This window comes from Paenibacillus sp. NPDC057967 (assembly GCF_042887015.1).
In the GTDB taxonomy this organism is placed as follows: domain Bacteria; phylum Bacillota; class Bacilli; order Paenibacillales; family Paenibacillaceae; genus Pristimantibacillus.
On the sequence record NZ_JBHVQB010000002.1, the window covers coordinates 562,196 to 647,291 of the forward strand.

Below are 85,096 nucleotides of genomic sequence, written 5' to 3' on the forward strand. Positions count from 1 at the left end.
GCGACCTGCCGCCCGGGCAACATCGGCTCTGCCACCGTCATGCGCAAGCTCGGCATGACCTATGAAGGGCATTTGCGTGAGCATATGTTCCACAAAGGCAAATGGCATGACTCGTATCAGTATTCTATTCTGGAGCATGAGTATGAAAAGTTGCAGCAGGAGGCGTAGGTCTTCGGGTACGCAGCACAATTGCGGCGAACTTCGGAGATTGAGACGAGAGAATTCAGAAGAACAACAAGGCAGAACGAGGCAGGGCATGACTGGATAGTTGGATTGCAGGAGAAGCAGGGACATTCGTAGTTGACGAATGTCCCTGCTTTTTCTTTTTAAGGAGGGAGGGAGCGTCTTGGACGCTGGGGCTTAGTTAGATACAGAAGTTGGAGCTCACAGAAATAGTGTTGCCAGAAACCTCTGCCCAGCACGCCCCTCCCTACGACACGCATATAGAACAAATCCACGATCTAAGCAGGCGGTATGATGGGCGGAAAATGCGTCATTTGGTGATACGAATGCGGTGGGAATGTTCCTTAAAAGCCCCCGCCCCTCCTTGATAAGATGAGGTCAGCCAAAGTTAGCCAGCATGCCAAGGGGGAGACGTATATGAAAACGAACAATTGGATGCGACGCCAATCCATGCTCGGCTATTCGTTTATCGGGCCGAATATGCTTGGCGTGCTGTTGTTTTAAGAGATTAGAAACTTGCGGATTTCCTTCATATACTGCTTTCTCTCTGTAATTATGCTGAGATGCCCGGCATGCTTGAACCGCAAAAAGTCGGCATCCGGGAATTGCGTTCGAACCGCATCCCGTTCTTCCTCCGAGAAGGATGCGTCTGCGGGAGAATCGATAATGAGCATATTGCTTTGATCGAATAACGGGCTCACAGGCGGGACAGGCTTAGAATCCAAGTTCAGCATACACTGATAGATCGCAAGAAGCTCCTGTTTTGTCTGGCTTCTTATAAGCTCTTCAAAGTACCATTGCCAGAAGGGGACTTCACCGGCAGGCATGGAGCGGAAGTGCTTCTGAACTTTATTGCGGGATACGGTGATGAACATGGAGCGTGGGACCATCTTGACGATGCGGATCAGCTTTCGGATACGAATGATGCGTTTTTGACTGGGAGCGGCTGCAGGGTCTGGAGATGCGGTGGTGGTATGGGACAAGATGATCCTGTCGATCCGGTGCGGCACCTTCGAGAGCAGCGCTTGCGCGACAAGGCCGCCGAAGGACTGGCCCAGCACATGAAACGATTCGATATGCTCATGCTCCATAATGGCTATGATACCTTCCGTCAACTGTCCAATATCCTCGGCTCTGCCGTAATAAGGAGCAATGACGGTATAGCGGCTCGTCAGCTCCATGAAATGCGCGAAAAACGCTTCGCCGCTTCCTAGACCGCCGGGCAACAGCAGCAGCGCTGGCTTTCCTTTGCCGCTTATATGATACTTCCATTGCAGTCCGTCATACGGAAGCGTTTGTTTGGGGTAGGTCGTTCGGAACGCAATCAATTGCTCGAATAGTGGGTGCTCAATAGCGGCTCTGGGCATTCCGTTCACCTCGCAATCCAAATTGTTTCCTTAGGGAAAAATTATTTGCCATGGTAAAAATGATAATGGAAAATGAGTATATTGTCAATGGTTGGAAAATAAAGAACGACAGAAGCGGAATGCATGTGCATTCCGCTTCTGTCGTTCAATTCGAGCTGCGCGCAGGAGGCGCAGGGTGGTACATATAGAGGATATACAGTTATCAGACCTGTCAGGATGGCTGCAAATAATCCATGAACAGTTGGAGCCTGGTCGTTATTGAACCGGGCATAAGCTCGTGGCCGAAGTACCGGTATACGGCAATATCCTTCGGGCACTGGAGATGGTTGTAGACGGCAAATACGGTAGACGGCGGCGTAATGTCGTCGACAAGTCCGATCGTCATCCAGGAATAACAGCGAATGCGCGGAGCCAGATTGATCAGATCGAAATAAGATAGCGTTCTGAGCGCGTTCGTCTCGATCTCCGGGTTGCCGGAATGCCGCCGGAAGTATTCATTCAGCTCACCGTATGGACCGCGCGGCGCGAGATCAATCGACCGCTGGAAGTCGGACAGATACGGGTAATCCGCGACAGCAAGCTTCGGTTTGTCGGATAATGCAGCTGCCGCAAGAGTGATGGCTCCGCCCTGACTGCCGCCTGTTACGGCAATACGCTCACGATCGACTTCTGGCATCGCGGCTAGAACGTCGATGGCGCGCACGGCGTCCATATAGACGGCCCTGTAATAATATTCGTCCCTGTTCTGAATGCCTTTCGCCATCCAGCCCGTCACATGCCCGTTTGACGACACCACATTGTCGACACTCAGGCCGTGCTGGCCGCGGCACATCATCTTCAAGACCGCGTAGCCTTTCAGCGCCAGGTTGACGGTCTCATGGATATCGCTGTCCTGGCACCAATTGTAGCCGTGGTACGCTACGATTCCCGGCAGGGGATCGCTCCCCTCAGGCAAGGCCAGCAGACCTTCAATGGTCGCATGATGGAATCCGGTGTACAGCACGCGGTACACTTTGATCCCTTTAACAGGATAGGATAGCTCGGTGCTTTCATAGTGAAGAGGGACCTCCGCAAGCTTCTCCAGGGTCGTATTCCAGAAATCGTCGAAGTCGTCTTGTCTGGTCGGCAGCGGCTTATAGGCGCGAAGCTGTTCCAAGGGCAAGTCGTAAGGCTGTGGCATGTTGAATTCCTCCTCAGGTTAGCATAGCTTCTGATTCTTCATGAGTTTATTCGAGGCTTGTTTTTTTAAACGTGCAATGCACTGCTTTTTCGTACGGACAATAGTATACCAGATTCGTTGGGACTGGCGTGGTAAATCCAAAAATAGTGAAGGAGGACAGTGTATCACTGTCCTCCCGTGCGCAATGGCTATGGGTATAGCAGCTCGCCGCGTTCCTTAAGATCGCTCAAGTAATTGGCCTTCAGCATGGCATCCGACAACGTGTACAGCGTATCACCTGCATACATAATTCGTCTGACAGCCTTCGAATAGTTGTAGCTATACATGCCGCTCTTCAGCATTTCCTCATCTGACAGATGCGTAATTCGGTCTCTCAGACGGAAGCCCTTCTCCAGATCGATGCTGTACACATAGGCGCCCTGATAGGCGAACTGGCCGTGGGCGAATGCGTCTGCGTTCCCTTCAGCATCTTTATCCTTGATCTCATAGAGCGTGACAGGGAAGGCAAGCAGCCCTTTTTCTTTGGAAAACAACAGCGCCTTGTAGTCGTTCAGCAGCTCTGATTGAGTGCCGATGTCTCCGATAATTTCCTTGAACTTCTCCTTTGGACGGCTTACATCGCTGACATCGAACAGGGCGATCTTCATTCCTGTGGCTATTGCCCTTGTATCATTTGATCCGAAGCCTTTGATTTCGGTTGTGTCCTTGCCGAAGCCAATCAGATGATTCTCATCATAAGGATGCAAATAATCGCTGTAACCCGGAATCTTAAGCTGGCCAAGAATCTTCGGCTGCTGCGGGTTGCTCAGGTCAATGGCAAAGAGGGGATCGACGTTGCGGAAGGTGACCATATAGGCTCGTTTCCCCATGAAGCGTACCGAATACATCCGTTCACCCGGCGCTATGCCGTCCAGCTTCCCTATAATACGAAGCTTCTCATCCAGGATGTAGATCTGGCTGGACTCGCCCGGATAATCGGATGTGAGATCGCCATTCGTCAAGGCTACACGGAAGTAGCCCTCATGTTCATTCATTGAAAACGGATCGGTGACGTAACCGGGAACGGTACCTTCCCCCATATAGAGCACGCTGCCGTAATCCAGGCGGAACTTGTGGAACTTCGTAACCATTTCAAAATCTTTGTCCTTTGCCTTATACAGCAGTTGGGACACGTAGAGATGGCGCTGGGAGACAAAGATTTTATCACCCGATCCCAGATAAGCCGATAGTTGAAGCTGGCCTTCCGGCTGGCCCAGATCGATGGCACCAACGAGCAGCACCGAATAGTCGATGATGTCGGGGAAGTAATGAATATCGTCAAGCGATACGTTCTGCGGCTTATCTGACACTGCTGAATCGGCATAGACGGGACGCAAGGAAGCAGCCAACTGGTTGAAGTCCGTCTGTTGTCCTGTCATGGCATCCAGATGAAGTCCTTTTGACTTGGCATATAGGGAATAATTGCGATAGAGCTTATTGGTGATGATGTATAAAGCGTCGCCGATCTTGCGGGAGGAGAGGTAGCTGCCTTCCTGCTCCAGTGTGCGCTTCAGCTTGGGCTGACCGCTGCTCTGAAGGTCGTAAATATAGGATTTTACCGATTGCTTCATCGGTGGCGGCAGCAATAGCGGCATGCTTTCGGACTCAGGCATAACGGTAGTTTGCTCGCTTGGCGTCTGAATCGTATCCACGCCATAGTCTGTCGTATAGCCAATTACGATCAGTCGCGTATCGTCTACATACAGCTGCTCGGGTTGGAATTGTTCTTTTGAGCCGTACGTTAACTCGCTGGCTAGACGCGGCTGGTCAGGGTTGGAAATATCCGTAATGACGACGCGAGAGCCGCTGATCTGATAGATGAACCGGCCGTCGGTCTTGGCCCAATCGGCTTCGTCTACGCCGCTGACCTGAATGTTCGTTTGAGAATAGTCGGTGCCAGGTGCCCCGGCTTCTCCATTAGCTTCTGCTACTGGCGGAGCTGAACTATCTACGGGGACTTCTTCTTTGCCTTGGATGGATAATCCCGGAAGCGAGATGATGGCGCTGTCATCAGTCGGAGTCGACTTCAGCAGCTCGATCAGCTTCTCTTCTGTTCCGACAGCCGGTAGCTCCAGCGGCTTATCGATATGGACTGTACGCGTCTGGCCGTCCCATGTCACAACAGTTCCGAGCGCTTCGGATATCGCCCGGAGCGGGACGAAAGTGACGCTGTTGACGGTACGCGGGGCGGCAGTGAGCGCGATGCTTCTTCCTTGCGCAAGCATCCCCTTCGAGCCAATCGTAAGCAAGGCTTCACGTTCGCCTTTGGTCAACCGAATGGTCCGCTCCCCGTTTTTCTTGTCGTACGTAACCTTTGCCCCCAATGCTTCGGCAATCTCCCGAACGGGTACGAGGGTAGAGCCTTGTTCAATATAGGCGGGCGCCGCAAGCGGCAGCTCCTTGCCTTCCAATTCGATGCGAATCGGCTTCGGTGATGCCAGAGCTTCGCTTGTGGCCGTCCATGGAAGCGACGACGGAAGACATAGTGCGATCGCCAGGCAAGCCGCCAATAAGGCAGTTCGCTTCATGATTGTTCCTCCCTTTTTGATCAATAAGGTGATGCCAGTCTTCTCCGTGTCAGAATCCCCAGTTGCTATCCTCTACAACGCAAAAACCTTTCCAGAAGTTACAATTCCCATCAGCAAAATCATGCTGTTAGGGTTCGTGCAATTCTGATCTCATCTCCCTTCACATGGTAAGGGAAACCATTTTTGTGCGCAAGATCTTTCGAATTTTTTGGAATTGGGCTTGACGATGACCGGTAGAAGTTGTATGGTTAGTTACATAAGTAATGAACCACATAAGCAAAGAGGTGATGACGTGTTCGATGAACGAAGTCCGATCTATCAGCAGATCGCTGATCAAATCAAGGCTGACATAGTATCCGGCGCATTGAAGGAAGAGGAGCAGGTGATGTCGACCAATCAGTATGCGGCGTTTTACCGGATTAATCCGGCTACGGCGGCGAAGGGCTTTCAGCTTTTGACGGAGGAAGGCATATTGTATAAGAAAAGAGGGATTGGCATGTTCGTAAGTGCAGATGCGCGGCAGACGCTGGTTCAAGCGCGCAAGGAACGTTTCTTCGAGGAAGTTGTTGACCGGATGGTCGAGGAAGCGAGACAGATCGGCGTACCGATCACAGATATATTGAACCATATTGAAAGCCGGAAGGAGGGCGAGGGACGATGACGCTAGGCATAGATATAAGAAGCGTAGGCGTTCATTACGGACGTACCGTAGCGGTGGACAATGTGTCCTTCAGACTGGAGGGCGGCAAAATCTATGGTTTGCTTGGACGGAACGGATCGGGCAAGACCAGCCTGCTGTCGACCCTAGCTTCCTTTAGGCAGCCTTCAACGGGTGAAGTGCTGATTGGCGGCAAGGTTGCATTCGAGAATGCGGAAATTATGAGTCAGGTATGCTTCATTCAAGAAAATGGCCATATGACGGACGGCTACAAGGTAAAGGATGCAATCAAACTGGCCGCAAGCTGCTGGCCGAATTGGGATGAGCAATATGCGAATCATCTGCTGAACCTGTATCAGCTTCCGCTTAAGAAGAGTATCTCCAGCTTGTCGAGAGGCATGAAGTCGGCGCTTGGCGTTACGCTTGGCCTGGCGAGCCGGGCTCCTGTTACGATATTCGATGAAGCGTATCTAGGAATGGATGCACCTACACGTTATGCCTTTTATGACGAGGTGCTTCGCGATTATATGGAGCATCCGCGTACCTTCATTCTTTCGACACATCTGATCGAAGAAGTGGGCAATTTGTTCGAAGAGGTGCTCATTTTGGATAACGGACGATTGCTCTTGCACGAAGAGTCGGAATCGCTGAGACAACGGGGCGTCTCCATTACAGGACCTGCTGAGCGGGTGGATGAATATGTGATTGGATTGCAAGTACTCGGAGAGCAGAAGCTTGGCAGAACCAAGTCTGTGACGGTATACGGAGAGTTGAATCAGGAGCATGTGAACCGCGCGCGTACGGAGGGACTAGAGCTTGGACCTGTGCCGCTGCAAGATCTGTTCGTACATTTAACGAAGAAAGGAGGCGGGGGAGTATGACAGCGAAGCGAAAGCACCCTGTACTCATTGTAGCAAGCAACCTATGGAATGGTTATCGGCTCTCGCTTATTGGATATTGGATCGTATTTGTGGCGATCTTTGTTGGCATTCACTTGGGCCTGCCAATCAATCTGTCAAAAGAGTTGGGAGTGGGGCAGGGCATCTGGACAGGCGCCAGTATCTCGCCGAAAATATACATTCTGGTGATTGGCATACTGCTGACACCCGTATCCTTGTCGAGCTTTGTCTCCAGCGGCATAACCCGCAAGCATTTTGTTGGAGGCGCCATCCTACTCTCTTTGCTTATGTCGTTCATAAGCGCTATAGTGATGATTATTGGCTTTCCTGTGGAGCGTTTGCTAACAGATTGGTTCGGAGGGCAGGAGATTCTGGTTACACCTCCGCTGCTGCAATCCGGCGTAGAGTTCTTCCTTGGATTTCTGGGTTATTTCGCTATTGGCTGGTTGATCGGAAGCAGTTTCTACCGTTTTAACTGGAAGAGTGGCATAGCCATCTCTATCTTGTCCCTTGTCCCTATTATCTTAATTGAAATGGTGAGCGGCACCGGACCGATCGAGCTGTTCGGCTACACCATAACAAGGCCGTCGATGTCCTTTGTAGTAGAAATGCTGCTCGTTCTGCTCATCGTCGGCATCATAATGGCATTGAATTATGGCATGCATCGTACGGTGGCCATTAAGCGCAAATTGATCTAAATGTTGTACTCCATTATGTCCTGATGCTTTTCACTTCTTCACGGGGTGAGAGGTAATCGGGACATTTTTTTTTGCAAAACAGCCCATTTAGACTGTTGCTATTATTTTTGGAATAGAGGAAAATGTTAGTAGGAAATTTTGCAGAAGATTGTCGAATTATGAAAAAAATATCAACGTGAAGAGGTTGGTCAACGGTGTCTATTATGGGGGAAATACGAGGGTTTATATATAAAGTCGCCATTACATTAGTTCTTTTGTCCTTGCTAGTTCCGGGGGCCCAGCTTTATGCGGAAGGCAAGGAGCAAGTCAATACCATTACGGAGTGGCAAATGCTCTGGGAGAAGCCCGGTGAAGAGATGACGATCGAGCAAGTCACCTCGTTAGGCGATCAAGGTGGATGGTTCCCCGTTAAGGCTGGCGAGGAGTATCCTGTCGTGCCCGATAACATAAAAACGGTGTGGATTAAATTCCAATTGCCTGAGTTGACACAGTTGCGTCCTGCTTTAGAAATTAAAAAATTGTATGCTAAAAATGTTGTTATTTATCTAGATAAAGATGTCATTTATGAGCGAAAAAGAGATTACTATTACGACTTGAATGAAATCGTACTACCCATCTCGAAAAGTGAATCTGGTCAGTATTTGTATTTTAAATTGGAAAAGCACATTGAACGAGTCGGTTTGAAGGAACAGATATATATTAATGAGTATAGTGAACTGACCAAAAGTGATATTAGGAATGATTTGATAGATGTGGTGCTTGGAGCTGCACTTATTTTTATTGCTTTTTTTATGATGGTAAGCGTGTTGTTTTTAAAAAAATCATTTTTACCTGGATGGAATTCATTATTTCTTGTCATGCTTTCTATAGGACTAATGATACTCACTTACTCTAATTTTCTAGATAAGAATTTCCCTGAGTTTGGAGCAGTTTTTTACATTTTGTTTGATATTGCATCATCCATCCTGCTGCCGTCATTATTTTTCTTTTTTGAACGAATGTTTGGAAGAGGTCCATGGGGATTAATTTCAAAGTTTAAAACGATTCAAATCTACTTTGCTCTCTTTTATTCGATGATGTTTATTCTTAGTTATTTTTCACCACTGATATCTGATTTGTATATAAATTTCGGTTTTATTTTTTTTGGTATTTCTATGATTTGTGGAAATATATTATTAATTGCTGCGCTTATATATCAATGTAGAAAAGGCAATAAGGAGGCAATTATTCTATCTGTAGGAATAAGCATATTTGCCGGTGTAAGCTTAATTGAAATTCTTTGGTATTTTTATAATCAAAAAATATACATCATGTTCTTTTGGAAAATCAGTATTCTATTTTTCCTTGCTTCTTTAATCATAATTGTAGTTCGCAGAGTGATGCTTAATTATGAGCAGGCCATTCAATATTCAAAACAAATCGAAATATTTAATAATGAATTACAAAGATCTGAGAAGATAGAGTTAATTAGTCATTTAGCGGCTTCCATTGCACATGAAGTAAGAAATCCTTTGCAGGTAACTCGAGGATTCTTGCAATTATTGGGGACAAAATCAAAAGAGGTGAAAGAAAGAAGTTATATGACGCTTGCAATTGATGAGCTGGATCGCGCGTCGGAAATTATCACTGACTTCCTTACTTTTGCGAAACCAGATATGGGTGACGTAATGCATTTAAATCTATCCGAAGAAATCCAAAAAATTGTTGCAATTTTAGCTCCATTAGCCACAATGTCCGGAGGATCAATAAAGATGTCGATAGACTCAGATTTAGTGGTAAAAGGTAATTCATCGAGATTTAAACAAGCGCTTATAAATATAATAAAAAATAGTATTGAAGCATTTGGAGAAAACGGTGAAGTTCAAATTACGGCAACTCGTACGTCAAATAATAGTCTAATTTTAAAGATTAAAGATAATGGAGAGGGAATAGATCCTGAAGATTTAAAACGCCTTGGCGAGCCGTATTATTCCAAAAAGACAAAAGGGACTGGACTAGGATTAATGGTTACTTACAGAATAATTGAGGCAATGAACGGGGAAGTTAAATTTTATAGCGACAAGGGTTCTGGTACTGAGGTATGTATCACCATGCCTGTAGTAAGTTAATAAGAGCAAAAATGACATTCAAATAAATTTGAATGTCATTTTATATGAAAATAAAAATAAATGAAAGACACTAGCTTAAAGCCATCTCGGTACGCAGACCTGAGATGTCAAACTATCTTTATCATCCGGCTTCTTAGGCAGAACCAGGTACAAAGTATCATCCGTTTCTTCCAGCACTTTGAGGTTGAACTCAGCCGGAATATCGATGCCAAATTCTTTTAGAATGGCTGCCTTCGGGTCAGTCAGCAGATGCAGTCTGAATGCGCTGTCCGCCCAAGCTTTTTCGATTACTTGCTCTCTTAATTGTTTTTCACGCTCGCTTGGCACCGTAATCATCCTCTCAAATATGTATAGGATTACCAAGACTAGGATAGCATGATTATTCGACATTTACTACAACTTTTTTACTATATTCTACACGTTTCTAGTCTTGTAGTTCTAGGAGGATGGACTTGTGTGTCGTTAGCGGAAAAAGTTAATGCCGCCGCCCAGCGCTTTTCGTTTCGTCGTTTCGATCCCGTCCGCTATTTGGCGAAGGCTGCTTACCATATAGTGATGGTATTCTTCGATGGCAGGGATGCGATGGCCAAGCTTCATCAGCCTGTCATGATTGCGACTTGCGATATCGGCATATCGGTTCATACAGCCGAGCACGTAGATGCGCGACCGAACTGCTTCTTCGGTCAGCGTACTATAGGTTAAGCCCGACTCGGAAGCAACCAACGCGAGCAGCCCGTTATAGCTGCCTTCAGACATATCCTCCTGCCAGTCCGCCCAGTCGTCCAGCATTTGCAAGGTCATCAGAGCCAGGTCGACCGATTGCTCGACTTCAGCAATGCGGTCCTCGGATCCGGCAAGCAAGCATGCGCCAACAGCTGAGATTTTCACGGGACCGGCCTTTCCGGCTGTACGAATCGGATCATGGACAAAGTAATCCGCTTCCGCCTCATTCACAACACAATCCGCCCAGACTGTCACGTAGCGGTCGTAGTAAGCCCAAAACGGACTTTCTGAAGGGAATAGCTCCCTGAACAGAGCGTACATCTCCAATTGCAGGAGGCTTGCCAAAGAAAGTTGAGACTTCACTTGCTTGATCTGCGTACTATCCATTACATCATCAAGAATAAAAAAGTAAAGCATGCCATATATATTGGCAAGCGCCAGACTATCACACTGCTCGTCCGAGATGCCTGTCATCTCCTGCATCCAGTACGGCAGCAGGACGCATATGTAGTCTTTGCCCTTATCCGAATCATCCAGCGGATTATAGTTCATCGCATACGCATGCCCAATGTCACCAAGCGGGCGAGGGAACTGTGCAATTCGCAACTGCGCTTCTCGGAATACGGAGCTCAAGCTGTTAACATGTCTTTGGTACCAGTCCATCGTAACCGATCTCCCGTTCATGAATAGAGTAGGATATAAGGAAACAAGCTTTTTTTTCTTACTATATCATGGCCGTAGGCAAGGCTCCTACAATTCCTGACAGAATATGAATTTATTTTGATGAAATCTTTTGTTTGATAGGTTGAGGAAAGCTGGAAAATCCAGTAGAATGAAGAAGGACTGATGACGTTCATCAAATTTTCACTTTTCTCTTTCATGAGAGGCTGAGCACAACTGGACTAAAGTCGAGGGTCATCTATTACCTGAGCAGGTTAATAATTTAGCGTTTCCTGCATTAAAGTTAATACCTAGAAGAGTTCTTTCATGTGGAGGTCAGAAAGTCATGAACAGAGATAAAGAAATATATGTATTGCTAACCGATACCGGAACCGTCTTAACGAAAATTATAAGAACCTTCACGAAAGATCCGCTTAATCATGCATCTATTGCTTTTGACAAGGATTTGGACGAAGTATATAGCTTCGGCCGGAAGAATCCAAGCAATCCTTTCTTCGCCGGATTCGTGAAAGAAAATGTGCGGGGCGATTTTTTCGAAGAATCGATGTGCGCGCTGTACCGCTGTAAGGTGAGCCAAGCGACATATAATAGCATTCGCAACCAAATACAGCATTTCGAACAATATCAAGATTTGTACAAATATAATTTGGTAGGCATGCTTGGTGTTGTGTTCAACATCGAGTGGGAACGGCGCTACGCCTACTTCTGCTCTCAATTCGTTGCTACGGTGTTCGAGAGAAGCGGTGTGAGTCTGGTAGACAAGTCACCACTGCTAGTGACGCCTGGCGATCTGCAGCATACGCCGGAGCTGGAGCTGGTCTATCACGGAAGACTGCATGCCTACACGGGCTTCGAGGGCATACCGGCAGCCAGCGCATTCCGTACCGCTTAATCCAAAAGATCTCTGCAGCAGAGGTCTTTTTTTGTTGCCGTATGATCTGCTCAACTCCCAGCCCATTCGAAAAGAATAGGTTTATTTTTCATGCGGCAATTTAGCAATTTCAATCGGTTTAGCAAATTCCACAGCCTCAAAACCCTTGATAGGACTGGATTTAGGGATACAATGTTCGAAAAGCAGAGCAAAAAGACGATAGAAATGAAAACGCTTTATTTACGATGCCGAGAAACTCTCTATACAATGTGAATCAGCCGGATGACGGTGAACTGCACCTATCAATCAAGCCAAACCATACCACAGGGAGGAAACAGAAATGTCAAAGAAGCTGATGACAGTTGTACTTGCTTTGACGCTGGTTGTATCGATGCTCGCAGCTTGCAGCAGCGGCAACAGCGGCGGCAATAGCCCGAGCGTGGCGCCGACACAGTCGCCATCGCCGACGAGCGACGGAGGCAACGACGGGGGAGAAGCGGTCAACCCATACGGGGATACAGGAGGGCTGACGCTCCCGCTCGTAGATAAGCCAACCACGCTGACCTGGATGCTTGTAAGCGAGAATCCGGTTAATGACAAGCTTATTGTGAAAGAAATTGAGAAACGTACAGGTATCAAGCTCAATATTCAGAATTACTCCTCGGCCACCTACCAGGATAAGCTGCGGATGACGCTTGCTTCAGGCAAGCTGCCGGATATCTTCCATGGTCTTAAGCCGGCTGAGCTGAAGAAGATCGGCCAGCAGAACGCCGTGGTCGCGATCAATGATTATGCAGACATGCTGCCGAACTTCAAGAAGCTGTATATCGACGAGAATCCGTCGGTTATCGCCTCCCATGGCGATCAGAATGGCAAGCTGTACAGCTGGCCGATCTATAATATGAACCGCGACGTCAATCATGGCATGATGTTCCGTCAAGACATCTTCGACAAGCACGGAATCCCGGAGTGGACGAATACGGATGAGTTCTATGACGCGCTCAAGAAACTAAAGGAGCAATACCCGGATTCGTACCCCATGGCATCCAAGACGAAGGAATACATTTTCCGCGATCTGGCTTATGGCTGGGGGCTCGGCGGAGCAAGCTATCCTGCCTATTATGATGAGTCGGAGAAGCTGTGGAAGTTCGCTTCTACGCAGCCGCAGCATAAGGAAATGCTCGATTTCCTGAAGAAGCTGTACGACGAGAAGCTGCTTGATCCCGAATTCCTGACCGATACGCCGGATTCCTGGACGTCGAAGATGACGACAGGCAAGTCGTTCGTGACCTGGGACTGGATCGGACGCCTGGACTTGTTCTACAACCAGATTAGCGCGGAGAACCCGGAATACAATTTGCGTTACGGCAATCCGATTGGACCGACAGGCAACAATAGGACGCTGCCTAAAATCGATACGAGCTTCGGTATTGCTGTCGCTAACAATCAAAACAAGGAAGCGGCACTTAAGCTGCTGGATTATTTGACGAGTCCGTCAGGCGCCGCGCTTGTTACGCTTGGCGTGGAAGGCGAGACGTTCAACTTCGACGCAAGCGGCAAGCCGGTCTATCCGGAGCTGTCTGATCTTCCGCTGGTTGATATTAAAGTGCTGGAAGACCGTTACGGATTATGGCTGGAAGGCATGTATCTGGCTCCTGACCGCCGCTCCGTCTATTATAACTTCACCGAAAAGGAACAGGAGGCGCAGGACAAGATCGTATCGGCGAACAAGTTCGAGCCGATGGACCCTGAGCTTAATCTGACGGATGAAGAAATCGCTATTGTCGCGGAATACCAGGTCGCGCTGGAGAAAGCGGCCAATGAGTTTAATGCAAAGTATATCCTGAACAAGTCGTATGGCGAGAAAGAGTGGACGGAATGGCAGAAGACAGCAGAGAAGCTGGGCGAGAGCAAGTATATGGAAGTCTACAACGCGGCTCAGAAGCGACTGGACGCTGCAGCGAAATAACGATCGGTTAGGATGATGCGAGCGGCGTCTGTCCCAAATCACAAGCGAATGCCGCCGCCATCCTCGTTAGGAGGGAACGACACATGCCAAGTCCAGTCACCGGGACGACGGTCCAGAAGCATAAGAAGCGTTCCGCTTCATTCCGATCGCGGCTGCATGCGACTTGGAAGCATATGAAGCGCGACCGGCAGCTTCTGATTCTATTTATTCCGTGCATTGTATTTTATCTGCTGTTTCGCTACGGTCCGTTGTACGGACTGATCATTGCCTTCAAGGATTACAGCGTCTTTCAAGGCATAATGGGAAGCGATTGGGTAGGACTGAAGCATTTCACCAAGTTTTTTACGAGCGATGATTTCTATCTCTTGTTCAAGAACACGTTATTACTGGGCTTCTATTCGCTCCTATTCGGATTTCCATTTCCGATTATTCTCGCGATTTTGCTTAATGAGGTTCGGGTGAAATGGTTCAAAAAATCGGTGCAAACCTTCACCTATCTCCCGGCCTTTCTATCCGTGGTCATTATCAGCAGCATGATCATTGATTTCTTGTCGCCGGGCAGCGGCATTATTAATCAGATCATCGCATGGCTCGGATTGGAGAAAATCTACTTTCTCATCCTGCCGGAGTGGTTCAGAACCGTCTACGTTGTATCTGATATATGGTCGACCGCCGGCTATGAAGCGATCATCTATTTGGCTGCAATCTCAGGCATTAGCCCAACGCTGTACGAAGCGGCGAGGGTGGACGGCAGCAGCAGACTGCGCAGCATCTGGCATATTACGATACCGGGCATCTTGCCGACGGTGCTCATCATGTTCATTCTGAAGACGGGCTCGATGATTCGCGTCGGCTATGAAAAAGTGCTGCTGCTCTACACACCAACGACCTATGAGGTAGCAGACGTCTTCTCAACCTTCGTCTATCGCAAAGGCTTGCTGGAGACGAACTACAGCTATGCTGCGGCGGTCGGCATGTTTGAAGCGTTGATTGCTATGATCATGCTGCTAACCGCTAATTTCATCAGTAGAAGGCTAGGAGGGCGCGGCTTATGGTAGGGGAATCGAGAATTACGCTATTTGGCGTGTTCAATGGATTGGTGCTCACGATTGCGGCTTTGGTGACGCTGTATCCGATCGTCTATATATTCGCGATCTCGCTCAGCGGCACGTCCCAGGTCATTCAAGGGAACGTATGGCTGTATCCAATCGACGTGAATTTCAATGCGTATGTGGATGTGCTGAAGGATGCCCGCATTCCGCGCGCCTATCTGAATACGATCTTTTATACGACGCTGGGCACTTCCATTAACCTGCTTGTAACGGCGATTGCCGCATATCCGCTATCGAAACCTGATTTCCTGTGGCGGAAGTATTGGATGTTCGGGATTGTGCTGACGATGTTCCTCAATCCCGGCATCATTCCGAACTACTTGATCGTCTCCGAGCTTGGCCTGACGGATACGGTCTGGTCGCTGGTCATCCCCAATGCGATCTGGACGATGGAGCTTATTATATTGAAGAGCTTTTATGAGAGCATGTCCTCGCAAATCCGTGAAGCAGCGCTTATTGACGGCGCTTCGGAATACCGGATCTTGTTCAACATCGTCATTCCGCTGTCGAAGCCGGCGCTTGCCTCTATCGGCCTGTTCTACTTCATGGGGCATTGGAACAGCTTTTTTCTGCCGATGATTTATTTGAATGATTCGGATATGTATCCGCTCCAGGTCGTGCTTAGAGATATGCTGATCTTTAATGAAGGCAGCGGGGCGAGCTTGGTGGATGCCTCCGCGCTTGCGCCGCAAGCGAAGAAGAATGCCACAATTGTATTGTCGATGGTGCCAGTATTGCTTATCTATCCGTTTGTGCAAAAGTATTTTGCCAAGGGCGTAATGTTGGGAGCGGAGAAGGGGTAATTCATCTCGATGTAGAAATAGATGGGATACAGCATGAGAAGAAAGGGTGGCCGACAGGATGAAGCGACTATTGAAAAATCAAGGGACCTTCCAGATTTTCTTCGCTATGCTGCTTGTCATCGGAATCATGGTGATCTCCATGTACTATCTCTACAGAAATTCAATCTCGGGCATCTACGACCGGATGACGGAAAACAATTCGTTAGCCGTGAAGGCGATGATCGGCTCCTTCGACAACAACTTCCGATCAATCAACAATCTGATTCATTCTATTCATATGCTGCCCTACAATGTGCTGGAGCCGGGCGAAGACGGGCATGTGGATATGTCGGATGTTTATTTGCTGCAAGACAATCTGTCATCGCTTGTGTCTTCGGTAGACTTTATCGAGGACGCAGTCATCTTCTACGATGATCAGGAACTCGTCATCACATCCACAGGGACGAGCAGCATGACGCAATTTTTCAACCAAAAGTACAAGCATGACCGGTTCAATGCCACCTACTGGCGCACTTATATGAAGGAGAGAAATTCGTTCAAGCTGTTTCAGGGCGATTACTACCGCATTTCTTCGGATACATTCAAAGAAACGACCAAAAAGCTCATGATTGCAGCAGGCGGCAATAAAGTGAGATTGTCCAATAAAAATGTCATGCTGCTTATTAATGAAAAGGCATTCATGAAGCAAGTCAGCCAGAATCTGATGATTCCAGGCGCTTCGCTCATCGTTCTCGATCAGAATCAGCAAGTCGTGTACAGCACCGATTCGGCGCTTAATATGACCGGGATGATGGAAGAGGTTTATTTGAGCTCGACCCAGGAAACCTCGCTGACACGGGAAAATTACGAATATCATTTCTATAAATCGGATTTTAACGAGTTTATCTATATCGAGAAAATTCCGTTCCAGTTCCAGAACATCGATTCCGTCTCGCAGGCGAACCGTCTTATTATGTTTACAGCTATCTTATGCGCCATCTTGCTGTCCATCCTGCTTAGCATCTATCTGAACAAGCCGGTGAAGCGCATCCTGCATCAGCTTGGCGGTCGGCATAGCGGTAATGATTTTGCGAAAATTCTTAGCGGGATCAAGCATATGCAAGCGGAGAACGACACGTATAAAAAACAACTGGCTTTTGTCGATGGAGAGGCGCGCAGAGGCATTCTATTGCTGGCGCTGGATCATCGCGAGCTGTCGGCTGAGCATGAATTGCTCATCCAGCGTTATGAAGCGGATTTCTTCCTGAACAAGCAGTTCGTCATGGTCATGTTCCGCTGGAGCGCTCCGGCACAATCGGGGGATGGGACACAAGCATCGGCCGAGTCGATTGCGGAGCTGCTCCGGACGGGGCTGCGTGAGAGGCAGGCTATGGCGAACGTCTACCATGAGCGAGAGCTGCAATTCCTGGCGCTGATTGGCATCAGGGGGGCAAGCGAGCGAGAAACCTTGTTCAAGCTGCTCGGCTTGCTGCTCGGACAGCTGCAGCAGGGTGAGCTGTCCGGTTATACCGGAATCGCATGCGTAAGCAAGGTGTATCCGTCGGAGCTCGCTAATTGCAGCAGGGCCTATCAGAGCCTGGCGAATGCCATGGCCTATCGGCATGTGAATGAGCGGGCATCCATTATTGATGCGAGCAAGCTGGAGTATGAATGGAGCATGCCGCTTCCAATCGAGAAGCTGGAGAAGCTGGCCAGCTTCGTGATGAACGGCAAGCTGAAGGAGAGCAAAACAATCGTTACGGAGACGATTCGCGAGACGGCGGAGCGGAATGTGCATCAGCACCAATTCGCTTATATCGCGAAGTCGCTGTTCTATGCCATGGTTCGCCACGCAGCCCCTTCCGCCAACCGGAATGATGAGTTGTACTTGCTTGAAAGTGAGTTTCTCCGCACTGTAGAGTCGGGAGCAAGCCCGGAGAAGCTGGAGCAGCTTCTGCATGATGCAGCGCAGCACATCGTTCATCACAGCGAAGCGGCTGAACCGGCGAGCAAGCTGAACAAGGCTTACGTCTCTCAGTACATCGAACTGAACTATATGCGGAATTTGTATCTGGATCAGCTGGCAGAGGTAACGGGCACTTCGCCTAAGTACTTCTCCAGTTACTTCAAAAAAACGTTCGGCGTCAATTATGTGGAGTACTTGAACAAAGTGCGGCTGTCCCATGCGCGTGAGCTGCTTAAGCATTCCAATTACAGTGTGTCGGAGATCGGAGAGAAGACGGGATATTTGAACTCCTCTACCTTTACGACGACGTTCAAAAAATATTATGGCATCTCGCCGAGCGAATATCGCAAGCAAAAACAAAATACGGGCTGACAAGCATGGGAGGCAAAGAAGATGAAAGCAGTTGCCACGCAGCACGGAAAGATCGTAATCGCCGATATGGCGGTAGCGGAGACGCCGCCGGGCCATGTGCTTATTCGAACGGAATATTCGGCGATCAGTCCCGGCACGGAGATGGGGTTTGTTACTCGCGGCTCAGATACGCTCACCCCGCTAGGCTATAGCGCAGTGGGCATTGTGGAAGACGTGGGCGAAGGCGTAAGCGGCGTGCAACGGGGCCAGCGGCTCGCTTGCTACGGCGTGCCTTATGTTCGCCATGCCGAGTGGTTGAATGTGCCGACTAATCTGACGGCCGTCGTGCCTGATCATGTTGATCCGAAGGAGGCGGCCTTTGCGGGACTCGGTGCGATTGCTGTTCATGCGCTGCGCGTAGCGGATCTTCAATTTGGCGAATCAGCGATTGTCGCGGGACTTGGTACGCTTGGCAATCTGATTACGCAGATTGCCAGTGCTGCTGCGATTCGGACCGCCGGCATCGACGTAACCGAAGAACGTGCGGCCATGCTGAGAAGCCAGGGCTATCCGCATATGTATCACGATGCAGCGGAGTTAACCAGCAATCTTGGCGATGCGGCAGGAGCAGGGGGAGCGGACGCGGTATTGCTATGCGCTGGTGGTCCGGGCGAATCGCTGATTAATCAGGGGTTGGAGTGGATTCGGGATCGCGGCAAGGTCATCATTGTCGGTGATCTGTCCATGACGTACTCCAGAGCGCTCATGTTCGCCAAGGAAGCCCAGATTCTGATCTCGCGGGCTGGCGGTCCGGGACGCTACGACAAGCAATATGAATTGGAGAACCGGGATTATCCAAGCGGCCATGTTAGGTGGACGGAAGGCCGCAATATAGCGGAATACATCCGCTTGCTGGGAGAAGGGCGCATCTCGATGAAGCCGTTGATTACAGATATCTATCCGCTAGAGCATGCTTCGGAAGCTTACGATAATTATAGAAGCCCGGGGAAGTCAATTGCTACGCTGATTCGCTACGAAGCGGACGAATCATAAGCAGCGGGCAGTACTGACCATAGTAGGTTAGGAGTTCCTAATCGAAATCGCCAATGTAACCATAAGATAGGAGATGATGTTATTGTCCGGTTCTGTGATCAAGAGTAACGAGACGGTATTGTTTATCGGGGACAGCATAACTGATGCTGCCCGCGACTATCATGACCCGCATAGTCTGGGAAGCGGCTATGCGTTCATGGCGGCCGGTCTGTTCGGCGCTATGTATCCTGAGCTTGGCGTGAAGTTCTTAAACAGAGGTATCTCCGGCAATCGCGTTATCGATCTGGAGGGCCGCTGGCAGGAGGACTGCCTTGCGCTGAAGCCTGATTGGGTTAGTGTCATGATCGGCATTAATGATGCGATGAGACGCTATGACCGTGATCAGCATCTGCCAACAGAGACCTTCATCGGCATCTACCGGAAGCTGCTTCTGAAGACAGTGGAGACCTGCGGGTCGAAGCTTATCCTCGTGGAGCCTTTTGTGCTCCCTCATGCGGAAATTCACCGGCAATGCCGTGAGGATCTCGATCCGAAGATTCATGCGATTCGCGATCTGGCGGAGGAGGTAGGGGCTATCTATGTGCCGCTGGACGGCTTGTTCGCGCAAGCGAGAGCAAGAGCTTCCATTGAATATTGGGCGCCGGATGGCGTCCATCCTACACCGGCCGGACATGCGTTGATGGCTAGAGCTTGGCTTCAAGCGGTTGGAGCCAGCGGCCCCCTCTGAGTGCTTGCATGACTGTGAACGCAGCTGTACAATAGATTACCACGTACCGTTCGAACGGCGCGGTCATGCAGACAGATTCAGGAGGGAAGAAACCAATGAGTGGATTCACATTAGAAACACCCTTTTCTATGAAAGGACTCCAGCTTCGCAACCGCACAGTTATGGCACCGATGTGTCAATACAGCGTTACGAAGAAGGACGGGATCGCCAATGAGTGGCATTACTTGCACTATACATCCCGTGCGCTAGGAGGCATTGGCCTTATCATCGTGGAGATGACGAATGTCGAGCCTGACGGCCGGATTTCCGACCAATGTCTGGGCTTGTGGTCCGATGACCACATTCCGGCGCTGAAGCGTATTGTGGACGCTGCGCACGCGCATGGCGCCAAGATCGGCATCCAGATCGCGCATGCAGGACGGAAAGCGCAGGATGCCGCACAGCCTGTAGCGCCATCGGCTATCGCTTTCGACGAGACGTACAAACAACCGCGCGCTCTGACGACGGATGAAGTCAAGGATATGGTCAAGAAATTTGGCGACGCCACCCGCAGAGCGGTAGAAGCAGGGTTCGATACGATCGAGCTGCATGGCGCGCATGGCTATCTAATGCACCAATTCCATTCGCCGCGCACGAATACGCGCGACGATGAGTACGGACAAGACCTGACGTTATTCGGCCGAGAGGTCATTGCTGAAGTGAAGAAGCATATGCCGGAAGATATGCCGTTATTATTACGCATCTCTGCGCTCGAATACGTCGAGGACGGCTATGGCATCGATTACGGTATCGAGCTATGCCGCACCTATCTGGAAGCGGGCGTCGACCTGCTTCATATCTCGACGGGCGGTGAAGGTACGCCGACACCTGCCAAGCGGCCGAAGGTAGAGCCGGGCTTCCAGTTGGAAGCTGCACATGCGGTGAAGGTGGCGCTGGGCGTTCCCGTAATCGCTGTCGGCATGCTGGACGATCCTCACTTCGCGGCTGAGGTGCTCGCGACAGGCAAGTCCGATCTGGTCGCGATTGGCCGCGGATTATTGCGCGACCCGTATTGGGCCATTCATGCGATCAAGGAAACGGGAGGCGACTTCCGCGCGCATGTGCCGACAGCCTATATCCGTGGTTACTAAGCTTCGATTATGAATTTAGGAGCTGGCTGCTCGTCCACATGACGAGCGGGCCGGCTCTTTTTTTTGCTCGCGCAGGATCTCCTCTTTGCCACTAGACTATTTGGATTAATTGTGAGAATCTTAACCTAAGAACTGGAGGGATCGTTCATGAAGGGACAAGGCATACTGATATCGGCATTCGCATTTGCGCTGGTCATTGCTGTATTTGCAGTCATCAATGTGGATCAAGTGCAAGTTAACTTTCTATTCGCCAAGACGAATACGCCGCTTATTCTGGTTATTCTAGTATCGACATTGCTTGGCGGTCTGACGGTAGGCTTGTTCGGCATGCTGCGCATTTATAAGCTGCAGAAGACGGTTAAGTCACTGGAGAAGCGTATCGCCGAGCAGCCAGACGCATCGGATAAGTTCGAAGCGAGCTTCGCATACGACGCGAAGGAGAATGAAGCTTCCGAGGAACAGCCGGAGAGCCAGCCGGATGGAGAAGACGAGAGCAAACGCTAAGGTGTGAGAGCATGAAAGCCATCTATACATATGTAAGACATGAGGATGAAGCGGAGTTATGTGGGCTGGAGCTTCACTCTATGTTCGGGGACGGGGCGACCATCGGTCACGGTATCGTATCGTCGGCAAGCGAAGTCTCGCCGTCCGTGAACAGAAGTCCATTCTTCAAGCGACGCATCGAGGTTATCGAGGAGGCGGCGAGCCTGTCTGAACTGACCGAGCGTCTGGCCCTGCTCCAGCCTGTCAGCGGAACCTTCAAAGTGCTGTATACGGAAGGGGACGAGCATCACGCTTATGAAGAGCGTCGAACGCTGGAGAGAATGGCGGGTTCGGTGCTGAAGGGGCAAGCGGAGATGCGCAGGCCGGACAAGCTCTTCGGGCTGATCCGGTATAAGGGAAGCTGGCTGTTCGGTCCTTGCGAGGACGCTGAATCGCATTGGCTGAAGCATCAGGGTAAGCCCCAGAACTATTCCACCGCGCTTCCTACCCGCGCTGCGAGAGCGATCGTGAACATTGCTGCCGGGGAGCAAAGTCTACAGTCCCTGCACATGATCGATCCATGCTGCGGCATGGGAACAGTACTGATCGAAGCGATGTCGATGGGCATCGCAATCGATGGCATTGACCGGAATCCGCTTGCAGTGCGGGGAGCGAGGTTGAACCTGTCCCACTTCGGCTATCCGAATACGGTAAGGCTGGGTGATATGCGGGATGAGACGAAGCGCTATGACGCGGCAATCGTGGACATGCCTTATAATCTATGCTCCGTCTTGCCGGAGGAGGAGTCGCTGGATATGCTGCGCGCGGTGCGCAGAATAGCAGGTCTGGCGGTAATCGTCACCACGGAAGACATAACGGAGCGTTTCAAAAAAGCGAATTTCCGGTTAAGGAATCAGGTAAGGCTGACGAAAGGCTCTTTTACACGATATGTAAGTGTAGTAGAATAGAATGGATTGGAGCATAAAGCGAGGTGAACCCTATGTCTACGAATGAACAAAACGAAGCTCAGCCATCCAAGGCGCTAAGTCAGGCCGAGCGTGCCAAGCAATTACTGGCTCAGAAGAAACAAGCTGCATCTGGCGGCAAGCCAGGCCAGAAACACCTATCTACGGGGACTCAGGAACTGAAGAGCCAGAACACCAAAAAGGTTAACAACCAGCGCAAAAAAATGGGCGTATAACACGCAATATCACCTGAACGGGACGTCAGCCGCGTATGCGGATGGCGTTCTTTTTATATTCGCGGATTCGCATCTCGCCGAATGGGTGAATAGGATATAGCCTAATCTGTCGTGTGAACGCTATCAATGGCATACACGCATGGGTAATAACGATATTGGGACGTATAGCCGGGTTACAGGTGTGGTCGGAACTGACAGCGAAATTCAAGAATGATTATCCCGGAGTCCCCGCATAATGAGGATAACGATTCACATCGATTATTCACTGGAGGGATTCTCTATGGCAGCCAATACATCGTCGCTCCGCGTCTATCTGCTTGCCGGAGTAAAGACAACCCCTTGCGCCTTTAACGAATGCCAAGCCAGGCTTACTGAGCAGCTGCACTCTGAGGGAATCGAGCATACGATCCAAGTGCTGTTTCCCTATGGAGATGCCAGCCGAAGCTTGATGAGACAACTGCTCGAGGTCAAGACGGATTTGTCCAACCGGATGCGGGCAGGCCGAATCGGCGGCAAATATGTATGGCAGCAGATCAAGGATACCGTCAAAGGTGAGAAGGCGCTGTTCATCGGTCACAGCGGAGGCGGCGCCGCAGCCTATCAGGCCGCTCGAATGCTGGAAGAGGAAGGAACGGTACGGGATTTCCGTGTTGTACAGGTGGGATCGCCTCGCACGCCGATTCACCCAACTCTGAGGGAACGCGTAAGTTATTTTCACTCCATTGACAGCTTGGGCAAGCTGAATGATCCCATCAGCCGAATTGGTAGCTGGGGCGGATGGACAAGGTCAGGACGAACAGTCCCGACCTGGAATCGGCTCAAGTATGCGCCGGGGTACGTCGAAGGTATTCCGACTGTAGGCGGACATGCGGATTACTTCCGCAATACGGAGCCGTTCATGGACATGGAGGCGGTATGCAATCTGGATAAGACGATCGGACGGGTGCGGGCGTGGTTGAAAGAATGGTTGTAATCCATTAGACTGAAGGTAAGCATCATTACCAGAAACGATTGCTTCGGCAGTTGGTTGGAAGAGGTGGTTATCTTATGGCTAATACACATACGTTCTCCAAGGGCGAGGAGATTGCTAATGCAATCACACATGGGATTGGAGCGCTGCTCAGCATAGCGGCACTCGTGCTGCTTATCGTCTTTGCATCGCTGAAGGGTACGGCTATGCATGTCGTCAGCTTCACGATCTATGGCTCCGCCATGCTCCTGCTTTATTTGGCTTCGACCCTTGTCCATAGCTTTCCTGTGGGAAAGGCCAAGCGTGTATTCGAGTCGCTTGACCATTCATTCATCTATGTCTTTATTGCGGGCACTTATACGCCTATTCTGTTCCATATCGTTCAAGGCGCGCTTGGCTGGGTCTTGTTCGGCATCGTATGGGGGATTGCCATCGTCGGAACGGTATTCAAGTCGATCTTTCCGTCCAGATATCTGTTCACCTCGACGATCCTGTATATCGCGATGGGCTGGATTATCGTATTCGCATGGAAGCCGTTAACTACGCATCTGGCGCCAGGCGGACTTCAATTGCTCATAACTGGCGGCATTCTGTATACGGCAGGGACCATCTTCTATATGTGGCGCAGCTTTCCCTATCATCATGCGGTATGGCATCTGTTCGTACTGGCAGGATCGATTGTTCACTTCTTTGCGATTCTGCTCTACGTACTGCCGGCATAAACATATCTCTTATTCATCCTCAACAGCTGGACACCAGCCCGGAGGCTCGGCACACATCAGTGCTGCGTCTGCGGGCTTTTCTTTGGCCAGATCGGCGAAATAGCCGGATAAGATATGATTGGCGGAGACGGAGCCCATACGGAAGGAGCGCTGCACCTCGCCTTTCACATGCAAATAAAAATATGTGCCTTTGGTTCTGGGCGACTGATAGACGAGCGGAGGCAAATGAGGGACGATATCGAATTCATTCTGGAAACGGAAGTGTACGGGTACGATGTAATTGTAGGCTTGAACGAACTTCGGATCGCCGACTCGCGGGGCGCCAAAAGTGTAGACCATAGGAGCGGAAAACGGTGTGTTCGTAGCAATATCCAGCGCGGCCAGCGTAGCCAAGGCGCCTCCTAGACTATGGCCCGTAATGAAAAGAGGTTTATCATAAGGAAGCTGTCCAAGCAGAGCATGCACTTGGTCACGCGCAGACATATAAATATCGGTAAACCCTTTATGCGTCAGCCCGGCATTGCGGACTGGACGATATACAGTTTGATGGGCAATGAAATCGGATACCCAATCGACAGCGGAGCCGGTGCCCCGGAAGGCTAATATGGCGCATTGTTCGGATACAATCAAAAAGCCGAATCGTTCCTGGCGCTGATCATAGGCGTTTGCGGCTGTAAATTCCCCTACCAGACTGTATGTGCGGGGGACTAGGAACAAGCCGTCTTCCTTGTTGTTGAATTGTACGTAAGTCTGTCCGCAAATTGCAGCCATAAATAGCGCGCTACCCAGCTCCGGCTCAATCCCACGAGCATGCTCAGACTCTGACATCATCGTTATCCCTCCGTCACAACCGACTGATGAGATAGTGTATGTCGAGAGCCCAGGATAGGTACCAGCGGAATCCCAATGAAAAACGTTCCCGAATAAATCACGATTACACGCGATTTTTACGGGAACGCTGAGTATTGGTATGAGAAGAATCTGAAGGAGCTGCCGTATGAGAACGTTTGGACGGCTTCTTTCGTTTGCCATGGAGGCGCGAGCGCCCTTCCTGCGCATCGGAAGCAGAATCGGAATCCGTCAGAAGGGGGGGCCCGCCTTTTTTGTTCAGCAGATCGCCGGTCCAGCCTTTCTTATATAACCAGATGTAGATACCGATTGTAATCGCGAATATACTGATTACCATGGCTGCGAATCCCCAAGGATGATTCTTGAAGGGGAGCTTGTCGAAGTTGCTTCCCATAAGCGAACCTGCAATGGTAGCAGGCAGGAACAGCACGGTGAAAATCGTCAGTGTCTTCATAATGTCATTGCCCCGGAAGCTGGATATGGCGTCATCCATGGAGATGAGCGTATCAATCTCCAGCGCATAATGCTTCAGCAGCGACTCGATGCGCTCCAGCTTATGCGTAATCCGGATGAAAGCTTCTTTCTCCTCCAGCGTATCCGTGAATGATTCTTTGGCTGCGCCGTACACCTCGCGAAGCGGAATGAACAGATGGCTCCAATGCAGAAGATCGTAACGTCTCTCGAAGATGACATCGAGTAAGCCGGTCTGATTACGCTGTCTCATCGTCTTCTCCAGCTCGCCGAGTCTTCGCTCGAATCCGTCTAGTCCATTGTGGAAAGTCTTCAGCAGCACGCCCATCATAATGAAAAAAGCTTCCGGCGCAATCTGGCACTCGTCATATTTCAGCGTATAGCTGCCGGATTGCAGCCTGAGCGGGATGCGCATATCCTCATGCATCGTAATGAGCCGTGTTCCAGATAACCAGAAGTGGAATGGCTGCACATCGGATTGATCTTCCGTTACTTGAATCATTATGGTGCCGCATATAAGCGGGCCAATATCCGGTTGATCGTCCACATAGATATGATTGGTTCGTCTGCCCTGGCATTCATCCAGCCAAATGGCACATTCCGGAAATTCGCCTTTCAATTCGGCAATATGCTCTTCAGCTTGTGTCTGCGTCTCGGACATCGAAGGTTTTGGTTTCGCACGTTTCAGTTCAGGAGAGACTTGGCCTCTTGCGGCGGCCTTCCTGCTCGGGAGCGGCTGCTGATCCAGGGACTCGTATCTGGCTTGCTGAACGACATGCCATTCCCAGCCCGCGGGATAACGAAGCATCCGATGAATCATTCTTCCATCCCCCTTCTCCGTTTTCTCCCATATCTACTCAACATCATACCCCGAATTTGGCTAACCGCACAACCTGCCACACTCGATCTGACGTTATTTGTCAAATTTCTGCCTCAAACGACATATTCGACTGATTCCTAACTGCATTGGGCATACCATCTTTAGGGACAATCACTTCAAAAGAAGGGAAGCGGACGATCTTCATGGCCAAAAAAATTGGATTATTCGAAAGGCAGCAGGATGTCATAGCGGCAATCGGTGAGCTTGAACAAGCGGGCTTCACGCCGGGCGAGATGCTGATTCTGACCAAGGACTGGGAGCATTCCAGACGAATCGAGACGGAGACCGATACCCATGTGGAGGAAATGCGTGAGCTGGAGGAGACAGGTACAAGGGGAGGAGAGCTAAGCTATATGGGCCTAGTGATCAATCCAAGCAATGGCTATCCCAATGTGGCGGGCGGATACGGAATGACTTCATTCCTGGATTCGGCAGGCGGCGGATGGAATGCCAACTATTCCACTGGAGCGCCTCTTGGTTTTATCGACAATAGCAGTACCCGCGCTTATCAGGCTCTCGGGCTTGACAGCAAGGAGTCGCAGCTTTGCTCGGAAGCCGTAAGAGCGGGGGCGATTGCTTTTATTGTGGAGACGGATGAAAGCAAGTCGTTGCTCGACAAGGACGGCGGCCCTGATCTCTCCAAGCTCGGTATTGCAGAAGCGGCTTTCCGCCGCTGCGGCGCGTACCGGATTGCAGACGGAAGCTAAGAAGGTGGAAGAGAAGTTGAAGGAGACGCATAACGATTCCTTATCGTATGGCAGTGACTATCATTACCTTCCGGTAACATCGCTGGAGAGCGGCGACATTCATGAGGTGGCGCCGGATGTTGCGGGATATACGGTTCAAATCGTGAACATCTGTTTTATCGGAAAGCCGGAGCAAGCAGAATGGGTACTGATCGATGCCGGAATGCCGGGCTCAGCAGATGGTATCATCGCTGCAGCAGAGCGGCGATTCGGGAGTGGCAAAGGGCCGCAAGCGATCATTCTGACGCATGGCCACTTCGACCATGTTGGCGCGATTATTGAGCTAATCAGACATTGGCGTATGCCTGTGTACGCCCATCCCTCAGAAATTCCGTATTTGACCGGGCGACAGAGCTATCCTGAGCCTGATGCAAGTGTCGATAGCGGGCTGGTTGCCAAGCTGTCGCCTTTGTTCCCGACTCGTCCGATTCAATTAGGCGAATATATTCACCCGCTGCCCGATGATGGGACGATCCCGCATCTGCCCGAGTGGAAATGGCTGCATACCCCTGGACATACGCCAGGGCATATATCGCTATTCCGGGAGCAAGATCATGTATTGATTGCCGGAGATGCTTTTGTCACCGTAAAGCAAGAATCGCTGTATAAGGTATTCACACAAGAAAAAGAGATCAGCGGCCCGCCTAAATACCTGACAACCGATTGGGAGCTTGCCCATCAATCTGTCCGCAAGCTGGAGGCGCTGAAGCCGCGTTCCGTCATTACCGGACACGGCATGCCGATGAAGGATGACGAGCTTGCAGCTCAATTGACCCGGCTTGTGGATCGCTTTGCCGAAATTGCCGTCCCTCGCCAAGTAAAATATGTCCACTAACGCAGGCCTCTGCTGTATGCTTTGGCGCGCTAAGCGTATGTAATGGGATGGCCTTCAAAATAAACTATTTGCGCAATGCGTATATGTACGGCCCGATTGTTATCAAGGGTGAGCTGGATATGATCAACCGCTATACCGGACAACACACCGGATAACAAGCCGGCAGTTGTCATAATGGATACAGCCAGGCCTTTATGCCGCCCGAGATGATCCACATATACGGGATCAAGGCTGGTTACGTATTGCATTGCTTGCGGGATAGCGGCAGCGGGCTGAATGGGTGTTCCGGCAGCAGGCATGCCGCCTACGAAAGCAGGCTGCACGATGGGAGCAAGATGGGAGGCGACTCTTGCCATGAGCGAGGCCGGGTAAGCGGCTGCAAGCTGTTCATGATGGCCTGTCGGACGCTGGGCATAGTGCTGCTGATTCATAAGGACAACCTCCTGTCAGATTCTAGGTTCTGCCGGATCGCATTGGGGTTGTGCAATATCTCCGCTTTGGGACAGCTTAAGCAGATAATAGCATTCCTCCCGGTACATGTGATTGGGCATAAGCGGATCAATACGGCTGAGCAGCTCTTCGCCTAGCTCCAGCTCTTCCAGTTCTTTCAGAAAGGACATGAACACCTTCATCTCCATATTGACGTCGTTATGGAATTTACCCAATACAGGATAGCGTTCTCGCATCGTGCGGAAGTAACCGACCAGCTCGATCGCTTTCATATAATACTGGGTAAAGTGCTTTTCGAACTTCTGACTTTTCTTGATTAGCCGCTTCTCGACCGCATCCAGATCCATGGCGATTGCTGCAGCATGTCCCGAGGCGTCCTGCAGCCAGAGCAGATCATGATGAAGAGAAGGGAACTGAGGGACTCCTTTTCCCTCCAGCAAAGAGGCTAGAATTCTCGCATACTCTTCCAGTTCATTCACCATATGATTCAGGAAAGTGGGCGTCAAGCCAATCTTGACCTTGCCCTGCAGGGATCGATCCAACAGATCCAGCTTGAAGGAACGAAGCTGCCCGGTCAGGTTGTCAGCTGCCGCATTCAGCTCGGCCAGGGGAAGCGATTGTTCCCTTGCTTGCGTCAGCAACTGATCGAAATGATGAATGAATCGTGAGGCGGTCTGGATATCCTTTAATTCTACGGGCGATAACGCGTTATAAATGAATCTGGCATGATCGCCCAAAATTTGCAGCCAAAATCGGTGCTCGAACCAAGCATGTTCATCCATATGTACGATCCCTCCCTTCATTAGCCTATGGGTAGGAAACCTTGTCTTATTCATATTCTGACAGCATGGGAACGGAATTATATTGAGCCTAACCGTACAAATTAATCGGTGTAGACCTCTGAGGGCTGCGTTGCGGCGCTTTCGTTCATTAAATCTTTGTCATCCCAATATAGAATGGGGAATAAGCGTGAGCGATAAGAAGAAATGGGATCTGGCGGCTCTAGCCTCCATTCCCCTCATAATGACGCTCGCCAATTCCATGTTAATCCCTGTTCTGCCCCTGATGCAGAAGAAGCTGAACATAACGGCCATTCAATCCAGCCTGATCATTACGGTGTATGCCGCGGTCTCGATTATATGCATCCCGATTGCGGGCTACCTGTCGGATCGTTTTGGCAGAAAGCTCATTATTCTGATCGGTTTAACGATTGCGGCAATCGGAGGCATTATATCAGGGTTAGGAGCATGGCTGTTGCAGGAGCAAGCGGCTTATTATGTTATCTTGGGCGGGCGGCTCGTACAGGGATTGGGAGCGGCTGGAGCGTTCCCGATTGTACTTCCTTTGGTTGGAGATATGTTCCGCAGTCAACAACAGATCAGCAGCGGACTCGGCATGATTGAGACATCCAACACATTCGGCAAAGTGCTAAGCCCTATTCTTGGATCGGCTTTAGCGTTGATTGTCTGGTTTATGCCGCTTGCCGTTATTCCGCTGTTCTCTGCGATCTCTATAATAGCGGTCGCTTATTTCGTTAAGGTGCCCAAGCCGAAGAAGCAGAAGAAGGACAGTCCGCAAGGGTTAGGGGAATTTGTGAAAAATACGAAGGATATTCTGGCGCAAAATCGCTGGCTCTATGGCATATTCGCAATTGGCGGCATCTTGATGTTTGTGATGTTCGGGTTCCTTTATTACTTATCATCCGTATTGGAAGAGCATTATCATATAGACGGGATATGGAAGGGGCTCTTGCTGGCGATACCGCTTTGTGCCATCTGCTTATCCTCTTTCATTGCCGGCAAGCTGGTTGGAGAGAACAAGCCGAAGATGAAGTGGTTCTCTGTCATCGGGGCGGTCCTTCTGACAGCGAGTATGCTGACATGCGGGCTTGTGAATACGAAGAGCATTATATTTCTCATATCGGTCATGTTCGCCGGAGGCGTTGGAATCGGATTATCACTGCCAAGCTTGGATGCACTCATAACAGAAGGCGTCGAGAAGGAGCAGCGGGGTACCATTACATCTCTATATAGCAGCATGAGATTTATTGGTGTGGCCGTCGGACCGCTAACAGCTTCCGCTCTCATGAGTCATGAGGAATGGTTGTTTTATCTGTTAGCGGGTGTAGCGTTGATATGCTCCGTGGTTGCCCTGTTCGGAATCAAGCCCGGAAAAGGAAAGGGCAAGAGGAAAAAGGCGGTGGCATGAATCTCTATTGTAATAAGTAAGGAGTAAGCTGCCTCCTCGGTATAATACCGAGGAGGCAGCTTTACTTTATGAGGTAGCCGATGTACGTATGCCGATAAAGGGAAGAGGATGTGAGGCATATTCGCCTTGCAGCAAACCTAATATCGTCCGCGCGCCAATCATGGAGTAGACGGTGCCATTGCCGCCGTAACCCAGACTGTAATATACGCCAGGAAGGGCAGGGTCCTCTCCGATAAAGGGAAGATTGTCTCGCGACTCTCCGAAAGTGGCATTCCATCTATATTCAATGGCAAGCGGCCAATCGGGGAATAAGGATTGTATTTTATCCAGAAGCTGCTCGCCTCTTTTTCTGAGGATCTCTTCGCTGTGAACAGGCTGCTCGATCCCTTCATCGAGCCCGCCGGCTATTATGCGACCCTCCTCAGTTGTCCTCATATAGAGATAGGGTCTGGCGGTCTCCCAAATCAGCCATTGCTGATGCCACTGCTTAAGCAGTGGCTCCGGCATAGGTTGTGTGACGATCGAATAAGAGCGGTTCATGTTAGACTGCACCAGCTTACTGCGCAATTCTTCCGGCTCATACCCGACCGCGCAGACAATGTAGTCGGCATCGATCGTATGGCCTCTTGAGGTGTGCAGCCTGTGCCTCCCGTCCGGAAGCTTCTCGTGCCGCACGATGTCGGTATGCTCATGCAGCCGTGCACCGGCCTTGGCTGCTGCATCCGCAAGTGTATTCACGAAATGGAACGGATTCACTTCAGCGTCACCGTGTGTAATGATAGCTCCGGGTTTTTTGAACGGAAAGTGCTTCGCAATCTCATCGGCTGTCCAGAATTCCACAGGTAGGCAAGCTTCGCGTAGCGCTTCGTACTCTTTTCTCAGCTTGGGGAGATCTTGTTCCGTGGATGCGAAGTAGAGGCTGCTCCGTCTCTTGAAGCCGACAGAAACAGGCAGGCTTGCCGCTGCCTGCTCCAATTCATCGACCGCTTGCAAGCATCTCTTATAGAATAGCTGCGCATTCGTCTTGCCAATCTGGTCGATCAGATCGCATAACATCGTATCGTTGCAATATTGCAGCATGCCCGTATTAGCTGAGGTGCTTCCTTCCGCAATCTCTCCCCGCTCGACCAGCAGCGTATCCAGACCGGCTGTGGAGAAAGCGTAGGCGCAGTTAATGCCGGACATGCCGCCTCCAATAATGGCAACTTGAGCTGTGGCCGCTTCCTTCAGTGCGGGATACGGCCTCGAATCCGATCGTGTAGTCGGCCAATACAGCTGACCCGTGTGAAGTTCCTTCATAGATACACCCTTCCCTGGAAAGCTCTATCCGTAGTATATCCACCGCCGTATATCAGGAATCCCCCTGTTGTCCCAATATGTCCTGCCTGTAGGCAATCGGAGACAAGCCATGCTGCTTCTTGAACTGCTTGGAGAAGTACAAAGCGTCTTGCATGCCGACGGATGCTGCAACCTGCCCCACAGTCAATTCCGGCCGTTCGCGAAGCATCAGCTTCGCCCGATCCAGTCTAAGCCTGAGCAGGAATGAGACGGGGGAGAGACCGGTCTTCTTCTTGAAGACGCGCGACAGGTAGGCTCGGTTGTAGCCCAGAGAATCGGCCATCGCTTCAATGGACACGGCATGCGTATATTGAGCGGACAAGAAGCGGACAACCCTTTGATGGAGCTGTTCGCCGTGACTTTCTGTTTCTTCTGGATACCGGCGGGCGGCAATGGCCGCCTTGCGGTATGCAGCCATGAGAAGCTGGAGATATCCGGCGGCCTCCAGGTCGGCTGAGTTCCCTTCTCCGCTTAATGCATGAAAGACGCATCGATATAGTGTGGATGCCCGGCGTATGTCGGATAGGCGATTGTGCTGTAAGTCTCCGGTATTCAATCCAGCTTTTGCTGCTAACGCAGTCGCTTCCGTCCCTTTGAATGCAATCCATCTGTAGTGCCAGGGGTCCGCATCGTCCGATTCGTAGCGTATGAGCTGACCGGGCTTGATGAGGAAGGTATGGCCTGATTCCAACTCGTAGCTCTTGCCGTTCAGCTCGAAGATGCCTCGGCCAGATAAGACTAGATGCATCAAATAAAAGTCATACACCTTCGGCCCAAGCAAATGGCCGGGCGCTGTCTGGCTCTCTCCTGAGAACAAAACGCGCAGGGCGGACGGTTCACCGCTATTCTCAATGGCCGGGTTGGATGCGACGCGATAGGTTTCCGGCTTCATAAGGTATTACCCCTTTCCGGGATGCTGTAATCCGAGGTCGTTTTTCTCATCTTATCATGCTTCATTGGTGGCGGGAAAGTCACATAAATCCATATGTTGCAACCATTCCGCCATTTCCCTTCCAGCGCACTTCCACTATACTAAGGCTAATGAGAGTAGATGATTCATTCCACCAGCAAAGGAACGTGAAGCGAATGGCTAATATAGAAGCTCTTAAAACCCAATTCATCGAACACTATGGCGGACAACCGTCGGATATTGAAGTTTTCCATGCGCCCGGGAGAGTCAATCTGATCGGCGAGCATACGGACTATAATGGAGGCTACGTGTTCCCGGCGGCGCTTACCTTCGGCACGACATTATTAATCCGGGGCAGAGGGGACCGGAGCCTGGGGCTGGCATCGACCAACTTCCCGTTATCGAAGCGGCTTTCCATCGACTCCGTCAGTTATGACAAAGCGGATGAATGGATGAACTACCCGAAGGGAATTGTCCATGAGCTGCTCAGCCAAGGCATCGTGTTCAGCCAAGGGTATGATCTGCTCTATCACGGCGAGATTCCTAACGGATCAGGCTTGTCCTCTTCCGCATCTATTGAAGTGGTAACGGCGTATGCGCTGCTGTCCATGGAAGGCTTGCCTCTGAACAAAACAAAAATTGCATTATTGTCCCAAAAATCGGAGAATGAGTTCAATGGCGTCAAATGCGGCATCATGGATCAGTTCGCTGTCGCGAACGGACTGCGCGACCATGCGATGCTGCTGATGTGCGATACGTTAAAGGTAGAACAGGTGCCTTTCCGCACGGAGGGCTACTGTCTGATTATCGCCAATACAAACAAGCGCAGAGGCCTCGCCGATTCCAAATATAATGAACGGCGCGCCGAGTGCGAGCGGGCAGTGGAAGAGCTTCGTGCGGTGCATGCAGGTCTGGAACTGCTCGGCCAGCTAAGCACGGAGCAATTCAATGCCAGCAAGCATCTGATTCAAGACGAGACCGTCAGAAGACGCGCGCAGCATGTGGTGGAGGAGAACGAGCGCGTGCTTCAGTCGGTGAAGGCGCTGAATGATGGGGATCTGGAGCGCTTCGGCCAGCTCATGTATGCCTCTCATCAGTCCTTGCGCGATTTGTACGAGGTGACAGGCACTGAGCTCGACTCGCTTGTAGATGCCGCTCGCGAAGTGCCGGGCGTAGTCGGGTCCCGTATGACCGGAGCGGGCTTCGGCGGCTGTACCGTCTCGCTTGTTCAAGAGGATAGCGCGGCCCTGTTCCAGGAAGAAGTCGGCCGTCTATATACGGAGGCTACCGGACTCAAGGCGGAGTTCTATGTATGCAGCATCGGCAATGGTGTCGAGCGGTTGGAAGCTTGATTCGCTTGTCGTCAATATGAACGAGGAGTTGGTGAGATGGCAGTATTAGTAACGGGAGGAGCAGGGTATATCGGCTCCCATACGGTCGCCGCGCTGCTCGAACGCGGTGAGGACATCGTTGTGCTCGATAATTTGCAGCAAGGGCATAAGGCGGCGCTGCTTGGCGGCAAGCTCTACGTCGGCGACTTGCGTGATGCAGAGGTGCTGGATCGGGTTTTCACAGAAAATGAGATCGATGCGGTCATTCATTTTGCCGCTAACTCACTGGTCGGAGAGAGCATGAAGCAGCCGGGGAAGTATTATCACAATAATGTGTACGGAACCTTATGTCTGCTTGAGAAGATGAATGAACATGGCGTCAAGAAGATTGTATTCTCGTCGACAGCAGCAACTTACGGAGAGCCGGAACAAGTCCCGATTGACGAGTACGACCGGACATTACCGACGAATGCTTACGGAGAGACTAAGCTGGCGATGGAGAAAATGATGAAATGGTTCGATACGGCTCATGAGATCAAATATATCTCCCTGCGTTACTTCAATGCCGCCGGGGCTCATGACAGCGGCAAAATTGGGGAGGATCACCGGCCGGAGACGCATCTGGTACCGATCGTACTGGAAGCAGCGCTCGGCAAGCGTCCTCATATCTCCGTATTCGGCGACGATTACGATACTACGGATGGCACATGCATCCGCGATTATATTCATGTCAGCGATCTGGCGGATGCCCATGTGCTGGCGGTTGATCGTCTACGGACGGGCGCTGACAGCTCTGTGTACAATTTGGGCAACGGTCAAGGCTTCTCCGTCAAAGAAGTAATTGAAATCGCGCGAACGGTTACCGGGAAGGAAATTCCGGCGGTCATCGAGCCGCGTCGCGCAGGGGACCCGGCTGTATTAGTGGCGTCTTCGCAGCGTGCGCGTACCGAGCTGGGGTGGAAGCCAAGCCGCAGCGAGCTTAAGCATATCATCACAAGCGCATGGAACTGGCATGTGTCGCGCCCGAATGGCTATGAGGGCTAAGAGGCATCTGCCCGCACCTGCGTAAGAGGAGCTGGACAGCATGAGTATCGCCACGCAAGCGACGCCTTCTAACGAAGAAGCGTTGCTGTTGATCGAACGATTATTGGCGTTCGCGCAGCAACAGGAGTTGCTGCATGAGCTGGATTTATCCTATGGACGCAACGCCCTGCTCGATTTGTTCGGATTTAATGAACCTTATGGGGGAGCGGTCCCCGATGAGATGACGGATAACGCCTCCGAGCTGCTGGAGCCGCTGCTGGATTACGGCTGCTCGATCGGGCTGGTGCCGGACTGGACAACGACGCAGCGGGACTTGCTGGATGCGCGTATTATGGGGCTGCTAATGCCAAGGCCATCGGAAGCGGCGGCGTGCTTCCGTGAGCGAGCGGAGCGGGAAGGGCTGTCAAGTGCGACGAGCGCCTTCTATCGAATGAATATTGCGAGCAATTATATACGTATGGATCGCATCGCCCGCAATCTGTACTGGCAGCACGACACTTCTTACGGAAGCCTGGAGATGACGATCAATTTGTCAAAGCCGGAGAAGGACCCGCAAGAAATCGCCAAGCTGAGAACGATGCCTCAGAGTCATTATCCGAGCTGCCTTCTATGTGCGAATAATGTAGGTTACGCCGGGCGAATCGACCATCCGGCAAGACAGAATCTGAGAGTGTTGCCGCTCCAGCTCGGTGGCGAGGACTGGTACTTTCAATATTCCCCCTATGTCTATTACAACGAGCACAGCATCGTGCTGAAAGCGGCGCATGAGCCGATGTCCATCTCTCATGACACTTTTGTGAGGCTGCTTGATTTTGTAGAGCAGTTCCCTCACTACTTTATTGGCTCGAACGCCGATCTGCCCATCGTAGGAGGCTCCATTCTAAGCCATGATCACTTCCAGGCTGGACGGCATGAATTCCCGATGGAAACGGCGAAGGTAGAAGCCGAGTTTACGAATGCCGCTTGTCCTGGTGTATCGATCGGCATCGTAGAGTGGCCCATGTCGGTCCTCCGTCTGAACGGGGCTTCCCGATCAGCGGTGCTGGAAGCGGCAAATGAGATTCTGGATGCTTGGAGAGGCTACTGTGATGAAGCTGCCGAGGTGCTGGCATGGACAGAGTATGAAGGCGGGAGGCGTGAGGCACATAATACGGTAACGCCAATTGCGCGTCTTCGGGATAACGGCGAATATGAGCTGGATCTGGTCCTGCGAAACAATCGGACCAGCCCCGAGCATCCGGATGGCATCTTCCATCCTCATCGGAACCTGCATCACATCAAGAAGGAAAACATTGGACTTATCGAGGTTATGGGTTTGGCAGTGCTTCCGGGCAGGCTGAGCGAAGAACTGAAAAGCTTGTCCATGTATCTGACGCCGGATGCTGTAGAGGATATAGAGAGACTTGGTCAGACCGGTCATCCGCTGCACAAGCATGGGGAGTGGCTGGCGTCACTGGCGGAGAATCATGGTACCGCAAATTCAGTTGCGCAAGCATGGGCGATCATGCAGCATGGAACCGGAGAACGATTCCTTAACGTGTTGACGGATGCGGGTGTATTCAAGCGTACAGAGCAGGGCAGAGCGTCCTTCCATCAATTTCTTGCTTCGGTGGGAGCAAGTCCAAAATGAATAGCAAACCTTCCTGAAAATCGGCAATGCGATGAACGGGAAGGTTCTTTGTTGTGTTTTTTCATGAATTATGGTATTTTTTATATAATAAATATTGTTTTTAGAATTAATAAATTTTAATGAAGCTAGCTCATAATGGAGGGATAGAAATGCCAGAAAAAATGCTGCCGCTCGACGGATTTTTGCAGCTCAGCTCAGACGAGCAGGTGGAGAAGCTGAAGCGCTGGAAGATGGATTACACGTTGAAAGATATTCGGGAGGCCTGGAACTTCAAGCATTCCGCGCAATACTACATGTTGTTGAAGAAACTTAGAATCTATGAACGTGTTGTGAATAAATCAGACAAGTTCTACCCTGCGCAAGAAAACTTGAACCAGCGCCCGGGTCATGTTGATGAACGCGGCTGGCGCGGCGGCAGCTATGGCGCGAAGCTTCCTTCCGATTCATTCGACTACCAGCTTAACACGACGTTGACCGGCCCTGAACTAGCCGACAAGCTGGAGAGATTGGCGCACTTCCTGAAGGGCGAACGCAAGGATATCTCTATCAAGCTGTCTATTGAAGCGGTGGAGACGGAGAAGAATGAAGATTCGGAAACACAGGAGTAATGGAGCAATAGGAGAAAGAACCGGAATCGTCTTGAACGATCCCGGTTCTTTTTTGTCGAATAATGATAATTAATGGTTTGGAATGGCAAAATATACGATATATTACTTCTATTGAATCCGTTTACTTTTTACGCAGCTTGCCTAGCTCCGATACCAGTGCTTCAACTTCACTAATGCTGAATCTTTCCTTCGCATTTACGATATCGTACAGTTCCTTTATATCCTCGTATTGGTCTACGTTGAAGTTGGAGGCTTGCATGGCGGCGCCTGACGCCATTCTTAGCTTGGTCTTGATTGCTTCGATCATGATTTCGACGTTTTCTTGGGTGTGCTGATCCAGGTTGCTCATATGATTCGCCCCTTTCCTTGGGTGTTGGCTCCCGTCATTGTATCACGACTGGGGAGGGGATCGCCACAAATTGAAGACAAGGGCAATATTCGGTACAATAGACGGTATTGGGAAAGAGTACGGAAACGGGTGAAGAGTAAGGTGCGGATGACGGAGCAGTCGATTGGAAAAGGCCCAGCGAGGGGATCTCGGTCGAGAGGGAAGAGCAAGGAAGCGGAAGCCGATACGCTGGCAATACGGGATGCAGAGGGGTTATCGGAGTTTATGGCTTCGATTGCACGGCGGGAGCCTGATCCTGACCGAATATTGTTTATCTGCATAGGGACCGACCGGTCGACCGGAGATGCCTTCGGCCCGCTGCTGGGCTCGATGCTGAAGGAGCAAGGCTGGAAGCATGTGATCGGCACGCTGGAGGAACCCTGCGACGCTCATGCAGTGGAGTCGGCTGTATGCCGGGCAGCTGTTCTGCAAGGCAGCGACAAGCTGACGCTGATTGCCGTTGACGCTTGCCTTGGCAAGCCGCAATCGGTAGGAGGCTTTATCACCCGGGAGGGATCGTTGCAGCCGGGAGCGGCGACGGGACGAAGACTTCCCGCCGTAGGCGATTACAGCATCGCCGGTGTTGTCAATTTGAACGGAGTGAAGGCATACGGGATGCTGCAGACGACATCGCTGCATCTGGTCATGGGCATGGCGAAGCAAGCGGCAAGGGCGATCCGTGAAGCATGGTTGGCGGAAGCCAATAACGGGTAGTGGGATTCAAACCGATAAGGGGGCTTGATCAAGATGGAACAGAATGAAAAAACGGGCGGCCACAGCCAATCGATTGCGCAGGATACGGCAGTGATCAAAAATGGCGTCAAGCTGGCTTACTATGATTCGAAGGAGTCGCATGGGCTGGACATGGCGCTCGTACTGCTGCACGGCTATTGCGGCAGTTCGGCTTATTGGGCGAAGATTGTGGACGAACTGGCGGCGTCTATCCGAGTGGTGGCGCCTGACGCGAGAGGCCATGGACGAAGCTCCGCCCCGGAGGAAGAAGTGTACGGAATGGAGCTGTTCGCAGACGATCTGGCCGGTGTGCTTGATGCATTATCCATTCGCCGTGCGATCGTGCTTGGCCATTCGCTTGGCGGCTATATTGCGCTCGCTTTCGCGGAACGGCATGGGGACAGACTGTCCGCATTTGGACTGGTTCATTCCACTCCGCTGCCAGATAGCGAGGCTGCCCGTGCCAATCGGGACAAGGCTGTCGCTTCGCTTCAGGAGAGCGGTGTAGAGGCGTTCGTGGACGGCCTGATTCCGAAGCTGTTCGCCAAGGATCGTCTGGAGGGCATGGGGCCGGAGGTAGCCTGGTGTAAGGAAATCGGCTACGTCACAGCACAGCACGGTGCCATCGCGACAGCCAAAGGGATGAAGACAAGAGCGGACCGCAGCGCGGTGATCACTGGCTCCAGCCTTCCGGTGCTGCTGGTGGCAGGTGCCCAAGACGGAGTAATCCCGGCGGAGAGCACCTTCTCCGCCGTTAACGGAGAGACGAGAAAGGTCGAGCTGGAGCAGGCGGGCCATATGAGCATGATGGAATGCGCACCGCAGCTTGCGGAAGAGATGGCTTCTTTCGTAAGGTCGATATAGGAATAAGGAAGGGCGAGGGGGGGACGCGGCCTATGTTCCAACGTGATTATTTCATGAGAATGATTAGTCAGATGACAGAAGCGTTAGGGCAAGTGCTTGGCTTGCGCAAGCAGATGAAGCAGGAGGAAGCGCTGCTAGTGCTGGACGATCTCTTGGACAAGCACTTTCGGCTTAGCAGCAAGCTTATCCGATCCTTGTCCGATGAGGATCTGATCAAAGTGATGACGACCAACGGTGTGATCGATACCGACCATCTTCAGGCCATTGCCATACTGATGAAGCAAGAGGGGGTGCTTCACGGGGAGCTCGGACGGGAGACGGAGTGCTACGGAATGTATGTGCGTTCACTCCGGCTCTTCTTACGCTTATCGCTAATGGGGGCGGAGCCAACGATTGTAGAGCCCAGAGAGCAAATTAAGGAGCTGCTCGATTTGCTTAGCGTGTATGAGCTGCCCGATTCTGCGAAGCGTCTGCTGATGGAATGGCATGAGGCGGAGGGGCGTTACGATCAGACCGAAAATGTCATGTATGAGCTGCTTGAAGCGAGCGCGATATCGCCGGAGGAAGCCTCCGAGACGTATCGCAGGCTGCTGGAGCAGAGCGACGAGGCTTTGGCAGCGGGGGGACTTCCGAGAGAAGAGATCCGTCAAGGCATGGCCGATCTGCAATCGGCATTGAAAGCATAAGGCAACGAGGGAGTGACCAGTCAAGCATGACGGAACAATGGCAACAGGATATCGAGACCTGGATCAGAAAGGGACAACTGCTGCAAGCGACGCTTAGCTCGCCGCGCGGAGGCGGGGAAACGACGGCTCCCCGGACGGTCATACGGCCTGTGAGGCTCAAGGAAGGGCTGCGTTATCAGTTCGAGTCCCATTATACGAATAAAGTGCTGCATCACAACTTGGACGAGGATGAGACGGTATCGCGATTGCTTGAGATTGTCGGTCCTCTGTACCGGCAAGGATTGGTGAAGACGCAGGATGAGGACGTGCAGCTTCTGTTCAGCAAGAAAGGCAAAGCGACCGTACGAAGGACGGCAGTGAGCGGGAGAGACAAGTCCGCCGCGCAGGAGCATAACCGGAAGAAGCAGCGCATCCTGGAGGAAGGCAAGCCGGCTCCTTTCCTGGTAGAGCTGGGCATTATGACAGAGGATGGCCGAGTTCATGCGAAGAAGCAGGATAAGTACCGCCAGATCAACCGCTTCCTGGAGATGGTGACGGATGTGCTGGACGCGCTCCCGCGGGACCGCCAGCTGAAGATTGTCGACTTCGGCTGCGGGAAGTCATATCTGACGTTCGCCCTGTATCATCTTCTTGCGGTAGAGCAGGGACGCGATATCTCCGTTATCGGGCTTGATCTGAAGGAAGACGTAATCGCCTTCTGCTCCAATCTGGCTGATAAGCTTGGGTATGACAGGCTGAATTTTCTCGTTGGGGATATTGCGGAATATGAAGGTCTTGAAGCAGCCGATATGGTGGTAACCTTGCATGCATGCGATACGGCAACGGATGCGGCTTTGGCGAAGGCGGTAGGCTGGGGAGCCTCTGTCATTATGTCTGTGCCATGCTGCCAGCATGAGCTGTTCCGTCAAGTGGAGAGTGATGTGATGGCCCCGCTGTTGTCGCAAGGGCTGCTGAAGGAGCGCTTCTCGGCGCTGGCAACTGATGCCATCCGTGGGAACCTGCTGGAGGTGCTTGGCTATAAGGTGAGTATGCTGGAATTCGTGGACCCGGAGCATACCCCGAAAAACCTGCTTATTCGTGCTGTAGCGACTCCGCACAAAGAACTATCGCTTGCAAAGTGGAAGCAATATGAAAGTTTCAGAGACTTTCTGCATCTGTCTCCAGCACTAGAGAGCATGTTATCCCATCATTGGCCGGACGCAGAAAAGAATTCCGTGAAATCGACGAAATAGCCAATTGTCGATAGGAATAACATTTGTTACAATGGAAGAAGATGGCTACCAAATGAATGGGTGAACCGTATTGGAATGGATGATTTGGTTAGACTTTAGTACGTTTGCGGTGCTTCTGGGCCTTTTTTTATATTTATTTTCATCAAGCTCAGTCACGGTTCTGCACCGAATCTATCTTTTCTTGCATATCGTCTTCATGCTGTGGCCCCTGTTTCAATTTGCCTCGCAGACGACGACAATGGTCAGCTATAGGCTTTTTTACCTATCTGCATCTTATATAGGTCTTTCGTTGCTTGGTATTGGCTGGTTTGCTTTTATTCTCTTTTTGACAGGACAGTACTACATCATTCGGAAGAGTCGCTTACTTCTGCTATCGATACCGGCACTTGTGTCGGTTATTGTCGTTATATGGAATCCGGACGGCGGATTCCTTGACATCAACCAATCTGTGGAACCGCTTAAACAGCTTCAGCACGGCTCGCTTTATTGGGTGATGATTATCCAGCTTGTGCTGTATTTATCGGTTTCTCTTGTCATTCTGCTGTACAAGCTGGGAAGAAAAGATGATTCCGTCAGACAGCGCAAGATGGTCAGAACCGCACTGAACAGCGTGTTTGTGCTTTCGTTTTTCTCCATTACCGACTTCTTCGTCAATGTGGCTTATATTGATTATTTTGCGCGCTACATTCCACTAATTTCTGTAGGGATGACTGTAACCGCCATCTATATTGTTCATGCCATCAGCCGGAACAAGGTGTTCGATATCATTCAGATCGTCCAGAAGGACGTCATGAACACGATGTCTATGGGCATTATCGTCATGGACGAGAACGATACGATTATTGAGGTCAATAAGGTAATTAAGCCGATTCTTCGTATCCGGATCGGGGACAGCTTCAATCCCGATGCGCTTGCGTCGCAGTTCAAGAGCGAGACCGCCCGGCAGCTGCATGCTTTTTTTGAAGCGCAGCGTGTGCGGCCAATGGAGCGGCTGGAAATCGAGCTGTCCCTTGATATGAACCATATTCGCCACGTCATTGTCCAATCGGCGCCGATTCTGAACCAGAAGAAGCGAATTGTAGGGCGTGTGCTTACCTTCCATGATGTGACGGAGCTGCGCATGCTGGTCGAGGAGACGAATAATCAGAACGAGCTGCTCCAGGAGAGGAACCGCGAGCTTCTGATTATGCAGGACGAGCTGTACCAGGCGAACCGGAAGCTGGAGCATATGGCGATTACGGATGGTCTCACGGGCTGCTACAACCGCAGATATTTACTGCAGCAGCTGGAAGGCGAGGTCGTCAACAATATCAGGTACGGCATTCCGTTTTCGATCTTCATCTTCGACCTGGATTATTTCAAAACGATCAATGACCGGTACGGCCATCTGATCGGCGATGAGGTGCTCTGCAGTACGGTCGATGCGGTACGAAGCGCCTTGCGGCTGACCGATGTGCTGGCCCGGTTCGGCGGCGAAGAATTCACGGTCTACCTCCCGCATACGAACCGGGAGCAGGCGGATGTCATCGCCGAGCAGGTGAAGTCCGCAGTAGAGAAGAACCTGGTGTCTACCGGGATAGGCGATGCATCGGTCGCGGTCACCATCAGTATGGGCGTGATTTCGATGGAACAATTCGATTCGTCGGACTTGGACAATCCGAAGGCCTTCCTCCGCGAGCTGATGTCTCAAGCCGATGCTGCCCTATATGAAGCGAAGTACAATGGACGCAACCGTATCGTTAAGCGCAAATTAGCATAAAGTCCCGACGTGATGTACGGGATTTTTTGCGTAGCGGAGGGCGTTCAGCTCAAGGTAAAAGTTTCCATTTCATAGTTACCTGCTCCTTACATAGTAAGAAAGGTCACAGTCTGTTAATATAGCTTTAACTGGCTGCAAGTGCAAAGTTTTGTTTAAAAGGCGGGAACAAATCAATGAGAAAAGTGCAACTTGGAATGGTCAAGCCTGGGGACAAGGTTGCAAAATCCATCTTCCAAGATAACGGCAACGTTCTTCTTGGTGAGGGTGTAGAGCTGAATGAGCGTTATATTCAGCGCTTGGAAAATTTGGGCATTGATTTCTTGTATATTGAGGACGGGAATACGACTGATATCGTGCCGGAGGATACCATCCGGGACGAAACGCGTTCGAATGCGGTTAATGTCATTTATAAAACGATGAATTCCTTCAAGGAAGAAATCGTCACGAGAGGCCGGACGATCGCTCCGGATATGGGGCGCAACTTCCGCGCTGTATTCGGCAGCATCATGCAAGACCTGGCTACACGGCCGAATATGCTGGTGAATCTGTCGAGCATACATTCCAGGGATGCGTATCTGTTCCAGCATTCGTTCAACGTGGCGGTGCTGGCCGGAATTATGGGCATCGCAAAAGGGTTTAACCGGAATCAGCTGGAGGAGCTCGGAATCGGGGCACTGCTCTTCGATATCGGGATGACGAAGATGCCGCAAAGCCTGCTCACGCAGACTGAGCGTTTCACAGCGGAAGATCTGAAAGTTCTCCATACCCACCCCATGGAAGGATTCGATATTTTAAGAAAATATCATGACATCTCCATCGTCTCTGCGCATTGCGCCCTTCAACATCATGAGCGGTATAACGGCTCGGGCTATCCCCGCGGATTAAAGAAAGACGAAATTCACATTTATGCGCAAATCGTCGGTTTGGCTGATACATACGACGCGCTGGTGTCTCCACGACCTCACCGGAAGCGGTATACGACAAGCGAAGCAATCGAATTTCTGTTCGCTGCTGGCGGGACCTTCTTTGATCTGGAGCTGATCAAGCTGTTCTGCAGCCATATCTCGGTATATCCGGTGGCGACGACGCTGCTCTTAAGCACGGGGCAAGAGGTGGTTGTCTCGCAAAACAACGAGCTGGCGGTGCATCGTCCGCGCGTTCGCGTCATTAAGGAGATGGACGGTAAGCCGCCAGCATCTCCGTATGAGATTGAACTGAAGGATACTCCGCATATTACGATCATAAAAGAAATGTAGAACAATCGAGCCTTTCTTGTTCCGGCACATGGGCAGCCGCAACAAGAAAGGCTCGATTGTCGCTTATGCCCTATGGCTTTGATTCTAGTGGCGATTAAGGTAAAATGATGAGAAATAGAGCATGGCCGTAGAAGGAGATTGGACGTTCGTGGATGAGTTCGCACGCATACGATATTGGACCTTGGGGCGGCAGTCGGCTGACTGGCAGCTTGCGCGCGGAGTCGCGCTGGGCATCGGAGACGATGCGGCAGTCCTTGATTTTGGCTCCGCACAGGACGGCATCATAGGCGAGAGAAGGCAATTGCTCGTATCCGATACAATGGTGGAGCAGATACACTTTGCTGCCCATACGATGCAGGACGAGCATATCGGGTATAAAGCGCTGGCGGCCAATGTCAGCGATATAGCTGCAATGGGCGGGGTACCGCTGCATGCGGTGGTCTCGGTATGCGTGCCTTCATCCTGCGGGCCGGATCGCATGAAGCGAATCTATGACGGACTGTATGCCTGTGCGCAGCAGTATGATGTAGCGATCGTGGGCGGGGATACGACCTCGTCGCCGGCTCATCTGGTCATCTCGGTATCGCTGACGGGGACGGTGGAAGCGGGCAAGGAGATTGTGCGGTCAGGCGCGTTGCCCGGCGATGCCGTCTTCGTGACGGGACCGGTCGGCATGTCGGCAGCCGGCCTTCATATGCTTCAAGCTGCGGTGTCGGAGGAGCCGAATCGCGCGGCAGTAGACGATTCGGCTTATCGGTCGCTCCTATCTGCCCATCAGCAGCCTGTGCCATCTGTCTTGGCCGGCCGCTTGCTGCTTCGCTCGGGGCTATGTCATTCGCTCAATGATGTGAGTGACGGGCTTGCCAGCGAAGCGTGGGAAATAGCGGAAGCCTCGGGCCTGCGGATCGTTCTGGACGAGCACTCTCTGCCCAAGAGCGGAAATATGAGCGCTTATGCTTCAAGAGCTGGCGTGAATCCGCTGGATTGGATGCTGTATGGCGGTGAGGATTATGTGCTTGTCGGCACGATGGATGCCCGTGGCGAGGCGGCGATAAAGGCGGAATTCCAGCGGCACGGATTGCCCTTCTATGTGATTGGCAGGGCGGAGACAGGGAGTCCGGGAGTGGAGCTGAATCCGCTTCCTCGCGGATGGGATGGAAGCAGCAATGGTGCAGAGAAAGAGAAGCTGCCGAGAATGCTGCTGCCGAAGAGAGGTTTTAATCATTTTGGAATATGAACGGGTGAATAAGATGGAGCAACGAATAACCTACGCCGAATGGCGAATTGGCAGCTTGCAGGAAACGACGCAGCTTGCGGCCCTGCTGGCAGAGAAGGCGCTGCCGGGTACAGTCATCGCCTTGGACGGCGACCTTGGCGCCGGTAAGACGACGTTCTCTCAGGCATTCGCCGCTGCGATTGGCGTGCCGGGCATTGTGAACAGCCCGACGTTTACCATTATTAAAGAATACGAGGGCAGTTCTATGCCCCTCTATCATATGGATGTCTATCGAATATCGGTGGAGGAAGCTGACGAGCTTGGACTGGACGATTATTTCTTCGGCACAGGCATAACGCTGGTTGAGTGGGCGACTCTGATCGAGGAGTTGCTGCCTGCCAGCCGGCTGGAGCTGTATATCGAGCATGCGGGCGGAGAAGAGCGGATTATTCGCGCGAAGGGCATCGGAGAACCTTACGCCGATTGGTGCGATGAATGGGACAAGATGGGAGCGACGACCTAATGGAACAGATGATACGCGGAACATTCCTTGCGCTGGACACATCGACGGCTGCTATGGCAGCCGCCATAACGCGGGGCGGAGAGGTGCTGGCGGAGATTGAATCGCTTGCCGAGCGGAATCATTCCGTCCATGTCATTACGCATCTGAAGGATATGCTAAGGGACACTTGTATGCAACAGGAGCATCTCGATGCGATTGTGGTTGGGAATGGTCCCGGTTCATACACGGGGATGCGCATCGCGGTGACAGCAGCGAAGACGCTGGCTTGGGCTTGGGAGAAGCCGCTAGTCGGCATCTCCAGTCTGGAGGCGATCGCTTTCGGAGCGCTGCATGCGGGACTGGGAATGGCTTATGGAGAGGCGCTTCCGACAGAGGTGCAGGGCAAGCACTGGCTGCTGCCGATTATGGATGCCCGGCGCGGGCAAGTATACAGTGCAGGCTTCTCGATGGATACGGAGGAAGGCTGGAGCCGCTGGCTGAACGACGGCGTTCGGATCATGCGAGACTGGACGGATGAATTGACGGCTGCGGCCGAAGCGGAGGCGAAATCCGGCCCATTCACGATTTGGCTGACCGGCGATTTGTCGCTGCACGGTGATTCTGCTGCTTATTTGCAAGAGCGATGCGCGGCTGCGGGTATCGAAGTGCGGCTGCTGCCCCATGTGCTTCGGGGAAGCGCGCTAGCCTATCTCGGTGCGCAGCGTTATGGAAGCGGACTGCTGGAGAATGTACATAACTTCACACCGAATTATACGCAGCTGACAGAGGCGGAAGTGAAGTGGAAGGCGAAGGAAGCGGAAGAGGCCAAGCGATGAGCATGGATACGGACAAGCTGCTGTATCGGGCGATGGAGATGGCCGATATTCCGGCTATTATCGCTATTGAGCAGGAAGCTTTCACTAGCCCCTGGACGGCTGAGGCTTTCATGAACGAGCTGACCAATAATATGTTCGCCAAATACCTGATTATGGAGTATAGAGGTGAATTGCTTGGTTATGGCGGCATGTGGATCATTATGGACGAAGCGCATATTACCAATATTGCGGTGCGCTCTGATCTGCGTGGCAAGGGACTCGGCCACTTGCTGCTGGAGCAGCTCCAGCGAACGGCGGTGTTCTATGGAGCGGCGCGCATGACGCTGGAGGTCCGTGTATCCAATGAGACGGCCCAGCATCTGTATCGCAAATTCGGGTTTGAGCCTGCTGGTGTCCGGCCTCGTTATTATTCCGATAACGACGAAGACGCGCTAATTATGTGGGCGGAGCTTGATGATGAGCGGCTCAAGACGGGAGAGGAATCAAATTGAACAGACAGCAAGAATATAATCACGCATCAGCAGCTTATGACGACTCGCTCATACTGGCTATTGAGACAAGCTGTGACGAGACATCCGCATCGGTCATACGAGGCGGCAAGCATATTCTGTCCAATATCGTCTCCAGCCAGATTGATGTGCATGAACGATTCGGCGGGGTTGTACCGGAGATTGCGTCCCGCAAGCATGTGGAGACGATTACACTCATCATGGAGCAAGCGGTACAAAAGTCCGGTCATAAGCTGGATGAGTTGACAGCGATCGCCGTGACGCAGGGTCCTGGGTTGGTCGGCGCTTTGCTGGTCGGAATTGTGGCTGCCAAGAGCTTGGCGCTGGCGCTGGATATACCGTTGATTGGCACACATCATATTGCGGGCCATATCTATGCCAATGCGCTTGTGCATGAGCTGGAATATCCATGCATGGCGCTTGTCGTCTCGGGAGGTCATACGGAGCTGGTCCTGTTGGAGAGCGAAGGTGAATTCCGCGTAATTGGCCGGACACGCGACGATGCGGTAGGGGAAGCTTACGACAAGGTAGCCCGAGCGCTCAAATTGCCGTATCCCGGCGGGCCGCATATTGACAGGCTCGCAGGCGAAGCTTCCGAGGCGATCACGCTGCCGCGGGCTTGGCTGGAGGCGGGTAGCTTCGATTTCAGCTTCAGCGGGCTGAAATCGGCGGTACTGTCCGTCATTAATCAGGCTCGTATGAAAGGGCAAGAGCTGGATGAAGCGCTACTAGCCAGAGGATTCCAGGAATCCGTCTGTGATGTGCTGGTGACCAAGGCGCTCCGAGCTGTGGCTCAATATGAGACGAAGCAATTGCTGCTATGCGGAGGCGTTGCCGCCAATCGCGGATTGCGGGCGGAGCTGTCCAGGCGGTGCGAGGAAGCTGGCATACAGCTGCTTATTCCTCCTGGATCGCTATGTACGGATAACGCAGCAATGATCGGAGCTGCCGCGCATCTCAAGCTGACAAGAGGCCTATTCACGGAGCTGGACATGAAGGCCGATCCCGGACTTTCCCTGGAGGAATGGTCTGTTTCAGCGGGCGCGTGAATTATTTTTGCAGGAATAATCCGTTCTGAATTGACAGATAATTAGGGAATGGATATAATAAGCAACAATACTTCAATCACATATGGATGAAACGCTGGGAACAGGAACAGTAGAACCAATCGGGAATCAGAGAGCTGCGGGATGGTGCAACGCAGCCGAAGAAGGGTTCGAAGCTCACCTGGGAGCGGAGCGATGGAAAGAAGCAGCCGGAGTGCGAATAACGGATGATGGCGAGCTTGCGTACATGGCTACGGTTAACCTCCGTAACGGGGTACATAAGCATCGGCATCCGGAGCCGGTCTTATGACTAAGGTGGGCATGTCTCGTTGTGAAATCATAACGTGTGACAGTCAACAAGGGTGGTACCGCGCGGGTCATTATAGCCTGTCGTCTCTTGAATAGAGGCGACAGGCTTTTCTTGTTGTCTGGAAGATGCAAGTAGATGCAAGTATAAGCGATGAACCATTAACCAACCATTTTCATAGCAGGAAACGCAATGAACAGGAGCAAGTAAAGTCAGAGCAGGAATATGAAGCATAGCTGCCTCGGATGAGGAGGCCATGCAACAAGCAGAGAGCTGCGGGATGGTGCGACGCAGCCGAATGCCTGACTTGAAACTCGCCTGGGAGCGGAACGGGGGAACAGCTCTTTCACCGGCATACGGTGAAGGAAGCCATTACTCCGTTACGGCTGGCCGTCGTCACTCGGCTCCAAGCGGGCAGTTGTCCACGAACGCATGCAGCATACATCCTATGCAAGCGGCGTTCCGTAGCGATGCTGCCAAGTAGAGTGGTACCACGGCATATGCGAAGGCATGTCGTCTCTTCATCGAGACGGCATGCCTTTTTTGTTACCCAAAATCCAATACCCATTAGGAGGATATACCCATGACGAACACAATGAAGAATGTACAAATTTTCGATACAACACTGAGAGATGGCGAACAATCCCCAGGCGCTTCCATTGCGCCGGAGAGAAAGATTATTATTGCCAGACAGCTGGCTAAGCTGGGCATTGATGTGATTGAGCCTGGATTCGCTGTATCCAGTCCCGGCGAGTTCGCTGCTGTGCAGCAAATTTCCCGAGAATTGCAAAATGTGGAGATTGCCGGCTTCGCACGCGCTGTCAAGGCGGATATCGATGCTGCGGTGCAAGCGACTCAAGATGCGGCGAAGCGCAGATTGCATCTGTTCATCTCTTCTTCGGACATCCACTTGAATCATCAGCTGCGCAAGTCGCGCGACGAGGTTGTTCAGATTGCGCGTGAGATGGTGGCCTACGGCAAGCAATTTGTCGACGAAATCGAATTCTCGGCGATGGATTCTACAAGATCGGGACGCGACTTCGTCATTCAGCTGGTGGAAGCCGTTATTGCTGAAGGGGCGACAGTTATCAATCTGCCGGATACGCTTGGCTATGCATTGCCCAATGAGATTATCGACCTGTTCCAGGCCGTTCGCCGGGAAGCAAGAGGCGGCGAGACGGTTCGCTACAGCGCCCACTGCCATAATGATCTGGGTCTGGCCGTAGCGAACAGCCTTGCGGCGATTCAAGGAGGAGCGACGCAAATCGAGGTTACCGTGAACGGCATCGGCGAGCGGGCAGGCAATTGCTCGCTGGAAGAGCTGGTTATGGCGATCGAGACGCGCAAGGACGCGGTGCAGGCGAAGACGAATGTGGATGTCAGCGAGATCTATGAGACATCGCGTCTTGTCAGCCGCACGATGAACTTCCCGATTGCGTACAACAAACCAATTGTCGGGCGTAATGCCTTCCAGCATGAGTCGGGCATCCATCAGGACGGCCTGCTGAAAAACCGCAATACGTATGAAATCATGGACCCGGAAGCGATGGGCATCTCCCGCAACATGATTATTCTGGGCAAGCATTCCGGCAGCCATGCCATTAAGCATCGTCTGGCTGAATTCGGTGTGGAAGTGACGGAGGAGCAATTCAAAAGCGTCTATAGCCGCTTCAAGGAAGTTGCGGATGGCCAGAAGATTGTCACGGATGATCAACTGATCCGAATTGCAGGCGAGATGACCAAGACGCAGCCTGATCCATTTGCGCTTGTCGACCTGCTTGTACATGCTGGAACGCAGCGTTCGCGAAGCGCAACGGTTACCATTCGCGAGCATGAGCAGAATGGAGAGAAGTCCTACATGGCAATGGGGGCTGGCCCAGTGGAAGCGGTCATTAACGCGATCGGCCAGGCGATTCCGGTATCGGTGGAATTCGAGGATCTGGAGCTGCATTCGCTGTCTACCGGCGAAGACGCGCATGGCGAAGCGGTCGTAAGCATTATCCACAATGGGATACGGTATCGCGGAACATCTGCGAACAAGGATATTATTCTGGCGGCGGCAGAAGCCTATATCTCGGCCTGCAACCAAGCGATTATGACCGCTGGAGCGCGGGGCAGAGCGAAGGAGAAACGTACGGCAAACGAATAAGCGGAGGCTGAAGGCCGATGGGAACGACAGTACGGGACTATTATGAAACATTTGATGAATGGGGGCGGCTCGATCGTGAGCCGCTTGAATTTTATGTCAACCTTCATTACTTACGGCGATATCTGCCAGCTGGCGGACATATTGCCGATATCGGCTCGGGCCCGGGCAAGTATGCCATTGAGCTTGCCAAGTCGGGGTATCGGGTAGGTCTGACGGATCTGATTCCGCGTTTTGTTGCGGAAGCACAGGAAAAGGCAAGTGCGGCAGGGGTAGTTAGCCAATTCTCGGGCTTTCACATCAGCAACGCAACCACGCTGGATTGTTTTGCGGATGAATCATTTGATGCAGCTATAATGATGGGGCCTCTATATCATCTGCAAGAACAGGAAGAGAGAATTCAGGCCATTCGGGAGCTGCGTCGTGTAACCAAGCCGGGCGGCATCGTAGGTGCGGCTTTTATGCCGCGAATCGCCTTTCTGCAGCAGTCGATCCGTAATCCCATGCAGTGGAAGCCGAATGATCGCATGGATGCGCTGATTGAATTCTCCCGGACGGGGGTATATAACCATAGTGATGCGGGAAGATTCACCGGTGTATATTTCGAGCAGATCGAACACATCATTCCCCAGATGGAGGGAGAGGGCTTCGAGACGTTGAATCTGGTCGGAACAGACTGCTTCGCATCCGCATTGGACCATCAGGCATACGAATATTGGCGAGGACAGGGCGAAGAAACCTATCATCAACTGATGGAACTGATTATAGAATGGTCGACGGACCCGTCCATGCTTGGCAGTTCGACTCATCTTTTGTATATTGGACGGCGAAAATGATATTTTGGAGCAAAAAAGGCTGTGGATGAATGAATTGTGCACAAAGTTATCCACATACCTACAGAATAGTGTGAATAATTTAATAAATATGTGCAATAATGCGGGTTTACAATCGCTAAATAAATGATGCAAACGTGGATAGTTTTTTCACTTATACACTGTGGATAATGTGTATAACGTGGATAACGATCCACGTTCTTTATTGCGAAGAAACAGGGGGGCGCCAAAACGACATTTTTCGGATAACGGTTCGTTATATATTTCGACAGAATTAACTAACAATTTATTCACGTCTGTGGATAGATCTGTGCATAACTTTTTTGGGTATTTCGGAACGCAATCGTTTTGCGTAAATTACGAGTGAGATTTTCGGTGAAATCACGTTATGAATGCGCTATCGTAGAATCAATAAAATAGTTACGGAGGCAGACCGAATGGATAAGCAAGCGATTATTCAGGTGGACACAGTCAGCAAGCACTATGGGACGAATAATGCGATCAAGCAAGTATCCTTTCAGGTAAAGAAGGGCGAGCTATTCGGTTTAATCGGCAAGAACGGGGCAGGCAAGACGACGCTGCTTGAGCTGTTATCCGGCAATCAGATTCTCGATGAAGGCGCATTAAACGTGATGGGCATCGATATGAGCACGGAATGGGACAAGCTGAAGGAGCATATCAATATATTTTCGCAAAGCACTTCGCTTGTGGATCGCCTTACTGTGCGGGAGGCCTTGGACATGTTCCAGGGGTTCTATCATCAGAAGAAGAACATCGACGGCATTCTAAAGCAATTCGGACTTATACCTTATGAGGATAAAGTTGTAAGGCGGTTATCCGGCGGACTTCGGCAGCGCACGACACTCGCGATCGCCGTTGTGAATGATCCTTCGATCGTCTTTTTGGATGAACCGACAACTGGTTTGGATGCACAGGCGAAGAAGGAATATTGGGCCATACTGGCTTCACTTAAATTGCAGGGCAAGACCATCGTCATCGTATCGCATGATATGACCGAGATTCAGTACCATTGCGACCGTGTTGGTGTCATGAGGGAGGGGAGTTTAGTTGCTTGTGACAGCCCGACAAAATTGATTGCAGAACTTCCTGGTGGCGGATTGACCATGGAAGCTGTATATATGCATTACGCCGTAAGCAATGCAGGAGGTGTTGAAGTTTAAGTCCACGAATCTCGGCAAACGCGGCAATGATCCGGCCAATGAGCGCAAGAGCCTAGTGGAGAAACGAATGGAGATGATTGCACATCTCCTGATGAAGAGAAGCGAGGGGGGAATTAAGAAGCCGTCAATTAAGGATGAAACGATCCGGCATTCATAGTATAATTGGAATATTATTGCATGGATCGGAGGATGTACCGTGTCAATCGTGAAAGAGCAAGTCGGCTTTCGGATGAAGCAGTATGCCGCCCAGTGGTTTACTGCGCAGCCGCTGCTCGACTTCTCTTATTCCTTTATTGAAGAGAAGCTGGCAGAAACAATGATGTTCGGGGAGCTTGCCGTCATTCATTATCATATGTTCGAGGGCAAGGATGCCGATATTGACGGGGCTGCCGCTGCGGTCGAGCTCTTTATTCTGGCGTCCGATATTCTGGATGATCTGGAAGACGGAGATGCGCCATCGAAGCCATGGATGAAAGCTCCGCTGCCGGTTGCTCTGCACGTTGCCACATCGCTGGTTACGCTATCTCAGCAGGCGCTGCTGCACAGCACGTCTGATCCGGTATTGCGCGGCGAATTGGCTGTGATGATGAATACGCAGCTGATCCGGTCTGCTAACGGGCAAATGATGGACTTGATGAACGATACTCTTACAGAAGAAGGCTACTTCCAGATGGTGAGAGGCAAGTCGGCATCGCTTCTCGTCATGGCTTGTATGGCGGGCGTATTGCTTGCCGGTCGACCATGGAATGAGACGGTTGCGGAATACGCGGCCGAGCTGGGTATATCCGCCCAGCTTCGGAATGATTGCAGAGATTTGCTGCGGTGGGACGAAAAAAGCGATTTTCTGAACCGCAAACAGACGCTGCTTACGATGTATCTGCTTGAAGGACCCGATGAACAAGTCGGGTGGATAAGGGACTATTACAACGGCAGCGGAACGAAGCATGACGTAACCGGGAAAAAAGAATTATTTTTGCAGGCATGCGAGCAATCGGGTGTTGAATTATACGGTTCTGTCGTAAGCCGTATGCACTATAATCGGTTTCAAGAGCTTCTTGCGGAGCTGCAAGCGGATGCGATTTGGAAGGACAAGCTCATGCAGAAACTGGCGGGAGGCCAGACGGCATAAGACTTTTCGACAATCACGCAAAACCCATTTCGGTAAATACGAATGAGTTTTGCGTTGGCTAACCTATTAAATCTTGTTATAGTATAAATGTACTAGCTACATACTATAAGATTTAGTAGAGAGGCGGAGGAGTTCAATGTTGAAAGAAACAATTCGTCAACTGGTCAACAGCACAGAGAAGATGTCACTGGCTATGGGAGGACAGCTTCAGCTAGCAGGTGTTTCCGCAGCAGAACAAAAGGCTCTACTTAATGAGATGAACAACAAACAAGAAAAGAATGGATACGCATTCATCTGGAACTAAAGGACTAACTGGCTGAAAGGAAGAGGTTGTATGAAATCCACTTTGTTGAATCGCATCACTACAACCTTCTTCCTGGCGGTATTTATCGGACTCCTCTTATATCTGACCTTGGTTATTACAAGAGCGCCTTCTATTCGCGCCGTTCTCACCCACGATCCGATTAATGGATATACGATCGAATCCATTGAACCGGAAGGGCAAGCCAAGATGACGGGGCTGCAGATTGGTGATCGGATTATAGAGGTCAATAACCGTCCTGCTGAAGAATTTCAGAATGTAACGAAATATTATTCATTGGAATACGCCGATAATGTCCTCATTGTAGATCGTGATCATACGACGAAGCTTGTCACGTTCTCCAAAGCCTGGTCTGGAGACCATTCCACGTTAGAACTATTGCTTCAACTCTATATACCTGGAATATCCTTAATTATATTCTGTGCGTTTTCCGTCTTTCTCTACGTGAAAAGAAGGCATGACCCGGCTGTTATCATGCTTATTCTCTTTTTTTTATCTATAGGTCTTTCCTATTACAGCTCCTCCGCCTCGATATTGCGAGACCCGATAGGGATATCCATCATTTATGTCGTATTGCCTAATATACCGTTAATATTTATGAGCTTCATGAATATCTACTTGAAGCGGTTTGAGAATTATTTAATCGGGAATAAGACGCTGGCTGTGCTTTACGCCATTGTAGGGGCACAGAGTCTATTTAGCTTAATTTATATATGGACAAATTTGTTTTCGATAGAGGTATTTACGTACATTAAGGGTACTTATAGTGCCATTGTCTTAATGGGTAATTTGATATGCGCACTCAAGCTGATCGGGAAATTTATCAAGCATCGCCGCACAAAGCTGAAATCTCTGTTCACGATTACATTAACGTCGCATCTTGTAGCGTTCACGCCGTTTGCAACGCTTAACTTATTGCCGCAAATGTTCGGCGCTGGCCAAATTCTGCCTCCGGCGTTCACGGCGTTGTTTTTGTTTATATTGCCTGTCGTCTACTTCTACCTGTCGACCTCGAACCAATTGTTCGATATCGATTTTATTTTGACGCGATTCAAATATTACACAGCGCTTTCGCTTATTCCTTCGATTGTGATCACGCTATTGATTTCTGCTGTGTTAATGGATAAACCGGACATTTATTGGACGAATTGGATCGGAATTTTCTTGGTAATCTTTATCGGTATCACCTTGTTCCTGTATGCCAAGGAACAGATCGACCAGCGTTTCCGCCCGAAGCTGTTCAAAGCGATGTATAGCTATCAGGACAGTCTGGACCGATTCTCCAGAAGCATTGCCCGCGTGATGAAGCAGGCTGATCTGGAGGCGGTATTGAAGCAAGAGATTGATTCGCTGCTTCCGGTAAGCCGCATTAAATTCCTTATTGTCGATCAGGCGGAACACGCCGTCTTCCCGATGGGGGATGACCATGAGGAAAGAGTGACTGCCGACTTCCTGCTCAGCGTGATGAATACGTTCAAGCTAGGCGAGCTGATCGATCTGCCTTACGGGCTGGGCCTTATTATTGGACGACAGCGTTCCCGGTACCACATCCTGTGGATTGGTCTGAAGACTAACCACACCAGGTTCAACTCGGATGAGATTAGATGGCTGAAGACGATGGCGAATTACTCCAGCATCGTATTCGAGAATCTGTATTTAATTGAAGGATTGATTGAGGACCTGGAGTCTGAAGTGCGCAAGGAGCATACGACTTCGCCGTGGGTGCTGCGCCTTCTCTTCTGCCTGTCGGAGAATGAGAGAAGGAAGCTTGCGGCGGATTTGCATGATTCGGCGCTGCAGGACCAGCTGTTATGGTACCGTAAGCTGGAATCTGTCATGATGGATCATCCGATCTCGGATAAGCTTGGCCGGGAGCTTGAAGATATTAAGGAAGGGCTGCTTGATGTCATTCATCAAATCAGGGAAACATGCAATGAGCTTCGTCCTCCGCTGCTGAAGGAAATGGGTGTAGTTGAAGCGGTTGAATCGATTATTGAGCATACCCAGATGAGGGTTAACTTTGAGGTGCAGTTCCGCTCCAAGGCGATTCATGAACAAATGGACGAGGAGCAAATTACGGCCATCTATCGTATTGTGCAGGAGCTGCTGCGCAATGCGGACAAGCATGCCGGAGCCAAGCTCGTTCAGCTTGAGCTGGAGCTGCGAGAGGGTACGATCTACTTCCGCTATCAGGATGATGGAGTCGGCCTGGATGTGAATTATATGGTAGAGACGTTTGAGCATATGGGCCTGTCTGGGATTAAAGAGCGTGTGGCTAGCCTTGAAGGGGACATCTCCTTCTATTCGGAACGCGGTAAAGGCCTCGAGGTCATTATTCTGATGCCGATCATTGTGTCGAGCGGACTTTCGGAGAGGGGTATATCGCGTGATTCGTATCTTATTAGTTGACGATCATCCATCGGTTGGCGAAGGAACCAAAACAATGATCGAGCAAGATAGCGACATGAAAGTAACGGTGGCGCTGTCGGCGCTGGAAGCACTGGATAAGGTTCATTCCGAACCTTTTGACATTATCTTATGCGATTTGAACATGCCGGGCATTAGTGGCCTGGAGTTGACCAAACGATTGATTCAGATTGACCCTGAACGGAAAGTCATCATCTATTCCGGCTATGAAATCGGAACGCACTTCAACCTTCTGGTGGAGTCAGGCGTGTCCGGTTTTATCTCGAAGACGGCATCCAGGGATCAACTGCACAACTCCATTCGGTGCGCGCTTCGGGGAGAGGCAGTTATTCCGATACCGCTTCTCAAGCAACTCAGAAGGCATGAGGTTGCGATCTCGCGTTCGGAGCTGTCCATTGACGATGTGTCGATTAACGAGAAGGAAATGACGATCCTCCATGAAGTCGCGGCTGGCGTAAGCAACAAGGAGCTGGCTGCGATGCTGCATGTCAGCCAGCGGAACGTGGAATACCAGTTGACCAAAATCTTCGAAAAGCTGAATGTGCGATCGCGGTCAGAGGCGATAAGAGAAGCAAAGCGTTTGGGCTTGATCAGCATGGAGCAATATTAATAGAAGAGATCATACGAAGGCGGCCTCATGAATCCATCATGAGGCCGCCTTCGGTCCAGCTACATATATTGTTCCCACTGCTCATAGGCAGCGGCTAGCTTCGTCTTCAGCTCGTCGATCTCAGCTTGGAGTTCTTGAATGCGAATATAATTATTGAACACTTCCGGATCGGTAAGCTGCTGTTCCAATTCACCAATCTTCTCTTCGAGTGTGGCGATCTCGGCTTCCAGCTGCTCTGCCTTGCGCTGACGGTTGCGCTCATCTCGCTTGGCTTGTTTCTCAGCTTCATATGAGGTTGCCGGTGCGCTATCGGCTGCTTCGCCAGACTTTTGGGTTTTACTTTGTGCTGCAATCGCTTCGAGCCTTGCATCTTCAAGCTCGCGTTTCTTCTCCAACATTTCGTCATAATTTCCCAGGAAATGCTCGACGCCGTTCGGCCCCAGTTCGACAATGCGGTCGGACATTTTGTTCAGGAAATAACGGTCATGGGAAATGAAGAAGAGCGTGCCTTCGTAATCCAGCAGAGCTGACTCCAGTACTTCCTTGCTGAACAGATCCAGGTGGTTCGTCGGCTCGTCCAGTACTAGCACATTGGCTTGAGCCAGCATCAGCTTGGCTAGCGAGACACGGGCTTTCTCTCCGCCGCTCAGTGATGATATACGCTTCAGCACGTCTTCGCCGCTGAACAGAAAGTTGCCTAATACGGTACGAATCCGAGCTTCTTCCATATGTGGATATAAGCCCCACACTTCTTCCAGAATCGTATTTTGTCCGTTCAGTCTCGTATGTTCCTGATCATAATAGCCTAGCTTGACATGCGAGCCGAATTGGATGGTGCCGGTTGAAGGCTCAAGCTGGCCGACAAGTGTCTTCAGCAGCGTAGACTTGCCAATTCCGTTGGGACCAATCAAGGCAACTGTCTCGCCTCTTGTCAGGTTGAATCTGACGTTGCGGAACAGAGCTTCGTTCTTACCAGGGAAGGTAACCGACAGGTTATCGACGGTAAGAACATCCTTGCCGGTCATTCGTTCGATCTCGAATGAGAAGTGAGCCTTCTTCAGCTCGCCGGCAGGCCTGTCCATGCGGTCCATCTTCTCCAGCGCTTTGCGTCTGCTCTGGGCACGCTTGGTTGTGGAGGCTCTGACGATATTCCGCTGAATGAACTGCTCCATTCGCTCGATCTCTTCTTGCTGCTTCTCAAAATGCTTGAGATTAATTTCGTATTCGGCGGTCTTCAGCTCCAGGTAGCGGCTGTAGTTGCCTGTATACCGCTTCGCGGAATGCCGTTCGATCTCAATAATGGTATCGACAAGCGCATCCAGGAAATAACGGTCATGAGAGACGACAACGATCGCGCCGGGATATCCGCGAAGATACGATTCCAACCATGTTAAAGTCTCGATATCGAGATAGTTGGTTGGCTCGTCAAGCATAAGCAGATCAGGTGCTTGCAGCAGGATGCGAGCTAGCGCAAGGCGTGTCTTCTGTCCGCCGCTGAGCGTGGATATAGGCGTGTCGAGGTTAAATGTTCCAAACCCCATGCCGTGCAGCACGCTATTGATCCGGGTGCTGATCTCGAAGCCTCCCTGCTCGCGGAACCAGTCGGAACGGCGCGCATAGCGGTCTAGCACATCGGCATACTTTTTCTCATCGTTATGAAGCTCCGGGTCAGCGATTTTGACTTCAAGCTCACGCAATTCCTGCTCGGCCTCGATCAGATGGGCGAACACCGCGCGCATCTCTTCTATAATAGTACGTTCAGACTGTAAGCCGCTGTTCTGGGCGAGATAGCCGAGGCGCAGTTCCTTCGCCTTATGAATGTCACCGGAATCGGCCGACATTTCTCCTGCAATTATTTTGAGCAAGGTCGACTTGCCCGCGCCGTTGACACCGACAAGCCCGATGCGTTCTTTCTCCAAAACTTGCATCGATATATGTGATAATATGGCGGTTACGCCGTAGCTTTTGGAAATATTGGAAACTTGCAACAACATGATGAATCCTCCACTCCTAAATGGCATCAATTATTACCCTTTAGTGTACCACAAACTGGCGCCACCATTGGCGAAAGTTGTATAACAATGGTACACTACATGTAAGATTAGTTCATACAGGAAAGAATGGATGAAGTCAAATGCCGACGGAATACGCGGGGCATGATAAATCAGCTTACCGATCAAAGCTCTCGAACATGCGCAATGGACTGGCGGAAGAACACCGGGCAGAGTGGTCAAGCCTAGCTTGCCGTCATCTGGCACAGTGGCTGGCGAAGCGTTCTTGCCGAACTGTCATGGCTTACGTATCGTTCAGAAGCGAATTGAATATAAACGAATTCATAGAATGGTGCTGGGAGAAGGAGATCGAAGTGCTTCTGCCACGCTGTGTGAAAGCTGATCGCTCCATGAAGCTTCATTCCGTAACGGAATGGAATCAGCTCGAAGCGGGAGCCTACGGCATTATGGAGCCTGGCCCGGATCGCTCGCCCATCTTACCGATGGGAACGGTGCCGGATGTTGTCATTGTGCCTGGACTGGCCTTTGACCGTACTGGAGGCCGTTTGGGTTATGGCGGCGGTTATTACGACCGGTTTGCGGAAGCGGTATCGGGTGCGGGTACTAAGCCCCTCTGGATAGGCGCTGGATTCGAAGCGCAAGTGTTGAAGGAGCACGTACCAAGCGATTCGCATGATTTGCGGCTGGATGGACTTGTAACGGAACGAGAATTGACGACATTCAGGCGATAGCCGAACGATGGAGGAAGGGCGATAAGAATGGAGCTGACCCATTTCAACGATCAGGGACGGGCTAAGATGGTTGATATATCGGAGAAGGATATCACGGTGCGGGAAGCGACTGCCCAGACGACCATACGAATGGCGGATACTACGCTTGCGCGGATAAAGGAAGGCAGCATCGGCAAAGGCGACGTTCTGGCGGTCGCTCAAGTAGCTGGAATTATGGCGGCCAAAAAAACATCGGATTGGATACCCATGTGCCATCCGCTCCCGTTAACGGGTGTAAATATTGCTTTTAGCGACAACGGATCAGATGAACTTTACATAGAAGCAACAGTGAAGACAAAAGGGAAAACCGGCGTAGAGATGGAAGCTTTAACGGCTGTATCCGCTACGGCGCTTACGGTATACGATATGTGCAAGGCCTTGCAGAAGGACATGGTTATCGGACCGACGCAGCTGATGGCAAAGTCCGGGGGGAAGAGCGGGGATTATAGACGCTAAGCATACCCTTGAACGAAATAGAGAGGGAGGAACGGGATATGCAGTGGAAGGTTGCGTTGTTGACGGCGAGCGACAAAGGCTCGCGGGGTGAGCGCGAGGATACGAGCGCGCAGGTTATCCGGGAGCTTGTAGAGGAAGAGCTTGGCGGAGTGATTGTAGATTATCGGATTGTGCCGGATGAACAAGACGAGATTATGGCGGCAATCATCGAGATGACGGAATATTATCAGGCCGATCTGGTGTTGACCACGGGAGGTACGGGGCTGGCGCCGCGTGATATTACGCCGGAAGCGACGCTTAAGGTCATTGACCGGGAAGTTCCCGGCCTCGCTGAAGCGATGAGGATGGGCGCCCTGCATAAGACGAGGCGAGCGATGCTGTCCAGAGGCGTCTGCGGTATCCGCGGCAGCTCATTGATCGTGAATCTACCAGGCAGTCCCAAAGGCGTTCATGAGAGTCTCATGGCGATCATGGATCAGCTGCCTCACGCGCTTGCTATTCTATCGGGCCAGCATGGGGACCATAACGCATGAAAAAGACAGAAAAATCTATCGATACAGATATAGCCGCCTCCGGTATGAAAACAAAACTGAAGGAAGTGCGGGTTCAGGACGCGATTGGACTCAGGCTAGCGCATGACCTGACCCAAATCCTCCCAGGCAAGTTCAAGGGCAGGCTATTCCAACGCGGACATGCCATTACGGAAGCGGACATTCCTAGCCTGCTCGATATCGGCAAAGAGCATATCTATATCATGGAGCTGGATGAAGAGGAGCTGCATGAGGATGATGCCGCAATTCGCATGGCGCAGGCGCTTGCGGATGAATCGCTCCTTCTGACTGAGCCTCATGAAGGGAAGGTCAGCATAAAGTCGCCAATCGTGGGAATCACGCATATTGCCAAGGAAGTGGTCGAGGCGATTAATGAAATTGGCGAAATTGCGCTGGCAACGGTGAAGACGGATGCTGTCGTGAAGGAGGGCAGTCCGCTTGCCGCGACACGGGCTATTCCGCTTGTTGTTGCGAAGGAGAAGGTCGAGCAGGTTGAACGGATCGCTGCGGAGTATAGGGGGCAGCATGGGAAAGCGCCGCTTCAAGTTCGTCCATTCCGTAAGCTGAGAGCGGGTCTGCTCACGACGGGCGGAGAAGTCTATCACGGTAGAATACAGGATAAATTCGGTCCGGCTGTTGCAGAGAAGCTGAGCGCGCTAGGCTCAGAGGTGGCCGAGCAGCGGTTCGCGCCGGATGATCGACAAATAATTGTCAAGGAAATACACTATTTGCTGAGCCAAGGGTATGATATGATACTGGTAACTGGCGGTATGTCGGTAGATCCCGATGATCGTACACCGGGCGCCATTGGGGCGGCTGGAGCGGATATTGTGAGCTACGGAACACCGATGCTCCCGGGATCGATGCTGTTGATAGGTTACATAGGAGAAGTGCCGATTATGGGCTTGCCCGGCTGTGTGATGCATGATCCATATACCTCCTTCGATGTACTTCTGCCCAAGATATTGGCAGGTGACCGGATTGTCCGGGAGGATATCGTAAGCATGGGTTACGGCGGATTGCTTGGCCGCTGATAGAGGCGGCAAGGTTGAATGAGTTTATTTTATGACCTATACTAGAATAAAATTTTCAGATGTGGAGGTTTAACCTATGGGTGGTATTGGCGCTACGGGTATTATTTTTTTAGTGTTGATTGCACTATTGCTGTTTGGACCGAACAAGCTGCCTGAGCTGGGACGTGCTTTCGGCAAGACGCTTCGTGAGTTCAAATCCGGCGCTCGTGACATTATGGACGACAATGATCGCAGAGATTCGGACAAAAATCGCAATGAAGCGAATCGGTCGGAGCATAATGAGAAGGAAAATAAGCGGCTTCCGGATTAAACGGGTCCGCTTTTTTCTTGCTTAAGCCCGGGTAGAAAGGAGCAGTAAATTGGCATGACGAAAGAGAGAACCGATGAGGCTGCGATATCACGTAGAAAGCTGATACGTGAAGAAGGGCTGATGCCCCTGCTAGAGCATCTTGGAGAGCTGCGGAAGCGCCTTATCTATGTCATGATTGTGCTTACGCTAAGCCTGGTGCTGGGAATTGCCATTGCCGAGCCAGCTTATAACTTCCTGATGAGCCAAAAGCCGGCCAACACATTAAGTCTACATACGTTCTCGCTATGGGACGGCATTGGGATGTACATGAAGATTGCGTTCGTAATCGCGCTAATCGTGACGCTTCCGTTCATAGCTTATCAGCTATGGTCATACGTGAAGCCGGCATTAAGACCTCATGAGCAGCGTTCTACGTTGAAATATGTGCCGTTCGCACTAATTATGTTTCTGGTTGGATTGGCATTTTCCTATTTTGTCGTTTTTCCGCTTGCCTTCAACTTCACCCGCACGATCGCGGGGCATTTGAATCTGGAGGAAACGTATGGCATTGTTCAATATTTCTCCTTTATGTTCGGAATACTGATCCCGATCTCGCTATTATTCGAGCTGCCTCTTCTGATTATGTTCCTGACTGCGATCCGGATCTTGAATCCGAAGCGGCTCCGCAAGATGCGCAGACTCGCGTATTTTATTTTGGCGGTTATTGGTGTCGTCGTGACGCCTCCGGACTTTATATCGGATATCCTGGTTGTTATTCCGCTTATTGCTTTGTACGAGCTTAGCTTGTTCATGTCTGACGTGATCTACAAGAAACAGCAAATTGCGGATGCGAAGTGGCGGGACGAGGAAGAATAACAGGGCGAAGCCCGGCATAGCTTACAGAAGATCTGTCGTGATTACGGCAGGTCTTTTTTTGTTCTTGACAGATTTGCAGGTGAGGAGCATAATTTAAACAAACGTTTTAAACAAATGTTTAATAGATAAAGATACAGGAGTGGATAGCATGAAAACAGCCATACAAGCATTTATGAAGAGGCCTACGACATGGGTAGGCATTATTACGGCTTTTATGTTCCAAATCATTTTCGCAGTCATATGGATGACAGGTTATAATGGAGTAACGGATCGTGTGGATCAGCTCCGAATTGCGGTTGTGAATGAAGATACGGCGATGGGGCAGCAGATTGCGGCCAATCTGGCGGAGCAGCTGCCATTCGATATCGTTCAGAGTACGTCCCTGGAGGAAGCGAGAGCCGATCTGAATGAACGCGAGGTTCAGATGGTGCTGCATATTCCAGCAAGCTTCAGTGAGCAAGCAGGCAAGCCTGGAGAGCAGGCAGATCTGCACTATTACTTGAATGAATCCAATCCTGCCCTGATCAAAAGCATGATGAGCAGCGCAGCATCTCAAATAACGGCCGAAGTGAATCGCACAGCCGTCACGATGGGCATTCAGAAGACGCTGACCGGCATGCAGATGCCGGTCGATCAGGCGGCATCGACTGCGCCACTGCTAGCTGAACGGGTTAAGGGCGTTGTCGAGTCATCCAATGTTGTAGAAGGCATGAACAACCAGATGGTGCCGATGATGCTGGTGCTTGCTTCTTATGTCGGAGCCATGATTATGGGGATGAACCTGGAGCAATCGTCGATGGCGACAGCCGCCAGTGTTAGCAAATGGAGACGGTTCGGCACAAGAGCGATCATCAATGTTGTTTCTTCTATTCTCGTTTCCTTGGTAGGCGCCGCGCTGCTCGTAGCTTTGGGAGGCCAGCTCGATCATGGGTTCTTGTATCTGTGGGGATTCCAATGTCTGTTCCTGCTAACCTTTATGTTCGTATCCCAAATGTTCCTGTTCTTGTTCGGCATGGCCGGCATGCTGTTCAACATTATGCTGCTGTCGGCGCAGCTTGTATCCTCGGGTGCAATCGTACCGCGCGAGCTGCTCTCGAACTTTTATACCGGACTTGGCGAGTGGCTGCCAGCTACGTATGCGGTTGACGGGACGATGAATATATTGTTCGGCGGTCCGGGCGTAAGCTCTGATGCCGGAATGCTCGTAGCCATTGCTTTGGCGGCTATTGCAATCAGTGCGGTTGCCGTATTCGCGAAAGGCCGGCAGGCGGTTCGCCAGCCGGAGGTTGCGATAGCGAGTCAGCGCAAAGATAAATAAGCGACAATGATTATCGGAGGTTGATTATGACATTAGCCGAAGAACAAGATATTAAACAACGGATTCTGCTTGCAGCCAAAAAGCTGTTTGCGCTTCAAGGATTCGATGGCACGACGATCAGACAAATTTGCGAGGAGGCAAGCGCCAATGTGGCGCTTGTCTCGTATCATTTCGGCGGGAAAGAAAATTTATTCGGCGCGCTGTTCGAGAACTTTTTTCCGAATCAAAAAATCGCCGCTATCGATCCGAGCTTTCATCCCGTTGAAGGGGTTAAGCTGGTCATACACGAAGTGACGCTGTACCGGCATTCGGAGCCGCAGCTGATTAGTATTATTCAACAGGAGATTATTCTGAATACGCCGCGCATCCAAAAGATCCGTGAGCATGTCATGCCGATGTGGCAGATGCTCAGACATTGGATGGAGGAGGGACGCAAGCAGGGGTATTTTGCTTTCCGTTCGCTTGATACGGCATTCATGTCGGTAACGGGAACCTTGCTGTTCCATCGGGATCAGGAGTATTGGATGCTCCTTCGAGAGGACAAGAAACCGGACGTGGAGACGCTCGCTGAAGATCTGACGGACTTTATCCTACATGGCTTGCGCTATAACGGGGAATGATGCAGCGGGCTTGGAGGTTTGCCGGACAAGCATGTGATGAGACGGGTGTAAAAATCGTGCAAAAATAGAGCCAGGCACTTGAAATCAATCGCAAAAAAAAGTATGATAAAAATGGTTGTTAGCACTACACGCTTATGAGTGCTAACGAATTTACAATAAGCGACAAATTTAGAAGGAGGCTATTTTCAATGATCAAACCTTTGGGTGAACGCGTATTGATCGAACCAATCGCGAAGGAAGAAACAACTGCGAGCGGCATCGTGCTGCCGGATACGGCTAAGGAAAAGCCACAAGAAGGCAAAGTGGTAGCAGTGGGCAGCGGCACGCTGAAAGACGGCGTTCGCGTAGCATTGGAAGTAAAAGAAGGCGACCGCGTTCTGTTCTCCAAATATGCGGGCACAGAAATCAAATATGAAGGCAAAGAATATTTGATTATGAAAGAAAGCGACATTCACGCGATTTTCGAATAAGTTCGCGTACACATACTTAATCTTTAATCCAAATTTCGGGAGGTAATTGTACATGGCTAAAGAAATCAAATTTAGCGAAGACGCTCGCCGTTCCATGCTCCGCGGGGTTGACGCTTTGGCAAATGCGGTGAAAGTTACGCTTGGACCAAAAGGACGCAACGTCGTTCTGGAGAAAAAATTCGGTAGCCCGCTCATCACTAATGACGGTGTGTCCATTGCAAAAGAAATCGAGCTGGAAGATGCATTCGAGAACATGGGTGCACAGCTTGTTAAAGAAGTAGCAACAAAAACAAACGACGTAGCAGGCGACGGTACAACTACGGCGACTGTTCTGGCTCAAGCGATGATTCGCGAAGGTCTGAAAAACGTTACAGCTGGCGCTAACCCTATGGTTATCCGCAAAGGCATCGAGAAAGCTGTTAAAGCTGCTGTTGAAGAGCTGAAAGCTATCTCCAAGCCAATCGAAGGCAAACAATCGATCGCTCAAGTTGCTTCCATCTCGTCCGCTGATGAAGAAGTAGGTCAACTGATCGCTGAAGCGATGGAGAAAGTCGGCAACGACGGCGTTATTACAGTTGAGGAGTCCAAAGGCTTCAATACGGAGCTTGAAGTGGTTGAAGGCATGCAGTTCGACCGCGGCTATGTGTCCCCTTACATGATCACGGATACGGATAAAATGGAAGCGATTCTTGATAATCCTTACATCCTGATCACAGACAAAAAGATCTCCAACATTCAAGAGATCCTGCCTGTTCTGGAGAAAGTGGTTCAATCCGGCAAGCAGCTTCTGATCATCGCAGAAGACGTAGAAGGCGAAGCTCAAGCGACGCTGATCGTCAACAAACTGCGCGGCACATTCACTTGTGTAGCGGTTAAAGCTCCTGGCTTCGGTGACCGCCGCAAAGCTATGCTGCAAGACATCGCTGCTCTGACTGGCGGCCAAGTGATCACAGAAGAGCTCGGCCTTGAGCTGAAATCGACTGCTGTTGAGCAACTGGGCTCCGCACGTCAAGTGCGCATCACAAAAGAAAACACGATCGTGGTAGACGGCGCTGGCAACTCCGCTGATATCTTGGCTCGTGTGAATCAAATCAAAGCTCAATTGGAAGAAACAACTTCCGATTTCGACAAAGAGAAGCTGCAAGAGCGTCTGGCGAAACTCGCTGGCGGCGTAGCGGTAATCAAAGTCGGCGCAGCTACTGAAACTGAATTGAAAGAGCGTAAGCTTCGCATTGAAGACGCCCTGAACTCCACTCGCGCAGCAGTGGAAGAAGGCATCGTATCCGGCGGCGGCACAGCTCTTGTGAACGTATATAAAGCGGTAGCGGCTGTAAATGCAGAAGGCGACGAGGCGACTGGCGTGAACATCGTTCTTCGCGCTCTGGAAGAGCCAATCCGCACAATCGCAGCGAACGCTGGCCAAGAAGGCTCCGTCATCGTTGAGCGTCTGAAAAACGAAAAAATCGGCGTAGGCTACAACGCAGCTACTGGCGCATGGGTGAACATGTTCGAAGCGGGTATCGTTGACCCTGCTAAAGTAACACGTTCCGCTCTGCAAAACGCAGCTTCCGTAGCGGCTATGTTCCTGACAACTGAAGCAGTTGTTGCCGACAAGCCAGAACCAAAAGGCGCTGGCGGCGCTGGCATGCCTGACATGGGCGGCATGGGCGGTATGGGCGGCATGATGTAAGGTTCTTGAGCCTTTGCATGACGGAAACAGCGTAAGCCGTTTCCCGCTCCAGTGAGAACTGGTTACGTAAAAAACTAATGTCTAGAGTGTAGACTACTTCCTAATTCCTAGGAGGTAGTCTTTTTTATGGTGTTATAGTTTGCTTATCAGGATTTTCTCGATGGCAGACGGTCTAAGAATACGACACAGAAGAATATTAGGGATTATCAAACCATGCTCGGAGAATTTGTAAAGTATTGTATCCGAAACGAAATTGTGATTGTAGAAGATAATATGTAAAAACATGTCCGTCAGCATCTTATAGAATGTCAAGTGCGAGGAAATCAAGCAGGTTCGATAAACTTTAGTAGAACTACAACCCCTAATTGCGTCCCTTTCAATGTATTTAACCTCTCAATAACAGCTCTCTCCACCCCCCTTTTTCCATTGTAAAAAATTAAATTTATTGCGTCGAAATTTTATATACGATTTTAGTGGGATGAAGTAATATTAGAAAAAGAAATATTTATTATCAGTTGTTACGGAATTATTAGCAACAAGTCGGTATTAATTATGTATTTGTACATCATTTCAAGGGGGAGTACAGCAAAAATAATCATTTAATAGAGTTGCTAGATCGTTACCGCTTTTAACTAACTAAGAGGAGAACTGAAGATGCGGAAAAGGATGAGACAAGGTTTAGCGTATCTACTACTATTAACATTGCTGTTTATGAGCGTCCCTGTGACGCTGCATGCCTCGACGGGTGATGATGCCCCGATTGTCATCGACAATATTTTGAATTCAACGGTTAATGAAGGAGTCATGTCCGTCGTTGGTTTGTCGGAAGGCAATACAGGCGTACTCTATGGCGTAACGGATAATAATTGGACGACATTTAAAGTATGGTATAAGGTGTTCAGTACTGCAGGATCAGTCCTATCGGATGTTGATATCAGCGCGCTAATGGGAGCGCGTGCGACGAATGTGTCTACGTTCGCCGCTTATGCCATTGCCGATGGCAAGGCCGTTATCACTTGGGAAGGTACGAACAACGGCTGCGGCGGTGCTTATCAATTTGCTATCATTGATGAAGATGGCACCGTTGTCAAAGGGCCGACTGATATTAGCACGGTTGCAGCGCCTTATAATTGCTATACAGGCGCAACAGAGCTATCCAATGGCGATATTGCGTTCATGTGGCAAAACGTAGGCGATGAGTATTTGTACCGGATCTTTGATGCCCATGGCAATGCGATTACTAACCCGGAGTCCGTAGAAAAAGGCGGCACGAGACAAGATAACTTCGCACACAATTCTACATATACCCACTCCCTGTCCGCTAACGATCAAGGGCAGTTTTTAATCACGTATGATATTTATCAAAACTCCAACTATATTGGCGCCATGTATGACAATGACGGCACGAGAAAACTAACGAATGGCGTTCATCACTTCTATTTAGCCCCCAAGCCTTCAAATGCTCGAAGTTATGCCATTGGCCTGTCTGGCGGAAAGTTTGGCATATCTTATGTGACGAACTCCAATATATCCATGGATATAATCGATAATCAAGGTGCCGTTCAAGCTTCCATTGCCTCTGGCCTGGTACACGATGATCTTGCGGGAGGCGCCCTTCCTGTGAAGGACGGAGGGTTTCTTGTTTACGATACCTCTACCGTGGGAACCACTACTCATCTGTATACCAAGCATTACAGCTCAGACGGAACGCTACTGAAGGATTGGACGCAAAGAGGGACCGATCCCGTTATTGATTATTTTGCAGGCTATTACACTTTTGCTCCGTATATTTTTTCCGGTTATGAATCCGGGTTTGGATTTTATAACTTGATCACTAACCAGCTGTATCTATACGATATAGGTTCTGCTTCACCACCTGAGACCCCGGTTGCCATTGTAGATCATCCTGCTGACTCAACGATTAGCGCAGGAGACAATGCAAGCTTTGCTGTAACAGCAACCGATGCAACTTCCTATCAGTGGCAAGTCGACACAGGTTCGGGTTACAGCAATCTTACGGATGACGGCCTATACAGCGGTGTGACAACTGATACCTTGTTCATCACGAATGTGCCATTGTCGATGGATGGCTACATGTATAGAGTCATCGTCAGCGGAGCTGCTACTTCGACGGATACCTCTAATGGCGCGAGCTTGACTGTGCTGCCTTTGGTAGATGCAGCGGCGCCAAGCATTGACACACAGCCTGCCAATCAGAACGTCAACATAAATGGAACTGCGACGCTTACTGTATCAGCATCGGTCAGCGATAGCGGCTCATTAAGCTACCAGTGGTTTAGCAATACCACGAACAGCAATAGCGGCGGCACGCTGATTGCCGGAGCGAATAGCGCCACTTATTCGCCGCCGACAGGAACAACCGGCCTGACCTATTATTATGTCGTGGTAACGAATACGAATGCCAGCGCTACTGGAGCAACTACGGCAACAACCGTGAGCGATGCGGCTAGTGTAGCTGTTAACTCTACTTTTACCGTAACGCCAGTAGACAATATTGCTTTTGAGGCATTAAATGAAGGTTATACCGCAACGGAAACCAATACGATTAGCGAGACGATTACGTTAACGAAAGTCGGGAATGGAGCCATCTCGAATATGGCTGTCCATGCAAGCGGTGGTGCCGGCAGCAAATTTACGATTGGGACTGTGCAGGGGGATGCTCTTGGAGCTGGCGTACAGTCAACATCATTTACGGTTCGTCCGGTAACAGGCTTGTCGCCTGGAACGCATACGGAGACGGTAACGATCACCGCTGATGGCGGCCTCAGCGAGAGCCTTCAAATTAGCTTTACGGTTCATCCAACGACGTTCACGGTATCGGAGACGGGGACCGTTACATTCAATTCTTTGAATGAAGGCTATACGACTTCACAGGTCAATGGCATCAAAAAAGGCATAACGCTGACGAAAGTCGGAAGCGGGGCGATTTCCAATCTGGCTGTAAGCTTTAGCGGAGGCGCAAGCAGCAGCTTCACAACAGGGACAGTGCTTTCGGATTCGCTGGGAGCCGGCGTGCTATCCACTGTATTCCAAGTGTTCCCGAAGACAGGTCTGACGCCAGGAACCTATACGGAGACGGTAACAATTACAGCAGATGGCGGCATCAGCCATAGCTTCCAGGTTAGCTTCACGGTAGTTTCCGTTGTTCATGCAGCTACACCTGTCATTGTAACCCAGCCTTCTAACGAAACAGTGGATAAAGGGGCTAACGTAACGCTGAGTGTCGGGGCAACCATAAGCGACAGCGGTACACTCAACTACCAATGGTTCCGCAACACGACGAACAGCACAACGGGAGGCATTCCAATTGTTGACGCGAACAGCGCAACGTATGATGTGCCGACTAATGCAGCAGGGACTTTCTATTACTACGTAGGTGTCATTAATATCAACAACAATGTTAACGGTACGAAAACCGCAAGCACATTAAGTCATGCAGCAGAGGTTAATGTACTCGTGCATGCAGCAGCGCCAAGCATCATGACACAACCATCTGATGAAGTTATGAACGTAGGGGATAGCAAGAGTCTAAGTGTAGTTGCAATGTCCGGAGACGGAGGTACACTAAGCTATCAGTGGTATCGCAATACGGCGAGCAGCAACACAGGCGGCACACTTATTCCGGGAGCGGATAGTGCCTCTTATGAAGTACCGACGAATACAGCAGGTACGTTCTATTATTATGTTGTGGTTACGAATACAAACAACAACGTCAATGGCACCAAGACAGCAACTGCAGCAACCCGTGCAGTCGAGGTTACTGTTCTGGCACATGCAGCAGCGCCAAGCATCACCATGCAGCCTGCGGATGAATCGGTCCATGTAGGCAACAGCAAGAGTCTAAGTGTAGGAGCAACTTCTGGAGACGGAGGCACGCTCAGTTATCAGTGGTACCGCAATACGACGAATAGCACGACAGGCGGCACGCTTATTGCAGGAGCGAACAGTGCAACGTATGATGTGCCAACGAATACAGCAGGAACTTTCTATTACTATGTGGTCGTGACGAACACGAACAATAACGTCAACGGTACGAAGACTGCCAGCACGACGAGCCGCGGGGCTGAAGTTAAGGTAAGCCATACGTACACAGTTGAAGCGATTTCTGATCTGACAGCAAAGGAGCTAACCCAAGGTTATGCTTCAAGCGAAGTTGAAACGGTCGTCATCAAAAATAACGGCACGGGAGCTTTGGCGAATGTGGCGATAACGCTAAGCGGTGGCGATGCGGATCATTTCGTTGTGACACAGCCTGATGCAAGCTTGCATCCAGGCGCATCTGCCAGCTTTAGCATTCAAGCAAAAGAAGGCTTGGCAGCAGCGACGTATAAGGTGACGGTAACGATTTCGGCGACGAATATGACGAATGCGAGCTTTGCTTTTACACAGAAAGTCGTATTGCCTGATCCGCCTGCCAAACCGCAGCAAGTCACCGCGACAAGCGGCAATGCTCAAATGACCATGGCTTGGGATGTGGTTCAGGGAGCGACGTTCTACCAGGTTTACCGGGTGACAGGCGAGAATCAATATTCGTTGATCGATACAGTTACTGCGGCTAGTTATACAGCGAATAGCTTGGTGAATGGCACGGAGTATACTTTTGTGGTGAAGGCGGGCAATCCTGGGGGCTTGAGTGATTACTCCAATGAAGTCCGGGTTACTCCTATGACTGTGCCTGGAGTGCCAAGGGATGTGCGAGTGCTTGCTGGAGATCAACAGGCTAGAGTGACGTTTACAGCACCAGCCAGCAACGGCGGCAGCGAGATTACAGGATATGAAGTGATCAATGAGCAAGGCGATGTTGTAGCAACTGGAAATGCCAGTCCGATTACAGTAAACGGTTTGACCAATGGCGTAACCTATTCCTTCACGGTAAGAGCGATCAATAGCGTAGGGAAAAGCGAACTACTGCCTTACTATTCAGTGACACCTAGATCGACGCCAATCAGTGTGCCAACGACACCGGCAGATGATACGGTCGAGGTCATCGTGAACGGTCAAGTTCAGAATGCGGGTACGCTGAAAAAAGAAACAATCGATGGCAAGCTTGTTGCCACTATCCTTGTCGATGAGGCCAAAATCATGGAGCGTCTTGCAGCAGAAGGCAAGCAAGCGGTCATTACGATTCCGTTCCCTTCAGGCAGTGATGTTGTCATTGGTGAATGGAACGGACAGTTGATGAAGGCATTAGAGGATAATGAAGCTAAAATCGTCATTCGCAACGAAAATGGTGCGTACACGCTGCCTTCGACGGAGATTGATATAGAAGCATTAGCGGCTAAGCTTGGGGCTGGAAGCAGCTTGAAGGACGTTAAACTTCTTATCAAAATAGCCAAGCCAAGCCATAAGACGGTTAAAGATGTAGAGAATGCAATAAAGGCAAATGGCTTGGCAATGGTTGCAGCTCCATTAGAATTTACGATCTCTGCTGTCTACGGGGATGCAACGATTGAGATTATGAACTTTAATGCGTATGTTCAGCGTACGATTATGGTTCCTGAAGGCGTTGACCCTGTGAAAATGACAACAGGAGTTGTCATTGAGGAGGATGGCAGCATTCGCCACGTTCCTACTCAAGTTGAAAGCAAAGACGGCCAGTATTATGCACACATTAACAGTTTGACGAACAGTGTATATTCGGTCGTGTGGAACACAGTTGCTTACGAGGATGCAGTCACGCATTGGGCAAGCAAAAGCATTCATAACATGGGTGCAAGACTTGTTGTTAACGGTGTAAGCGATGGACGATTTGCTCCAGACCGCAACATTACTCGTGCAGAGTTTGCAGCGATAGTCGTACGTGCGCTAGGCTTGAAGCTCCAGTCGTCACAAGGCAGCTTTACGGATGTGGAGCAAAGCGCCTGGTATAGCAGCGTTGTGCAGACTGCCTATGCCTATGGTATAATTAGCGGCTTCCAGGACGGCATGTTCCGGCCGCAGGACACGATTACGCGGGAGCAAGCCATGCTGATCCTGGCCAAAGCGATGAAGCTAACCGGCTTGAAAGGCATAGCCGATGGCAGCAGCGGTACAAGCATTGTAGCAGCGTACAAGGATGGCGCTCAAGTCGCTAGCTGGGCTGTCACTGGAGTAGCGGACGCCGTAAGTTCGGGGATTGTATCCGGCAGAATGGATGCAAGCCTGGCGCCGCAAGCAGCGATTACTAGAGCGGAAGTAGCCGTAATGATCGAACGATTGCTGCAAAACTCAGGTCTTATCAACAAGGAACAGGTGAAATAGATTTATAGTATGTCTTACCAACCGGGCGCTCTTCGTGAGTGCTCGTTTTTTTGTTGGGATGAAAAGAAAGAAGGGGAATTGAAACATAAATAGGCGTATTCTCGTATGATGTCTTGTGGTAATAGGTTGAAAAAAGTAGAAAACTTGAGATAAATAATACTGCTATAGAAATATTTAATAACGTCCAAAAATAGGATGCTATAATAGAATGAAACATAAAGAGGAGGAAAAAACTTGAAAAGAGTTAGAGACATTTTAACAGGCGCAGTTATTGGCGCATTATTAATGGTGGGGACAACGGCGGGTTATGCAGCGGTGAAGCAGTATGTATTGACGGAAGCTTCTTATCCTATCTTTGTGAATGGCACGAAGTATGAGGATAAACAAAAACCTATCTTGAACTACGGGGGCAGCACGTATGTGCCGCTAGCTAACCTGGGGGATCTTACAGGGGTCAACTACCAATGGAATGAAGCAAAGAAACGTGTTGAAATTGTTGTATCCGGAGTGAACACGCAGAAGAAGGTATACGGCGAGTATACGAAGGATGTTCCTAACTTTGCGTCGGTGGTAGGTATCTCTGACGGCAAACGTATTGAAGCCTCCGACAAGAGCCACGTTCTGTATAAGTATGATGTGACAGATGCAACGGATGGCAATCTGACCAAATATGTAACCGCACTGGAGAAGGCCGGTTATGTCTATGAAGCGGATACTTCGACTGGTAAAATCGTCTATTACTCCAAAGGGAAAACAGTTGTAGGCTTATGGATTGAAGGCTATGACTTCTATGTCTTATTAACTAGCGACTAATCTTACCTAATAAGAGAGGCTCTGCACTCGTTCAACGGAACGAAAGCAGAGCCTCTTTAGGTATATCAAGCCTTTTTTCTTAAGCTGAATAGCAGCGTGGCAGCAATGCCAAGGACAAAGGTCAACACGCAAAGCAACAGTGTGCTTGTATCATCCGCCAGCCCAGGATACATGACCACTACAGAACCCATGATCATCCCAATCATAAGCGCGTAGGTCAGATTGGCATGGTGGGTCAAGAGCGCTCGAATCGCTTTGCTGCTCACGACGAAGCCGATCATAACACCAGCGCCGATGACCGCAATGAGCAAAAAGTCCAGCGAAGACAGCGCATTGATGGCAGTCGGGTATACGCCGATAATCAATAGCACGAAGGAGCCGCTAATGCCAGGCAGCAGCATCGCCATGCTGGCGAGCCAGCCCGAGAAGAACAGGCCTAGCAGAGTTAAAGCGGAACGGTCGTCAATAGGCAGTCCCGATTTGTCTGCGTTGAAAAAAGCGAGCGATGCGACAAGCAAGCCCGATAGGACTAGCAAAATAACATGTCCAGGGCGAAAGTTCTTTCTAGCCCCGGATTGACGCAACAGAAGCGGCAGTACGCCGATAACTAGTCCGATGAAGAAAAACTGCGTCGGCTCATAGTGATGCTCCAATAAATATTTGATGAGACGGCTGAAAACAAGCAAGGCTGATCCCATGCCAACGGCTAGCGGAATCAGGAATCCGATCTGGCGCCTCCAATTTTTGCTGAAAAACCCGCTGATTGCTGCAAGCAACCGCTCATAAATGCCTAGCATGACGGCAATCGTGCCACCGCTTATTCCGGGGACGAGATCGGTAATGCCCATAAGTACCCCCCGGTAAAGATTCCTCCACTCCACTGTGCTTCATTCCCTCCTCTATAATCTGGTCTATCGTATCTTATTTTGGAGGGGGGATCAACCTAGATTGACAAAAAAGTAAATTTCATTGCTAAATTGTCAACATGCTAGAATGGCCGCTATGAACAGAGGATATGGAATCAGGAGTTATAAATGATCGTCTAGCTGAAAAAAGTAGGGTTCTTCAGATGCAGCTTTTGCGCCACATGATTCACAGCGATGGCATCATCAATATAACCGAGCGGGAAAATATAATCCGGTATCAGGTCCGTCGGGATAATAAAGTAAATCAGTGCGCTTCCGATAAGCGCCCGCTCCCAGGTTCCTTTGTTCAGACGATACTTGGTGTACATATCCTTCAGAAATTGTATATACGGTCCAGTGCTTCCCGCTTTGGACAGCTTCTTATCGAATTTTTTCAGGATCATAGTCTTTCCTTCATCCGTTTGCGAGAACAACTCGTATTTGGACAGCTCTTGTTCCATGTTAGTCATGCTATAGGTTTGTGTACTCAGATTAGAGTGCGCTAGAAGAGATTGTATGTCGGCAATCGATGATTGCAGATCCGTCAAGCGCGGCTCGACGGAATAGCCTGCGGCGAAAAACAATTCCGACACTGGCAATTGAAGGCACTCGGCAAATTGCTGCAAATGTTCAGGTGTTGCCTTGCGCTTCCCATTAATAATACGCGAGATCGTAGCCGTATCGACAGCTGTGAGCTCACTGAATTTTCGCAAAGAGAGACCGCGCTGCTGCAGCTTGCTCTTGATAAGTTCCCCTAATGGATTCGGGCGATTCTGTTCGCTCATAATGAATGCACGATCCTTTCCTTCGTAATGGCTCCTTGCTCTTCTATTATGCGATATGGAGTCTACGGTTTTCAATGAATATATCGGTCTGTTGACAATTTGTCAACGAATTCGATATATTAGTGTCAACGTCGCGAAGACGTTTGTCTATGTCGCGTTCAGCATCAGGAGGGGTCGTTCGTTTGAGGATCAATCGATTGCATATGGTATTGTTAGTCGTGTTGCTGGTTCTTGCAGCAGGTTGTTTTGCGGTGTATAAGCAGATGTCAGGAACGACCATTAATTTGGATAATTCAATTCTTGATAAAGAGCTGCTGGAGACGATCCGGGGCCAAGAAGATAATGAGAAATTCGAAGATGGTATAGAAGAAGTCAAGGAAGACTTCTATATGCTTATCATCGGTCTTGATCATAGCGACAGCCATAGCGGCATGAATACGGATACGTTGTTGCTTGCGCATGTCATTCCGCAATCGAACAGTATGAAGCTTCTATCGATTCCGCGGGACCTCCGGGTCACCAATTTGCGAGGGACTGGCGCGAAAGTTAATTCCATGTTCGCCAGCGGATATCAGTATGCGGTACGCGAAGCACAGGATCATCCGGAGCTGCTCTCCGGCAAGAAAGTCAAGCTGGGACAGTTTACGTTCGCTGAGGAATACATAAGCTCGGGAATGGTTACGACAAGAGAGACGATTGAGCGTTATTTCAACATAAATATAGATTATACCTTTCTCGTATCCTTCGAGACGTTAACATCTATGGTGGACGCGGTGGGCGGAATTGAGATCAATGTAGAGCGGCGTATGGAATATGATGCCCCCAGCGAAAATATGTTCATTCGGCTTTATCCAGGTCTGCAGGTGCTGGACGGGGAGCAGGCGCTGCAGTATGCGCGGTTCCGCAAGGATAATCGCGGAGAGGCTTACCATTCTAATGATTTTGATAGGGGCTTGAGGCAGCAGCAGGTCATTACCGCATTGGTACATAAGCTGACCTCATGGAACAGCCTTCCGAAAACCTTCGAGATCGTGGACATCGTCACCTCCAACCTCAAGACGGATATGGCACCAGGCACGATGCTTTCTATGGTGAAAGCTTATTATGGCAAAATTGATAGGGACCAAATATACAGCTTGTCATTCCCTGGACAATGGCAAAGTCCGTTCGTGGTGGTGGACGATGAGAGTTTGGAAGAGTTGATGGAGCAATTGACCTCCATGGACGCTCCCGACTTGGCTAGTTGATTCGACAGTAGCAACTTATTGAAATTATTGAATGGATTACTTCCAGTTTTGTACAATAGGGTTGAACGGTTAACGAGATCGAAATCTCACTCGATCGGAAAGCAGGGACTAATTAGAAATGATGTTTCAAAAGGCTAAACGATTGGATGGGATCATTCTCGGAATCGTATTCTGTTTTGCACTCATTAGCACACTGGTCATTGAGAGTGCTACGATGGGGACACGCTATGAAGGGCTGCATATCGCGAACATTGAAATGTATGCAATTATGGTGATTCCAATGCTGCTCGTCGCGATGATGGATTATCGGATCATTGTTCGTTATTTGTCTTATCCTTCCTATGTAATCGGTGTGATATTGCTCATCATGGTTCTAGTCATTGGCGTCAATCTGAATGGTTCTACACGCTGGATCGAGATCGGCTCGCAGCAGTTCCAGCCTTCCGAATTGATGAAGATCGCCTTTATTCTGACGCTGGCTCGTTTTTTTGGTAACCTAAACGGACAATCTCCACGCTTCTGGAGAGACATCGTACCGTCGTTTGTTCTGTTTATCATTCCGTTTTACCTGGTCTTCAAGCAGCCTGATCTAGGGACTTCCATTGTTTTTATCAGTATTCTCGTCAGTATATTGTGGATGGCCAACATGCAGTGGAAGCAGATCGTCATCGGATTGTCTGCTCTATTGGTGGTGGCAGCTGGCGTAACAGCCTTATATTTTGTGCAATTCGATCTCTTCTCCAAGGTGATCAAGCCGCATCAGCTTGAGCGAATACAGACTTTCATTGATCCCACGCTGGACCCGGAGAATAGCTGGCATGTAAAAAATGCACAGACGGCGATCGGTTCAGGTGAACTGTACGGCAAAGGGTTCATGCAAGGAAGTCTCGTACAGGGTGGCTATGTCCCGTATCATTATGCGGATTCCATCTTCGCCGTTATTGGCGAGGAATTTGGCTTTATCGGGTCAACGCTGCTGCTTTTGCTTTACTTTTTACTCATTTATCGAATGATTATCATCTCTTACAAATGCCAGAATCGGGCGGGCTCTTATATCATTGTCGGTATTATCGCTATGCTGGTGCTGCAGATATTCGAGAACATCGCGATGCATACCGGGCTAATGCCGTTAACGGGTATCGCCCTGCCTTTTGTAAGCTATGGCGGAAGTTCATTATTAACGAATATGCTGTCGATTGGCTTGGCGCTGAGCGTTCACATTCATCAAGATCATCCATTGGCAGAATAAGTGTCTTCATTTCTCTTTTCTCATGACAAGACCCGCAAGCGGGCCGCTGTATGTACAGCACCTGCTTGCGGGTCTATTTATTATGCAGATTGAGTTAGCCCAGGATGAGGCTCCTGTACTTGTAGTAGCCTTGCATGCCGATGATGGATCCATCGGTTGATTTGCCATGCCCCGAGACGAATGCATCGAGAAACTTATTGGTTAGCGCTTCAGAATCGGGGTTCAGATAGATGTCCTCCAAATAATCGAGTCCGTCGCTGTAATCATCGAGAGCGCCTTTGTAGAGTGTAAATGCTTTGGTGACATCTTTGGTATCTACGCCAATGCTTGTGAACAATTTCTTATACGCCTCATACTCTTTCAGCAAGCTATTATAGTTCTTGGAAGCTGTATTGTAATAGTCATAGCATTTGTCCAGCGTGTCGGTTTGGTCGTAGTAGATGATATCATCGTATGCATCCATCAGGCTATCGGCCAAATCCATTAATCGTAGGCCAAGGTCGTCCAGCGTTTTGTAGAAATCCATCGCTTCCACGTAGTTAATAATTTGTTGCTCTCCGTCGGATTTGACAGGGGCATTCGATTCTACATTTACTGTATAGGTTGATGCATCCCATGTCGACTTGACTCCGGCTTGCTCCAGCATGGACAAAGGCACCATGGTGCGACCTTTTAATATAACCGGCGGAGTATCCTTCGGAATAACCTCTTTTCCATTAATGACAAGCTTGACGATGTTATAACCCTCGAACGTCCCCCACTTTGCAGCAGCGCTGACTACCCCGACAGCAGCTAGGATTAAAACTAGCGACAGCATGATAACTTTCTTCTTCAATTGGCATTCTCCTCGGTTGGAAAAATGGTATACGAACACTAGTATAGTAGGGAGGAAGTAAAGTGGAAAGAAGAAAATGACAAATGGTTAAACGTAACTTGCATATATCGACAAAATCATTGGTTAATCACATAAAATTAACTAGAATTAAATAGATTTTCGGTATAAACTAGTAAATATGCATTAAATGGCAGGGGGGTAAAAGTCATGGATGCTCAAAAAGCCATTACGTTTGACCCCGTCGAGGAAGGTCTAAATGATCAATCCTTTCAATATGAGGTATACGCAAGTACCCGATTGGAGGAGATGAAGCTAATGGGCTGGGATGAAATCCAGCAGGACGCCTTTCTTCGGATGCAATTTATGATGCAGCAAAGGTCATACGCCGCCCGTTACCCCGATGAATCCTATCAGATCATTGTATATGACGGGGTGAAAGTCGGCCATCTGTTGGTGGCGAGAGAGGATACAACCATTCGACTAGTAGATTTGGCTATACTCCCTCACTACAGAAGTAACGGAATCGGAACCTTTGTCATCAACAATCTTATGCAAGAAGCGCTGGCAACGGGGAGGACAACAATGCTGCATGTCATGAGGTCCAATCGCGCAATCAGGCTCTATGAGCGCCTTGGCTTTACGAAGTCGGCAGAAAATGAAATGTATGTCGAAATGATCTTTCAATAGTGTTACCGCTTACAATTCTATGCAAGAGGTGAATTCATATGAGTGATCAATATGTTGGAGAGATTCGAATGTTTGCTGGCAATTACGCTCCAGTGGGCTGGGCGCTGTGCAATGGTCAACTGCTGAGTATTTCGGAGAATGAAGTATTGTACGTAGTACTAGGGACGACTTTTGGCGGCGATGGACAGACTACGTTCGGAGTGCCCGATCTGAGAGGGCGAGTTCCGATTCATACCAGCAGCGCAATGCCATTGGGTAGCCTTGGCGGAACGGAGACGGTCACTTTGATGACGCAGCAGCTTCCAGTTCATACGCATATTGCTTCAGCTACTACGAATACCGGCAATCTAGCTTCTCCCGAGAATGCGGTATGGGCTTCCATAACGAATTATTCGGATGATACAAGCAAGGTCGTGTCGATGGGTGCGAATGCGATTACTCCATCAGGCGGAAGCCAGCCGCATAACAACATGATGCCAACGACAGCTGTTTCTTTTATTATCGCGCTTGTGGGAATCTTTCCTTCCGAAGGTTAAGGCTTCTACCTATCACTATTTTATGAAATGAGGGATTAAGATGGCTGAACCATTTGTGGGAGAGCTGCGATTGTTTCCTTTTAATAGAACCCCGCGCGGTTGGATGCCTTGCGAAGGACAACTGATGAATATTCAAACTAATCAGGTGCTGTTTTCCTTGATTGGCGCAACGTACGGCGGAGATGGCAGAAGCAATTTTGCTCTTCCGGACTTGCGTGGACGGGTGCCTGTCCATGTAGGCGCGGGCATTAATTACGGTTTATCGGCCGGCGAGGCGAACCATACCTTGACGGTGAATGAAATACCTGCACATACGCATCAGGCGCTGGCATCGTCCAATCCGGCAGATGTGCCAGATCCGCAAAATCAAGGATGGGCAGGCGTTAGTGACCGATATGGCGAAGCGACGGCATTGACGAGCATGAATGCTGGTGCCATCGGCACTTCGGGCGGCAGTCAAGCCCATTCCAATATGCAGCCTTATCTGACTGTGCGATATTGCATTGCTTTACAAGGCATATATCCACCAAGACAATAGGAGGGTAAACCATGGATCCGTATCTCGGAGAGATAAGAATATTCGCAGGGAATTATCCGCCTGCAGGCTGGGCGCTATGCAACGGACAGCTGATGCAAATTCGACAATTTACAGCTTTATATAGTGTCATTGGCGTTCAATACGGCGGTGACGGCAAGTCGACCTTCGCATTACCGAATCTAACGGGACAAGCTTTAATGGGAACTGGCCAAGGACCGGGGTTGTCGCCGCGTACGATCGGACAGCAAGTGGGAACCAAAACCGAAACCTTGATGAACGATCAGATGCCAAAGCATACGCATGTCCCGCAAGCGGTCAATGAACCGGGAGCGTCTAGCAATCCGGCGAATCAGTATTGGGCGGAGACTGCGGCTGGAGGCCGCCCGCCAAAGCAGCTACCTCTTTACAATGGTCAACAGCCGAATGTTCAGATGCTGCCGACAGCTCTGTCTGTACAAGGTGGAAGCCAGCCGCATAACAATATGCAACCGTTTCTGGCAATGAACTTTATTATCGCTTTGGAAGGTGTATTCCCTCCAAGACAGTAATAACCGAAGACATAAACCTTATAAGATTATCATGCCAACATGACAACTGCGTAGAGCAATCGGCTCTATGCAGTTTTCTGTGTTATTAGTATCAGAGTTCAATAAATTGAATACCTATTGCCGCGTAAGTGGACAGAGTGTTGCATATACATCATAGGTTGGCGGATGTAGGAAAGAGGGAAGGGTTCGAATGAAGAAAGATAGCATCGCTACGCATAAAGGGGCATACAGTACGATTCGCGCTGTGATGCTCGTTGTGGCTATGATAACAACGACTCTATGGGGAATTACCAGTTTTGGAATTGAAAAGGCTCAAGCAGCGTGGCAAGGGACCAATAATGGGACTTATGATTTTGGCGGGCCGTTAACGGTTTCTGGCGTTTCTGGTTTTAAGAAGAGCGGGGACAAGTTTTTAGTAAGCAATGGATTTGTTAATGATCCGGGAACCACGAGTTTATGGTCGGAGGCTCAACAAGCTTCTAATACAACAGGTCATTTTGTATTAAAGGCTGAGGGGACAACGACCAACAAGTTCTTCACCTTTAAAGATTTTGGATTCAGCAGTTATGATATGGGCGGCGGTACAGGATATCAGCTGTCTCAACTGTCTGTTGTGTTAAAAGATCATAACAATCAAATCATTCAGACTCTGAATAATTCTGCGAACGTTAGAATTACAACCACGATTACGCAATTGTCGGCGCTGCTAGGTGCGTCTTCAAGTTATTCTATTCCCAATGTTGCAATCGTGGAGATTACTTGGAAGTTTACTGATCAACTAGCGCCGTCAAATATAAACTTGGAGAACATTACGATATCTGATGTTAGTACGGGTTACAATGTTGTATACAACGGCAATGGTCAATCAAGCGGTGTAGCACCTGCACCTTCCAACAAAGATTATATTGGTACAATCATAACGTTATCTGATAAGGGCACGTTGGTACGTGATGGATACACATTTGCAGGTTGGAACACGAAAGCGGATGGAACAGGAGCTACATATCCGGCAAATTCGGCGTATACGATCACTTCATCCGATGTTACTTTATATGCAAAATGGGAGCCGAGTCGCTATAGTGTAAGCTACAACGGGAATGGTTCCCAGTCTGGAACTGTTCCGACCGATAGTACTACGTATCTTATGGGTCAAACGGTGAACGTAGCACAACCAGGAACATTAGCCAAAGCCGGTTATGTCTTCAAAGGCTGGAATACGTCCGCTAACGGTGCGGGCACTGCCTATGCGGCAGGTTCAACGCTGACGATGGGCTCGGCTAACGTGACGCTGTATGCACAGTGGGAACTCATCACATTTACGCTGAGTTACAATGGCAACGGAAGTGACAGTGGCACCGTGCCAACAGGCGGTACGCATGCTCCGAGTGCGCAAGTTACTGTTGCCCAGCAAGGCAGCTTGGAGAAAGCAGGCTATTCATTCGAGGGCTGGAATACGAAGGCGGATGGAACAGGAACTGCTTATGCAGCAGGTTCCACGCTGACGATGGGTTCTGCTAACGTAACGTTGTATGCACAATGGGAACTGATTACGTACACGCTTAGCTATAACGGCAACGGAAGTGACAGCGGCACGGTGCCAACAGGCGGTGCGCATGTTCCGAGTGCTCAAGTTACAGTTGCCTTGCAAGGCAACTTAGTGAAAGCAGGTTATTCGTTTGAGGGCTGGAATACGAAGGCGGATGGAACAGGAACTGCCTATGCGGCAGGTTCAACGCTGACGATGGGCTCGGCTAACGTGACGCTGTATGCACAGTGGGAACTCATCACATTTACGCTGAGTTACAATAGCAACGGAAGTGACAGTGGCACGGTGCCAACAGGCGGTGCGCATGCTCCGAGTGCGCAAGTTACTGTTGCCCAGCAAGGCAGCTTAGTGAAAGCAGGTTATTCGTTTGAGGGCTGGAATACGAAGGCGGATGGAACAGGAACTGCTTATGCAGCAGGTTCCACGCTGACGATGGGTTCTGCTAACGTAACGTTGTATGCACAATGGGAACTGATTACATACACGCTTAGCTATAACGGCAACACCAGTGATAGCGGTACGGTTCCAACAGGAGGCTCCTTTGTACCGAATGCACAAGTAACGGTTGCCCAGCAAGGCGACTTGGAGAAGGCGGGCTATACATTCGAGGGCTGGAATACGAAGGCGGATGGAACGGGCGATACGTATGCAGCAGGTTCGACGCTGACGATGGGTTCCGCTAACGTGACACTGTATGCACAGTGGGAACTCATCACATTTACGCTGAGTTACAATGGCAACGGAAGTGACAGTGGCACCGTGCCAACAGGCGGTGCGCATGCTCCGAGTGCGCAAGTTACTGTTGCCCAGCAAGGCAGCTTGGAGAAAGCAGGCTATACATTCGAGGGCTGGAATACGAAGGCGGATGGAACAGGAACTGCTTATGCAGCAGGTTCCACGCTGACGATGGGTTCTGCTAACGTAACGTTGTATGCACAATGGGAACTGATTACGTATACGCTTAGCTATAACGGCAACACCAGTGATAGCGGTACTGTGCCAACAGGTGGTGCGTATGCTCCGAATGCTCAAGTTTCAGTAGCATTGCAAGGTGACTTGGAGAAAGCAGGCCACTCATTCGAGGGCTGGAATACAAAAGCGGACGGAACGGGCGATGCATATGCAGCAGGTGCCACGCTGACAATGGGCTCGGCTAACGTGACGCTGTATGCACAATGGGAACTGATTACGTACGCGATCAGCTACGACGGCAACGGAAGTGACAGCGGTACTGTGCCAACAGGTGGTGTGTATGCTCCGAATGCTCAAGTTTCAGTAGCATTGCAAGGTGACTTGGAGAAAGCAGGCCACTCATTCGAGGGCTGGAATACAAAAGCGGACGGAACGGGCGATGCATATGCAGCAGGTGCCACGCTGA

Annotated in this window: 81 protein-coding genes (1 of these 81 only partly in view); 65 read left to right on the forward strand and 16 right to left on the reverse strand. The window is 50.3% G+C overall.

What is annotated here, in order from left to right:
• A protein-coding gene (locus ACFVSO_RS06940) for a GNAT family N-acetyltransferase (RefSeq protein ID WP_387471467.1) crosses the window boundary here: on the forward strand, positions 1–168 show its 3' end. It extends 378 nt beyond the left edge of the window; 168 of the gene's 546 nt are visible here — the last part of the coding sequence; its start codon lies off the left edge, out of view; it ends in the stop codon at positions 166–168.
• A gap of 515 nt (positions 169–683) precedes the next feature.
• On the opposite strand, the gene ACFVSO_RS06945 is transcribed toward ACFVSO_RS06940, so the two are convergent.
• From ACFVSO_RS06945 to ACFVSO_RS06955, 3 genes are all read right to left on the reverse strand, one after another.
• The gene (locus ACFVSO_RS06945) at positions 684–1,550 is read right to left on the reverse strand and encodes an alpha/beta fold hydrolase (protein WP_387471469.1); all 867 of its coding nucleotides are present in this window, start codon (positions 1,548–1,550) and stop codon (positions 684–686) included.
• Between the two features lie 211 nt (positions 1,551–1,761).
• Positions 1,762–2,730 carry an acetylxylan esterase gene (locus tag ACFVSO_RS06950; RefSeq protein ID WP_387471471.1) on the reverse strand — a complete coding sequence of 323 codons (969 nt, stop codon included), beginning with the start codon at positions 2,728–2,730 and terminating at the stop codon, positions 1,762–1,764.
• Between the two features lie 188 nt (positions 2,731–2,918).
• On the reverse strand, positions 2,919–5,297 hold the full coding sequence (locus ACFVSO_RS06955; protein ID WP_387471473.1) for a beta-propeller domain-containing protein: 2,379 nt from the start codon (positions 5,295–5,297) through the stop codon (positions 2,919–2,921).
• A gap of 292 nt (positions 5,298–5,589) precedes the next feature.
• Between ACFVSO_RS06955 and ACFVSO_RS06960 the strand changes: the two genes are divergently transcribed.
• From ACFVSO_RS06960 to ACFVSO_RS06975, 4 genes are all read left to right on the forward strand, one after another.
• The gene (locus ACFVSO_RS06960; RefSeq protein ID WP_387471475.1) at positions 5,590–5,958 is read left to right on the forward strand and encodes a GntR family transcriptional regulator; all 369 of its coding nucleotides are present in this window, start codon (positions 5,590–5,592) and stop codon (positions 5,956–5,958) included.
• The gene (locus ACFVSO_RS06965) at positions 5,955–6,836 is read left to right on the forward strand and encodes an ATP-binding cassette domain-containing protein (RefSeq protein WP_387471477.1); all 882 of its coding nucleotides are present in this window, start codon (positions 5,955–5,957) and stop codon (positions 6,834–6,836) included. The genes ACFVSO_RS06960 and ACFVSO_RS06965 overlap by 4 nt, the downstream gene beginning before the upstream one ends.
• Positions 6,833–7,552: a hypothetical protein gene (locus ACFVSO_RS06970; RefSeq protein WP_387471479.1), complete on the forward strand. Its 720-nt coding sequence runs from the start codon at positions 6,833–6,835 to the stop codon at positions 7,550–7,552. Before ACFVSO_RS06965 ends, ACFVSO_RS06970 begins: the two co-directional genes overlap by 4 nt.
• Before the next feature lie 203 nt (positions 7,553–7,755).
• Complete coding sequence (locus ACFVSO_RS06975; protein WP_387471682.1) at positions 7,756–9,660, forward strand: ATP-binding protein; 1,905 nt, start codon at positions 7,756–7,758, stop codon at positions 9,658–9,660.
• Positions 9,661–9,735: 75 nt separating this feature from the next.
• Here ACFVSO_RS06975 and ACFVSO_RS06980 read toward each other — a convergent pair whose 3' ends face one another.
• Together ACFVSO_RS06980 and ACFVSO_RS06985 are read right to left on the reverse strand one after the other, a co-directional pair.
• Complete coding sequence (locus tag ACFVSO_RS06980) at positions 9,736–9,987, reverse strand: NHLP leader peptide family RiPP precursor (RefSeq protein WP_387471481.1); 252 nt, start codon at positions 9,985–9,987, stop codon at positions 9,736–9,738.
• Positions 9,988–10,122: 135 nt separating this feature from the next.
• Positions 10,123–11,046, reverse strand: a complete 924-nt coding sequence (locus ACFVSO_RS06985) for a hypothetical protein (RefSeq protein WP_387471483.1) — start codon at positions 11,044–11,046, stop codon at positions 10,123–10,125.
• A 343-nt stretch (positions 11,047–11,389) separates the two neighbouring features.
• Here ACFVSO_RS06985 and ACFVSO_RS06990 point away from each other — a divergent pair, with 343 nt between their 5' ends.
• From ACFVSO_RS06990 to trhA, 13 genes are all read left to right on the forward strand, one after another.
• Positions 11,390–11,956: a hypothetical protein gene (locus ACFVSO_RS06990; protein ID WP_387471485.1), complete on the forward strand. Its 567-nt coding sequence runs from the start codon at positions 11,390–11,392 to the stop codon at positions 11,954–11,956.
• 319 nt (positions 11,957–12,275) lie between these two features.
• Positions 12,276–13,904 carry an extracellular solute-binding protein gene (locus ACFVSO_RS06995; RefSeq protein WP_387471487.1) on the forward strand — a complete coding sequence of 543 codons (1,629 nt, stop codon included), beginning with the start codon at positions 12,276–12,278 and terminating at the stop codon, positions 13,902–13,904.
• Positions 13,905–14,077: 173 nt separating this feature from the next.
• On the forward strand, positions 14,078–14,962 hold the full coding sequence (locus ACFVSO_RS07000; protein WP_387471684.1) for an ABC transporter permease: 885 nt from the start codon (positions 14,078–14,080) through the stop codon (positions 14,960–14,962).
• The gene (locus ACFVSO_RS07005; protein WP_387471489.1) at positions 14,956–15,819 is read left to right on the forward strand and encodes a carbohydrate ABC transporter permease; all 864 of its coding nucleotides are present in this window, start codon (positions 14,956–14,958) and stop codon (positions 15,817–15,819) included. Before ACFVSO_RS07000 ends, ACFVSO_RS07005 begins: the two co-directional genes overlap by 7 nt.
• Before the next feature lie 58 nt (positions 15,820–15,877).
• Complete coding sequence (locus tag ACFVSO_RS07010; RefSeq protein WP_387471491.1) at positions 15,878–18,136, forward strand: helix-turn-helix transcriptional regulator; 2,259 nt, start codon at positions 15,878–15,880, stop codon at positions 18,134–18,136.
• A 21-nt stretch (positions 18,137–18,157) separates the two neighbouring features.
• Positions 18,158–19,168: a zinc-dependent alcohol dehydrogenase gene (locus ACFVSO_RS07015; protein WP_387471493.1), complete on the forward strand. Its 1,011-nt coding sequence runs from the start codon at positions 18,158–18,160 to the stop codon at positions 19,166–19,168.
• Between the two features lie 82 nt (positions 19,169–19,250).
• A complete protein-coding gene (locus ACFVSO_RS07020) occupies positions 19,251–19,895 on the forward strand; it encodes an SGNH/GDSL hydrolase family protein (protein ID WP_387471495.1) in 645 nt (214 codons plus the stop codon).
• 95 nt (positions 19,896–19,990) lie between these two features.
• Positions 19,991–21,025: an NADH:flavin oxidoreductase/NADH oxidase gene (locus ACFVSO_RS07025; protein ID WP_387471497.1), complete on the forward strand. Its 1,035-nt coding sequence runs from the start codon at positions 19,991–19,993 to the stop codon at positions 21,023–21,025.
• A gap of 147 nt (positions 21,026–21,172) precedes the next feature.
• Complete coding sequence (locus ACFVSO_RS07030) at positions 21,173–21,529, forward strand: LapA family protein (protein WP_387471499.1); 357 nt, start codon at positions 21,173–21,175, stop codon at positions 21,527–21,529.
• An 11-nt stretch (positions 21,530–21,540) separates the two neighbouring features.
• Positions 21,541–22,476, forward strand: a complete 936-nt coding sequence (locus ACFVSO_RS07035) for a TRM11 family SAM-dependent methyltransferase (protein WP_387471501.1) — start codon at positions 21,541–21,543, stop codon at positions 22,474–22,476.
• 32 nt (positions 22,477–22,508) lie between these two features.
• Positions 22,509–22,709 (forward strand): hypothetical protein, encoded by a 201-nt coding sequence (locus ACFVSO_RS07040; RefSeq protein ID WP_387471503.1) that lies wholly within the window; start codon positions 22,509–22,511, stop codon positions 22,707–22,709.
• Positions 22,710–22,989: 280 nt separating this feature from the next.
• On the forward strand, positions 22,990–23,682 hold the full coding sequence (locus ACFVSO_RS07045; RefSeq protein ID WP_387471505.1) for a hypothetical protein: 693 nt from the start codon (positions 22,990–22,992) through the stop codon (positions 23,680–23,682).
• A 74-nt stretch (positions 23,683–23,756) separates the two neighbouring features.
• Entirely contained in the window at positions 23,757–24,401 is a 645-nt protein-coding gene (gene trhA, locus ACFVSO_RS07050; protein WP_387471507.1) for a PAQR family membrane homeostasis protein TrhA, read from the forward strand.
• Between the two features lie 9 nt (positions 24,402–24,410).
• On the opposite strand, the gene ACFVSO_RS07055 is transcribed toward trhA, so the two are convergent.
• Together ACFVSO_RS07055 and ACFVSO_RS07060 are read right to left on the reverse strand one after the other, a co-directional pair.
• Positions 24,411–25,232 (reverse strand): lipase family protein, encoded by an 822-nt coding sequence (locus ACFVSO_RS07055; protein ID WP_387471509.1) that lies wholly within the window; start codon positions 25,230–25,232, stop codon positions 24,411–24,413.
• 103 nt (positions 25,233–25,335) lie between these two features.
• Positions 25,336–26,541: a magnesium transporter CorA family protein gene (locus ACFVSO_RS07060; RefSeq protein WP_387471511.1), complete on the reverse strand. Its 1,206-nt coding sequence runs from the start codon at positions 26,539–26,541 to the stop codon at positions 25,336–25,338.
• A 203-nt stretch (positions 26,542–26,744) separates the two neighbouring features.
• On the opposite strand from ACFVSO_RS07060, the gene ACFVSO_RS07065 reads away from it, so the two are divergent.
• Both ACFVSO_RS07065 and ACFVSO_RS07070 read left to right on the forward strand, forming a co-directional pair.
• Positions 26,745–27,308: a hypothetical protein gene (locus ACFVSO_RS07065; protein WP_387471514.1), complete on the forward strand. Its 564-nt coding sequence runs from the start codon at positions 26,745–26,747 to the stop codon at positions 27,306–27,308.
• A complete protein-coding gene (locus ACFVSO_RS07070; protein WP_387471516.1) occupies positions 27,196–28,182 on the forward strand; it encodes an MBL fold metallo-hydrolase in 987 nt (328 codons plus the stop codon). The genes ACFVSO_RS07065 and ACFVSO_RS07070 overlap by 113 nt, the downstream gene beginning before the upstream one ends.
• A gap of 29 nt (positions 28,183–28,211) precedes the next feature.
• Here ACFVSO_RS07070 and ACFVSO_RS07075 read toward each other — a convergent pair whose 3' ends face one another.
• Both ACFVSO_RS07075 and ACFVSO_RS07080 read right to left on the reverse strand, forming a co-directional pair.
• Positions 28,212–28,613, reverse strand: a complete 402-nt coding sequence (locus tag ACFVSO_RS07075) for a DUF2642 domain-containing protein (RefSeq protein WP_387471518.1) — start codon at positions 28,611–28,613, stop codon at positions 28,212–28,214.
• Between the two features lie 15 nt (positions 28,614–28,628).
• Positions 28,629–29,414, reverse strand: coding sequence for a DUF2935 domain-containing protein (locus ACFVSO_RS07080; protein WP_387471520.1), 786 nt, complete (start codon positions 29,412–29,414; stop codon positions 28,629–28,631).
• Between the two features lie 187 nt (positions 29,415–29,601).
• On the opposite strand from ACFVSO_RS07080, the gene ACFVSO_RS07085 reads away from it, so the two are divergent.
• A complete protein-coding gene (locus tag ACFVSO_RS07085; protein WP_387471522.1) occupies positions 29,602–30,840 on the forward strand; it encodes an MFS transporter in 1,239 nt (412 codons plus the stop codon).
• A 66-nt stretch (positions 30,841–30,906) separates the two neighbouring features.
• Here ACFVSO_RS07085 and ACFVSO_RS07090 read toward each other — a convergent pair whose 3' ends face one another.
• A complete protein-coding gene (locus ACFVSO_RS07090; protein ID WP_387471524.1) occupies positions 30,907–32,139 on the reverse strand; it encodes an NAD(P)/FAD-dependent oxidoreductase in 1,233 nt (410 codons plus the stop codon).
• Between the two features lie 52 nt (positions 32,140–32,191).
• The gene (locus ACFVSO_RS07095) at positions 32,192–33,070 is read right to left on the reverse strand and encodes an AraC family ligand binding domain-containing protein (protein ID WP_387471526.1); all 879 of its coding nucleotides are present in this window, start codon (positions 33,068–33,070) and stop codon (positions 32,192–32,194) included.
• Between the two features lie 194 nt (positions 33,071–33,264).
• On the opposite strand from ACFVSO_RS07095, the gene ACFVSO_RS07100 reads away from it, so the two are divergent.
• The 4 genes from ACFVSO_RS07100 to ACFVSO_RS07115 all read left to right on the forward strand — a co-directional run bounded on the left by ACFVSO_RS07100 (position 33,265) and on the right by ACFVSO_RS07115 (position 37,701).
• Entirely contained in the window at positions 33,265–34,440 is a 1,176-nt protein-coding gene (locus ACFVSO_RS07100) for a galactokinase (protein ID WP_387471528.1), read from the forward strand.
• A gap of 36 nt (positions 34,441–34,476) precedes the next feature.
• Entirely contained in the window at positions 34,477–35,463 is a 987-nt protein-coding gene (gene galE / locus ACFVSO_RS07105; RefSeq protein ID WP_387471530.1) for a UDP-glucose 4-epimerase GalE, read from the forward strand.
• Between the two features lie 40 nt (positions 35,464–35,503).
• Positions 35,504–37,093, forward strand: coding sequence for a UDP-glucose--hexose-1-phosphate uridylyltransferase (locus ACFVSO_RS07110; protein WP_387471532.1), 1,590 nt, complete (start codon positions 35,504–35,506; stop codon positions 37,091–37,093).
• 149 nt (positions 37,094–37,242) lie between these two features.
• Positions 37,243–37,701: a hypothetical protein gene (locus ACFVSO_RS07115; RefSeq protein ID WP_387471534.1), complete on the forward strand. Its 459-nt coding sequence runs from the start codon at positions 37,243–37,245 to the stop codon at positions 37,699–37,701.
• Positions 37,702–37,822: 121 nt separating this feature from the next.
• Here the strand turns inward: ACFVSO_RS07115 and ACFVSO_RS07120 are convergent, their stop codons facing one another.
• Positions 37,823–38,050, reverse strand: a complete 228-nt coding sequence (locus ACFVSO_RS07120; protein ID WP_387471535.1) for a DUF1128 domain-containing protein — start codon at positions 38,048–38,050, stop codon at positions 37,823–37,825.
• A gap of 129 nt (positions 38,051–38,179) precedes the next feature.
• On the opposite strand from ACFVSO_RS07120, the gene yyaC reads away from it, so the two are divergent.
• The 21 genes from yyaC (at position 38,180) to ACFVSO_RS07225 (ending at position 57,682) form a co-directional block, all read left to right on the forward strand.
• A complete protein-coding gene (yyaC, locus tag ACFVSO_RS07125) occupies positions 38,180–38,803 on the forward strand; it encodes a spore protease YyaC (RefSeq protein ID WP_387471537.1) in 624 nt (207 codons plus the stop codon).
• A gap of 33 nt (positions 38,804–38,836) precedes the next feature.
• The gene (locus tag ACFVSO_RS07130; protein WP_387471539.1) at positions 38,837–39,685 is read left to right on the forward strand and encodes an alpha/beta fold hydrolase; all 849 of its coding nucleotides are present in this window, start codon (positions 38,837–38,839) and stop codon (positions 39,683–39,685) included.
• A gap of 32 nt (positions 39,686–39,717) precedes the next feature.
• Positions 39,718–40,371 carry a DUF6483 family protein gene (locus ACFVSO_RS07135; RefSeq protein WP_387471541.1) on the forward strand — a complete coding sequence of 218 codons (654 nt, stop codon included), beginning with the start codon at positions 39,718–39,720 and terminating at the stop codon, positions 40,369–40,371.
• 26 nt (positions 40,372–40,397) lie between these two features.
• Positions 40,398–41,603, forward strand: coding sequence for a class I SAM-dependent methyltransferase (locus ACFVSO_RS07140; RefSeq protein ID WP_387471543.1), 1,206 nt, complete (start codon positions 40,398–40,400; stop codon positions 41,601–41,603).
• Between the two features lie 79 nt (positions 41,604–41,682).
• Complete coding sequence (locus ACFVSO_RS07145; RefSeq protein WP_387471687.1) at positions 41,683–43,362, forward strand: histidine kinase N-terminal 7TM domain-containing diguanylate cyclase; 1,680 nt, start codon at positions 41,683–41,685, stop codon at positions 43,360–43,362.
• A gap of 173 nt (positions 43,363–43,535) precedes the next feature.
• A complete protein-coding gene (locus ACFVSO_RS07150) occupies positions 43,536–44,618 on the forward strand; it encodes an HD-GYP domain-containing protein (protein ID WP_387471545.1) in 1,083 nt (360 codons plus the stop codon).
• Between the two features lie 121 nt (positions 44,619–44,739).
• Positions 44,740–45,855, forward strand: coding sequence for a thiamine-phosphate kinase (thiL, locus tag ACFVSO_RS07155; protein ID WP_387471547.1), 1,116 nt, complete (start codon positions 44,740–44,742; stop codon positions 45,853–45,855).
• 13 nt (positions 45,856–45,868) lie between these two features.
• On the forward strand, positions 45,869–46,357 hold the full coding sequence (tsaE, locus tag ACFVSO_RS07160) for a tRNA (adenosine(37)-N6)-threonylcarbamoyltransferase complex ATPase subunit type 1 TsaE (RefSeq protein ID WP_387471549.1): 489 nt from the start codon (positions 45,869–45,871) through the stop codon (positions 46,355–46,357).
• On the forward strand, positions 46,357–47,172 hold the full coding sequence (tsaB, locus tag ACFVSO_RS07165) for a tRNA (adenosine(37)-N6)-threonylcarbamoyltransferase complex dimerization subunit type 1 TsaB (RefSeq protein ID WP_387471551.1): 816 nt from the start codon (positions 46,357–46,359) through the stop codon (positions 47,170–47,172). The genes tsaE and tsaB overlap by 1 nt, the downstream gene beginning before the upstream one ends.
• Entirely contained in the window at positions 47,169–47,663 is a 495-nt protein-coding gene (gene rimI / locus ACFVSO_RS07170; RefSeq protein WP_387471553.1) for a ribosomal protein S18-alanine N-acetyltransferase, read from the forward strand. Before tsaB ends, rimI begins: the two co-directional genes overlap by 4 nt.
• Positions 47,660–48,730: a tRNA (adenosine(37)-N6)-threonylcarbamoyltransferase complex transferase subunit TsaD gene (gene tsaD, locus ACFVSO_RS07175; RefSeq protein WP_387471555.1), complete on the forward strand. Its 1,071-nt coding sequence runs from the start codon at positions 47,660–47,662 to the stop codon at positions 48,728–48,730. Before rimI ends, tsaD begins: the two co-directional genes overlap by 4 nt.
• 82 nt (positions 48,731–48,812) lie before the next feature.
• The gene (locus tag ACFVSO_RS07180) at positions 48,813–49,037 is read left to right on the forward strand and encodes a hypothetical protein (protein WP_387471558.1); all 225 of its coding nucleotides are present in this window, start codon (positions 48,813–48,815) and stop codon (positions 49,035–49,037) included.
• Between the two features lie 253 nt (positions 49,038–49,290).
• On the forward strand, positions 49,291–49,518 hold the full coding sequence (locus tag ACFVSO_RS07185; RefSeq protein WP_387471560.1) for a hypothetical protein: 228 nt from the start codon (positions 49,291–49,293) through the stop codon (positions 49,516–49,518).
• A 99-nt stretch (positions 49,519–49,617) separates the two neighbouring features.
• On the forward strand, positions 49,618–51,183 hold the full coding sequence (locus ACFVSO_RS07190) for a 2-isopropylmalate synthase (RefSeq protein WP_387471562.1): 1,566 nt from the start codon (positions 49,618–49,620) through the stop codon (positions 51,181–51,183).
• A 17-nt stretch (positions 51,184–51,200) separates the two neighbouring features.
• Positions 51,201–52,016 (forward strand): class I SAM-dependent methyltransferase, encoded by an 816-nt coding sequence (locus ACFVSO_RS07195; RefSeq protein ID WP_387471564.1) that lies wholly within the window; start codon positions 51,201–51,203, stop codon positions 52,014–52,016.
• 434 nt (positions 52,017–52,450) lie between these two features.
• Positions 52,451–53,194 (forward strand): ABC transporter ATP-binding protein, encoded by a 744-nt coding sequence (locus tag ACFVSO_RS07200; protein WP_387471566.1) that lies wholly within the window; start codon positions 52,451–52,453, stop codon positions 53,192–53,194.
• Positions 53,184–53,351 (forward strand): hypothetical protein, encoded by a 168-nt coding sequence (locus tag ACFVSO_RS07205; protein WP_387471568.1) that lies wholly within the window; start codon positions 53,184–53,186, stop codon positions 53,349–53,351. The genes ACFVSO_RS07200 and ACFVSO_RS07205 overlap by 11 nt, the downstream gene beginning before the upstream one ends.
• Before the next feature lie 39 nt (positions 53,352–53,390).
• Positions 53,391–54,323 carry a polyprenyl synthetase family protein gene (locus tag ACFVSO_RS07210; RefSeq protein WP_387471570.1) on the forward strand — a complete coding sequence of 311 codons (933 nt, stop codon included), beginning with the start codon at positions 53,391–53,393 and terminating at the stop codon, positions 54,321–54,323.
• A 136-nt stretch (positions 54,324–54,459) separates the two neighbouring features.
• Complete coding sequence (gene comX, locus ACFVSO_RS07215; RefSeq protein ID WP_387471572.1) at positions 54,460–54,627, forward strand: competence pheromone ComX; 168 nt, start codon at positions 54,460–54,462, stop codon at positions 54,625–54,627.
• Positions 54,628–54,657: 30 nt separating this feature from the next.
• On the forward strand, positions 54,658–57,054 hold the full coding sequence (locus tag ACFVSO_RS07220; protein WP_387471574.1) for an ATP-binding protein: 2,397 nt from the start codon (positions 54,658–54,660) through the stop codon (positions 57,052–57,054).
• Positions 57,032–57,682 (forward strand): response regulator transcription factor, encoded by a 651-nt coding sequence (locus ACFVSO_RS07225; RefSeq protein WP_387471576.1) that lies wholly within the window; start codon positions 57,032–57,034, stop codon positions 57,680–57,682. The genes ACFVSO_RS07220 and ACFVSO_RS07225 overlap by 23 nt, the downstream gene beginning before the upstream one ends.
• Positions 57,683–57,741: 59 nt before the next feature.
• Here ACFVSO_RS07225 and ACFVSO_RS07230 read toward each other — a convergent pair whose 3' ends face one another.
• Positions 57,742–59,676: an ABC-F family ATP-binding cassette domain-containing protein gene (locus ACFVSO_RS07230; protein WP_387471578.1), complete on the reverse strand. Its 1,935-nt coding sequence runs from the start codon at positions 59,674–59,676 to the stop codon at positions 57,742–57,744.
• A gap of 140 nt (positions 59,677–59,816) precedes the next feature.
• Between ACFVSO_RS07230 and ACFVSO_RS07235 the strand changes: the two genes are divergently transcribed.
• The 12 genes from ACFVSO_RS07235 (at position 59,817) to ACFVSO_RS07290 (ending at position 74,842) form a co-directional block, all read left to right on the forward strand.
• On the forward strand, positions 59,817–60,425 hold the full coding sequence (locus ACFVSO_RS07235) for a 5-formyltetrahydrofolate cyclo-ligase (protein WP_387471580.1): 609 nt from the start codon (positions 59,817–59,819) through the stop codon (positions 60,423–60,425).
• 27 nt (positions 60,426–60,452) lie between these two features.
• Positions 60,453–60,920, forward strand: coding sequence for a cyclic pyranopterin monophosphate synthase MoaC (gene moaC / locus ACFVSO_RS07240; RefSeq protein WP_387471582.1), 468 nt, complete (start codon positions 60,453–60,455; stop codon positions 60,918–60,920).
• Between the two features lie 38 nt (positions 60,921–60,958).
• The gene (locus ACFVSO_RS07245) at positions 60,959–61,453 is read left to right on the forward strand and encodes a MogA/MoaB family molybdenum cofactor biosynthesis protein (RefSeq protein WP_119801088.1); all 495 of its coding nucleotides are present in this window, start codon (positions 60,959–60,961) and stop codon (positions 61,451–61,453) included.
• Complete coding sequence (locus ACFVSO_RS07250; RefSeq protein WP_387471585.1) at positions 61,450–62,505, forward strand: molybdopterin-binding protein; 1,056 nt, start codon at positions 61,450–61,452, stop codon at positions 62,503–62,505. Before ACFVSO_RS07245 ends, ACFVSO_RS07250 begins: the two co-directional genes overlap by 4 nt.
• A 76-nt stretch (positions 62,506–62,581) precedes the next feature.
• Positions 62,582–62,815, forward strand: a complete 234-nt coding sequence (locus ACFVSO_RS07255) for a twin-arginine translocase TatA/TatE family subunit (protein WP_387471587.1) — start codon at positions 62,582–62,584, stop codon at positions 62,813–62,815.
• A 54-nt stretch (positions 62,816–62,869) separates the two neighbouring features.
• Positions 62,870–63,670, forward strand: coding sequence for a twin-arginine translocase subunit TatC (tatC, locus tag ACFVSO_RS07260; RefSeq protein WP_387471589.1), 801 nt, complete (start codon positions 62,870–62,872; stop codon positions 63,668–63,670).
• A gap of 148 nt (positions 63,671–63,818) precedes the next feature.
• Positions 63,819–64,988, forward strand: coding sequence for a YhgE/Pip domain-containing protein (locus tag ACFVSO_RS07265; RefSeq protein ID WP_387471591.1), 1,170 nt, complete (start codon positions 63,819–63,821; stop codon positions 64,986–64,988).
• A 26-nt stretch (positions 64,989–65,014) separates the two neighbouring features.
• On the forward strand, positions 65,015–65,608 hold the full coding sequence (locus tag ACFVSO_RS07270; RefSeq protein ID WP_387471593.1) for a TetR family transcriptional regulator: 594 nt from the start codon (positions 65,015–65,017) through the stop codon (positions 65,606–65,608).
• Positions 65,609–65,796: 188 nt separating this feature from the next.
• A complete protein-coding gene (gene groES / locus ACFVSO_RS07275; protein ID WP_116048730.1) occupies positions 65,797–66,078 on the forward strand; it encodes a co-chaperone GroES in 282 nt (93 codons plus the stop codon).
• Positions 66,079–66,130: 52 nt separating this feature from the next.
• On the forward strand, positions 66,131–67,768 hold the full coding sequence (gene groL / locus ACFVSO_RS07280; RefSeq protein ID WP_387471595.1) for a chaperonin GroEL: 1,638 nt from the start codon (positions 66,131–66,133) through the stop codon (positions 67,766–67,768).
• Positions 67,769–68,422: 654 nt separating this feature from the next.
• On the forward strand, positions 68,423–74,029 hold the full coding sequence (locus tag ACFVSO_RS07285) for an S-layer homology domain-containing protein (protein ID WP_387471597.1): 5,607 nt from the start codon (positions 68,423–68,425) through the stop codon (positions 74,027–74,029).
• A 234-nt stretch (positions 74,030–74,263) separates the two neighbouring features.
• Entirely contained in the window at positions 74,264–74,842 is a 579-nt protein-coding gene (locus ACFVSO_RS07290; protein WP_387471599.1) for a stalk domain-containing protein, read from the forward strand.
• 65 nt (positions 74,843–74,907) lie between these two features.
• Here ACFVSO_RS07290 and ACFVSO_RS07295 read toward each other — a convergent pair whose 3' ends face one another.
• Together ACFVSO_RS07295 and ACFVSO_RS07300 are read right to left on the reverse strand one after the other, a co-directional pair.
• Positions 74,908–75,723, reverse strand: a complete 816-nt coding sequence (locus tag ACFVSO_RS07295; RefSeq protein WP_387471601.1) for a DUF368 domain-containing protein — start codon at positions 75,721–75,723, stop codon at positions 74,908–74,910.
• Between the two features lie 161 nt (positions 75,724–75,884).
• Positions 75,885–76,532, reverse strand: a complete 648-nt coding sequence (locus ACFVSO_RS07300) for a DUF1232 domain-containing protein (protein WP_387471604.1) — start codon at positions 76,530–76,532, stop codon at positions 75,885–75,887.
• Positions 76,533–76,714: 182 nt separating this feature from the next.
• On the opposite strand from ACFVSO_RS07300, the gene ACFVSO_RS07305 reads away from it, so the two are divergent.
• The gene (locus ACFVSO_RS07305; protein WP_387471606.1) at positions 76,715–77,779 is read left to right on the forward strand and encodes an LCP family protein; all 1,065 of its coding nucleotides are present in this window, start codon (positions 76,715–76,717) and stop codon (positions 77,777–77,779) included.
• A gap of 118 nt (positions 77,780–77,897) precedes the next feature.
• A complete protein-coding gene (gene rodA, locus ACFVSO_RS07310; protein ID WP_387471608.1) occupies positions 77,898–79,028 on the forward strand; it encodes a rod shape-determining protein RodA in 1,131 nt (376 codons plus the stop codon).
• 94 nt (positions 79,029–79,122) lie between these two features.
• On the opposite strand, the gene ACFVSO_RS07315 is transcribed toward rodA, so the two are convergent.
• The gene (locus ACFVSO_RS07315; protein WP_387471610.1) at positions 79,123–79,863 is read right to left on the reverse strand and encodes a stalk domain-containing protein; all 741 of its coding nucleotides are present in this window, start codon (positions 79,861–79,863) and stop codon (positions 79,123–79,125) included.
• 207 nt (positions 79,864–80,070) lie between these two features.
• Between ACFVSO_RS07315 and ACFVSO_RS07320 the strand changes: the two genes are divergently transcribed.
• The 5 genes from ACFVSO_RS07320 to ACFVSO_RS07340 form a co-directional block, all read left to right on the forward strand.
• On the forward strand, positions 80,071–80,550 hold the full coding sequence (locus ACFVSO_RS07320) for a GNAT family N-acetyltransferase (protein WP_387471612.1): 480 nt from the start codon (positions 80,071–80,073) through the stop codon (positions 80,548–80,550).
• Positions 80,551–80,588: 38 nt separating this feature from the next.
• A complete protein-coding gene (locus ACFVSO_RS07325; protein ID WP_387471614.1) occupies positions 80,589–81,086 on the forward strand; it encodes a phage tail protein in 498 nt (165 codons plus the stop codon).
• Between the two features lie 40 nt (positions 81,087–81,126).
• Positions 81,127–81,624 carry a phage tail protein gene (locus tag ACFVSO_RS07330; protein ID WP_387471617.1) on the forward strand — a complete coding sequence of 166 codons (498 nt, stop codon included), beginning with the start codon at positions 81,127–81,129 and terminating at the stop codon, positions 81,622–81,624.
• An 11-nt stretch (positions 81,625–81,635) separates the two neighbouring features.
• The gene (locus ACFVSO_RS07335) at positions 81,636–82,172 is read left to right on the forward strand and encodes a phage tail protein (RefSeq protein ID WP_387471620.1); all 537 of its coding nucleotides are present in this window, start codon (positions 81,636–81,638) and stop codon (positions 82,170–82,172) included.
• A 190-nt stretch (positions 82,173–82,362) separates the two neighbouring features.
• The coding region (locus ACFVSO_RS07340; RefSeq protein WP_387471622.1) for an InlB B-repeat-containing protein at positions 82,363–85,096 on the forward strand (2,734 nt) is incomplete at its 3' end.

Coding starts and splice junctions, on each gene's coding strand:
- ACFVSO_RS07250 (WP_387471585.1), top strand. CDS start 61,450: ATGAAAAAGACAGAAAAATCTATCGATACAGATATAGCCGCCTCCGGT.
- ACFVSO_RS07220 (WP_387471574.1), top strand. CDS start 54,658: ATGAAATCCACTTTGTTGAATCGCATCACTACAACCTTCTTCCTGGCG.
- rimI (WP_387471553.1), top strand. CDS start 47,169: ATGAGCATGGATACGGACAAGCTGCTGTATCGGGCGATGGAGATGGCC.
- ACFVSO_RS07135 (WP_387471541.1), top strand. CDS start 39,718: ATGTTCCAACGTGATTATTTCATGAGAATGATTAGTCAGATGACAGAA.
- ACFVSO_RS07000 (WP_387471684.1), top strand. CDS start 14,078: ATGAAGCGCGACCGGCAGCTTCTGATTCTATTTATTCCGTGCATTGTA.
- groL (WP_387471595.1), top strand. CDS start 66,131: ATGGCTAAAGAAATCAAATTTAGCGAAGACGCTCGCCGTTCCATGCTC.
- ACFVSO_RS07030 (WP_387471499.1), top strand. CDS start 21,173: ATGAAGGGACAAGGCATACTGATATCGGCATTCGCATTTGCGCTGGTC.
- ACFVSO_RS07265 (WP_387471591.1), top strand. CDS start 63,819: ATGAAAACAGCCATACAAGCATTTATGAAGAGGCCTACGACATGGGTA.
- tatC (WP_387471589.1), top strand. CDS start 62,870: ATGACGAAAGAGAGAACCGATGAGGCTGCGATATCACGTAGAAAGCTG.
- ACFVSO_RS06985 (WP_387471483.1), bottom strand. CDS start 11,046: ATGGACTGGTACCAAAGACATGTTAACAGCTTGAGCTCCGTATTCCGA.
- ACFVSO_RS07010 (WP_387471491.1), top strand. CDS start 15,878: ATGAAGCGACTATTGAAAAATCAAGGGACCTTCCAGATTTTCTTCGCT.
- ACFVSO_RS07325 (WP_387471614.1), top strand. CDS start 80,589: ATGAGTGATCAATATGTTGGAGAGATTCGAATGTTTGCTGGCAATTAC.
- ACFVSO_RS06945 (WP_387471469.1), bottom strand. CDS start 1,550: ATGCCCAGAGCCGCTATTGAGCACCCACTATTCGAGCAATTGATTGCG.
- ACFVSO_RS07055 (WP_387471509.1), bottom strand. CDS start 25,232: ATGATGTCAGAGTCTGAGCATGCTCGTGGGATTGAGCCGGAGCTGGGT.
- ACFVSO_RS07335 (WP_387471620.1), top strand. CDS start 81,636: ATGGATCCGTATCTCGGAGAGATAAGAATATTCGCAGGGAATTATCCG.
- ACFVSO_RS07005 (WP_387471489.1), top strand. CDS start 14,956: ATGGTAGGGGAATCGAGAATTACGCTATTTGGCGTGTTCAATGGATTG.
- ACFVSO_RS07025 (WP_387471497.1), top strand. CDS start 19,991: ATGAGTGGATTCACATTAGAAACACCCTTTTCTATGAAAGGACTCCAG.
- tsaE (WP_387471549.1), top strand. CDS start 45,869: ATGGAGCAACGAATAACCTACGCCGAATGGCGAATTGGCAGCTTGCAG.
- ACFVSO_RS06990 (WP_387471485.1), top strand. CDS start 11,390: ATGAACAGAGATAAAGAAATATATGTATTGCTAACCGATACCGGAACC.
- ACFVSO_RS07120 (WP_387471535.1), bottom strand. CDS start 38,050: ATGAGCAACCTGGATCAGCACACCCAAGAAAACGTCGAAATCATGATC.
- moaC (WP_387471582.1), top strand. CDS start 60,453: ATGGAGCTGACCCATTTCAACGATCAGGGACGGGCTAAGATGGTTGAT.
- thiL (WP_387471547.1), top strand. CDS start 44,740: ATGGCCGTAGAAGGAGATTGGACGTTCGTGGATGAGTTCGCACGCATA.
- ACFVSO_RS07230 (WP_387471578.1), bottom strand. CDS start 59,676: ATGTTGTTGCAAGTTTCCAATATTTCCAAAAGCTACGGCGTAACCGCC.
- ACFVSO_RS07150 (WP_387471545.1), top strand. CDS start 43,536: ATGAGAAAAGTGCAACTTGGAATGGTCAAGCCTGGGGACAAGGTTGCA.
- ACFVSO_RS07040 (WP_387471503.1), top strand. CDS start 22,509: ATGTCTACGAATGAACAAAACGAAGCTCAGCCATCCAAGGCGCTAAGT.
- ACFVSO_RS07070 (WP_387471516.1), top strand. CDS start 27,196: ATGAAAGCAAGTCGTTGCTCGACAAGGACGGCGGCCCTGATCTCTCCA.
- ACFVSO_RS07110 (WP_387471532.1), top strand. CDS start 35,504: ATGAGTATCGCCACGCAAGCGACGCCTTCTAACGAAGAAGCGTTGCTG.
- groES (WP_116048730.1), top strand. CDS start 65,797: ATGATCAAACCTTTGGGTGAACGCGTATTGATCGAACCAATCGCGAAG.
- ACFVSO_RS07060 (WP_387471511.1), bottom strand. CDS start 26,541: ATGATTCATCGGATGCTTCGTTATCCCGCGGGCTGGGAATGGCATGTC.
- ACFVSO_RS06995 (WP_387471487.1), top strand. CDS start 12,276: ATGTCAAAGAAGCTGATGACAGTTGTACTTGCTTTGACGCTGGTTGTA.
- ACFVSO_RS07090 (WP_387471524.1), bottom strand. CDS start 32,139: ATGAAGGAACTTCACACGGGTCAGCTGTATTGGCCGACTACACGATCG.
- ACFVSO_RS07330 (WP_387471617.1), top strand. CDS start 81,127: ATGGCTGAACCATTTGTGGGAGAGCTGCGATTGTTTCCTTTTAATAGA.
- galE (WP_387471530.1), top strand. CDS start 34,477: ATGGCAGTATTAGTAACGGGAGGAGCAGGGTATATCGGCTCCCATACG.
- ACFVSO_RS07035 (WP_387471501.1), top strand. CDS start 21,541: ATGAAAGCCATCTATACATATGTAAGACATGAGGATGAAGCGGAGTTA.
- ACFVSO_RS06950 (WP_387471471.1), bottom strand. CDS start 2,730: ATGCCACAGCCTTACGACTTGCCCTTGGAACAGCTTCGCGCCTATAAG.
- ACFVSO_RS06965 (WP_387471477.1), top strand. CDS start 5,955: ATGACGCTAGGCATAGATATAAGAAGCGTAGGCGTTCATTACGGACGT.
- ACFVSO_RS07320 (WP_387471612.1), top strand. CDS start 80,071: ATGGATGCTCAAAAAGCCATTACGTTTGACCCCGTCGAGGAAGGTCTA.
- ACFVSO_RS07065 (WP_387471514.1), top strand. CDS start 26,745: ATGGCCAAAAAAATTGGATTATTCGAAAGGCAGCAGGATGTCATAGCG.
- ACFVSO_RS07300 (WP_387471604.1), bottom strand. CDS start 76,532: ATGAGCGAACAGAATCGCCCGAATCCATTAGGGGAACTTATCAAGAGC.
- ACFVSO_RS07235 (WP_387471580.1), top strand. CDS start 59,817: ATGCCGACGGAATACGCGGGGCATGATAAATCAGCTTACCGATCAAAG.
- ACFVSO_RS07145 (WP_387471687.1), top strand. CDS start 41,683: ATGATTTGGTTAGACTTTAGTACGTTTGCGGTGCTTCTGGGCCTTTTT.
- ACFVSO_RS07140 (WP_387471543.1), top strand. CDS start 40,398: ATGACGGAACAATGGCAACAGGATATCGAGACCTGGATCAGAAAGGGA.
- ACFVSO_RS07245 (WP_119801088.1), top strand. CDS start 60,959: ATGCAGTGGAAGGTTGCGTTGTTGACGGCGAGCGACAAAGGCTCGCGG.
- ACFVSO_RS07185 (WP_387471560.1), top strand. CDS start 49,291: ATGCAACAAGCAGAGAGCTGCGGGATGGTGCGACGCAGCCGAATGCCT.
- ACFVSO_RS07255 (WP_387471587.1), top strand. CDS start 62,582: ATGGGTGGTATTGGCGCTACGGGTATTATTTTTTTAGTGTTGATTGCA.
- ACFVSO_RS07270 (WP_387471593.1), top strand. CDS start 65,015: ATGACATTAGCCGAAGAACAAGATATTAAACAACGGATTCTGCTTGCA.
- ACFVSO_RS07130 (WP_387471539.1), top strand. CDS start 38,837: ATGGAACAGAATGAAAAAACGGGCGGCCACAGCCAATCGATTGCGCAG.
- ACFVSO_RS06970 (WP_387471479.1), top strand. CDS start 6,833: ATGACAGCGAAGCGAAAGCACCCTGTACTCATTGTAGCAAGCAACCTA.
- ACFVSO_RS07100 (WP_387471528.1), top strand. CDS start 33,265: ATGGCTAATATAGAAGCTCTTAAAACCCAATTCATCGAACACTATGGC.
- ACFVSO_RS07080 (WP_387471520.1), bottom strand. CDS start 29,414: ATGGATGAACATGCTTGGTTCGAGCACCGATTTTGGCTGCAAATTTTG.
- ACFVSO_RS07200 (WP_387471566.1), top strand. CDS start 52,451: ATGGATAAGCAAGCGATTATTCAGGTGGACACAGTCAGCAAGCACTAT.
- rodA (WP_387471608.1), top strand. CDS start 77,898: ATGATGTTTCAAAAGGCTAAACGATTGGATGGGATCATTCTCGGAATC.
- ACFVSO_RS06955 (WP_387471473.1), bottom strand. CDS start 5,297: ATGAAGCGAACTGCCTTATTGGCGGCTTGCCTGGCGATCGCACTATGT.
- ACFVSO_RS06975 (WP_387471682.1), top strand. CDS start 7,756: ATGGGGGAAATACGAGGGTTTATATATAAAGTCGCCATTACATTAGTT.
- ACFVSO_RS07045 (WP_387471505.1), top strand. CDS start 22,990: ATGGCAGCCAATACATCGTCGCTCCGCGTCTATCTGCTTGCCGGAGTA.
- trhA (WP_387471507.1), top strand. CDS start 23,757: ATGGCTAATACACATACGTTCTCCAAGGGCGAGGAGATTGCTAATGCA.
- ACFVSO_RS07115 (WP_387471534.1), top strand. CDS start 37,243: ATGCCAGAAAAAATGCTGCCGCTCGACGGATTTTTGCAGCTCAGCTCA.
- tsaB (WP_387471551.1), top strand. CDS start 46,357: ATGGAACAGATGATACGCGGAACATTCCTTGCGCTGGACACATCGACG.
- ACFVSO_RS07095 (WP_387471526.1), bottom strand. CDS start 33,070: ATGAAGCCGGAAACCTATCGCGTCGCATCCAACCCGGCCATTGAGAAT.
- ACFVSO_RS07180 (WP_387471558.1), top strand. CDS start 48,813: ATGGATGAAACGCTGGGAACAGGAACAGTAGAACCAATCGGGAATCAG.
- ACFVSO_RS07285 (WP_387471597.1), top strand. CDS start 68,423: ATGCGGAAAAGGATGAGACAAGGTTTAGCGTATCTACTACTATTAACA.
- ACFVSO_RS07190 (WP_387471562.1), top strand. CDS start 49,618: ATGACGAACACAATGAAGAATGTACAAATTTTCGATACAACACTGAGA.
- ACFVSO_RS07075 (WP_387471518.1), bottom strand. CDS start 28,613: ATGAATCAGCAGCACTATGCCCAGCGTCCGACAGGCCATCATGAACAG.
- ACFVSO_RS07195 (WP_387471564.1), top strand. CDS start 51,201: ATGGGAACGACAGTACGGGACTATTATGAAACATTTGATGAATGGGGG.
- comX (WP_387471572.1), top strand. CDS start 54,460: ATGTTGAAAGAAACAATTCGTCAACTGGTCAACAGCACAGAGAAGATG.
- ACFVSO_RS07015 (WP_387471493.1), top strand. CDS start 18,158: ATGAAAGCAGTTGCCACGCAGCACGGAAAGATCGTAATCGCCGATATG.